Below are 111,640 nucleotides of genomic sequence, written 5' to 3' on the forward strand. Positions count from 1 at the left end.
GCCTGCGGGTTACCCGTGATGCGGGTTTTCGCTTTCGCTCCGGTCAGTTCGCTCGCCTGGGCGTGACCAAGGCTGACGGCAGTGTGGTCTGGCGCGCGTATTCCATGGTCAGTGCACCCCACGACGAATACCTGGATTTCTTTTCAATCGTAGTGCCGGGCGGTGAGTTCACCAGTGAGCTTAGCCGACTGGGCGAGGGCGATACGCTATTGGTGGAGCGGCAAGCCTTTGGCTTTCTAACCCTCGACCGTTTTGTCGACGGACGCGACCTGTGGTTGCTGGCCACGGGTACAGGCATCGCGCCGTTCATGTCGATTTTGCAGGACTTCGAAGCCTGGGAACGCTTCGACAACATCAAGCTGGTGTATTCGGTGCGTGAGGCCAAGGAGTTGGCCTATCTGGACGAGATCGCTGGCTTGGAGCAGCGTGAGTACCTGGCCGAGCATGCCGGCAAGTTGCAGTTCATCCCGGTCGTGACACGTGAGCGGCATCCAGGCGCCCTGAATCAGCGCATCACCACCTTGATCGAAAGCGGCGAGCTGGAAAGGGCGGCAGGGCTTGAGCTGTCACCGGAGCATTCGCGAATCATGCTGTGCGGCAACCCTGAAATGATCGATGAAACGCGCAAGGTGCTCAAGGCCCGTGATCTGCAATTGAGCCTTAGCAAACGGCCGGGCCAGGTGGCCGTCGAGACGTACTGGTAGCCGGCGTGCCGCTACAGGCTACAGGGGCGCAGCGGTGCATGGAGCTTTGCCGCTTCCTGCAGCCTGTAACGGTGCACTTCAGGGCCGGTTCTGAGCCTTGAGCAGGTCGCGAATCTCGGTAAGCAGGGTCTGCTCGGGGGACGGCGCGGGCGGTACGCTTGGCGCCACGGCCTCTTCGCGCTTGAGCCGGTTGATGGCCTTGACGCCCATGAAGATCGCAAAAGCGATGATCACGAAATCGATCACAGTCTGGATGAACTTGCCATAGGCCAGCACCACGGCCGGGATGTCGCCTTGCGCTGCCTTCAAGGTGATGGCCAGGTCGCTGAAGTCAACGCCGCCGATCAGCAGGCCCAACGGTGGCATGACCACGTCGCCGACGAAGGACGAGACGATCTTGCCGAAGGCCGCGCCGATGATGATACCTACCGCCATGTCGACGACATTGCCTTTGACCGCGAAGGCCTTGAACTCACTGATCATGCCCATGTTTCGATTCCTTTGTAACAAATGGAGAGGTAAACGCAGTGTAAGCCACTTAAACGCTTCATGCGCTGCATTCAGGGGTAGTGACTTCCGTCGCACCGAATAGTTTTGTCGCATGCCAAGGCGTCCGGGACACGGTCAGCCTCGGGTATCATGCAGGTTTTGCCCGGAGGCACCCACCCATGGCCAAGGCCAAGCGCTTGTATGGCTGCACCGAGTGCGGCGCGACTTTTCCGAAATGGGCTGGCCAGTGTGGCGAGTGTGGCGCCTGGAACACGCTGGTCGAAACCATGATCGAAAGCGGCGGCGCCGCAGCACCCAGCACGGGCCGCGCCGGCTGGACGGGGCAACAGGCGCAGATCAAGACCCTGGCTGAGGTCAGCGTCGAGGAGATCCCGCGCTTCACCACCAGCAGCACCGAGCTTGACCGTGTGCTGGGCGGTGGCCTGGTCGATGGCTCCGTGGTGTTGATCGGTGGCGACCCTGGGATCGGCAAATCGACGATCCTGCTGCAGACCCTGTGCAACATCGCCGTCGGCATGCCGGCGCTGTACGTCACCGGCGAGGAATCCCAGCAGCAGGTGGCCATGCGCTCCAGGCGTCTGGGCCTTCCCCAGGACCAGCTCAAGGTCATGACCGAAACCTGCATCGAGACCATCATCGCCACCGCCCGTCAGGAAAAGCCACGGGTGATGGTGATCGACTCCATCCAGACCATCTTCACCGAACAGTTGCAGTCCGCCCCCGGCGGGGTGGCGCAGGTGCGTGAAAGTACGGCGCTGCTGGTGCGTTATGCCAAGCAAAGTGGCACGGCAATCTTCCTGGTGGGTCACGTGACCAAGGAAGGCTCGCTGGCAGGCCCGCGGGTACTGGAGCACATGGTCGATACCGTGCTGTATTTCGAGGGCGAATCCGACGGTCGCCTGCGGCTTTTGCGCGCGGTGAAGAACCGCTTCGGCGCGGTCAATGAGCTGGGCGTGTTCGGCATGACCGACCGAGGTTTGAAAGAAGTCTCCAACCCCTCGGCGATCTTTCTCAATCGCACCCAGGAAGAAGTCCCTGGCAGCGTCGTGATGGCCACCTGGGAAGGAACCCGGCCGATGCTGGTCGAGGTCCAGGCACTGGTCGATGACAGCCACCTGGCCAACCCGCGCCGCGTCACCCTGGGCCTGGATCAGAACCGCCTGGCGATGCTGCTGGCCGTATTGCACCGGCACGGGGGCATCCCGACCCACGATCAGGATGTGTTCCTGAACGTGGTGGGCGGTGTGAAAGTGCTGGAAACGGCTTCGGACCTGGCGTTGCTCGCCGCCGTCATGTCCAGCCTGCGCAATCGGCCGCTGGCCCATGGCCTGCTGGTGTTCGGGGAAATCGGCCTGTCTGGTGAGGTGCGGCCTGTGCCCAGTGGCCAGGAGCGGCTAAAGGAAGCTGCCAAGCACGGCTTCAAGCGCGCCATCGTGCCCAAGGGCAATGCACCCAAGGAGGCGCCTGCAGGGTTGCAGGTGATCGCCGTGACGCGCCTTGAGCAGGCGCTGGACGCCTTGTTCGAATAATCCACAGGCGAAAAAAAGGGCCGACGATGCGCATCGGCCCTGTACAACTCCCACGTGATGGGTCAGTGCTCGGCGACTGCCGCGCGCTTGACCGGCTCACTGCCGTGCTCGTCCTGGCCCTTCATCGGTACCTCATGCCCTTCGGCATCGAATAGCCTGCCATCCTTGAAATAGTCACCGTCGCGCAGTGCGGAGATGTCCGAGTAGCGGATGGTGCGTTCGTAGCCGGCAGCGAACACCGACTGCTGGTCCGAGTTGCCCGCCGTGAAATGGTTGAAGATCAGGTTCAGCACAATGGCCATGATCGCCGCCGAGCTGATGCCTGAGTGGAAGATGGTTTCGAACCAGTTGGGGAACTGGTGGTAGAAGGCCGGTGCGGCGATCGGGATCATGCCAAAGCCCAGGGACGCGGCGACGATGATCAGGTTGACGTTGTTCTGGTAGCTGACCTTGGACAAGGTGCGGATGCCGCTGGCTGCCACCGTGCCGAACAACACGATGCCCGCGCCGCCCAGCACGGGGGTAGGCACCGCGGCGATGATGCGCCCCATGATCGGTAGCAGGCCCAATACCACCAGGATCACACCGCCGGTGGCCACCACGTAGCGGCTGCGCACGCCAGTCACGGCGACCAGGCCCACGTTCTGGGCGAATGCACTTTGCGTGAACGAGCCAAACACCGGTGCGAGGATGCTTGAGGCCATGTCGGCACGCAGGCCATTGCCCAAGCGTTTGGAGTCGACCTTGGTACCGATGATCTCACCCACGGCCAGGATGTCGGCCGAGGTTTCCACCAGCGTCACCATGATGACGATGCACATCGACAGGATGGCCGCGATGTGGAACTCCGGCATGCCGAAGTGGAAGGGCGTCGGGAAGGCGAAAACAGGGCCTTCGGTAACCTTGCTGAAGTCGGTCATGCCCAGTGCCCAGGCGATGAGCGTACCGACCACCATCGCCAGCAGGATGGATAACCGGGATATCGTCGCGCTGCCCAGTTTGCTCAACAGCAGCACGATGGCGAAAGTGAGGGCGGCCAGACCGATGTTGGCCATGCTGCCGAAGTCGGGTGAGGCGCTGTTGCCACCCATCACCCAGCGCGCGGCCACCGGCATCAGCGTCAGGCCGATGGTGGTGATCACGATGCCGGTGACCAGCGGTGGGAAGAACTTGGTGATGCGTGAGAATACCGGGGTGATCAGCAGCCCTATCAGCGAGGCGGCCATCACCGCGCCCAGCACCCCCGGCAGCCCGCCCCCACTCTCACTGCTGAGGATGGCACCCATGGTGGCGACCCCTGCGAAGGACACCCCTTGCACCAAAGGTAGTTGGCAGCCGAAGAATGGCAGACCCAGGGTCTGTAGCAAAGTCGCCAAGCCACCTGCAAACAGCGAAGCGGCGATGAGCATGCCGATTTCTGCGCCATTGAGGCCTGCGGCCTGCCCCAGGATCAAGGGTACGGCAACGATCCCCCCATACATGGTCAACACGTGCTGCAGGCCGTAGGCCAGGTTGGCACCCAGGCCAAGGTTTTCGTCCTCTGGCCGCTGGGCGGGAGACGTGCTTGTGGACGTAGTCATGGCGCAAGCTCTCTGTTTATTGTTGTGGAGCTACTGTAGTCAGTTATTGCCTACAGGTACTACACAAATTGTATACAATATTTTGATCCAAGCGCCGTCACGGGCAGCCTTGGGGCGTATGCGACCTTGTTGCAGGAGGCATACCAACCCAAAGCGCTTGTAAAAATAGGGTGTATACAACGGTGCCTGAGGCAGGCAGGAAGCTGTCTAGATGGACAAGAAAGGGGTACAGGCCAAGCAGTTAGCCAGCTAATAGATCCTGTTATTCGATCAATTCACGCAGCTCACGCATCATTTCGGTGCTGTCGGCAATGTTCAGTTCCACAAGACGGTGCAGGTGGCTCATGGAGTCGATGTCGATGTACAGGCAAACGAAGCCCAGCCGCGTGGGTTCTTCATGGCGCAGTTCGACTTGCATCTTCACCCAGGTATCGGCGTCAAGTTGGATGACCGCTTCGTAGTTCTGGGTAGGGTCCGGGGTCCAGTCGCTCGGGCGCTCAATCAGCAGGCCTTTGAGGGATAGATCGATGAGCCTGGCAGGCCAGCGCTGCTCGCCTTGGCGAAGTTCGGCAGGTGCGTCGAAATCGATACGTTGGAAGCGGCGGCGTTCGGAAGGTGGCAGGGTCATGGCAAGTCCTCATCTGATGCTCAGACTATAGACCAGCCATATGTCCGTCATTGTTTGCCACCCAAGGCTATTTGAAGAAGTCCAGGCCCACTGCCTGATGAGAAGCTTTATCGGTTCAGGCAATTTTCCAGAGGCCAAGTAGTACATGGTAGCCTTCGCGCTCCGGCAGTTGCAGGTTATGAACCATAGAATTACCACGCCACATCTCTGCCAGGAGCGCCAGTTGCCAAACCCAGCTGTAGGTTGAAGGGGCGCTGGCAACCGAGGATGAGCCCCGCACTAGAGCGGGTTCTGGCCTGTGGCATCTGGCGTAAATGGAGATGGTAAAGCCGGCAGGCAGGCCCTAGACTCAAAGGGCCATCCATTCCAACCTCTCAGCTGGAAGCCAACTATGAACAATAACAACAGCCTGCTACGCCACCTCCCGTGGCTGGTGCTGGCAGTCCTGGGAGCCTGCGCGCTGGGTGTCGTCGCCCTGCGCCGTGGCGAAGCGATCAATGCCTTGTGGATCGTGGTCGCGGCAGTGGCCATTTATCTGGTCGCCTACCGCTATTACAGTCTGTTCATCGCCACCAAAGTGATGCAACTCGATCCACGCCGCGCCACCCCTGCGGTGCTCAACAATGACGGTCTGGACTATGTTCCAACCAACAAGCACATCCTCTTCGGCCACCACTTCGCGGCCATCGCTGGCGCAGGCCCCTTGGTCGGCCCGGTACTGGCGGCGCAGATGGGCTATCTGCCCGGCACCCTGTGGCTGATTGCCGGTGTGGTACTGGCCGGTGCCGTCCAGGACTTCATGGTCCTGTTCTTGTCCACACGCCGCAACGGCCGCTCGCTGGGCGACATGGTGCGCGAAGAGATGGGCCGCATTCCGGGCACCATCGCCCTGTTCGGCTGTTTCCTGATCATGATCATCATCCTCGCGGTGCTGGCGCTGATCGTGGTCAAGGCCCTGGCCGAGAGCCCCTGGGGCATGTTCACGGTGATGGCGACCATCCCGATCGCCATGTTCATGGGCGTCTACATGCGCTACATCCGCCCTGGCCGCATTGGTGAGATTTCCCTCATCGGCGTGGTGCTGCTGCTGGCTTCCATCTGGCTGGGCGGCCAGATTGCCGCGGATCCGGTTTGGGGCCCAGCCTTCACCTTCACCGGTGTTCAAATCACTTGGATGCTGGTGGGCTACGGCTTCGTCGCAGCCGTGCTGCCGGTCTGGCTGGTGTTGGCCCCGCGTGACTACCTGTCCACCTTCCTCAAGATCGGCACCATCGTGGGCCTTGCCATCGGCATCCTGATCATCGCCCCTGAGCTCAAGATGCCAGCGCTGACCCAGTTCACCGATGGCACCGGCCCGGTCTGGAAGGGCACGCTGTTCCCGTTCCTGTTCATCACCATCGCCTGTGGCGCGGTCTCAGGGTTCCATGCCCTGATCTCGTCAGGCACCACGCCCAAGCTGCTGGACAACGAAACCAACGCCCGCTACATCGGCTACGGCGGCATGCTGATGGAATCGTTCGTGGCGATCATGGCCATGGTCGCGGCCTCGGTGATCGAGCCGGGCGTGTATTTCGCCATGAACAGCCCGGCTGCCGTGGTCGGTGCAGACACGGTTTCGGTGGCGCAGACGGTCAGCAGCTGGGGCTTCTTGATCACGCCCGAGCAGCTTGAGGCGGTTGCCCGTGACATCGGCGAGCACACCATTCTGGCCCGCGCCGGCGGTGCGCCGACATTGGCCGTGGGTATCGCGCAGATTCTTCACCAAGTGCTGCCTGGCGAGAACACCATGGCGTTCTGGTATCACTTCGCCATTTTGTTCGAGGCCTTGTTCATCCTCACCGCCGTGGACGCCGGTACCCGTGCCGGGCGCTTCATGCTGCAAGACTTGCTCGGCAGCTTCGTGCCGGCGCTCAAGCGCACCGAATCGTGGGGCGCGAACCTGCTGGCCACCGCAGGTTGCGTGGCCATGTGGGGCTACTTGCTCTACCAAGGTGTGATCGACCCGCTCGGGGGTATCAACACGCTGTGGCCGCTGTTCGGCATCTCCAACCAGATGCTGGCCGGTATTGCGTTGATGCTGGGCACCGTGGTGCTGATCAAGATGAAGCGCCAGCGCTACATCTGGGTCACGCTGCTGCCAGCCACCTGGTTGCTGATCTGCACCACGGCGGCCGGCCTGATCAAGCTGTTCGATCCCAACCCGGCCGTGGGCTTCCTGGCCTTGGCCAAGAAATACAGCACCGCACTGGACGCTGGGCAGGTGCTGGCACCGGCCAAGGACATCGGGCAGATGCAGCACGTGATCTACAACGCCTACACCAACGCCGGGCTGACCATCCTGTTCCTGCTGGTGGTATTCAGCATTCTGTTCTTCGCGATCAAGGTGGGTTACGCCGCCTGGGGTCGTAAGGAGCGGACCGACAAGGAAACCCCGTTCCAGGCTCTGCCTGACGCTTGAGAGGACTGCTGCGATGTTCAATGACCTGGGTCGGCTGGGCAAATACCTGGGGCAGGCTGCACGCCTGATGGTGGGCATGCCTGACTACGACAATTACGTCGAACACATGAACAAGACGCATCCGGACAAACCGGTCATGACGTACGAAGCGTTTTTCCGAGAGCGCCAGGAAGCGCGTTATGGTGGCAAGTCCGGGCCAAAGTGCTGTTAAGCCCAAAGCGGTAAGCTGTACCGGCCCCATCGTCGGCAGCCTGTGGTCATCGACAAGCCCGCTCCCCTTGGGGGCAGGCGCTGGCGATGAGCGCAGGCCTGTCGCGGTGGGGCCTGTGTTTTTTCCGAACAGGAGATGTTCTGCGTGCAGACCCCGATTCCCGTAACCGTACTGACCGGCTTTCTCGGTGCCGGCAAGACCACGCTGCTCAAGCACATGCTCAAGGCCGAGCACGGCCTGCGGCTGGCCGTGATCGAAAACGAGTTCAGCGAAGCAGGCATCGACAGCCAGTTGCTCGGCGACGAGCCGGTGCAGGTCATGACCCTGGCCAACGGCTGTGTGTGCTGCAGCATCCATGGCGACCTTACCCGTGCGCTGTTCCTGCTGCTGGAGCGGCTCGATGCTGGCGAAATTGCCTTTGATCGGCTGGTGATCGAGTGCACAGGGCTGGCCGACCCCGCGCCTGTGGCTCAAACGTTCTTCATCGACGAAGAGCTGCGCGAGCGGTACATCCTGGACGGCATCATCACCCTGGTCGACGCCGCTCACGCCGACGTCCACCTGACCCAGACCATCGCCCAGGCCCAGGTGGGCTTTGCCGATCGCCTGCTGCTGAGCAAGACCGACCTGGTGGAACCGGCCACCGTGCAAGCCTTGCGCGAGCGCCTGGCCCGCATCAATGGGCGGGCCGCCATGCATGTGGTCGAACAAGGCCGCATCGACTTGGGTGCACTGCTCGATGTACGCGGCTTCAACCTCAACCCGGACCTGGGCGCCAACCTCAAACCCACCCTGCGTCCAGTACTCAAACCCGCCACCCCGGACCGTATCGCCACCTTGGTGTTGCGCACCGACAAGGCGCTGGACATCGACCGCCTCAGCGACTTCATGAATGGCCTGTTGGAAACCCATGGCACGCAACTGTTGCGTTACAAGGGCGTGCTCAATATCGCGGGCGAGGACCGCAAGCTGGTGTTTCAGGGCGTGCTCAAGCTCTACGGGTTCGACTGGGACGCTGAATGGGCTGAGGCCGAACCGCGCGAGAGCGTCATGGTGTTCATTGCCGATGATCTTCCCGAAGCTACGATTCGCGCCGGCTTCGAGGCGCTGACGGCCGAGTGACGGGCTGAGCCTTTCCACCGAACCAACCCGGCCAGGAGCTTCGATGGCGGGTGTGCTGCTCCACGCAAGGGATCAAGCGCTGGGCCAGCACATCGGTTTGTCGCACCGCCTTGGCCGTGCGGTACTTGGCACTGTGGATGCACTCACGATCGCCAAACTCGCACCGGTTCAAGGTGGTACCGCCGCAGGGGCCGTTCGCCAGGCCCTTGGGGCAGGTCTCGGGGCAGGTGTACAAGGTGTCTTCCAGGCGGCAACGACCGCAGGTGTCGCAGCCAAGCAGTGGTCGCTTCACGGCCCGCTCCACGCTGTGCAGCACCTGGGCGCCCAGGCCTGTCGTCCACATCGGCTGGCGAACCGCCCACCCGAACAACTGACTCACCGGGTTGCGACGGCTGAATAACAGGCCATGCATGCCATGCATGGCGTGGTAGCGGGCTTTCTGGGCAAACGAAGCCACGACACGCGACTCTCCCTCGCGCCATGCCGCCTGCGGTGGGTGAAACGTCACTGCCGGTAGGCCAGGCATTTGCCAGCTAGCCTGCCAGGCAGGCGCCCATTGCTCCAGCGTGGCCACTTGCGTCTGCCAGTGCGCAAGGCGTGCCTCCAAGGCAAGCAGCTGGCTGGGCTCATGGATGCCCGACAGATGCACGCCGGCGTAGCCCATCAGCTTAACCCCAATGACCTGCAGGGCCAGGCGGTCGATGCTGCGAGCCTGGGCAAAGGCCTTGGATTGCGCCGCCTCGGCTTCCAGCATTTGCCGCATCGACGGGGTGACGGTCACACCTGCGACATGATCGAGCATGCCCGCACGGCCTTGGGTAAGGCTCATGAGACAAGCCAGCATGGGTTTAGGCGCGCGTTGGCGGCGCATCCAGTGCATGGCCTCCTGGTGCTTGGCGGCATCGAAACCTAGCTGCAGGATGAAAAAGTCGGCACCGGCTGTCAGTTTCTTTTCAGCCTTCAGGTACTGAGCGGCGCCTTCTTCTTCACGGTATTTGAACGGGTTGAGCGCTGCGCCCAGCCACCAGTGCGGATAGGTTTGCCGGGCGATCTGCAATGCTGCCACCGATTCCAGGTAGCGCACCGGTCGCTTGCCTGGGGTATGGCCTGGCAGGCGGTCCCCTGTCAGCATCAGCAACTGGTGCTGGCCCGCAGCATCCATGCGCCGCATCTGGGCGAGCAGGTGATGGCGCTCCCGGTCCTTGCCGGAAAAGTGGGGCAGGGCTGGTACCGGATGCTCGAAACAGGCCAAGGCATCCAGGGGTGACATGTCCAGCGGGCTGCTCACCCGGTCGCCAATGGCGAGTGTCATCGGCCAGCCACACAGCTGCCTGCGGGCCATTATGGCGTCCATCGCCGCAAAACGCTCTGCTGACGGCTTGGGAACGAACTCCATGACGCAAGCGAATTGCTGTTGTTGCAGGGCAGTTTTGAGCACGCTCATGACGGAACACCGAGTGTGGGCAGGCTGGCATTGTGCGCCAGCCCCGTGAATGGGTCATGCCCGGTTGCGCAGCGCATTGATCTGATCAAGACACGGCTAGGCGTCGCGGGTGCGCCAGCACGAGTAACATGAGGGAAACTTGAGTTGATCTCAAATTTATTGAGTTTGTTTCAAACGCTCATCGATCTGAAAATGCCCCCATCATTTCTGCACACTGGGGACATACACATGGCACTGGCGCATAACCTGGGCTTTCCACGCACTGGCAACGACCATGCGCTTCGCGCACGTCATTGGCAGATGCAGAAAGACGCCGGTATCGAGCTGTTGCCTGTGGGCGATGTGGACTGGCAGGGCGGGGCAATGCGCGATCCACATGCACCTGTGACGCGGCATTTCACCCAGCTTGCCGACCAGCTGCTACAGGAAGTGGCCCAGGCCAGCGCGCTGGGCCACACCGTCAAACCTGTTCTCGTCGGCCCCCTGACCTATTTGTGGCAAAGCGCGGCGCAAGACGGGCACAGCCTGGCGCTGGAATCTGTCGACGAACTGCTTCCGCACTATGACGCCGTTCTCAACCGCCTGGCCGAACAAGGCGTGCAGTGGGTGCAGATCGATGAGCCGATCCTTGCCCAGGCGCTGCCGCAGGACTGGAAGAACGCCTACGAGCGGGTTTACAACATCCTGCAGCGCGCCCCGTTGAAAAAGCTGATCGCGACGTGGGCCGGTGGCTTGCAGGGCAACCTTGGCCTGGCCGCGCACCTGCCGGTGGACGGCTTGCACATCGACCTGGTGAGCGACCCTGAGCAGCTGACGAGCACCCTGGACCGCCTGCCTGCCTACAAAGTGCTGTCGTTGGGCCTGGTCGACGCAGAAAACGATGCCCAGCATGCCCTGGACAGCAAGTGGCACTGGCTGTGTGAAGCCAATGAGCGTCTGGGGGAGCGACTGTGGATCGGTACGGCGTGCTCACTGCTGCACAGCCCGCTGGGCGTCGCCGTGCAGGCCTGTGAGGAAGTGGTCCGGCTGGTCAAGGCGCTCAATGATCCGATCAAGGCCACGCCACCCGCGTTCCACGCCCTGCAGGTAGCCAACGCCTGATTGTGCATGGCAGATGCCGCCGCTAAAGCGTGCACGGCGGCGTCCAAGTGCCCATGGCTCGGTTGATCAGCGCTCGATCGCCAGGGCCACGCCTTGCCCACCCCCGATACACAGCGTTGCCAGACCTTTCTTGGCATCGCGCTTGATCATCTCGTGCAGCAGGGTGACCAGCACGCGGCACCCGGATGCACCGATGGGATGACCCAACGCAATCGCCCCACCGTTCACGTTGACCCGCGAAGCATCCCACGCCAGCGCCTTGCCAACGGCCAGCGCCTGGGCCGCGAACGCCTCGTTGGCTTCGATCAGGTCCAGGTCGGCCAGTTGCCAGCCTGCTTTGCCCAGGCAGCGTTCAGTCGCCGAGACAGGGGCGATCCCCATCACGGCGGGGTCGACCCCAGCGCTGGCATAGGCCGCGATCCTGGCCAGCACGGGCAAGCCCAATGCCTGGGCCTTTGCAGCGTTCATCAGCAGCACTGCCGCAGCCCCATCATTGAGGCTGGAGGCATTGCCTGCCGTCACGCTGCCGTCCTTCTTGAAGGCGGGGCGCAGTTTGGCAAGGGATTGGGCCGTGGTGTCCGAACGTGGCTGTTCGTCCTGGGCGAAGACCTTGGGCTCGCCTTTTTTCTGTGGCAGCACGATCGGGGTGATTTCGGCCTCGAAGCGGCCAGCGGCGATGGCTGCCACCGCCTTGCGCTGCGACTCGGCCGCGAAAGCGTCCTGCTGTTCACGGCTCAGCGCGTACTCCTGCACCAGATTTTCAGCCGTGATGCCCATGTGGTAGTCGTTGAACGCGTCCCATAGGCCGTCGCTGATCATGCTGTCGATCAGCTGGCCATGGCCCATGCGCTGGCCGGTGCGGGCAGAAGGCATTACATAAGGGGCAAGACTCATGTTTTCCTGACCGCCGGCGATCACCACCTCAGCGTCGCCGCAGCGAATGGCCTGGGCGCCCAGGTGCAGTGCCTTGAGACCGGAGCCGCAGACCTTGTTCAGGGTCAGGGCAGGCACGCTGAACGGCAGGCCGGCCTTGATCGCTGCCTGACGTGCAGGGTTTTGCCCGGCGCCGGCCGTAAGCACCTGGCCCATGATCACCTCGTCGACCTGAGCCGGCTCCAGCCCCGTCTGCTCCAATAGACGCTTGATCACGGCTGCCCCCAGGTCGACGGCCGGGACGCCCGCCAGTGCGCCCTGGAAGCTACCGATGGCGGTGCGGGTCGCGGCGACGATCACCACTTCGTTCATGTTGTTGTTCTCCGTCTGAAGGTGAGGGCAACCAGCATCGGCGCATTTTGCTCATTTGTTAAGTTTGTTTTTATTGCTCATTGATAGGAAAACCGAATCAATACCTCGGCGCGGCAAGGGTGCGTCCGGGCCGCGTGCCGTGTCGCCAACCGGCCACCGATTTTGCATCGCTGCGCTCAACCCTTAAGATGTGTCGCCTAACCTGCGGGGTGAGTCTTACCCCTCAGTCCACTCTGAAAGCGCCCTGTGTGGCGTTTTCGTGCATAAACCAGACGAGGTACAGACATTGGCCATCATTCATCCTAAGGTCCGCGGTTTCATCTGCACCACGACTCACCCCAAGGGCTGCGAGCTCAACGTCCGTGACCAGATCGAAGCCACCCGCAAACTGGGCGTGCGCGAGGATGGTCCGAAGAAGGTGTTGGTCATCGGTGCTTCCAGTGGCTACGGCCTGGCCGCGCGCATCACTGCGGCCTTCGGTTTCAAGGCCGACACCCTGGGCGTGTTCTTCGAGAAGCCAGGCACCGAAACCAAGGCTGGCACTGCTGGCTGGTACAACGCGGCGGCGTTCGACAAGTTCGCCAAGGCCGAGGGCCTGTACAGCAAGTCGATCAACGGTGACGCTTTCTCCGACGAAGCGCGGGCCAAGGTCATCGAGCTGATCAAGAACGACATGGGTGGCAAGGTCGACCTGGTCATCTATTCGCTGGCCTCGCCGGTGCGCAAGCTGCCACAGACGGGCGAACTGGTGCGCTCGGCGCTCAAGCCCATCGGCCAGCCGTACAAGTCGACGGCCATCGACACCAACAAGGACGCCATTATCGAGGCCAGCATCGAGCCGGCCACCGAGCAGGAAATCGCCGACACCGTGACCGTCATGGGTGGCCAGGACTGGCAGCTGTGGATCGACGCCCTGGCCGGTGCCGATGTGCTGGCCGAAGGCGCTCGCACCGTCGCCTTCAGCTACATCGGCACCGAAATCACCTGGCCCATCTACTGGCACGGCGCCCTGGGCAAGGCCAAGCAGGACCTGGACGACACGGCCCTGCGCCTGGACCAGAAGCTGGCAGCTGAGGTCAAGGGCGGCGCCAATGTGGCCGTGCTCAAGTCGGTGGTGACCCAGGCCAGCTCGGCCATCCCGGTCATGCCGCTGTACCTGTCGATGGTGTTCAAGATCATGCAGGAGAAGGGTGTCCACGAAGGTACCCAGGATCAGCTCGATCGCATGTTCCGTGACCGTATGTATCGCACCGACGGCGCCCCGGCGCAGGTCGACGAGAAAGGCCGCCTGCGTCTGGACGACTGGGAACTGCGCGATGATGTGCAAGATGCCTGCAAGGCCATGTGGCCACAGGTGACCACCGAGAACCTGTTCGAGCTGACCGACTATGCCGGTTACAAGAAGCAGTTCCTGAACCTGTTCGGCTTCGAGCGCACGGACGTCGACTACGACGAAGATGTGGCGACCGATGTGCAGTTCGATTGCGTGCAGCTGTAATTCAAGCGCTCTGAAATCAGGTTACTGGGGCTGCCAAGCAGCCCCCTTCTTCATCCTGCCGTGCTCGACTCCAGGGCGCAGTCCGCTAGATGGACAACCCCCATCAAGCCTTGCGCGACAGTGGCAATGCCTCGAACTTGACGCCTGCCAGGCCGTACGCGATCAGCGCACGGATATTCCCATGGTCGTGGCCCTCGGGTGTGGCCTGCACATCTCGATAATGCTCGCCAAAGGCCAGCAGCGCCTCACGATCAGTCAATCCCTCGAGCAACGCCAGGCCCAAGGTTTTGCATGAACCTTCGTTCTGCCCAGCTGCGTTTTCGACGTCACCGTTGCTGAAGGCCTGGGGTTGATAGGCATAGTGCTCGGCAATAAATGCCAGGGTATCGGCGAACACATGTTCACCGCTGGCCAGGCTGGCACGCAGGGTAGTCAGATCAGTCACGGGGTTTTCCTTGTTCGAATGCGGCCTGCTGCTGGGGGCTGGCCTCTTTTTGGTACTGGGCCTTCCACTCGCCATAAGGCATGCCGTAGACGGCTTCACGGGCGTCATCCAGGCTCAGGTCCAGCTGGCGCTCATCGGCGGCCGCCTTGTACCACTTGGACAGGCAGTTGCGACAGAACCCGGACAGGTTCATCAGGTCGATGTTCTGCACGTCGGTGCGTGAGCGCAGGTGTTCCACGAGCCGGCGGAAAGCGGCGGCTTCCAGTTCGAGCTGTTGCTGTGGGGTCATGGGCTTCTCTCAAATGATGCGGTTTTTCAGGTGGCGGCCACCATTGATGACCACCTGGCTGCCGGTGCTGTATTGGCTGGCAAGCAGGTACTTGACCGTCTCGATCAGCGGCCCGGCGCCCGGTTCGAATTCCAGCAGTGCCTTCTTCAGCGTCTGCTGGCGATAGGCTTCGTCGCCGCCCTCCTTGAGGATCAGCAGCCCAGGCAGAATACCGTTGACGTGTACCGTGGGTGCGTACTTTTCGGCGAACGACAACACCATGTTCTGCAACGCGGCCTTGGTGGCGGCGTAGCCGATGTGGCTCTTGCTGCCGCGTGAGGACGTTTCGTCGCAGACGTGGATGATGTCGGCCTTGTCGACCTTGGCCAAGAGCTCGCCCAGGGCCAGGTTGAGATGATAGGGCGCTTCGACATGAAGGCGGAACATGGTGTCGAGGTTGGTCAGGTCATCGTCGAGCCACAGCGAAGCGTTGTGGATGACGGCGCGCAGGCCATCGTAATGGCTGTAGAGGTAGTCGATCAGTGCCTGGCGATCGGCCGCCTGGCACAAGTCTGCCGTGAACGGAATGATATTGGGGTGTGGCGATTGAGGCTGGACGCTGCGGCTGGCACTGACCACCGTATGGCCGGCCTGGGCCAGTTCCATGGCCAGGGCCAGCCCGACGCGTTGGCTGGCTCCGGTTATCAGGATAGGGCTATTCATGTTCGGGGCGGTCAACTGTATCTGTCGAGGGTTGCCGCCCAGCATACCCCAACTGCCCAGCGCGTGCGTGGCCTGCGCCTACCGGCTACGCCAGGCGTGTTCGCGTGCCGCCGACCCCTGCAACCAGCCCGCCAGCAGGTGCGTTGAAAGGGGGATGAACAGGTACACCATCAGGGGGGTGAGCGCCAGGGTGCTGACGAGCACGCGTGGCAACAGGTCCATGCCTGCCAGCCAGTGACCGAACAGCATGTTAAAGGCCAGTGACACCGGAAAGAATGCCAGCCAGATCGCCGTGGCCTGTTTCCAACGGGGTGGTTTACGCACCAAGGCAGTGCCGAACCAGTCGTTTATGCCACTGACCCGTGCCTCCCTGGGGCGCTCGAACAGCCCGTTGCCGCGCTTGAGCCAGGCGCGCCGCGAGGCCGAATGTTCCCAGGCATGCAAGGTCGGCTCATCGCTGAAGCGGAAGATGATCTGGAATTCATCGCCGTCGCGCGGCGGTGCGAGAATCCCTGAGCCCAGGTAGCCAGGGAAGTCGGTGGCCAGCTGTTCGCCCTCATGGAGCCAGGCCAGCAGTTCTTCATAGCGGCCATCGGCGGCGCGCCGCGACACCATCAAGGTGACGGGGGATCTAGACATCGTGTATCTCCTGACGACGAGGCTGGCGGGTAGCTGGCCCCTTGGCTGTGTCGGCCGGGGTGGTGGTCGACTCAGTTAGGCATGCAAGAAGTGGGCGCGGATTATGGCGTATCGACCGAGCGGGCGTAAGCCACCGCCGTGGGAGAACACGGTGCGTTCGTCGGGTGTCGTCCTCAGCCGGGCATTTGCGTATGCAACTCAGGGTGAGCAAGCCGGTGCTTGTGGAGGATGAAATCGCGCAGGCGTTCGATGTCTTCCTGGGGAGTACCACTCAGGTCATAGGCGGCCTTGGAGCCGTCGATACGCCGGCCCAGCTTGCCGTGGAGCTCGATCGGGCAGACACCGTCCGGGGCGAATCGGAGCGTGAAGAATTCAGGGGCGTCTAGCAGGTCGTGCACGTACACAAGCACGCCTTTGACAGAGATGTCGCACACCCAGAGCCCGCTCTCGTCACCGTGGGCGTCGAGCAACGCACAGGGCGGATCAAGGGTCAGTCGCCATGGGCGCAGCCTGGGGCCTATCTCGAAGATATCGGGCGCGCCCAGTTGCAATTGCAGCGTATGAGACTCGTCCTCGATCAGCTGCAGCGGAATGCTGATCTGCTGGTTGTCGACATGGGCCTGCAAGGTGACCTGCTCATGCGCGACCAGGCGGGTGAGCAGTCCCTGGATGCGGCTATCCCCATTGACCAGAAGGCTCGTCATGGCTTCGGCCACGTCAAACTGCGGGGAATGCTGGACATCCTGGATATAGTCCAGCTCATCCTGGGTCAAGAGTGTGTCGGGGGGCATGTTGAAACTCGATGTGAAGGGTTCTACGGCCCGATTGACTCCGAAACGCAACCTTGGTTCACGCGCCATCACCGGCTTTCTGACGAGCGCGCAGCTCAGCCAGTTCGCGTTCCATTTCCACTTGCCGGGTAACGTCCTTCTGAATGCCGATGTAGTACAGGCGCTGGTCAGCCGCGTGCCTTAGCGGGGTAATGGACAGCTCGTTCCAGAAAGCGGTGCCGTCCTTGCGGTAGTTACGCAGCACTTCACGGCATGCCCGGCCCTCGGCCAGCGCTTTGCGGATGCGCGCGCGGCCCAGTTGGTCACGGTCGTCCCCCTGCAGAAAGCGGCAATCCTGGTACAGGATTTCATCCCGGCTGTAGCCGGTGAGACGCTCGAAAGCCGCGTTCACGTAGATGAGGATGGTGTCGTCGCCTTCCTGTTCGGCGACCACGATACCGTCGTCCGAGGCATCGACCATCGATTGCAGCAACTGCGCATTGATCATGTCTGGGTCATGCAGTGAAGGAATGAGGGCCGCGGGCGTTGCCACGGCCTTGTGCCAGCGCTGGGTGCTAGTATCCTACGATTTCACTCAGTATCGGAATCCTTTTCCCTGATGAAAGTCGTCATTATTTCCGGATCGGTGTACGGCACCGCCGAAGAAGTTGCCCGTCACGCCGAATCGCTGCTCAAGGCCGCTGGCCTGGAAGCCTGGCACGCCAACCGAGCCTCTTTGCAAGACCTGCAGGCGTTCGGCCCGCAGGCCGTACTGGCGGTGACCTCCACCACAGGCATGGGCGAGTTACCCGACAACCTCATGCCCCTCTACAGCGCCCTGCGCGACACCCTGCCGGCCGACTGGCGTGGCCTGCCGGGTGCAGTCATCGCCTTGGGCGATTCCAGTTACGGCGATACCTATTGCGGTGGCGGCGAACAGATGCGCGAGCTGTTTGCCGAACTTGGCGTGCAGGAGGTGCTGCCCATGCTGCGGCTCGATGCCAGCGAAACCGTGACACCGGAAACCGATGCCGAGCCGTGGCTGGCTGAACTGGTGCAGGCACTGAGCGCCTGACGTTTTTGCAGGACGGATACGCAGCCGGCACCAGGCAGGCTGCGCCTACCGCTGGTGCAGGTGACTCGCTCAGTCATCAAGCTGGCTGGCAACGCAAGTTCAAGCGCCTCGGCCGCTGGCTAGACTGTGTCTCGCACAGAGAGCACATGCAAGTGCCGAGGTGACATGCAATGACAGCAGCCTTGCCTTATCGCGTTCACATCCCTTAACCCGGTGCCTTCCGATGCCCATGGCCGAAATTCCATTGTGCGTCTGGCGTACCCGGGGACAGAGTTTCACATTCCGGGGCCAGAGCATCCGCTACTGGACCGCAGGGCAAGGAACGCCCCTGCTTTTGCTACATGGTTTTCCTACAGGCAGCTGGGACTGGCATTACTTGTGGGGCCCTCTGGCCCAGCGCTATAGGGTGGTGGCCTGCGACATGCTGGGGTTCGGCGATTCGGCCAAGCCAGTTGATCACGCCTATAGCCTGATGGAACAGGCCGACTTGCAGCAGGCCTTGCTGGCTCACCTGCAGATCGACCAGCCGGTGGATGTGCTGGCTCATGATTACGGAGGTAGCGTGGCCCAGGAGCTGCTGGCTCGGCATCATGAGCAGCGCGCCAATATCGCCAGCTGCGTCTTTCTCAACAGCGGCCTGTTTCCTGAAGGTTGCCGCATGCTGTTACTGCAGAAGCTACTGCTAAGTCGTCTGGGCTGGCTGGTGGCGCGCTCGTTCAGCCGCGATGACCTGGTGCGTCACCTGACCCGTGTCTATGGGCCATGTACCCATCCGAGCGAAAGCGTGCTCGACGACTTCTGGAGCATGCTGGCTGCCAATCGCGGCACGCGCGTGCTGCACAGGCTTGCCGGCTACGTGCCTGAACGCTTGCAGCACCGTGATCGCTGGACGCAGGCGCTGCAGGGGGCGGTGCCGTTGCGTTTGATCGCCGGCGCAGTCGATCCCCTTTATGGCGCGCACATGGTCGAGCACTACCGTCGACACGTTCCGACCGCCGATGTCGTGCTGTTGCAGGGTATTGGCCACCATCCGCATACCGAGGCGCCGCAACAGGTGTTGCGTCATTACCTGGCGTTCAGGGAACCCGCCCAAGGGTTCGGCTCGCTCAAAGTGGCCAGGTTTTGACCCGATGACGTGGCAACCGGGCTCCTGAGGACCAAACGGCAGGCAAAAAAAACCGCTGCCTTTCGCAGCGGTCAATCGAGACGTCAGATCAAGGAGCTTCAAAATCTACGTCGATACACCTGACTGGCACCGCGAGCGGGGGGAGAGCCCTCGGTGCCAGCCAGTAATCCGATAATAAGCAATTGAATCGACTGGAAAAACCGCATACGGCGACATTCACCGTTACATACCAGGCAACAGTCTGCGGTGCTCAAGGGGCTGGGCAGTACCCCATGCGCCAGCTTGCCTCGCGCGTAGCAGCCAAAAGCCGCTGTGCCGCAGGGCCTTGTTCATCGGCATGAAACATCGACGTGGGCCCCACCACCGTCATCACCGCAGCGATCTGCCCCATGGCGTTGAAGATCGGCGCCGACAGCGCATCCACACCCGGCATCAGCAGCCCGTGGATATGGTGCAGACCGCGTTCACGTATACCTGCCAGCACCGTCTGATAATCCCCAGGCCCTAGCTTGAGCTGGGTCAGCTCGCGCGCCATCAAGTCCACGGTTTCCCGCTCAGGCAAATGGGCCGCGAACACCAGCCCGGTGGACGAGGTCAGCAGCGGCAATACCGAGCCAATCTGCGTCACCACGGTGACGGCGCGTACGGCCGGTTCGATGCTTACCACGGTCGCCCCCTGATTGCCCCACACCGCAATAAAGCAACTCTCGTTCAGTTCATCACGCAGCTGGGAGAGCGGCAGCGCGGCGACTTTCAGCACATCGATGCTGCCCAGCGCGGCCATGCCCACGCGCAAGGCTTCGCGCCCCAGGCCGTAATGATTGGTAGCCGCATTCTGTTCGGCGAACCCGCTGGCAATCAGGGCTTGCAGGTAACGATGCACCTTGCTCGCCGGCATCTGGACATGCTCTGCAAGCCTGGACAGTGACGTGGAGGGTGAGAGTTCGGCCAATGCCTTGAGGATGTCGGTGCCCACCTCGGCTGAGCGGACCTTCTGCTTGCCGTTGTCGGTAGGGGAGCTGGCTTTGGCCATCGGTAGGGTCATCCGCGAGTCATCGAGTCGCGCCTTTATAGCTTGACGCCTGGCGCAGAGCAAATTACGTTATCCGTAATCTGATTACGATAAAAACAATGCAGATGCGCCGCCGTTCCCTCGGGCAGCAGCAACTGCTCCCACAGGCCGCCCCGGCCCGGAGGCATCGATGAATCGCGACCCTTCACCTGACCTTCACTACCTCAGCGGTTTCGGCAACGAATTCACCAGCGAAGCGTTGCCAGGCGCCTTGCCGGTCGGGCAGAACTCGCCACAGAAAACCCCCTATGGGCTCTATGCCGAGCTGCTCTCCGGCACGGCGTTCACCATGGCCCGTCATGAGCTGCGCCGCACCTGGATGTACCGCATCCGGCCGTCAGCCGCCCATCCGCGTTTCGAGCGCCTGACGCGCCAGCCCCTGAACGAGGCGGGGGGCACGATCACGCCCAACCGCCTGCGCTGGAACCCGCAGCCCATCCCGCAAGCGCCAACCGACTTCATCGAGGGTTGGCTGCCCATGGCGGCCAATGGCCCTGCCAACGCGCCTGGCGGTGTGAGCATCTACATCTACAGCGCCAACCGCTCCATGGAGCGCGTGTTCTTCAACGCCGATGGCGAGCTGTTGCTGGTGCCTGAGCAAGGTCGGCTGCGCCTTGCCACCGAGCTGGGTGTGATGCAGGTGGGCCCGCTTGAAATTGCAGTGATTCCCCGCGGCATGAAGTTTCGTGTCGAACTGCTCGATGGCCATGCCCGTGGCTACCTGGCTGAAAACCACGGCGCGCCCTTGCGCCTGCCGGACCTGGGGCCTATTGGCAGCAATGGGCTGGCCAACCCCCGCGATTTCGAAACGCCGGTGGCCGCTTATGAACACACCACTGGGCCGGTACAGCTGGTACAGAAATTTCTGGGAGAGCACTGGGCGTGCGAGCTCCAGCATTCCCCATTGGACGTGGTGGCCTGGCACGGTAGCAACGTGCCTTACAAATACGACCTGCGTCGCTTCAATACCTTGGGCACAGTCAGCTTCGACCACCCGGACCCCTCGATTTTCACCGTGCTCACCTCACCGACCAGCGTGCATGGCCTTGCCAACATGGACTTCGTGATCTTCCCCCCGCGCTGGATGGTGGCCGAGAACACCTTCCGTCCGCCATGGTTCCACCGCAACCTGATGAACGAGTTCATGGGGCTGATCGACGGTGCCTACGATGCCAAGGCCGAAGGCTTCGTGCCCGGTGGCGCGTCCCTGCACAGCGTGATGAGTGCCCATGGCCCGGATGCCGAGACCTGCGACAGGGCCATAGCGGCCGAGCTGGCCCCGCACAAGATCGAGAACACCATGGCGTTCATGTTCGAGACCAGCCAGGTGCTGCGCCCGAGCCAGTACGCCATGTCCTGCCCGCAGTTGCAGGCCGACTACGACAGCTGCTGGGCCACCTTGCCCAGCACCTTCAACCCGAACCGGAGATAACCCATGAACCAACCCGCCATTGCTCGCAGCTGGGTGAGCCACGCCAATGGGCACAGTGACTTCCCGCTGCAGAACCTGCCCTTGGGTATCTTCAGTCGTGGCAGCGAAGCCAAGCGCTGTGGCGTGGCCATCGGCGATGCCATCCTCGACCTTGAGGCGGTGCTGGCCATGGGTTTGTTCGAAGGTCAGGCCAAGGCGGCGGTACTTGCCACCCAGGGCGGCACCTTGAACGCGTTTTTCGCACTCGGGCGCGCTGCGCGCGTGGCGCTGCGGGAGCGGCTGCTCGAGTTGCTCGGTGAGCAGTCCGAGCACCAGGCAATGCTGGAGGGGGCGCTTTATCCCGCCAGCACCTGCCAGTTGCATGTGCCGGCCCAGATCGGCGATTACACCGACTTCTACGTGGGCATCGAGCATGCCCGCAACATTGGCAAGTTGTTCCGCCCCGACAACCCCTTGCTCCCCAACTACAAGTACGTGCCCATCGGCTATCACGGCCGCGCATCGACCATTCGCCCCTCCGGGACGGATGTTCGCCGGCCCAAGGGCCAGACATTGCCTGCCGGCCAGAGCGAACCAAGCTTCGGCCCCTGTGCGCGGCTGGACTACGAGCTGGAGCTGGGCATCTGGATCGGGCAGGGCAACGACATCGGCCAGGCCATCCCCATCGGCGATGCCGCCGAACACATCGCGGGCCTGTGCCTGCTCAACGACTGGTCGGCGCGGGACATCCAGGCGTGGGAATACCAGCCACTGGGCCCGTTTCTGTCCAAGAGCTTTGTGACCACGATTTCGCCCTGGGTCGTCACGGCCGAGGCGCTGGCGCCCTTGCGCTGCGCTCAGCCGCCAAGGCCTCAAGGTGACCCCCAGCCGCTGTCCTACCTGCTCGACAAGCGGGACCAGGCAGCGGGTGCATTCGACATCGAACTGGAAGTGTTGCTGCTCACCGAGCGCATGCGCGAGGAAGGGGGGGCGCCGCACCGCCTGGCCCTGAGCAACACCCGCAGCATGTACTGGACGGTGGCCCAGTTGGTGGCGCACCACAGTGTCAACGGTTGCCAGTTGCAACCCGGCGACCTGTTCGGCTCCGGCACCCTGTCAGGTGTCACCCCAGGGTCCTATGGCAGCTTGCTGGAAATCACCGAGGGCGGTAAGCACCCGGTCGAGCTGCCCAATGGCGAAGTACGCAAGTTTCTGGAGGACGGCGACGAAATCATCCTGCGGGCACGGGGTGTGTGCGACGGTGAGGTGAGCATCGGGTTCGGTGAGTGCCGTGGTCGGGTCATTGCGGCCAACTGAGGAGACGCAGGCATGGAGCTGTATACCTATTACCGTTCCACCTCGTCCTACCGAGTGCGGATTGCCTTGGCCCTCAAAGGGCTGAGCTTCAGGGCACTCCCCGTCAATCTGCTGCAAGGCGAGCATCGGCAAGCCGGTTACCTGGGTATCAATGCCCAGGGCCGGGTGCCCACCCTGCGTACAGACGGTGGCGAGCTGCTCGTGCAATCTCCAGCGATCATCGAGTACCTGGAAGAGGCCTATCCGCAGCCCGCGCTGCTACCGGCAGGGGCGGCGCAGCGCGCCAAGGCGCGTGGGGTGGCGGCGATCATCGGCTGCGACATCCACCCCCTGCACAACGTCAGCGTGCTCAACCGCCTGCGTGAAGCGGGCCAGGATGAAGTGCAGATCAACCAATGGATCGGCCATTGGATAAGCCAGGGGTTGGGGGCTGTCGAACAGGTGATCGGCGAGGGTGGCTACTGCCTGGGCGATGCGCCTGGCCTGGCGGATGTCTACCTGATACCGCAGCTCTATGCCGCCGAGCGATTCGGGGTCGACCTTGGGGGTTACCCGCGCATTCGCAGGGTGGCGGCGTTGGCGCAGCAGCATCCGGCGTTCATACAGGCTCATCCTTCGCGTCAACCCGATACGCCTAAGTGAGAGCCTCGAGCCGCGGTTGAGCCGAGAAGTCGTTTATTGCCTAGCGTGGTTTGGGTGACTGCTCTGGAGCCTCATCATGCGCATCAGCTTTGCGTTCCTTGGCTGCGCTCGTGTAGGTCCTGTCGTTGAGCGACTGCAGGACGATTTGGTTATTTGTTAGCTGAGCTGCAAACTGAGCTTGTTGCATAGCCATGCTTTGAGCCTGTATTTCCTTGAGCTCCTTGAGCGTGGCATTGACTTCAACAAGTTGAGTGGCGATCTTCCTGAATTGAACGTTCGACACTTTCGGCTGTTCGCTCTCTTTACGCTGTTCGCACCCTGGCAACCCCATGAAAGTCAGCGTCAACGTGGTTATGGCAGTTATGCGTGTCGCTATGTTCAAAGCTTGCTCTCCTTGCTAATGGGTGCGCTGAGCCTTTAAGGCTGCGCACCCAGATAATCCGTTGTTCCAGATCATCACCAATTCTGGTGATCCAATCCAGTCACTTTTGCCCATACGCCATTACTCGCAGAAAGACGTTAGCCCCCCGGATCATCTGCCGTCAGTGAATCAAGCGATTGATCGAAGGCAACTGACCCAGCCGCTCGCTCAAAACCAGCCGCTGGACAGGGTCTTGTGTCAGCAGCAATGCATGCTCTAGGTCGAAGCGCTCGGCATGCGGGCAATCGAGCTGCCTGTACAGGTTGGCACGGGCCAGGTAGTCGCCGACCTGGGCGGGCCCCAGTTGCATGACGCGCTCGGCGTCGATCAGCGCCGCGAGTGGGGCATCATTGCTGGTGTGCAACTGGCGCAGGTTGCGTGACAGCCGTTGCAGCATCTGCATGGCGCTGGCCGGGCGCAAGTGCTCGGCGCTCAAGGCGGTACCCGGACCGTACTGGCGGACCAGCAGCTCCCGGCAATCATTGGGGTAAAGACGCCGACCGCCGCAGGGGTCGAGCAAATGGTCGGCACCCGGCACGCGCAACAGGAAATGCCCAGGGAAGGCGACGCCTTCGAGTGGAATGGACAGACGCTGCGCAAACTCCAGTGCCAGGATGGCCAAGGCCAGCGGTTGGCCGCGTCGCCTTGTCAGCACATGGTTCATCAAGGCAGCGTGAGGACGCAGCGGCAGGTATTCATCCTGTTGGAAACCCAACGCGTTGAGCTGGCGCAAGAGCGGCTGGGCAAGTTCAGTGACGCCAATCATGGGCAGGTGGATGCTGATGGTGTGCTGCATGTTCTGGAACACGGCCTGGCAGGCATCAGGATCGACGCTTGGGTCATGTTCGGCGGCGATCCACAGCGCAGCTTGCAGCAGGGCGGCAGGCGTGTTTTCAAGGCAGGCCAGGCAGGCTTGACGTGGCTTCATGGGCTTCTCCACTCACCCTTGAGTAATAGCCGGCCAGAGCGGTTTCGTCCAGTTGTCCGGTAGCCCGGCCCGCCCGTTTCAGGTGCCTATACTGGATGCTGCACCTCATGGGGAGCCAGGCCATGTTCGCACTGATGCAAAGCACCCGTACTCAGTCACTGCATGTGTTCAACGATCCGCAGACAGGCCTTGAGGCCGTCGTGGTCATTCACAGCGAGCGGTTCGGGCCGGCCATGGGCGGTTGTCGCTACCTGGCCTACACCGATCATGAGAGTGCGATCACCGACGCAGTCACCCTGGCCCAGGGCATGAGCTACAAGGCGGCAATGGCGGGCCTGCCTTTCGGGGGCGGCATGGCGGTCATGCTGCGCAGCCCGCAGGTGAACGACCGCGCTGCCTTGTTCGAAGCATTCGGCCGCTGTATCGATAGCTTGCAAGGGCGGCTACTCATCGCCCTGGACAGCGGCACCTCGACACTGGACATGGATTGCCTGGCGCAGGGCACCCCCCATGTTGTCAGCACGACAGCGCTGGGTGACCCTGCCCCACATGCGGCGATGGGGGTATTCGCGGGCCTGCGCGCCACCGCCCATGCGCGGCTGGGCAGCCACAACCTGGAAGGGCTGCGTGTCGCCGTCCAGGGGTTGGGAAGTGTAGGGTACGCGCTGGCCGAACACCTGCACGCAGCAGGTGCAGACCTGCTGGTCAGCGACCTGGAGCCTGGCCGAGTGCGACTTGCAGTAGAGCAGTTCGACGCACAACCGATTGCCCACGATGCGCTCCCCAGTACACCGTGCGACATCTTCGCCCCCTGCGGCATAGGCCCGGGATTGAATGGGCAAAGCGTGATGCAGTTGAGGTGCGCGGCAGTGGCGGGTGCTGCAAACAACCAACTGGCATCGTTGCACGTTGCCGACCAGTTGGAAGGGCGGGGGATTCTGTATGCACCTGATTACGTGATCAACGCAGGTGCCCTGATCTACTCAGCGCTGGCCCATAGGGGCGAAAGAGCGGAGGCGATCACCGCCCATATTGCCCGTATACCCACCCGCCTGACCGAAGTGTTCGGCCATGCCCAGGCTGAAAAGCGTTCGCCTGCACGTGTGGCGCAGGCGCTGGCAGAACGTTTGTTGTACGACTGAATACAACGCCCCAGGCTTCGTCGCTCAAAGGCCTAGCGATCGCTATTGAGCAGCATCGCCCTCGAGCAGTTCACCCAGCGCGTCTGGCTGGCTCTTGAACGCCCTGGCGAACACATCGCGGTTCTTGGCCATATAGATACCGGCTTCTTCTACCTGCTGTTCGCTCAACGATGGCACAGCCTTGTGCAGGACTTCTGCCAGGCGCTCAGCCAGTTCGAGCATCTTGTCGTGACGGTCTGCTTCGGCCTTATCCATGAACAAGCGCTCCGGGTCGCGGCTGCTGCGATACACCACTTCGACGGCCATTCATCACCTCTATGCCTTTTTGCTGTTAACGATTTACTGTATCGATATACAGTAATGGCATTCCCTGAATCGCGCAACCCTGAATTTCCCAGGTGGTGCGCGTGTCCTGCATCACACGACCACCTTCCAAGCCCTGTGCCTGGCCCTTTAACTGCATGGCACAAGCGTCATACAGGTAGCGGATCATTTTTCAGAGAGCTTCGGGGAGTCATTGATCGTGAACATGAAATGGGCAGAAAAACTGCGCAAAGGCCTGCACGGCTCAGCCGATTCGCTGGGCAACCTGTGCGTCGAAGGCTTTCACTACCTGGCCTTGTTCGGCATCGGTGCGATAACGGCCTATGCCGCTGTGGTGACGTTTCTGGACATGCTCGGCAAAGGTGGGATCAGCGTGGATGACATCCTGCTGCTGTTCATCTACCTGGAGTTGGGCGCCATGGTGGGTATCTACTTCAAGACCAACCACATGCCCATCCGCTTTCTGCTGTACGTGGCCATCACCGCGCTCACCCGCCTGTTGATTGGCGACGTGTCGCACCACAAGGCGCCCGATGTGGGGCTGCTGTACGTGTGCGGGGGCATTCTGCTGCTGGCATTCGCCATTCTGGTGGTGCGCTACGCGTCGTATCGCTATCCGTCGACCAAGGTGCTGGACGCCAGCGGCAAGGATGTGGAAGAGGGCAAGTGACCCTCAGTTGGCCACGACGTTGCGTGCTTGACCACCACTGGGGCGCGTAAGGGCGGCGAGCACTTGCATGGGGTTCTGGCTGCGATCTATCGCCAGGCCCAGGCGGATGCTGTCGATGACCCGTTGCAAGCGAGCGGGGTCATTGCGTTGCGCCTGGCTGATCAAGCGTTTGGCGGCGATGCCCGCCTCGTCAGACAAGGTGAGCATGATGCTCCCGTCGAGCGCCTCGATGCTCAGGTTGACCCGGTACTGGGGGCTGAACGCTGCACTGATCTGATCGAATGGATTGGTCATGATGGCGCTTCTGCAACGTGATGATGCAGAAATTGACTGGTGGGGGTGGGACCGGGTTCCAACCGTTTATCGGTCGTGGCACGGCGGCAGTGGTGCAAGGCTGAGCCCTTGCGGCTGGATAAGACAAGGGCCGCTGCGCGGCCCTGTCCTGGTCAGGCGATCAAGCCTCCGGGTCGCTCAGTTCCAGCACGCCACGCTTGCTGCGCAACTTGCCGTACAGGTGCTCCAGCGCATGGGTCAGCTTGGTGGCCGCGCCTTCCACCGCCTGGTCAAGCGAGTTGGCCGTGTGGGTCACCGAGATCGGCTGATGGCCTTTGGGGCGAGCCTCCATCTGGCAGCGCTTGTCCTGTGGTCCGGGTTTGCCGCCGTTTTCATCGCGCAGGTGCACCTCGATACGGGTGAGGTCTTCCTCGTAGCGCTCCAGCGTGTCTTGCACCGTGTTGCGGACCCACTCGTCGAGCCGGGCATTGCCATCGATGTGGTTGCTGCTGTTGACCTGGATTTGCATGATTCAATCCTTATTCAGCTTGCTCGCATGGAGACGCCAGGTCCTTGAGACCCTTGGAATTTCTGCGCCTCTTGACTCTAAGGTCAGGCAAGCCAATAGCGAATTCAACCCCCTCGTGAAAATAAATGTCTTGTAGCAAAGCCGATTGCTCACTTTTGTCCGGCACGCTGTCGGCCAGGCTTTGCATATGAGAATCCATATCATTATTATTGCTGGCTTCAACATTTCCGGACTTGGCCATGACCCGTAAACCCGCCAGCCTCACGCCCAGCTATCGCCTGGCCGTGGCTTCACGCAGCCTGGCGGCGTTGCTTGGCGGTTATCTGTTGGCGTCTACGGCCAGTTTCTGCGTGGCTGTGTCGCTGCCCATAGCGCCGGTCGACGCCACGCTGATCGGCCTGATGCTGTCGTTCGTGTTCTACGTGTTGGCCTTCATCGGTTGCTTTGCCTGCCGTGACGCCTGGCGGGCGTGGCTGGGCGTGTTGATACCGAGCCTGGTGCTCGGGCTGCTCGGCGCGCTGGTCCATTGGATGAAATTGTCATGAAAGACGGCTTTCGCCAGGCGATGGCCTGGCTGCATACCTGGACGGGCCTGCTGTTCGGCTGGCTGCTCTTTGCCATCTTCCTCACCGGCACCCTGTCGTATTTCAAAGAAGAAATCACCCACTGGATGCAGCCTGAGATAGGCCATTACGCACCCAACCCGCAAGCCGCGCTGGGAGCGGCGCAGCGCTATCTGCAAGGTCAGGCGCCCGCTTCGCAAAGCTGGTTCATCCGCCTGCCCAATGAGCGTGAAGCAGGGGTGAAGGTCGGGTACCGGGATGCGAACGGAGGGCCTCGCGGCTTCGTCACCCAGACCCTCGATGCGAAGACGGGCGAGCCCGTCATGGCGCGCGACAGTCGCGGCGGGGAGTTCTTCTACCGGTTCCACTTCCAGCTGCAGATGCCTTATCCGTATGGCCGCTGGCTGTCGACATTCTGCGCTCTGATCATGCTGCTCGGCCTGGTCACCGGCATCATCACCCACAAGAAACTGTTCAAGGAGTTCTTCACCTTTCGCCCTGGCAAGGGCCAGCGCTCCTGGCTGGACGGCCACAACGCCATCGGCGTGCTGGTGCTGCCGTTTCACCTGATGATCAGCTACAGCAGCCTGGTGCTGTTCATGTACCTGGTCATGCCCGCAGGGCTGATGGCGCATTACGGTGATGACACCTCGAAGTACTTCAATGATTTGTTTGGGGGAGGGCAGGCACCCAAGGCAGCCCAGGTCGCCGCGCCGCTTGCACCACTGCCGGCGCTCTATGCCCAGGTCCAGGCGCTGCAACCGGGGGCGCGGGTGGGCAACATTCGGGTCGAGAACCCGGGCGACAGCAACGCACGGGTCACCTTCACCCAGTCTGCCGCCGACCACGTTGCCTATCGGCGCAGTGCCAACTGGACCTTCGACGGCGCCACAGGCGCGCTGCTCGAACAAGGCAAGCCCGAAAGTGGCGCCATGCTGACGGCATTCAGTTTCGCCGGATTGCACATGGGCAATTTTGCCGGCCCTTGGCTGCGGTGGCTGTATTTCTGCTTCGGGCTGGCAGGCACTGCCGTGATCGGGACCGGCCTGGTGATGTGGTTGGACAAGCGCCAGCTCAAGCATGCCAAGGCCCCGCGCGTTCCGCGTGAGCTGCGTCTGGTGGAAGTACTCAACATCGTCAGCATGAGCGGGCTGCTGTTGGCAGTGGCCAGCTTTTTCTGGGCTAACCGGCTGCTGCCGACGGCGCTTGAAACCCGTGCCGACTGGGAGGTCAATGCGTTCTTCATGGCATGGGGCCTGGCGCTGGTGCACGCGATGGCGCGTAGCGGTCGCCGGGCCTGGGGCGAGCAGCTGGCGCTCGGGGCGCTGGCCTTCACGCTGTTGCCACTGCTCAACGCGCTGACGACCGCGCACGGGCTCAACCACGCCATCATCGATGGCGATTGGAGCATGGCTGGGTTCGATCTCACCGCTTTGGGCTGCGGCCTGTTCCTGGCCTGGCTGGCAAGCAAGAAGCTGCGCCCTGCGCTGGCCTTGGCCAAGCCTTCCCGTTCACGCGCCAGCCAGGTTGGCCATGAAACGGCGCAGGCCCGGTGATGCTCGGTATCGCCCTGATCGCCTTCGCGGGTTTCGCCGCCTTGTGTCTGGCCATGCCCAAGCACTTCCAAGCGCTGCTGGGCCGCGCGCCTGGTCCAGGACAACCGCGGCTGTTACGAGCGAGCGGCTGGCTCATGCTGCTGGTTTCATTGGCCCTTGGCGTGCAGGCGCGGGGCTGGGCTCATGGTCTTGTGGAGTGGACGGCCGTTGCGATGGCAGGTGTGACCTTGTGGGTGTTCGGGCTGGCGTACCTGCCTCGCTTGCTGGTCGGCCTGGCCGCCGTCAGCGCATTGCTGGGGCCGTTGCTGGTCCTGTTAGCCGGGTGATGCCATGAGCCCCACGACGCAGAACGACGGCTCAGAGGGTGAATCGAGCGCTCGTGCCCGCTTTATCCAAGTGTTCATGGCCCAGCGCGCGCGCATGGAGGCCCTGGTCAGTCGCCGGGTAGGTTGCCGAGCCACCGCCTCCGACTTGGTCCAGGAGCTGTTCCTGCGCTTCTGGGGGCGTGCGCAAGTGAAGGTCGAAGCCCTGGACACCTACTTGATGCGCTGCGCCGGCAACCTGGCCATCGATCACCTGCGCAGCGAAAGCAGCCGCCAGCGTGCTTTGGCCGATGTTTCACAGGGCAGCGCGCATATTGTGAGCCAGACGCTGGAGCAGACCCTGGAGGTGGACGACGATCTGCAACGCATCGAAAACGCCTTGCGTGCGCTGCCCGAGCGTACCCGGCAAATCTTTCTGCTCAACCGTGTCCACGGCTGCACGTACAGCGAAATAGCACGCGCCATGCAACTGTCCCAAAGCGCTGTGGAAAAACATATGATGCGTGCCCTGCAAGCGTGCAAGGCCAGTGTCGCCCAGGCCGCGCCCATTCCACGACGACCACGGGGCACGCCGTGACCACCACGTTACCTGCTGTTACCCAAGCGCAGTCCGAGGCCGCCCTGCAGTGGCTTGTACGCATCAATGGGCAGCCCGAGCAAGCCCGCAGTGCGGCGTTCAGGCGTTGGCTGCTGGCCGACCCGCGGCATCCGGTTGCGTACGAGCAGGCGCAGGCGCTGTGGAACCACAGCGCCCCCGCTGCGGCGACCCTGGCCGATGAAGACCAGCTGGCCCTGCAACATTACCTCGACCGGATGAGCCCGCCCGCTGCCAGGCGCCCCGGACGTTGGCGTGCAGGGGCGTTGGCCATGGCCGCTTGCCTGATCATGGCCATCGGCATGCTCGGTGGGTGGCAGCCCGGTCATTGGCTGCTGGACCTGCGTGCCGACTACAGCACGTCGGCCGAACGGCGCGAAGTGACCTTGCCAGACCACTCGGCGGTCACGCTGGACGCCCACAGTGCGATTGCCGTGCAATTCGAAAACGGCCAGCGCGGCGTGCGGTTGCTGCACGGTGCTGCGTTCTTCAAGGTCACCCACACCGGCGAGCCCTTTGTGGTGCAGGCCGCGGATGGGCAGGTGCGAGTGCTGGGCACCGAGTTCGAAGTGCGCGAGCAGGGCGCCGCCACCCAGGTCACCGTCCGCGCCGGTCGCGTGGCGGTCAGCCCGTCCAAGGGGGCCATGGCACGTGAGTTGATTGCCAATCAGCAGGTGAGCTACGGCGCGGGGCAGGTCAGCCACACGTTGTCGGTCGACAGCGCGCAGCACCTGGCATGGCGCGAGGGTTGGCTGACCTATTCCCAGGCGCCCCTGGCCCAGGTGGTTGAGGAATTGGGTCGCTATTACCCCGGCCACATCGTGCTGCTGAACGAGGCTTTGGGGCGGCGTGAAGTCAGTGGCAGCTTCCCCATTGCCGAACCCTTGCAGGCGCTGGATTCACTGGGCGCAGTGCTCGGCTTTTCGCGTCAGACAGTGCTTGGTCGGTTCACGGTTATCCGTTGATTGCTGGTCGTTGACCACCCTATTTCATGCCCTCCAAAAAAACTTCCTACCGCAGGTGAGGTAACAGCACGCCATAACCGTGTAGTGCGTGAAAGTGCGATTCATTCGCACTCAATACCCTCTCTCAGGTCAGCGTCCATGAAGTCTACCTTGCGTTGCGTTCCCCTTTGGCTCGGTCTTGCAGTACTCCCGCCGTTCATCTACACCCAGGCGGCGAGTGCGGCGCAACGCGCGCAAGCTTATACCTTCGACCAACCTGCCCAGCCACTGCTCCAGGCCCTCGCCGCCTTCAGCCGCGTCACCGGGCAGAGCGTGGTCCATACCCTGACGCTACCTGCCGTGCAAGCGCCTGCGCTGCACGGGGCCTTGAGCGCCGAGCAGGCGTTGCAACGCTTGTTGGGTAATGCCGGGCTGACCTGGCAACGGGTCGATGCCCATACCTTCACCCTGCAGGCACTGGACACCGCCGGTGCCTTGAACCTGCAGGCCACCACCGTGACTTCGCAGCTCGACAGCTTGAGCTATCAGCCGCCGACCACCACCTCGATCATGCGCGGCCAGGGCCCCACCCAGGACATCCCCCAGGCGATCAACGTGGTGCCCGCCCAAGTACTGCGCGACCAGGCGCCGCGCAACCTGGACGATGCCCTGGCCAACGTCAGCGGCATTACCCAAGGCAACAATTTCGGCGGTACCTCCGACACCGTCATGAAGCGGGGCTTTGGCGACAACCGTGACGGTTCGATCATGCGCGATGGCATGCCGTTGGTGCAGGGCCGCAGCCTCAGCGCCAGCACCGAGCGGGTCGAGGTGCTCAAGGGGCCGGCTTCGCTGTTGTACGGCATCCAGGATCCAGGCGGGGTGATCAACGTGGTCAGCAAGCGGCCCCAGCTGCAGGCCTACAACGCACTGACTGCACGCGGCTCGACCTACGGCGATGGCAAGAACGGCAGCGGTGGTGGGTTCGACAGCACCGGTGCGCTGGGCGACAGCAACTTGGCCTACCGCCTGATTGCCGACCACACGGACGAAGACTACTGGCGTAACTACGGCGTGCGCCGCGAGACACTGCTGGCCCCCTCGCTGGCCTGGCTGGGCGAGGATACCCAAGTAGTGGTGGCCTACGAGCACCGTGAATTTCTTTACCCGTTCGACCGCGGCACGGCCTTCGGCAACGACGGCCACCCGCTCAACATCCCGGCCACGCGGCGCCTGGATGAGCCGTTCAACGACATGCAGGGCCGCTCCGACCTCTACAGCCTGCAACTGGACCATCAGCTTGTCGACGACTGGAAGCTGCACCTGGGCTACAGCTTCAACCGGGAAACCTATGACGCCAGCCAGGTCCGCGTGACCGGGGTCAACCCGCGCACCGGCACACTGACGCGCAGCATCGATGGCACGCGCGGTGCCATGAGCCGAGACCAGTTCGTCACGGCGAGCCTGGCCGGCACGGTCCAGTTGGCAGGCCTGCAGCATGATCTGCTGGTGGGCCTGGACCATGAAGACCGCAAGGTGTACCGCGCCGACCTGATCCGCCAGACGCCGCGCACCCCCTTCAGCTACCTGAACCCTGTGTATGGGCGTGAAGTGGAGGGCAGCACAGTGCGCGCCTCCGACAGTGACCAGACCGACGAGCTGCGCACCGACGCCTTGTTCATGCAGGATGCGCTGCACCTGGACGATCACTGGATCCTGGTGGCCGGTGGGCGCTTCCAGCAATATGACCAGTACGCCGGTCGCGGGCGCCCGTTCAAGGCCAACACCGACATCAGTGGGCAAACCTGGGTCCCCCATGCGGGGGTGGTGTACAAGGTCGATGAACAGCTCTCGTTCTACGGCAGCTACAGCGAATCGTTCAAGCCCAACTCGACCATCGCCCCACTGGCCGGCAACGTGGTGCTCGACGGCGCCATCGCCCCGGAAGAGGGTAAGTCGTGGGAGCTTGGGGCCAAGCTCGACGTGCCAGGGCGCATCACCGGCACCCTGGCCTTGTTCGACATCACCAAGCGCAACGTTCTGGTGTCCAACTTCGATTCGAGCACCCGCGAGACGGTCTACAGCAATGCCGGTGAAGTGAACTCCCGGGGTGTCGAGCTGGACCTGACTGGCCAGTTGAGCGAGCGCTGGAGCCTGATCGGCAGCTACGCCTTCACCGATGCCAAGGTCACCCAGGACCCGGCCCTCAAGGGCAACCGCCTGCAGAACGTGGCGCGGCACGGCGCTTCGTTGTCCGCCGTTTACGATTTCGGCAGCCTGTTCGGTGGCGACAGCCTGCGCGCCGGTGCCGGGGCGCGTTATGTGGGCGAGCGTACCGGCAATGCCACCAACACCTTCGAGCTGCCGTCCTACACGGTGGCCGACGCCTTCGCCAGCTACGAAACCCAGCTGGACGCGCACACCGTTCGCCTGCAACTGAACGTCAAGAACCTGTTCGACAAGGTGTACTACAGCTCGTCGGTCAACCAGTACTTCGTGGCGGTGGGCGATGCGCGGCAGGTGAGCGTATCGGGCACCTTCGAATTCTAGCGACCAGCCCTGCGGCCCAGGGCCTGGCGATACTCCCCAGGCGTGGCCGCCAGCACCTGGCGAAAGCGATTGCTGAAATGGCTGGCACTGGCGAAACCGCAGGCCAGGGCCACCTCGCCCAAGGGCGCATGGCCCAGCCGCAGCAGCAGGCACGCCCGGTGCAGGCGCCGGGCCAGCAGGTATTGGTGGGGGGGCAAGCCGAAGCTCACGCGAAACATGCGTGCGAAATGGTACTCGGACAGGTTGCAGCGCACGGCCAGCTCGCCCAGGGTAAGGGCATGCTCCAGGTGTGCTTCGATGTAGTCGATCAACTGCCGGCGCTGGCTGGGCGCCAGCCCGCCCTTCAGGCGCAGCCCCTGGCGCAGGCCCACTTGGCTGAGCAAGGCATGGTCGACGATCTCGTGGGCCAGGCTGCTGGCCAGCAAACGTTCGGCCGGCTCGTTCCAGTCAAGGCCTGACAGCTGGCGAAAGCGCAGGGCCTGCCTGGGGTCGTCCATGAAGGTCGCCTCCTGCAGTTGCAGCGCCCGCGGCTCCCGGTCGAGCAGGCGTATGCACCCCAGCGCGAACTGCGCCGGGCTCACATACAGGTGGGCCATGCGGATGGCCCCGTTGATCACCCAGTTCGATTCGTGCTCGGCCGGCAATACGCACAGCTTGTCCGGAGCACCCTTGTCGGCCGGGCGTTGGCGCCGAAAGGTGCCGGTACCGTCAGCCAGATAGCAGGACAGGGTGTGGTGGCTGGGTGCCTGGTAGTCGCGGGCATCGTCGCGGTTGCGCCACAGCGCAGCCGCCAGCCCATCGCCCAGGTGCGCGCTGAGCTCCAGCCGGGCGTTGGGGGATGCATGCATGACATTGAACACTTGCAGCTGCGTGAATGGCGTCATTGGGGCCTACCTCTGCTGCACATGCTACTGCGGCCAAGGGCAGGTGACAGCGCCCTGATGCGCAAAAGCGCAAGTTTATGCAAGCAGGGCAAGGCCACCTGGCCAAATACTGGCGGTGCCCGTTACCCCAGGCATGCCTGCCTTGGCCGGGACACCCGTGGAAGGCCAAAGGAAACACACCATGAACCTGTCGCTCTACCTGCTCACCGTGCTGATCTGGGGTACGACCTGGATTGCCCTGAAATTCCAGCTGGGTGGGGTCGCCATCCCCGTATCCATCGTCTATCGCTTTGCCTTGGCAGCACTGATCCTGTTTGCCGTGCTGTTGCTCACCCGGCGCCTGCAGCCCATGGGTCGGCGCGGCCATCAGATCTGCCTGGCCCAGGGGTTATGCTTGTTCTGCATTAACTTCATCTGCTTTCTCAGTGCCAGCCAATGGATCGCCAGCGGCCTCATTGCCGTGGTGTTCTCCACCGCCACCTTGTGGAACGCGATCAATGCCCGGCTGTTTTTTGGCCGGCAGGTGGCCCCGCATGTACTAGGCGGTGGCGCCTTGGGGTTACTGGGCCTGGGCCTGCTGTTCTGGCCGGAGCTGTCGCACCATGCAGCCAGCCGCCAAACCCTCTATGGCCTTGGTCTGGCGCTGCTTGGCACCTTGTGTTTTTCGGCAGGCAACATGCTTTCGAGCGTGCAGCAGGCGGCCGGGCTCAAGCCCATGACCACCAATGCCTGGGGCATGGCTTATGGGGCAGGCATGCTGGCAATCGCCTGCCTGGTGGGTGGGATTCCCTTCGAAGTGGAGTGGAGCGCACGCTACGTGGGCTCACTGCTGTACCTGGCGGTGCCGGGCTCGGTGATCGCGTTCACCGCATACCTGACCTTGGTCGGGCGCATGGGGCCGGAGCGTGCGGCCTACTGCACGGTGCTTTTCCCGCTGGTGGCCCTGAACGTGTCGGCGGCCGTCGAAGGCTATCAATGGACGCCCACCGCCTTGCTTGGCCTGGTAGCGGTGATGGCGGGCAATGTGCTGGTGTTTCGCAAACCCAAGGCTGCGCGCAGCCCCGAGGTGCCTCGGCCTGCCTAGGCCTGTCCATGAAACAGGGCCGCATTGATTGCGGCCCGTGTCAGCTACGCCCGTGCTCAGCCTTTCCACACCTGAGGATTGACCAGGTCCCTGGGCCGTTCGCCCAGTAGCGCCGCGCGCAGGTTGTCGATGGCGCGGTTGGCCATGGCCTCGCGCGTCTCGGCGGTGGCCGAACCAATGTGGGGCAGGGTCAGGGCATTGGGCAGGCTGAACAGCGGCGAGTCGGCCAGGGGTTCCTTTTCATACACGTCCAGGCCGGCACCACGGATCGTGCCGTCCTGCAGGGCCTGGATCAGTGCCGCCTCGTCCACCACTGGCCCGCGGGCGATGTTGATCAAAAACGCCGAGGGCTTCATCAGCTTCAATTCGCGGGCGCCGATCAACTGGCGCGTGGCATCGGACAGCGGCACCACGATGCAGACGAAATCGGCTTCGCCCAGCAGTTGCTCGAGGCTACGCATCTGCGCACCCAGTTCCTGCTCCAGGGCCGTCTTGCGGCTGTTGCCGCTGTAGATGACCGGCATATTGAAGCCAAGGCGACCCCGCCGGGCGATGGCCGCGCCGATGTTGCCCATGCCGACGATGCCCAGGGTCTTGCCATGCACGTCACTGCCGAAAAGCGCAGGCCCCACGCTGGCCTGCCAATGGCCGGCCTTGGTCCAGGCGTCGAGCTCCGCGGTCCGCCTGGCGCAGCCCATGATCAAGTAAAAGCCCAGGTCAGCCGTACTTTCAGTGAGCACGTCCGGCGTATTGGTCAGGGCGATGCCGCGCTCGTTGAAGTAGTCCAGATCGTAGTTGTCGTAGCCCACCGACACGCTGGACACCACTTCGAGCTTGCCGGCCCCTTCGAGCTGGGCACGCCCCAGCTTGCGGCCCACGCCAATCAGGCCGTGGGCATGCGGCAGGGCTTCGTTGAACTGCGCGTTGACGTCACCGCGTTTGGGATCGGGCATGATCACGGTGAAGTCGTGCTGCAAGCGCTCGGCCATGGCCGGGGTGATCCGGCTGAAGGCAAGGACGGTCTTTTTCATCGTTCACCTGAAGGCAAAAGCCTGAAGCTACAGGTTGTGCGCAGCAGGCTGCAACCCTTGGCCCGGTGGTGGCTCAGTGCGCTTTCAAGTCGGCTTCATGGGCCGCGAGGATTTCCGGCAGCGAGTTACGCAGGTACTCCACCCACGTCTTGATCTTGGCGTCCAGGTACTGGCGCGACGGGTAGATGGCATACAGGTTCAGTTCCTGCAGCCGGTATTGCGGCAGGATTCGCACCAGGGTGCCGTTACGCAAGCCTTCGATGGCCGAATAAATCGGCAATACCCCCACCCCCATGCCACTGCGAATGGCTGTGCGCATCGCATCGGCCGTGTTGACCATGAACGGCGAGCTGGTGATGTTGACCATTTCCTGGCCTTCGGGGCCGTCGAACAGCCATTTTTCAAGCGGTATCACCGGGCTGACCATGCGCAGGCAGGCATGCTTGAGCAGATCGGCCGGTTTGTGCGGCACGCCATGACGGGCGATATAGGCCGGCGACGCGCAGACGATGCTGTAGGTGATGCCCAGCCGTTGCGACACGAAGCCTGAATCCGGCAGCTCGGTGGCCAGCACGATGGACACGTCGTAGCCTTCGTCGAGCAGGTCGGGTACACGGTTGGCCATGGTCAGGTCGAAGGTCACGTCCGGGTGCGATTCGCGGTAGCGGGCGATGGCATCGACCACGAAATGCTGGCCCACCCCGGTCATCGAGTGCACCTTCAACTGCCCGGCAGGGCGGGCATGGGCGTCGCTGGCCTCGGCCTCGGCTTCTTCGACGTAGGTCAGAATCTGTTCGCAGCGCATCAGGTAGCGCTTGCCGGCTTCGGTCAGTGCGATGCGGCGGGTGGTGCGGTTGAGCAGGCGTGTTTGCAGATGAGCTTCCAGGTTGGAGACGGCTCGCGAGACGTTCGCGGTGGTGGTATCCAACTGGCCCGCTGCGGCCGTGAAGCTGCCGAGCTGGGCCACGCAACTGAAGGCACGCATGTTTTGCAGGGTGTCCATGGGTCACTCTCGATGTAGAGGACAAAATTGTGTCACGAAGTCGCGCAACCAGGATGAAAAGTTGCCTTCGACCAAAGGCTGATTATCGCCGTTTCAGTAACAAAGATTCGCAGGAATCAGCGCTTATCGCCAGTGTGGCCGCCCCCTAGAATTGCCCAGCCCCTCCACCTCTTCCTCGGGATATCGCAGCTGTGCCGCGTTGCATCATCGGAACGCTTCAAGCGTTCAGTGCCTGTGCCCTTGCCCTCACCTTGAGCGGCTGTATCGGAACCTGGGGCATTGCCCCGCAGACCCAAACGCTGCAAGCCAACACCCTGAGCCCCAGTGCAGCCATCGAACAGGCCGCCACCGATGCCCACTGGCCGGACCAGCAATGGTGGCGCGCCTACCGCGACCCCCAGCTCGATCACTGGATAGCAATGGCGCTGGCCGCCAACCCTAGCCTTGCCATCGCCGCAGCACGGGTGCGTCAAGCGCGTGCCCTGGCTGGCCTTGCCGAGTCGGCCGAACACCTGCAAGGCAACGGTCAGGCGACGCTCAACCGGCACAACTGGCCTGACGACCCCTTCTATGGCCCTGGCGACTTGTCCGGTGCCACCACCTGGGATAACAACGCAACCCTTGGCTTGAGCTACGCCCTCGATCTCTGGGGGCGCGAGCGCAATGCCAGCGAGCAGGCCGTGGACCAGGCCCATCGACAGGTGGCAGAGGCCAGGCAGGCCCAGTTGGAGCTGCAGCACACGGTAGTGAGCGTGTACATCGAGCTGAGCCTGCATTACGCCCGGCGCGACATCATCAAGGCTCAACTGGCGCAGCAAGAGCAGATCCTGGACCTGGCCCAGCGTCGCCTGGACGCGGGCATCGGCACCCATCTGGAGGTCAGCCAGGCCCAGGCGCCGCTGCCGGAAACCCATCGCCAGCTCGACAGCCTGGACGAGGCTATCGTCCTGGCCACCCATCAGCTGGCCGCCCTGGCGGGCAAGGGGCCAGGGGAGGGCGCGCAGCTGCAGCGCCCCAGCCTGGTCCTTGCCGCACCGCTGACGCTGCCCTCCAGGCTACCCGCCGAACTGGTCGGCCAACGCCCCGATGTGGTCGCCAGCCGCTGGCAGGTCGCTGCCCAGGCGCGTGGGATCGACATGGCCCACGCCGGCTTCTTCCCCAACGTGGACCTGGTCGGCAGCCTGGGTTTCGTCGCCACCGGCGGCGGCCCGCTGGCGTTTCTCACCGGGCGCAAGTTCAACTACACCGTCGGCCCGGCCGTCACCCTGCCGATCTTCGATGGCGGGCGTCTGCGCGCGCAACTGGGGGCCGCCGCCGCCGACTATGATGTGGCCGTGGCGCGCTACAACCAGACGGTGATCGGCGCGCTCAAGGACATCTCCGATCAGTTGGTGCGTCGCGAATCGATGCAGGCGCAGGCGCACTTCGCGGCCGAGTCGGTCGCCGCCGCGCAGAAAACCTACGACATCGCCATGGTCGCCTACCAGCGGGGCCTTACCGACTACCTGAACGTGCTCAACGCGCAAACGCTGCTGTTTCGTCAGCAACAGGTTCAGCAGCAGGTGCAGGCCGCGCGCCTGATCGCCCACGCCGCCCTGGTGACGGCGCTGGGCGGCGGTCTGCAAGCCGGCTCGGATGTACCGGACCAAGAGCGCCAGGCGCCGCCAGCCACGCCGGCAACCCTCGCCATCCTCAACGCCAAGCCGAGAGCACGCCCATGAGCACATGGGGTTTACCTCTGCGCTGGTTGCAGAGCCTGCAATGGCGGCGCGGTTTCCATGCCTGGGTGCGGACCGATGGTGTCACCTGGGTGTACATCTTCAAGGTGCTGGCTGCAGCCTTCATCACCTTGTGGCTGGCCATGCGCCTGGAGTTGCCGCAGCCGCGTACCGCCATGATCACGGTGTTCATCGTCATGCAGCCGCAAAGCGGGCATGTGTTCGCCAAGAGCTTCTACCGGATGCTGGGCACCCTGGCCGGCTCTGTGATGATGGTCGCATTGATGGCCGTCTTCCCGCAGAACACCGAACTGTTTCTGCCCAGCCTGGCCGTCTGGGTGGGCCTGTGCTCGGCAGGCGCCATGCGCTACCGCACCTTCCAGGCGTATGGCTTCGTGCTGGCCGGCTACACCGCGGCGATGATCGGCCTGCCGGTGTTGCAGCACCCCGACCAGGCATTCATGGCCGCGGTCTGGCGAGTGCTGGAGATTGCCCTGGGCATCCTGGTGTCCACCTTCGTCAGCGCCGCCATCCTGCCGCAGTCGGCCAGTGCCGCCATGCGCAACGCCCTGTACCAGCGCTTCGGCGCGTTCGCGGCCGTAGTCGTCGAAGCCTTGCGCGGCGACAGCCAGCGTGAGCGTTTCGAAAGCAGCAATGTGCGCTTCGTGGCCGAGGCGGTGGGGCTGGAAAGCCTGCGCAACGTCACTGCCTTCGAGGACCCGCACATGCGTCGGCGCAGTGGCCGGCTGGTGCGCATGAACAGCGAATTCATGGCCATCACCACACGCTTCAACGCCCTGCACCGCCTGATCGAGCGGCTTCGCGCACGCGGGCCTGTACAGATCGTCAGCGCCATCGAGCCTGGCCTGCACACCCTCGTTGCCCTGCTCGAACCCTATGTGGGGCGCGCGCTGACCGACGCCGACGCCTTGCGCCTGACCCTCGAGCTCGGTGCCTACCGCGAAGGGTTGCAGGCCCAGGTCCGCAGCTTGCGCGCCGACTACCTGGCCACCGCGCCCGGCGAAGCCGACCTGCTGGATTTTCACACGGCGTTCGAGTTGCTCTACCGTTTCGTGGACGAGATGTACAGCTATGCCGAAACCCACGCCTCCCTGGCCGTGCACAACCACGCGCGGGAGCAGTGGGACGAACCCTACGTGGCACAGACCAGTACCTTGGTATGCCTGGCAGCCGGGCTGCGCTCGGCGGCGGTGCTGTTGCTGCTGGGCAGCTACTGGCTGATCAGCGACTGGCCAAGCGGCGCCATGATGACTTTGATCGCCACGGTCACCGCCGGGCTGTCGGCGGCCTCGCCCAACCCCAAGCGGCTGTCGTTCCAGATGGCCTGCGGCACGGCGATAGGCGCGGTGGTCGGCTTTTTTGAAACCTTCTTCGTGTTTCCCTGGATCGACGGCTTCCCTTTGCTGTGCATGGTCCTGGCGCCGGTGTTCGTGCTGGGTGCGTTTCTCTCGTCGCGCCCGGCCTACTCGGGCTACGGCATTGGCCTGCTGGTGTTTTTCGCCATTGGCTCGGTGCCCAACAACCTGACGGTGTATGACCCGTACAGCTTCATCAACGACTACATCGCCATGGTCGTCGGCATGTTCGTGTGCGCGGCTGCCGGGGCGATCATCCTGCCACCCAATAGCCGCTGGTTGTGGAGCCGGCTGGAGCAGGCCCTGCGTGAACAAGTGCTGTTTGCCATCAGCGGACGCCTGCGCGGCATCGGCACGGCTTTCGAAAGCCGCACGCGCGACTTGCTGCACCAGGCCTATGGCCTGGCGGCCGGCAAGCCCCAGGTGCAAAGCCAGTTGATGGGCTGGATGTTCAGCGTGCTGGAAATCGGCCATGCGGTCATCGAGCTGCGCAAGGAGCAGGCGCGGGCCCCCGTGCACCCGGCCTATGCCGAGTCCCAGCCGTGGCGCCAGGCTATCCGGGTCATGGGCCGTGCCCTGGCGCGCCTGTTCCTGCAGCCCAGCGTCGGGAATCATGAGCGTGCCCTGGTGGCGGTGGACCATGCCATTTCCCGGGTCCAGGCCACCGACGAGCCGTTTGCGCGGCACTTCGACACGTCAGTGCTACGCCGTGTGCAGAGCTACCTGCACTTCATCCGCTCGTCCTTGCTCGACCCCCACTCACCGCTTGCGCCACCCAAAGGGTTGCCCCATGCCTCGTGAAATCGCCTTCCACGGCGTGTACATGCCCACCCTGACCCTGATGTTCCTGTTTGCGCTAGGCCTGGCCTGGGGGCTTGACCGGTTCATTGCCAGCGTTGATGGCTACCGTTTCTTCTGGCACCCGGCGCTGCTGCGCCTGAGCCTGTTCGTCTGCCTGTTCGGCGCCCTGGCGCTGTCGCTCTACTGGTGAGAATCCTTCGATGAAAAAGTTCTTCAGCCTTGTCGCCACGTTGCTGGTCCTGACGGCCGCCGTGGTGATCGGTCGTCAGCTGTGGCTGCATTACATGACCACCCCCTGGACCCGGGATGGCCGGGTACGCGCCGACATCATCAACGTGGCGGCCGATGTGCCTGGCTACGTGGTCGATGTGCCGGTCAAGGACAACCAGCGGGTCAGCAAGGGCGACCTGTTGATCCAGATCGACCCGGAACACTACCGCTTGGCGGTCGAACAGGCCAAGGCCCTGGTCGCCGCCCGCAAGGCCACCTGGGAGATGCGCCGGGTCAATGCCAGGCGCCGTGCCGACCTGGACAACCTGGTGATCTCCAAGGAAAACCGCGACGATGCCAGCAACATTGCCAGCGCTGCTCTGGCCGATTACCAGCAGGCCCAGGCGGCGCTGGCGGCCGCCGAGTTGAACCTCAAACGTACCCGGATCGTGGCCACGGTCGATGGCTATGTGACCAACCTGAACGTTCACAAGGGCGATTACGCACGCACCGGCGAGGCGGTGATGGCGGTGGTCGATGAGGCGTCATTCTGGGTGTACGGGTTTTTTGAAGAAACCAAGTTGCCCCATGTGAAGGTAGGCGACCCCGCCGAACTGCAAATGATGAGCGGGGAACGCTTGCAGGGCCATGTGGAGAGCATCGCCCGGGGCATCTACGACCGCGACAACCCGCAGAGCCGTGAGCTGATTGCCGATGTGAACCCCACCTTCAACTGGGTGCGCCTGGCCCAGCGGGTGCCGGTGCGCATCCATATCGACCAGGTGCCCGAAGGCTTCTTCCTGGCAGCGGGGACTACCTGTACGGTGGTGGTCGATCCGCAGTGAAGCACTCGGCGGCCTGACACTGCGGCACGTTACCCCTGTAGGAGCGGCCTCGTGCCGCGATGGGCCACAGCACGGCCCCGGCAAGCCTGCTCCTTGGCCCTGTATCGACTGAGATAGCGGGCCCTGGACTTTGCAAAAGCAACTGCCTAGTGCCACCTTTGGAGGCTAGTCGATTTCCGGGTAGGAGCGGTCTCGCCGGGGCGCCGGACCGGCCGCGATGGGCCGCGCAGCGGCCCCAAGATTTCAGCTTCGCAGCAAATATTCCTGGGGCCGCTGCGCGACCCATCGCGGCCGGTCCGGCGCCCCGGCGAGACCGCTCCTACGGGTCCCGCATTTACCTGATGTTCAGCTTCTCAAGCGCTACGTTCAGCCGCCCCGACCAGCACCGGTACCTGCACCTGATCGATCACCTTGGCACTGATCGAGGGGTCCAGCAGTCGCCCCAGCCGCGACAGATGACGGTGCCCCATGATGATCAGTTCACATTCCAGTGCCTGGGCCCTGGCCACGATGACCTCCACAGGCTGACCGGCCACCATGCAGCCCTGGCAGGTGAAGCCTGCCTGCTGCAAGGCACGGACCGCCTCGCCCAGGGCATGATCGGCCTGTTGCTGTTCCTCGCACGCGGCAGGGTACTGCGCTTGTTCGTCAGCCGTGTAGGGCGCCGGTTGTTCGTGCACGGCAAAGGTGGCATCGATGGCCAGCAGTACATGCAAGGTATGGTCTTCAGGGCGACACCAGCGGCGGGCCAGGGCGAGCAGCGCTTGAGTGGCAGGGGAGGCGTCGATGGCAATGAGCACGGGGCTGGGCATGCGGGATCCTTTATCGTGAGTGGTGGCTCGTCTTCCGGCATGGGGCCGAACCTGCTGCTGCCATTCTCGACCTCACCTGGGCTGCGAATAAAGGCCCTGCCACGCACGAGCACATTGCGTGGGGCGCAATCGAGCAACCTGCTAACATCGCCGTTTCCCAACGTCGTCTCGGAAAACGGCCATGCAACTCCCTGACATGAACCTGCTGGTCGCCCTCGACGTGCTGCTCGATGAAGGCAGCGTGGTAGGCGCGGCACAACGCATGAACCTCAGCCCAGCCGCCATGAGCCGCACGCTGGGGCGCATACGCGAGGCCATGGGCGACCCCATCCTGGTGCGCGCCGGTCGCGGGCTGGTGCCAACGCCACGGGCCCTGGCCCTGCGCGAGCAGGTGCATGGCCTGGTTGAGCAGGCCGGGCAGGTGTTTCGCAGCCGTGAAGGCGTCGACCTGTCCAAGCTGCACCGTGCCTTCAACGTGCGTACCAACGACCTGTTCATCGCCCTCTACGGGGCCAAGCTGCTGCGCATGATGCTGGCCGACGCGCCCAATACCGTGCTGCGTTTCGTGCCCGAAGGCAGCAGTGACGACGATGCCATGCTGCGCAACGGCCACATCGACCTGATCGTCAGCTCCTCCGTGGAGCTGGGGCCGGAGATCAAGGTGCAGAGTTTGTTCAGCACCTATTTCGTCGGCTTGGCGCGCATGGAACATCCGGTCTTCGACCAGGACATCACCCCACAACGCTTCGCCGCGTTCCCACAGATCAGCGTGTCGCGTCGGGGCCGTGCCAACGGTCCGATCGATGTGGCCCTGGCCAACCATCGGGTGGAGCGCCGGGTGGCGCTGATCACCACCAGCTTTCACTCGGCGATGTTCTCGTTACCCGATTCGGACCTGATCCTGCCGATTCCGGCCAACATCCTGAACAGTGTCCAGCGTCTGAAGCTGCCCCTGCGCGCCTTCGAGATTCCCGTACCGCTTGAAAAAGTGAACGTGATGCAGGCCTGGCACCCACGTTTCGACAACGACCCGGCCCACCAGTGGCTGCGTCAGACGATCAAGGCCTGCACCCGAAGCGACCCCTGAACAGGCCATCGTTGCGTTTGGCGCAATATAAAACTGCCAATAATTCAGTTTTCGTCAGCATTTACCCTGCCTAAAATCGCTCCAGTCGTAAAAGTGTTGCTGGAGATGTCTCTTAATGAATGCCGTTTCTGCCCCTGCTAGCGGGCTGGCTGCCATGCCTGCACCGACCGCCCCTGCACAGGGCGCGTTCGGCCTGCAGGTGGTGGTCGGGCTGTTCGGCGTGTTGCTGGCGGTGCTGTGTGCGGGCCTCAACGAGTCCGTGACCAAGATTTCCCTGGCCGATATCCGCGGGGCCATGGCTATCGGTGCCGATGAGGGGGCCTGGCTGCTGGCGGTGTACAGCGCAGCCTCCGTCTCGGCAATGGCCTTCTCGCCCTGGTTGGCGACCACCTTTTCCCTGCGGCGCTTCACCCTGGCAGCCATCGGTGCCTTCGCAGTGCTGGGTCTGCTGCAACCCTTCGCCCCCAACCTGCACAGCCTGATGCTGCTGCGGGTGCTGCAAGGGCTTGCCTCGGGGGCACTGCCGCCGATGCTGATGAGCGTGGCGCTGCGCTTCCTGCCCCCTGGCATCAAAGTCTACGGCCTGGCGTGCTATGCCTTGACTGCCACCTTCGGCCCCAACCTGGGTACACCGTTGGCCGGCTTGTGGACCGAATACGTCGGCTGGCGCTGGGCGTTCTGGCAGATCATCCTGCCGTCGCTGGTGGCCGGTGGCTGCGTGGCGTGGGGGCTGCCGCAGGACCCATTGCGCCTGGAGCGTTTCAGGCAGTTCGACTGGCGTGGTGTGCTGCTTGGGTTACCGGCGATCTGCGGTATCGTGCTGGGGTTGTCTTTGGGAGATCGCTGGGGCTGGTTCGATTCGCCGTTGATCTGCTGGCTGCTGGGCGGTGGGCTGCTGTTGTTGGTGCTGTTCATGTTCAACGAGTGGTCCGAGCCCTTGCCGTTTTTCCAGCTGCGCTTGCTGGGCCGGCGTAACCTGGCCTTTGCCCTGTTGACCGTCGCAGGCGTGCTCATCGTCCTCTCGGGTGTGGGTAGTTTGCCGTCCGCCTACCTGGCGCAGCTCCAGGGCTACCGGCCCGCCCAGACCAGCCCGCTGATGCTGCTGGTGGCCATGCCACAATTGATCGCCCTGCCGCTGACCGCCGCGCTTTGCAATATCCGCGCAGTCGACTGTCGCTGGGTGCTGGGCATCGGCCTGGGGATGCTGGCCGCCTCCTGCATCGGCAGCAGCCTGCTCACCAGCCAGTGGATTCGCACCGACTTCTACCCGTTCTACCTGTTGCAGGTGTTCGGCCAGCCGATGGCGGTGCTGCCGTTGCTGATGCTCTCGACCACGGGCATGAGCCCCCAGGAAGGCCCCTTCGCCTCGGCCTGGTTCAACACCGTCAAGGGCTTGTCCGCCGTCGTGGCGGGCGGGCTGCTCGATGCCCTGGGCACGCTGCGCCGGCATTTCCATTCCAATCACCTGGTCGACAGCCTGGGCAATGCCCCGTTGCTGGACGACCACGCTGCCAGCCTTGCCAGGCGCATCCATGACCAGGCGCTGGTACTGACCTCGGCCGACCTCTACCTGGTCCTGGCCGTAATCGCCGTAGCCCTGATCTGCCTGATTCCTGTCATGCCCACCCGGGTTTATCCACCGCGTGCGGTGGCCTGACCCCTGTCTGAATTCGAGAAACGCCAAATGACCACCCACCGTAAAACCCTGTTCATCGGCGCTGTGCTGGCCGTGGCCGTGCTGGCCGCCCTCGTCGGTCCCTGGCTGCTGGGCAGCGACCACCGGCAGAGCACCAACGACGCCTACGTGACCGCCGACTACACCGTGGTCGCGCCCAAGGTCGCCGGCTTCATCACCCAGGTGCTGGTCGAGGACAACCAGCAAGTCAAGGCCGGCCAACTGCTGGCCACCATCGATGCCCGCGACTACCAGGCTGCCCTGGACGCTGCCCAGGCGCAGCTGCTAGTGGCCCAGGCCCAGAGCACCGATGCCCGTGCCACCCTCGACCGCCAGGACGCGCTGATTGCTCAGGCCCAGGCAGCGGTGAAAGCCGCCGAGGCCGAGGCGGCGTTCGCCGATCATGAAGTTCGCCGCTACGGGCGCCTGGCCGAGCAGGGCGCCGGTACCGTGCAAAACGCCCAGCAGGCACGCAGCGCCGTGGATCAGGCCCGTGCTCGCCTGGCCAATGCCCGTGCAGCTTCGGTAGCTGCGCGCAAGCAGGTGGACATCCTCGCCGCTCAGGTCGCCAGCGCCGATGGCCAGCTCAAGCGCGCCGAAGCCGGGGTGGAAAAGGCCCGGCTGGACCTCTCCTATACCCGCATCACGGCGCCGGTGGACGGTATGGTCGGTGAGCGCGCGTTGCGCATCGGGGCCTATGTCAACCCCGGGGCGCGGCTGTTGTCGGTGGTGCCCCTGCAGCAGGCCTATGTGGTAGGCAACTTCCAGGAAACCCAATTGACCCACGTGCAGCCCGGTCAGCCAGTCAGCATCAGCGTCGATACCTTTGCCGATGAACGACTCCATGGGCACGTCGAAAGCATCGCTCCGGCCACGGGGGTGACGTTCGCCGCGGTTAAGCCGGACAACGCCACCGGCAATTTCACCAAGGTGGTGCAGCGCATCCCGGTGAAGATCGTATTCGATGACGGGCAGCCGTTGTTGACGCGCTTGCGTGTGGGCATGTCGGTCGAAGCGATCATCGACACGACCAGCGACACCCAAGGCGATAAGCTGGCCGGTAGCGAGGTGACGGCCCGATGAACATCGCTTACGCGCAGAGCCCTGCACCCGCCGGTCCACAGGCAGCCCGTTCATCGCGGCCCATCACGCGTTTGGGGGCCAAGGCCCCTGCGGCCATAGTGCTCGCTGCACTGCTCACGGGCTGTACCCTTGGCCCGGACTTCCAGCAGCCCGATACCCACGCGCCCCAGCAGTGGGACCAATTGGAGGGTGAGCACGCGCCCAGCCAACCTGTGGCCGAGCCCATGCAGTTGCGCTGGTGGGACAGCTTTCACGACCCACGGCTCAGCGCACTGATCGAACAGGTCGCCGCGCGCAACCTCGATCTGCAGATCGCCAGTGCCCGCTTGCTGCAAAGCCGTGCGCTGCGCAGCACCGTGGCCGCCGACCAGCAGCCGTCGGTGGACGCCAATGCAGGCTACAGCCGTGCCCGCAACAGCGCCGAAGGGCTGAGTGACCCCTCCGGCAACGCGGGCAAATCGGCTTTCAACCTGTGGCAGGGTGACTTGGTAGCAGGTTGGGAGCTGGATGTCTGGGGCCGTGTGCGGCGTCAGGTCGAAGCGGCCGACGCCAGTGTCGAGGTGGCCGAGAACGACCGAAACGGCGTCCTGCTGGCCCTGCTCGCCGAAACGGCCGGTGATTACATCCAGCTGCGCGCGGTGCAGCATACGTTGCAGGTGACCGAGGACAACCTCAAGGTCGCGCGGCACAGCCTGAAGTTGTCCGAAGACCGTCAGGCCGAAGGCGTGGCCACCCGGCTCGACGTGGCCCAGGCCAACGCCCAGGTCGCCTTGATCGAGTCGCGCCTGCCCACTTTGCAGGCGCGCCGTGACGATCTGATCAATGCCTTGAGCCTGCTGGCGGCCGAGCCCCCACGCAGCCTGCAGGGCAGCCTGCTGCAAGCCGGTGAGCTGCCCGCCCCGCAGCAGACGTTCGCCATCGGCGTGCCGTCGGAGCTGGCCGAGCGTCGTCCGGACATTCGCCAGGCCCAGGCGCGCCTGCATGCTGCCACGGCCAGCATCGGCGTGGCCAAGGCAGATTTTTATCCACGTATCCGGCTGTCTGGCAACGTGGGTTTCCAGGCCATGCAACTGGCTGACTTCGGTGCTTGGGATGCTCGCCGCTTCGCCTTCGGGCCGCAGCTGTCGCTGCCGATTTTCGAAGGCGGTCGCCTCAAGGGCACCTTGGCCCTGCGCCAGGCGCAGCAGCAGGAAGCGGCCCTGAACTACCGCAAGGTGGTGCTGGGGGCCTGGCATGAAATCGATGATGTGCTGCGCCTGTACAACGCCAGCCAGCTGCGTCGCGATCGCCTTGCCGAGGCCGTGCGCCAGAACCGCATCGCCCTGGAAACGGCCCAGCGTCAATACGTGGAAGGCGCGGTGGATTTTCTCAATGTACTGACCGTGCAGTCGGCCTTGCTGGCCAGCCAAGAGCAGTGGATCGACAGCGCTGCCGCGGTATCCCAGGCGCTCGTGGGGCTGTACAAAGCGCTCGGCGGAGGGTGGCAGGCATTCGACAAGGTCTGAACGCGCAGGCTCGTGACCGACCTACAACATTCGTGACAAGCCAAACCGTTTGCGCAGCACCTTGTCCAGTAAACGCTGCGGCACCAGGCGGGCCATCAGCGGCAAGGCCGTGCTGCCATTGCCCAGCCGCACCCGTGCCGGCACTGGCCAACGCTGGGTCGCTTTCAGCACGCCTTGGGCAAAGGTCGCCGCCGGTGTCGGCCTGTCGAGCGAGGCGCGGGCCCGGGCTTGGATGTGTTCACGCAGTGGCCACCACGGCGATTGCGGCGCCAGCACCTGCTGCGCCTGCTGCTGAGCGTGGCTGGCGAACTGCGAGGCGATGGCCCCAGGCTGCACCTCCATCACGCGGATGCCGAACGGCGCCAGTTCCAGGCGCAGGGCGTCGCTCAGGGCCTTCACGGCAGCCTTGGAGGCGCAGTAGGCGCCGGCGAACGGCGTGACCAGCACGCCGGAGACACTGCCGATGTTCACCACCAGGCCTTGGGCGCGACGCAGCTGGGGGAACAGCGCGCGTGTCACGCCGACCAGCGCGAACACGTTGGTCTGGAACTGGCGCTGCAGGGCGTCGACCCCTCCATCGAGCAGCGGCCCCATGGCGCCGTAGCCGGCGTTGTTGATCAGGATGTCCAGTGCCTCGAGTTCCTGCGCGAGCAGGGCCAGGGCGTGTGGGTCGTTGACATCCAGTTGCCGGGCAACGAAGCCCGCAGCGGCCAGGCGCGCCACATCTTCAGCCTGGCGGGCGGTGGCCCAGACCTGATGGCCGGCATCGCGAAACGCATCGGCCAGGGCGCGGCCAATGCCGCTGGAGCAACCGGTGATCAGGACTGTCGACATGCAGAAGGCCTTTGGGTCTGTGTGGAGGGGCAGCGGGTCTGCGCCGAGTCGCCAACGGGTCGCCAGCCGTTGGGCGTCGACAAGGAGTCAGTTGGCAAAGCTGCCTTGCAGGTGCTCGGCCCTGAATTCCAACGTCTGTGCACGGTAGCCCGAGCGCAGCGCAGGCAATGGCAGGCAATCGGACCACTGCGCGCCCGGTTGCAATTCGCCAGGTCCGCGGTAGCGCGGTGCATTGTAGGTATTTTCTGCCAGGTTGACTGTGTCGCCTGGCGCATAGGCCGCCACATGCCAGCGCAGCTCGGTGAGCGGCACCTTGTTGCCGTTCTTCAGGGTGACCTGCAAGGGGCGGTCGGCGGGGCATTGGGTGGGGGCATAGGCAAGGCGCATGTCCAAGCGGGCCAGTTGCGAGGTTTCGCGAGTGTCCTGCCAGATGACGAACAAGGCCACCAGGCCCAGACCACCCACGGCGGCCAGCGAAATCGGCAAGGCCTTGGCAGGGTAGCGCAGCAACAGCACCAGCCAGGTGAGGATAAGGAGAGCGCCGATGATCATGAGCCTTGCAGACCTTGGTTGCGCGAGGGTTGAAGCATCGTAGCGTGAAATGGGGCAAGGCTCAAAAGGGCAGGGGTTGGCCGGCTGTGGATTGAGGAAGGTGAGGTGGGACTGAAGTGCCGGAGCGCGAATCAGCCCCGGGACTTCAGCCTCACATCACCGCGCAATCACTGCGACGCAGCCTTGACCGCGCCGCCACACGGCGCGGACTCGGACGTTCGCCCGTACACATCCTCGAACCGCTCGATGTCATCCTCGCCCAGGTAACTGCCCGACTGCACCTCGATGATTTCAAGCGGGATCTTGCCGGGATTGCGCAGGCGATGCACCGACGCGATCGGAATGTAGGTCGACTGGTTTTCGGTCAGCAAGAATACCTTCTGATCGCACGTCACCTCAGCCGTACCGGATACCACGATCCAGTGCTCGGCGCGGTGATGGTGCATCTGCAACGACAGGCTGGCCCCTGGCTTGACGGTGATGTGCTTGACCTGGAAACGCCCGCCCATGTCCACCGAATCATACGAACCCCACGGGCGGTACACTTCCAGGTGGTTCTGGGTTTCGCTGCGACCCTGTGCGTCCAGGGTCTTGACCATCTGCTTGACGCCCTGGACCTTGTCCTTGTGGGCAATCATCATGGCGTCCTTGGTTTCGACCACCACGATGTTGTCCAGCCCGATCACCGACACCAGCTTGCCGTTGCCGTGAATCATGCAGTTGTGGCTGTCCTGCACCACCACGTCACCCTTGGTGACATTGCCGTGGTCATCCTTTTCGTGCACATCCCACAGCGACGACCAGCACCCCACATCGCTCCAGCCGGCCGACATCGGCACCACGCATGCCCGCTGGGTCTTCTCCATCACGGCATAGTCGATGGAGTTGTCCGGGCAACAGGCGAAGCTGGCTTCGTCGATGGTCAACGTGGTGCCATCCACCTGGCTGCGCTCGAGCGCCAGCAAACAGGTGTCGTAGATGTCCGGGTCGTGCTTTTTCAGCTCTTCGAGAAAGCGGCTGGCACGGAACAGGAACATGCCGCTGTTCCAGAAATACCCCCCGGCCTTGACGAACTCGATGGCCCGCTGCTCGTCTGGCTTCTCCACGAACTGCGCCACCCGCGCCACACCTTCGGGCAGCAAGGTATCCTGGCTCGAACGAATGTAGCCATAGCCGGTTTCAGGCTTGGTCGCCGGCACCCCGAACAGCACCATCTCGCCCCGCTCGGCGGCCACCGTGGCCAGGGCCAATGCCCGCTGCAGCGCCTTCTGGTCATCGATGACATGGTCGGCAGGCAGCACCAGCATCAACGCGTCACGCCCTTCATTGACCAGTTTCATGGCGCTCATGGCCACTGCTGGCGCCGTGTTGCGCCCGAACGGTTCAAGCAGGATGCCCTGGGTCTGCAGGTCGAGCGCGGCCAGCTGCTCCTGCACGATGAAGGTGTGCTCCTTGTTGCAGACCACCATGGGAGCGTCCATGCCTTCGAACATCAAACGTTCGAGTGTTTGCTGGAACAGCGTGTGTTCGCCGGTCAGGGCCAGGAACTGCTTGGGAAACTGCTTGCGCGACAAAGGCCACAGACGCGAACCGCTACCGCCAGAAAGAATTACCGGGATCATCGTGTTTCTCCAATCGTCATTGAGGGCAGGGCAATCAGTTGCTGCTCACAGGGCGGGTGACCCATACCGGCGACAGCGTGCTGCCGGAACCGGTGACATACAGCACGGCCGCTTCGCCGCGCTCCAGGGCCACGGGTTTCACATCGCCAACTTTGCGGTCGCCCTGGTACAGCGCCAGGCCCACCTTCACGGGGTTGATTTCACGCTCGCCGCGGCCATTGGCGGCGACCGGCTTGACCACTTCGGTCTTGCCATCGGCGGTTTTGAGCGCCAGCGTCTGGTCGCTCAGGTTCTGTACCCGCACCAGCGCTTTCTGCTTGTTCTTGAACGGTGGTTCCTCGATCAGTTGGGGCGTGCCGGCAGGGCTGTTGACCAGGGTGTAGTACTGGTCCGAGGCCAGCTTGACCGGTACGCGCTTGCTGCCGACCTGAGCGGTGTAATCGCCGCCTGGCAGGAAACTGAAGTCGCTGCTGGCCTGGGGGCCGACGGGCTTGATCTGCGTGTTGCCGACTGACGCGCCAGCCGGTGCGCTGCTTGCGTTGTACAAGCGCACGAAGGTCGAGCCCTTTGGCGCGCTCGGGCCGTAAAGCGCCGCGTCGGCGCCTGCATAAGCCTGCACTGAAGCCAGGGACAGGCCGGCCGCGAGGGTCAGGGCTTTGGCGATGGAAGATGGAGTCGTCATGGGCATTGCCTCTTTCGGTCAGTGGGTGGTTCGGGTAGTCGTCAAGGCCAGGTTGTCTTCGCCTTGACGCGAGTGCTTGAGCTGGGCGACCCAGTGCGGATCGATGCCGTCGAGTTCAGGTTTCATGGGCAGGTAGCGCTCCGGGAATTCCCACACCACCACCAGGGGGGCGGCATGCTTGAAAGCATCGCTTTGCAGGTACTTGAGCATGGGTAGCAAGGGCCCGTGGCCGTCCTCGGCGTAATTGGCCACGTCACTGTGCAGCGCCTGCTGCAAGGCGCCCACGAAGTTCCAGCGGGGGTTGGCGCTGTAGCTGGTGCCCACCAGCGCCACGGGTATCTGCTGGTCGGCGAACAACGCATCCGCCGCGTCGGCTTGAGCTGCAACAGGGCGGGTGGTGCGTTGCTGGAGGGTGTCCGGCGGCGGCAGCAGGTGGCTGAACAAGGGATCCAGTGGCAGGAAGTTGGTCAGGTCGCCCTTGTACGGCGCACTGCCCTGGACCTGGGTGACGAAGGTTTGTGGGCTAGCCTGGAGCAGACGCTGGCGGCTGACCGCCGCAGCCAGCGCTTGTGCCGCCACTTCGGCGCCCAGGGGCGTCCAATGGGTATCGGTGCGCAGGAACACCTGGCCGCGGGCCTTGGCCTGCTCCAGCGCAGCCATCAGGTCAGGGGCGAACACATTGGCCTGGCGCGCCTTGGCATGAAACTGGTTGTACAGGTCCCCATGTAGGCTCGCCGGTCGTGTCTGGCCAAGGTGTTCCTCGTATACCCGTGCCTTGGCCGGCACGATCGCCAGCACCAGCTGGCTGCCGTGCCGTTGCAGGGTATCGCGCACGCCACGGATCAGCGCCAGGTTCTCCTGCATCAAGGGCTCGGCACCGGCGGTGGGCTTGAACTCTTCGTCGCTGAACAGCCACTGGTCACGCCCCAGCACCACCCCTGGGCGGCCTTCATGGAACAGCTTGAAATCCAGGGCGGCCCACACGTTGGTGCCCAGGCGCTTGATCGGGAACTCGGCGTCGTAGTGCTGTTCGGCGGCCTTGGCCAGCTTGCCGTCGAGCAGGCTCATCTGTTGGGTGCGTTCAAAGCCGGGCAGGCTTGAGGTCGACCACAAGCCCATGCCCGTCAACAGGCTGAGGAAAGACAAGCAGTAGGTCATGCGAAGTGTCCGGGTCATCACATCGGCCTCAGAACTGGAAGTAAAGAAACGGCGAGTAACTCTGCGCCGACAGCTTCAGGATCGAAGCGACGAACAGCAGCAACACCAGGGTTCGGGTCATCACGCGGGTCCAGCCCAGACCGAGCGAGCCATCGCTGTTGATCTGCACCGGCGTGGCTGCGGGTGATGCGGCAGGCGTAGTCCGGGCGTTGCGGTAAAAATCGCGCAGGCCGAAGTAGGCGAGGGCCAGGTAGGCGATCACCAGGGTCGCCACCTGCAGGCCGGTCAGCTGGGCGCGGTTGAGTTCGGAAAGCTGCCAGTGGCCGAAGCTGAACATGGCGCCGTACATGCGCGCTGCGACGTGCAGGTTCTCGGCCCGGAACACCACCCAGCCCACCACCACCAGCAGGAAGGTGAAGGCCCACTTGACCGGGTTGAAGCGCTGCGGCTGGGTGTCGATGCCCAATGCCCGCTCGATCGCCAACCACAGGCCGTGCCAGCCGCCCCAGAGGATGTAGGTGAAGTTGGCGCCATGCCAGAGCCCGCCCAGCAGCATGGTCAGAAACAGGTTGCGGTAGGTGTTGAACGTGCCTTTGCGGTTACCGCCCAGGGTGATGTACAGGTAGTCGCGCAGCCAGGTGGACAGGCTGATGTGCCAGCGCCGCCAGAACTCGGTGATGGACTGGCTGATGTAGGGCTGGCGGAAGTTTTCCATGAAGCGAAAGCCCATCATCAGGCCCAGGCCGATGGCCATGTCGCTGTAGCCACTGAAATCGAAATACAGCTGCGCGGTGTAGGCCAGCGCGCCCAGCCAGGCATCGCCGGTGGTGGGCTGCTGCAAGGCGAAGCAATGGTCTGCCACCACCGCCAGGGTATCGGCGATGAACACCTTCTTGACGAACCCTTGCATGAAGCGCGTGCAGCCTTCGGAAAACTTGTCCAGGGTGTGGGTGCGGTGGTTGAACTGCTCGACCAGGTCCTTGAAGCGCAGCACCGGCCCGGCGATCAGGTGCGGGAAGATCGCCACGAAGGCGGCGAAGTCGATCAGGTTGCCGGTGGCCGGGGTATCGCCGCGGTACACGTCGATGAGGTAGCTGATGGACTCGAAGATGTAGAACGAGATGCCGATTGGCAGCAGCACATGGGTGAGGATGAACGGCTCCAGGCCGAACGAGGTGATGATCGCATTGAGGCTGTCGACGCCGAAGTTGGCGTACTTGAAATAGCCCAGAATGGCCAGGTCCACGCCAACGCCCAGCAGCAGCCAGCGCTGCGCAGGCTTGCTGCGCACACCGGCGGCACCGACGTTCAGGCCGATCCAGTAGTTCCACAGGGTGACGCCGGCGAACAAGACGAGGAAGTCCACACGCCACCAGGCATAGAAGAGGTAGCTGGCGATCAGCAACAACGCGTTGCGATAGCGCTGCCCGCTCAGGTAGTACAAGCCGAGGAAGATCGGCAGGAACAGGAACAGGAACACGTTGGACGAAAAGACCATCCCGGTTCTCCTCATGACTCACAGCATCCAGGGCCATACGCCCCCCAAACCCCCCGCAGACAAGCGGGTGGCTACCTAGATTTGTGCAGGCGGCATGTCGTCACGACACGCCGGCCCTTGCACGGTCATGCGTTATGGCTTGCGCGCTGCGCCTGGGTCATACACGCGCGTCATGTCGCCCCCCATGCGGAAGCTGTTGAACGGCTGCATGCCCTGCTTGCGCGCCAGGGTGTCGCCCACGCAGTGGTACAGGGCGCACCAGGGCTCCAGCCAGGCGTACTTGGTATCGACCTTCAGGTCCTTCATGTCCTGTTTTTCGCCTGCGCGCTCGGCGAAATGACGCGGATCGCGGGCGCCGGCCAGTACCCCTTCGCCCAGACGCTGCAGGGCGAAATTGTTCTCGGCGCGCAGGTCCACGCCGTTGGCCTGGGCGAAGCTTGCGATCAACGCCAGTGGCGGCAGCGCATAGTTGTGGTAGGCCAGCGCGCGTTGCTTGCGCTTGATCTCGTTGGGCAGAAAGCCCTGGTCGTCGACCTGGTTGGCACCCACCTTGTATTGCTTCACCGCCCAGTCGAACAGGTCGCGGCGGTCGGTGGCCACGGCCGTGGCCATGACCGACCAGGCCGCCCAGTAGCTGTGGTTGTTGATCTTCTGCAGCGGCAGGTCGCTCCAGTCGCGAACCGTCTGCTGGGCCAGGCGAGCGAACCACTTCTCGATCAGTTCGGCCTCGGCCTGGTGCGCCGCCAGTGGCCTGGCGTTGGAGAACTTCAGGCGCAGCCATGACCCGCTCAGGCTGCCCAGTGCCCATTTGCGCATCGATTTGCCGGTGTGGTTGTAGTTCGTGGACATCAGTGCGTCGGCCCGTGCCCAGGTGCTCAGCCACGTCAGTGCGCAGTCCAGCTGCGCCGGTCGACCGTCGCGCATGTACTGGGTGACGCTCTTGCTCACCCCCTTTTCCAGGGCAGTGATGTCCTGGGTTGAAGTCCGAAAGGCGTGCTCGGAAGCCACATTGAGCGTGGCCCGCGCCTTGTCCGAGCCTTCGTACTTGCTACGAAACTGCAGGGCACCGGTATACGGCGTGGGCGGGGCCGCGCAGCGAACGTCGCCGGTGCCGGTCTTGAGTTTCTCGATGCCTTCGTAGTAGCCCTGGGGCGGCACCAGCGCGGCCTGCGCGGCGCTGCCGAACAGGGCAAGGGCGAGCAGGGCGGGGCGCAGGATGAAAGTGCGGTAGGTCATGTTCGCCTCACTGGCCGGCCTGCGCGGTATGCGCAGGCCCGGCGAAGTCGTTGCGTTTGCACAGCGTGGCTTCGAGTGCCTGGGTGCCTTTTTCCGGCCCCTGTACCTCGAAGGCCAGCAGGTTCTGATCGGCCCAGTCCTGGTCCTCGCGCATCTGGAACACGAACCGGCCATCGGTATCGGAGGTTTCGGGTTTTTCCAGCTTGATGTCCTCGTGCCGGCCGTTGAGGTACCAGAGGGTTGCCTGCAGCACCTTCACCGACGGGTCGTCGAACTTCACATCCATTTGCAGGTGGCGGTTGACCAGCGGCTTGATCACCCCGCCCTTGCCATTGACCATCAGGGTGTTCTTGCCCGGCTTGAGCGTGGTCTTGGCGCTCATCAGGGCCGGGCGGCTGTCGCAGCCGTCGTCGAGCAGGCCGAGGATCTGCCGCCAGATGGTTTCCTGCTCCAGGCTGTAGAGGGGCGAGAATTCCCAGACCAGGATCTTGGGCGGGTGCTTGCGGAACTCCTCGCTGCCCAGGTACTGGATCATCGACCCTTCCAGGCCGCCGCCGGGGAAGGCGACGTTGAGTACATCGGCGCCGATGTACTGCTCCAGAAACCCGGCGAAGTTGTAGTTCTTGCCGCTGTGGCTTGTGCCCACCAACGTGATCTGGGCATTGCCCTGGTCGCCGAACAGGTCGTCATCATTGCCGCTGGCACCCTTGGGCTCGGTGCTGAACTGGTCCATGTACTGCACCGCGTAGCTGGTGCCGCATAGCTGCCCGGCGACGTTGTGCAAGGTGCCGGTCTTGCCCATGCGCCCTGACTTGACGGTTTCGAATGCCTTGCGCGGGATGCCCTGGAATGCTGGCATCTTGTGCACGGTGTCGGCCACGATACGGGCCGCGCGCTCGGCGCCGTAGGGCGTCCAGTGCTGGTCGCCACGGAAGTAGAAATCCTTGCCCTGGTCGGCGGCGGGCAACTGCTCGTTGGTCAACGGCGACAGGTCGGGCACGTTGTAGCCCATGGCGGCGAAGCGCTTGAGCATGGCTTGGTAGTTGCCCAGTGCCTTCTGGTAATCGAAGGCCGCTTTTTCTGCCGGCTGCAGCATGTTGCGGTTCACCAGGCCGCGGGTTGGCTGGTAGACCACCACCAGCTCCACGCCGCGTTGCTTGAAGGCATCGTGCACCTGTTGCAGGCGTTTGTAGCCGGCCGGGGTGGTGGCGAACTCGGTACGCAAGTCTTCACGGGTTCGGAATAACCAGTCGCCCTGGCCCTGCACCAGCGTGGTGAAGTTCTGCTGGTAGCGGGTGGTGTAGCGGCTGGCATCGTGTGCCTGCGGGCACAGCTGGCAGCACGGCGCTGCCGTGAAGGTGGGGGCCTGTACGGTGTCGGCGCGTGTACCCTGGCTGATGGCCAGAAGAGCGCAGGTCACGCCCAGCACGGTAATCGCTTGTAAAGTCATGGTCCGGGCTTCCTTATTGGATCAATTCGGTCTGGCGCTCGACCGGGTCGATCAGCACGGCTTTGCGCTGGCGTACCAGCAGGTCGAGAATTTCGTCCTGGCGCTGGCCCAGCACACCGTTGAAGGTGATCCCGCTGGCCTTGCGCGGCGCCAGCATGGCCACGTCGTACAGCTCGACCGACAACGGCGAGTCGATCGACAGCGGGCCAGAACCGTTGGCCGCCAGCTGCCCGCCCACCAGGATCAACGACACCTTGGTATCGAACGGGTCGAGGGCAATGTCGCGGTCGGTGTCTGACAGGTCCTTGATGTGGCCGTAGACACCCACAAGGCCGTTGGCCATGGCGACGTTGTCGTACAGCCGGATGTTCACGCTGTTGCGCACGCGGATGCCGTGGCGTCGGTTGTTGACCAGCGTGTTGCCCCAGAGCAGGTTGTCGCCGCTCTCGTACAAAGTGATGCCGTCGGTGTGGTTGCGGTAGATCTGGTTGTACGCCACCAGGTTGTTGACGCTGTTGCGATCGATCACCACGCCTGACAGCTTGTTGTCGAAGCTCTTGTTGTTGAAGATCCAGCTGTCGTTCACCTCGCGCGAGACGATGATGCCGTGCTTCTTGCGCGTGCCATGCACGCTGTTGCCGGCGATGATCAGCCCATGGGAGCGGTCGTGCGGGTCGATGCCGTAGACGATGTTGTCGCGGTAGGTGTTGTCCTTGACCACGAAATCGCGTGTCTCATAGCAGTAGAAGCCGTACCACAGGTCGCTGAACTGCGAACCGATGATCCAGCCGGTCGGCTCCGCCCGGCCCATGCGCTTGGCCAGGTTGGGTGTGTACTGGGAAATGCTCACGCCATAGGACTTGGACTTCGCATAGCCAAGGCTTGCCAGGGTGCTGTTGACGATATAGGTCTCGGTGCCGCCCCAGGACAGCAGGAACGGGCGAAACGCCTGGGGCGAGCGGAACGTGGCCGGGCCCTTGGCCTGCTCGCGCCACCCGGTTACTTGAGTGTCGGTGATGAACAGCTTGCCGTCGTTGATCAGAAATGCCCCGCCTTCCTCGGACAGGCGCAGTTGCTTGACCTTGCCGTCGATTTCCAACGTCCCGGTGCGCCCGACCACGATGGGCAGGCGCGCCAGGTACACACCGGGCTGCACCTCGGACAGGTACTGGCGCGGCACCTGGCGGCGCAACTGCGCCATGTCCACGTGGCCGTCGTCGATGAAAATGGCCTGCGGAATGCCGTGTTGGCGCCGCACCCATTCGGCGGCCTTGTTGTCCCCACCGACGAACTCCTTGAGGCTGTCTTGCTGGAACATGCGGCGCAGGCTGACCTTGCCCGGGTGGCTGCGGTCGATCTTTTGCTGCACGGCCTGCGGGGTGTAGCCACTGAGGTCAGGAAGCGTTGGCGGGTCGAGTTGCAGCGGTGCGATCGGCGCGCTGGTCACGGTGTAGCTGCGCGCCTGCTGCAATTCCTTGGTCAGCAGGCCCGGTTGCGCCGCGCAGGCCCAACCGCTGGCAAGCAGCAGCGCGCAGGCCAGCAGGCTGTGGCGAAGATGTGGATGAACGTTCATGGCAATTTCCTCGTGGCCTCAGAAACGCCAGATCACATCGACGAAGGCGCGGTGCATGTAGCTGTCGGCCTCCTTGCCGTAGGCATCGCCTGGCTTGAATACTCCAGCCCGCAGACGCACCAGGGCCGAAGGCTCGTCGATCGCCTGGCTCAGCGAAGCAGGCAGCAGGCCTTGCTTGAAGTACTTGGTCACGACCACGTCCATTTCCTGGCCGAGGTCTTTCTCACCCTCGACCAGCGGCCGGTTGATGCCGTTGTCGTTGACCACGGCGTTGATGCCGCTGGAGCCGATGTTCTGCCGACCGTCCACACGCCAGAAGCGGTGGTAGAGAAAGCTGGCGTCGTAGTCGTCGCGCAGTTGCCAGGAGGCGAAAACGGTCGCGGCCTGCAGGTTGCCCAGCTCGCCACGGAAGGCTTCGCCGAAGCGATGCACCCGCGACCGGGTGCCGGTGAAGTTGGAGCGGTTGCTTTCAAGGCCGGTCTGCTCGAAGTTGTTGCCGCCCTGGTCACCGCCGCCGCTACCATGGGCGTAGGCGGCGCCCACCTGCCACTGCGGGTTCAGGCGCAGGCGTACGCCCAGGTCGGTGGCCCAGGCATTGACGTCGCCGCGCTGGGTGCCGGTGGCCACTTGCTGGTCGCCCATCTGGCGGCTGCCGAGTGTGTCGCGATTACCGGTCAGCCAGGTCAGGCTGCCCCAGTAGTTGACGTCATGCTCATTGCGCCAGTTGTAGGCATCGCTGTTGGCCTCAAGGCCCAGCCATGTCAAGTCGCCGGTGCGGGTCTTGTCCAGGGCGTCGACGGTTTCGCCGGGGTTTTTCAGGCTGCCGCTGTCGTGGGTGTGATGAGCCCGCAGGCCCACCCAGTGGCCAGGTGTCCACTGGGCGGCGACATTGCCGTAGAGGTGAGTACGGTCCTTGTCCTGCGGGGCCAGGTCGGTCAGGTCGGTGCGGTATTCGCTAAAGCGCCGGGCCACGCCCAGGTCGGCCTTGAGCAGGGTGGTGTCGAAGGTCCAGTTGAGGGCTTCGATGTTGGTGTCGCGCCACATGCCATCGTCGCTGCGCAGCCGTTGCCGGCCCAGTCGCAGTTGTTCGCCGGGGTAGGCGGTCAGGCCGCTGTAGCCCACCCAGAATTCGCGCATGGCCAGGTAGCTCTTGTCCGGTTGACGGCTGTCTGCGCCCGTGTCGGTGGTGGTGCCATCGTCGTTCTGGCGCAGGGTATCGGTTTCGATGGTGTCGGTGGCGGTGACCGCCTGACCCATGGCATAAGCGCTCCAGTTGCCGCGCTCGCCGTAGATCCAGGGGCGCAGGTCCAGGCCCAGGCCATTGACGTCACCGCCTGGGCGAGTGCCCAGGTCACGGTCGTCTTCGGACTGGCCAGTGACTTTCACTTCCAGGCCAAAATTGCGTTCGGCCGTGACCTGGGCCAGGCTCGGGCAGGACCACAGCAAGGCAAAGCCAAGGCCGATCCCGGCTTTGACGAAAGGGTTGAGCATCATGGCGAGTCCTCACCGTCTACGTCGTCTTCATCGTCCTGCAGCACATCCAGGGCCAGGGCATTGCTGGCGCCGGGCGTCATGGCCGCGCGGGCCTGGGTTTCCCGCGCCAGCGTCTGCTGGGCCTGGCGGCGCGTGTCGGGGGCAAGTTGCTGGTCGAGCTGCTGCAACAGCTCAGCCGACTGGGGCGTGGGGTTGGCCTGGGCGAGTTGCGCAAAGACCCATGCATCGGCAGGTTGCGGGCGGATGCCATGCCCCTCGCTGAACAGCTGCGCCAGGGCATAGTCGGCACTGACCTGGCCACCGCGTGCGGCTGCCAGCAGGTTATCCAGCGCTTTCTGCGGCTCGACGTTGCCCAGGTAGCCACGGCGATAGAGTTGGCCCAGGTAATAGCGGGCACTGGTCTCCCCGGCCGTGGCGGCGGCCAGCAGGTGACGCTCGGCCTTCTCGGCATCGGCCGGCAGCTGCTTGCCCTCGTAGTACAGGCGGCCGAGCAGCAAGTCCGCGCGAGGTTGCTGTGCATCACGGCCTTTTTCCAGGTAAGCCAGCAACTGGTCGGTATCCCCCAATTCAGGGAAGTCGTACAGCAGCTGCGCCAGGCTGACCCAGGATGCCGGGTACGCCGGCGCAACCCGTTCGAGCAACGTCTTGGCAGCCTGCCCGTCGGTCTGGCCCAGGCTGCGATCGGCCAGCACGCGCGCGACGCTGTCCACCCGGCTGGCAGGCACTGCCCCACGGGCGTAAGCCGATTCGAGCTGCTGCAACAAGGCGGTCAGCTGCTCGGCCTGGCCACGCTTGCGGTACACAGTGGCCAGCTCCACATAGCACAGGTCGGCGGTTGCCAACCCCGCCTGGCACAGGCTCTGCACCTGGTCCAGGTGCTGGTCGTAGGTGCCCTGCGCGCGGTAGAGCAGCACCTGGGCGATGCCCGCTTCCGGGTAGCCCTCGGTACGCCAGCGATCGATCTGCTGCTGCGCATTGATGTTGGGGAAGCTCTGCGGATAGGCCAGGTACAGCATGGCCAGTGGCACCAAGGTATTGCCCTGGCCCTGGCGGGCGGCAAGTTTGAGCAGCGTTTGCGCTTCTTCCCGCTCGGCCTGGGTGCTGCCCGGCTTGGTCACCAGCAGGCGGCCGAGGCGCGCCTGGGCACGGGGCGAGGTGGCGGCGGCGGCGCGGTAGGTGGCTTCGGCTTGGTCACGCTGAGCGCTGTCACCGGTGGCCACCTTGATGTCGGCCAGTCCCACCTGGGCATCGCTGTAGCCCAGGTCGGCCAGCGCCTGGTAGTTGCGTTCGGCTACTGCCAGGTCGCCGCGCTTGAGCGCTTCGTTGGCCAGGCGCTGGTCGGGCAAACCGGCGCATCCGGCCAGTGTCACAGTCAGGGCAAGTGCGCACGCAGTAAAGGGGCGCGGGTTCGACCCTGGCAAGGTTGGCATGCTCGTCATCACCTTGCCCTCACAGGCCACGGGCCGACGCGCTGCCGATCAGCCAGTCCAGCGAAGGGCCGCGGTCGCTGGTGACCGACACCGGTCGGCCTGCCAGGGCTGCTGGCAGTGCGCTGTCCGGTTTGATCTGCACACGGATGTCGGCGGCCAGCGCCTCGGGTTCCAGGCTGCTGCTGGCGACGATTTCCCCTGCGCGCACCTGGTCTTCGCCTGCTACCTGGAAGTTGACCCGCGTACCCGGCCTGACCTCGTCGAACTGGCGGTAACTGAAGCGGGCCTGGACAGTGGGTGTGCTGGTACGTGGCACCAGCTCGAAGATCGGCTGGCCCTTGGCGGCGTACTGGCCGTCCTCCACACGCTGGCGGGCGACGATGCAATCGCAAGGGCTGGTGAGGGTGCCGGACAGTTGTTTGCCGAACAGCTCCTGGATTTTGGCAGGTTCGAGCTGGGTGTCGTCCAGGCTGCCCTTGAGCATGTCCAGCATGCTGGTGCTGAAGCTGGCGAGCGGCGCGCCCTTGCTCGTTTGGGCCCCGCCTGGCACCAGGCTGCTGACGGTGCCGTCCCTGGGCATGGTGATGGTGGTGACGGGCACGGCGACGACGGCGGCCTGGGCATGGCTGACGAAGTATAGGCCATACAGCGATTTGGCGACGAAGCCGAACGCTGCCACGCCCGCCACGAACACGCCCAGCGTCACGCTGACCGCCTTGAACCGGGCCAGGGGGCTTAGCCCGCTGCCGGCGTCCTTCTGCTTGCGCGCCTTGGTGAAGTTGTCCCGTTGCAGCGTGCTGAGCACATCGCCCACGGTAATCAGCTCACCGGACAGGTGGCTGGTGATCAGGTGGCGCAAGGTGGCGATATCGCGCGGCTCCAGGTTCTGGAACTGTACGCCGGCCCGACCGCTGCCAGGGACGTAGGTGCGCACCTGAAACGCCACGTCCATCGACAGCCCCAGGTGATCGACGGTGAACTGCAACCGGCCGTGCAGTACCTGGCCCACGGCCAGAGGCTGCGGGCTGTGGAAGCTCAGGCCGCCGGCCGACAGGTCATCCACCTTGGCTTCATGGGGCTGACCCTGGGCGTCGACAAAGCGCAGCCTGGCAGGCATGCGCACCCGTGCGTGCTGGCGCTGGGCTTCGGACTCATGCACGACGTTGGCGTTCACGGCGGTATTCATGGCGGTTGTTCCTGTTAGTTCCGATCCGGGGTGGGGTCACACGACCATGAACAGCGCAGCGACGAACAGGCTGGCAGCCGAAAAGGTCATGGCCCGCGAGGACCAGGTGTTGAACCATTGTTGAAAGCTGGCGAGGTCACGCTTGAGGGTGGTGGGCTGGCGCGTCCACGACTGTTTGTCGAGGCGGAAGAACACGTAGATCTTCATCAGCGCGCCGACGATCTGGTTGTAATAGAGAATCAGCGGGTAGGCCGGGCCCACGCTGTGGCCCGAGCACAGCAGCATGAAGGTGAGTACCAGGCGGGTGAAACCGATCCACAGCAGGTAGACCAGCAGGTAGGCCATACCGAATTTCAGGCTGGCGATGAGGGCCACTGTCAGGCCCAGCAGGCTGGTCCACATCGAGACCCGCTGATCGAACAGCACGACGCTGGTGAACAGCCCCAGGCGGCGCAGGCCAAGCCCGAGGGCGCGCGAGTTCTGCCGCAGGTTGTTGCCGTACCAACGGTACATCAGCTTGCGGCTGGCCTTGAAGAAGCTCTTTTCAGGCGGGTGCTCGACCGTGTTGATGGACGCATCGGGTACGTAGAACGTGTCATAGCCCAGGCGCATCAGGCTGAACCAGCTGGACTTGTCGTCACCGGTCAGGAACTTGAAGCGGCCCAGGCGCCAGTGCATCAACGCGTCGCTTTCCACGTCGGCGATGAACTCGGGGTTGGTCACCACGCTGGCGCGGAACATCGACATGCGACCCGTCATGGTCAGCACGCGCCTGGACAGGGCCATGGAACACATGTTGATGTGGCGCTGGGCGAAGCGCAGCTTGTGCCACTCGCTCATGATGTAGCCGCCGCGCACTTCGCAGAACTCGTTGGTGGTCAGGCCGCCGACGTTGGGGAACAGCTTGAACCACGGTACGGTCTTGCGTACTACGCCCTCGTCCAGCACGGTGTCGCCGTCGATCACCGCCACCACGGCATCGTCATCGGGCAGCATGCGGGAAATGGCGCGAAAGCCGTAGGCAAGGCCATCACGTTTGCCAGTACCTGCAATGCGCACGATGTCCAGGGTGACATGGGGGGGCGGGTTGTACTTGGCCCACAGGCTCTTGACCAGCAGCTCGTCCGACATCTCCACCAGCGAACAGACCACGGTGGTGGGGAAGCCGCAGTCGATCGCTTCGCGAATCACCGAGCTGTACACCTGGGCGGTGGTCAGCGCTTCGATGCGAAAGCTGGTGACCATCAGGTAGACATGGGACGGGTCGGCCGCCCGGCCCATCTTCTGCACCTTGCGGCGCAGGTACGGGTAGACGCCGTACAGAAAGACCATGCCACGGATGAGGTGGGTGGCGCCCATGGAGTAACGCCAGATGCCAACTGCGCCGACCAGGAAGATGAAGTGCCTGGACTGCGGGTCGAAGATGTCGACTGGCAGGGCCAGGGCGATCAGCATGAGCAGGCTCATGTAGAACAACCAACCGGCGCACTGCAGCAGCGCTGTCTTAAGCCTTTGCATGTTCAGCATCCGTGAAGAATTCAGGGGAGGGCGACGCGGGATGGGGCACCGCGTCGCCTGGCCAGGCGTTACCAGCAGATGCCTTCGGTACGGCCATCGGGGCTGGTGGGCTTGGCCATGAAGCCCACCAGGTCGATCACTTGCTTGCCGGCCGGTGCGTGCTGGGCCAGGGCGCGGAACTGCTCGTCACGGTTGCCGAGCACGATGATGTCGGCGTTGTCGATCACCTTCTGGAAATCGGCATTGAGCAGCGAGGACACGTGCGGGATCTTCGATTCGATGTACTCCTTGTTCGCCCCGTGTACCCGGGCGTACTGCACGTTCTCGTCATAGATGTCCAACTGGTAGCCCTTGCCGATCAAGCGCTCGGCCAGCTCCACCAGTGGGCTTTCACGCAGGTCGTCGGTGCCGGCCTTGAAGCTCAGGCCCAGCAGGGCCACCTTGCGCTTGTCGTGGCTGTCGATCAGGTCGAAGGCGTTCTGCACCTGGGACTCGTTGCTGCGCATCAGCGAATCGAGCAGGGGCGCTTTCACATCGAGGCTGGCGGCGCGGTAAGTCAGTGCACGGACATCCTTGGGCAGGCACGAACCGCCGAAGGCGAAGCCTGGGCGCAGGTAGTACTGGGACAGGTTCAGTGCCTTGTCCTGGCAGACCACCTCCATCACTTCGCGGCCATCGACGCCCACGGCCTTGGCGATGTTGCCGATCTCGTTGGCGAAGGTCACCTTGGTGGCATGCCACACGTTGCAGGTGTACTTGATCATTTCGGCCACTTCGACCGACTTGCGGATGACCGGCGCATCGAGTTCTTCGTAGAGCGCCTGGAGCACGTCGCCACTGGCGCTGTCGAGCTCACCGATGACGGTCATCGGCGGATGGTCGTAGTCCTTGATGGCCGTGCTCTCACGCAGGAACTCAGGGTTGACCGCGACGCCGAAGTCGATCCCAGCCCGTTTGCCGGAGCAGTCCTCGAGCAGCGGGATCACCACGTTCTTCACGGTGCCTGGCAACACGGTACTGCGCACCACGATGGTGTGGCGGCTGGCTTTTTCACGCAGCACGAAACCGATCTCCCGGCACACCGATTCGATGTACTCAAGGCCCAGGTCGCCATTCTTCTTGCTGGGGGTGCCCACACAGATCATCGACACATCGCTGGCCCGGATGGCCTCGGCAAAGTCGGTGGTTCCCCGCAGGCGGCCATTGGCGATCCCCTGCTGCAACAGCGCCTCAAGGCCGGGTTCGACGATGGGCGACTTACCCTGGTTGATCAAGTCGATCTTGGTGGCCGAGACATCGACGCCAATCACGTCATGGCCACGTGCAGTCAGACAACCTGCACAGACGGCACCTACATAACCCAAACCAAAGATGCTGATACGCATCGCTATCACCTCGTGTGTTATCACGCTGACACTTGTACGTGCCGAGTGGGGTTGATAAACAACAAATCCAGGGTGCACGGGGGCGTGACGAATATCGGTATCGCCCCCGGGCAGTTACATTGAAATTAAACGGTTGCGTTTAACGTGCTGAATTGAGCAAGTTCATTGAGCCACCCGTCGAACGTATAGGGGCGCGGTCGGCACGTATGTTCATGTATACGTACAGCTGTCCGGTGTTGGGTTTGTTGTTTTAAATAACAAACCATTGAGTTTTATCACTCACGCTAGGCGCGGCCATTACGGCTGGCACGCTGGATGCGATATTTGATTGCCAGGGTTTGATGTCGAGATGCTGGCAACTTTTCAATATGGAAATTTATCTTTAGGCCATCTCTTACAACCTGCGAACATCAAAATCGTTACGGCACCTATGAGCAGTAGGGTTGAGAGAAGTTCCGGCTTGAGATTCATTCGTAGGAAGGTTTTTTCAGTATTTCGCGATGGTCATACAATTTCAAATTGATGGCACCTGTCGGTTTGGCCTCGGTGTACAAAGGGCGAAAATGTTTCGGGATATTTATATGCCAGCATGGGCGCCGGGAGCGAAAAAAAACGAAAAAAATGCCCCTGGTGATGATGGCAATCTGAAAATTTTTTGGTCCGGTGTTTATTTTTTGACGTCAATAAACGGTCCTTCGCGCCTGGCCTGCACGATTTCTCGGCACATCCCGTAACGTTTGAAGGCCCTTCGGTTCCTAAGGTTTTTCAGCGCCGGGCCGCCAACGTGGCCAGACGTCGTGATTGGCGGCTGTGAACGAAGGATCGTCGCAGTCAATGCGTGGCTGGCCCACGCAGGCGTCTGATCCCTAACCACATGGAAGAGACGAGGCTTGAAACGATGAAGAACTGCATGCGAATCCTCTCTGCCACCGCAGTCATGCTGGCAGCGGCCCCAGCCCTTGCGGGGCCGCCCGTTGAAGTGACGTTCAGAAACCTCGGAACCGAGTCGGTGAAGCTCCAGCTGACCAATGCGAACGAGACCAGTACGTATCAGATTGCTAACCCTAAGCCGCACGACGAGGTAAAACCGGGTGAGAGCATCCGGTTCACTGTGCAGCGTTTGGTTAGCCCTGATACCAATGGTGCAATGCTCCGCTACTCGCAAGGGCGCAAGTCATGCGCCTTCAGCACGACGTTCGTCATGATGATGTCGGGAGGTATCAAACAGCCCAAGTGGAACAAGACTGCCACGCCGGCGGGCGGTGCGACTTGCACGGCGGTTAACTCGGGGTTTAGTGCCAACTACGCCTGGAAGGCCGAATTCACCATGAAATAACCCGGCTCTGTAGCCTGCTTTGCTGTTGGACTGGTGCTGGCGGCAAAGGCAGGCACTTTCACCGATTGAGTTCACTGAATTTCAAATCGAGGTGCGGCTATGGAATATATTTCGAGAACGGCAAGTTCTTCAGTAGGGCCTGTCCCTGTAGCGCGGGCAAAGGAGACAACGTCCTCTACGAACTCGGGCAGCGTCTCGTCCGTGTCTGAAGTACATGAGCCAAGTTCTGATGTTTCGGCGTTGGGCCGTCAACTCGCGGCGGCGGCGGAGCGAGCGGCTGCCCGAGATAGCCAGCTGAGTCGGCAGGAGTTGGCGGAGCTTGCGTCTCGCATTCGGATGGATCTTGGCGGCCAAGGTTATGTATATACAAAGGCGCTGCATGATGCCTTCATTCCGGATACTCAAGATCAGGCGCTCTTAGCCAGGGCGCGGCAAGCGACTGATTTCATCAATGGGAAAGATGCCAATCCCTTCAAGCATCTCACCACGGAGCAATTGGCGCTGATCGGTTACGATGAGGGCGAAGACTTCACCTACAACGAGCGGCTCGCCGCCAGTGCTGAATTAGGTCATCGTTATTCGCAGTGGACGCACTACATCGTTGACAAAGCCAATGCGGAATACGACAGGACAGGCTTCAGGGACGATGCGCTGAGAGAAATGATCGATTATTACAAAAACCTTCCTCCTATCCTGGAAGCGGGTTTTAGAAACTACGAATTCGATTTAACTGCGATGATAGGCAAAACCGACCCCCCTCGCAGCGATGATCCCGATTCTCTGATCGACACCCTCCTGAAAACCGCCCGCAAGCTTGAAGAACAGGCAAAAAAAGATCACCCGCCGCTCGAAGGCCCTGACGAACCAGGCAAGCCCGCATGATGCCCGCCGTACAGCTGTGCAATGTCAGCCGTTTTCAGGATGACGTGCCGGTGCTTCACGGCATCGACCTGTTGATCCCCAGCGGGCAGACGTGCGCTGTCATCGGCCCGTCCGGTTCGGGCAAGAGCACGTTGCTGAACCTCATTGGGCTGCTGGACCGCCCTTGCGCAGGCCAGGTATGGATCGGTGGTACCGACATGACAGGGGCCAGCGCCGACCAGCGCGCCGTGATGCGTAACCGCCTGATTGGCTTCGTCTTCCAGAGTTTCAACCTGCTGCCGCGGTTATGCGCCCTGGACAACGTGGCGTTGCCGCTGTCGTATCGAGGGCTGCGCTTGCCCGTTGCCCGCCAGCTCGCCGAGGTGCAATTGCGTGCCGTTGGCCTTGCCAGTCAGGCTGGCAAGCGGCCCGCCGAGATGTCCGGTGGTCAGCGCCAACGTGTGGCGATCGCGCGTGCGTTGGTCACCGAGCCGAACCTGCTGGTGGCCGATGAGCCCACCGGGAGCCTTGACGCCCAGACCGGTGAGCAGGTCCTGCAACTGCTGCTGACGCTTAACCGGGAGAGGGGCACGACTTTGCTGGTGGTCACCCATGACGCCAAAGTGGCGCACAGACTGCAGCGGCGTGTGCGCGTCGATCAAGGCAGGCTGACCGATGCATGAGCCCTACGGCCCTGGCTGGCAGCAACGTCTGAGCGAGGCATTGGACAACGTGCGGTTGATGGGGCGTCGTGCCTGGCTGGCCTTGCTGGGTATCGGCGTCGGCTGCGCGTCGGTGGTGGCGTTGCTGAACATGGGGCAAAGCGCAGCGCAGCATGCGCAGCAGCTGTATGAGGGCCTTGGCAGTGAGCTGATGGTCGCTGAACTGCAGCGCGAGGGCACGGCAGGCTCGAAAGCCGAACCTGATCTGACCGCCATGCCGGCGTCCGTACGGGCGGCCGTCGCGATCAGCGTGGCTGCGGCCAGCATTCGCCGTGCTGGCCTGCAGCAGGAGGCGATGATAATCGGCAGCGGCGCTGGCCTTGCCAGGTTGTTGAAGCTGGACGTGGACGAAGGTCGCTTGCTGTCGGCGCATGACGACAAGGCACCCCACGTGGTGCTGGGCAGCATCCTGGCCAGGCAGCTGGACGCCAAGACGGGCGATCGGTTGCAGATAGGCGGTTACGTGTATGACGTCGTTGGCCTGTTGGTCTCGACCGGTGACAACCCGCTGTTGCCGGTCATGCTCGACCAGGCCGTGTGGATGCCATTGGCAGGCATGCGCCGATTGACGCCGATGCCGGAGGTGAGCCTGGTGCTGGCACTGGGGCGCGACGCGCAGTCCCTGGCGTTGGCAGCCGATCACCTGTCCGCTTACCTGCAGATGCAGTTGCCGCGCCACCAGGTGCTCGTCAGGTTGCCCAGTCAACTGTTGGCGGGCATGACCGCTCAATCGCAAATGCTCACGTGGCTGTTGGCCGGGTTTGCCGGCATCGCCTTGTTGCTGGGCGGCATCGGGGTGATGAACATCATGCTCATGACGGTGGCCGAACGACGCCGAGAAATCGGTATTCGCCTTGCATTGGGCGCGCGGGCACAGGATATCGGCTGGTCATTTCTGCTCGAAGCCATGTTGCTGTCAGGCACAGGGGCGGTTGGCGGGGCCTTGATCGGCGTACTGGCCGCCTGGATTTTTGCCCTGCTGTCCGGGTGGCCTACTGGGCTGGCCCTGGCCGCGGTGCCGCTTGGCATGGTCAGTTCAGTGACCGTAGGGGTTGCCTGCGGGGTATACCCAGCGGTTGCGGCAGCAAGGTTGCAGCCGGTGGAGGCGCTGCGTGAAGACTAGTTGGCTGGCGCTGGCCTGGGTGTTGTCCATTCCCATCGCAGCCCGGGCAGATGCGGTCAGCGCGTTGGCCCTGGCCCGGACCGATCCAGTGCCGCTTCAACTCGATGAAGCCGTGGCCTTGGCATTGCGTGAAAACCGTGCCATTCGAAGCGCCCACCTCAAGCGTGTGGCGGACAGGTTCGACCTGCGCGTGGCGCGCGACCGATACGCCCCGCAGTTGCTGCTCAAGGCGCGCTACCTGCGTCACCGCGATCAGAACGACCGCCAGCGCGATGTGCAGCTCGTGCCTGCCGCCAGCCTGCTGACCCCCTACGGTACACGCCTGGACCTTGACCGGTCTTATGACCACATCGAGATTGAGGGCCAACGGCCCCGCCAACGCGACGGAGCGAACCTGACCGTGGTCCAGCCCTTGCTGCGGGGCGCTGGCGTGGACGTCGCCACCGCCCCCTTGCGTCAGGCGCAACTGTCGGAGCAGCTCAACCGATTGGCCTTGCGCGAAACCGTGGGGCAGACCATCAGTCAGGTCATCCTGCTTTATCGAGCCTTGCTCCGTGCCCAGGAGCAGCAAAAGATCGCCGACCAGGCCTTGCAGCGTGCCCGGCGTTTGGTCGACGTGAACCGGGCGCTCATCGAAACCGGCCGCATGGCAGCGTTCGACATTGTTCAGACGCAAGCGGAAGTGGCCAACCAGGAGTTGGCCCGGGAGAACAGTCACCGGCAACTGGAAGAAAGTCGCCTGGCACTGGCCCAGACCTTGGCCATTGACTTGAGCACGCCACTGCTGGCCGTGGATGAGATCGAGCCACGCCAGGTCCACCTTGACGCTACCCGTGCGCTCGCCCGGGCCAAGGCTCTGCAACCGGCCTACCTCATGCAGCAGCTCACAGGCGAGCAGCTTGCCGTGGATCTGCTGTTGGCCAAGGACCAGCAGCGCTGGGACCTGTCGCTGGTTGCCGGCGCCGCGCAGGCCCACGAAAGGCCCGGCCTGCAGGCCAGCTGGCGGCATTACGTCGGGCTGGAGCTGGCGATCCCCATCGGTGACCTTCAGGTACGACAAGCTCAGGTGCGCACGCAGGTTGCGCTGCAAGAACATGCCCTGGGGCAGGCCGAAACAGACCAACAGCTGCAACGCGAAATCTTCAACGCCGTGAAGGATATTCAGGGGCGATGGCGGCAGTTGCAGATCGCCGGCCGGGCGCTGGCGTTATCCCGGCGCAAGCTTGCGATCGAGCAGGAAAAACTGTCGCTTGGCCGCTCAAGCAACTTCGAGGTCCTGAGCTTTGAAAGTGACCTTCGCTATGCTCAGCATGCGCGTCTGGATGCGGCTATCGCCTATCTCAATGGTCAGACAAGCCTTGACCAACTGCTGGGCACGACCCTCGAGCGCTGGGGGGTTGTACTCCATGACTAACTGGCGCAACGGTCTGCTGCTGCTAGTGCTGAGCGTCGGATTCGGCGCGTGGTATCAGGGGGCCCGCTCGGTGCAGCCTGAGACGGCGCGATGGGTGCGCATCGAGCCGCAAACGCTCGAGCAACGACTGGGCTTGGTCGGTCGCCTCCAGGCTGCGCGTCAGGTGACGGTGAATGCGCCCTTCGAGGGACGGGTGGCAGCGGTTTTGGCACAGCCCGGGCAGCAGGTAGGCGCGGGTGATCCACTGCTCACCCTCGATACCGAACAGCTCGACATCGAATTGCGCATGGCTCAGGCAGCCTGGTTGAAAGCTCGCCGCTACGCGGACGCACTGGAGCACTGGACCACCGGTCCCGAGGTGGCCAGGGCGAAACGGAACCTGAGCAGCGCCCGCAATGCGCTGTCCACAAGTCAGCTGGACCTGGAGGAAAACCGGCGCCTTTTCGAGCGCGGTATCGTCGCGGGTATGGAAGTTCGTAGCCTGATCCAGCTGGTCGACATGCATGCGCAGGCGGTGCTTGAGGCCGAGCAGGCGTTGGAGCAGACCCTTGCACAAGGTCAAGGCGACGCCCTTCAGATTGCCCGTATGGAACTGCTGAACGCCGAAGCTCAGTACCATGCGCTGCTCGCGCTGCATGGACAACGCACCGTCAATGCGCCTTTGAGCGGCGTTGTCGTCCCTGCCAAGACCGCAGGCGTCAATCAGGTCGTGCCCTTGCAGGCTGGCCAACACGTCGCGCGCGGCGTGCCAGTGCTCGAGCTCATCGGCCTGGACCGATTGCAGGTGCTGGCAACAGTCGAGGAGCAGGACTTGCCTAACGTACAGCAAGGGCAGCCTGTGCGAGTCACCGTGGCCGGGCAGCACCTTGAAGGCAGACTAGGTCCCATCGCTCAGCAACCCAGGACGCTGGATGGCGCAGGGGCCTGGTATGAAGTGGTGGCCGAACTCGAGCTGCCCGCCGAGCCAGCCCGCTCTAGCTTGCGCCTGGGCATGAGCGCGCAGGTGGACATACGTATCTCGAGCAAGGCCCAGGCGTTGGTCATCCCGCCAGAGGCGCTGCAGCGCAGCAGCGCAGGTGAGCACGTTGTGTGGTTTCGTGAGGACCCTGGCCAAGCGCCGAGCGAGGTGACCGTCAGCGTGGACGGCATAGGGCCGCAGGGGGTCGAGGTGTCAGGGCTGGGGGCAGGGTACGTCAGGTTACCCTGATGCCCCGCCGCGCTCGGCGCCCTATGCTTCGGGCTGATCGCGCAAGAACACCAGATGATCGACCTTCGACTGCTCGGCGCTGTAGTAATACCCCTGCACGTCGAACTGCTTGAGCTGCGCTGGGTCACTGATGCGCTTTTCGATGACGAAGCGGCTCATCATGCCGCGCGCCTTCTTGGCGTAGAAGCTGATGATCTTGTGCTGGCCGTTTTTCAGGTCCTTGAAGTCCACATTGATCACCCGGGCCTTCAGGGCGCTGCGCTTGACCGCGCTGAAATATTCGTTGCTGGCCAGGTTCAGCAGCAGATCGTCGCCCTGTTCGGCCAGGGCCTCGTTGAGCCACTCGCTGATACGCGTGCCCCAGAACGCGTAAAGGTCCTTGCCGCGGGCGTTGGCCAGCTTGGTGCCCATTTCCAGGCGATAGGGCTGCATCAGGTCCAGAGGGCGCAGCAGGCCGTAGAGGCCGGAGAGCATGCGCAGGTGATCCTGGGCGTAGCTGAGGTCGTCTTCACTCAAGGTCTGGGCGTCCAGGCCGGTGTAGACGTCACCTTTGAAGGCCAGCAGGGCCTGCTTGGCGTTCTCTGGCGTGAACGTGGGTGTCCAGCTGCCGAAACGCGCGGCGTTCAGGCCCGCGAGCTTGTCGGACAGGTGCATCAGTTCGCTGATCTGCGCCGGGCTCATTTCTCGCAGCTGCTCGATCAGTTCCTGAGAATGGTCGAGGTGGCGGGGCAGGGTGAAGCGCTCGGTCACCGGTGGGGTGTCGTAGTCGAGGGTCTTGGCGGGGGAAATCACCGTCAGCATCGGATCTGCTCCTGGCATCAAAGAGCGGGGATTCTAAGGGTTGGACGAGGCAAGTCCAAACTATGGCGACAATAGTCAACGCCCATGGCCGATGCAGCGGCTATAGTGCCTGTTTTCCTTGAACGGAGCCCTGACCGTGCGCGTCGTTTCAGCCCTGCTGACTGGCCTGTTGAGCCTGGCCGTGCAAGCCGCCCCTTCCACGCCGGCCAGCCTGGACCGTGGCCTGTGGCCCGAGCAACTGGACAGCCCTGCGCTGTTCGATGTGGCGTCGCGGGCCGAAATCCTCTCGTTCGCCCGGGTACTGCACGAGAACGAGCTGCTCGACGAGAACGCCCTGGCAGCCCGGCTGGGCCTGCGGCAGGTCAACTTGCAGAAGATCAGGCAGGTGCGGGCGCGGCTGTGGCAGCGTCTTTGGCAGGGTTATCAACAGGCGCAACGCAGTTGCGAGCAAGATGCGTCCTTTTGCTATGCGGTGACGTCGATGGCCGAACTGCGCTTGCAAGCTGCGACCTTCGCCACCGATGTGGGTGAGTTCTACACCGGCTGGATCGAGCCCAGCCGGCAATTTCATGAGCAGTACCTGAACGAGCAACTGCGCAAGGCGGCGTTGTTGCCCCAGACCAGCAGCGAGGTACAGCGGCTGTCTGCAGCCGAGCGCAACGGCGATGAACTCAATGACCGGCTGTTTTTGCTCACCTTTGCCGGTGGGCCGGGCGCGGCGGCAGGCACCACCGACGAGCTGACTGCCTACTTGCGCAAGCAGAAACTCGACGGGACGTTCTTCGTGCTCGGCAGCCGTTTGCAGCAACGTCGCGACGGCGAGTCGCTGGCGGCCCTGCGGCGCTTGTATGCTGGCCAGTGCGTAGGCATTCAGGGGTGGGAATACCGGTCCCATGCGCAGTGGACGGATTGGCAGGCCTCGATCAGCCGCAGCCAGGCACGGGTGCGGGCAGACCTGCCCGAGCAGTATGTGCCGCTGTTTCGCCCACCGTATGGCCAGCGGCGGGCCGACGGCCAGGCATTCATGCAGCGTCAGCAGTTGCAGGTCTCGCTGTGGGATATCGATGCGCGGGACGACTCGGGCTTGAGTGCGCAGGCCTCAGCCGAGCGTGTGTTGACCTTGATGCTGCTATGGCGCAAAGGCGTGATCCAGTTTCACGACGCCTTGCCCAAGGCCAGGCCTGCGGTGCAATGGCTGCTTGAGCACACCGTGCAAAGCGGTATTGGTTGGCAGGATTGTCGCGAATATGGACAGGGCGAGCAGCAACCTGACTTCTGACTGTAGACCTGCTTGGCGCTGGCGCCAAGGCCTGTTCGTCAATCGGAAAAATAAAGTTGGCAATCGTATGAAAATGCTTTTTCCGGTCATGGCTTTTGCGGTATGAAGAAACCAGACAGCCGATTCCTGCAGCACAGGTGGCGTCACATCGGTCCACCTGGCCAGATCGCTTCCCGCCCGTAACAACGCGGATACGGGAAGAACGGCAGTCACTCCGCGGCGTAACAGACCACGCCGTGCCGCTTCGACATAAGGTGACCGAGTATGGATGACCAAGGACGCACCCCTTCCTCCAGCAAGCCAATCCTCTATGTGCTCGATACCAACGTCCTGATTCACGACCCCAACGCATTACTCAACTTCGAGGAGCACCACGTCGCCATACCCATGACGGTGCTGGAGGAACTCGACAAGCTCAAGGCCGGTAAGCAAAGTATCGCTGCCGAATGCCGCCAGGCCATCCGCCTGATCGACCAGACGCTGGGTGATGCCTCGCCCAGCGTGGTGGAGCAGGGGGTACCCATCCAGCGTGGCAAGAGTGGGCCTAAAGGGTATCTGTCCATCCTCATGACCCCGCGCAATGAGCCGAGCAAGCTGTTGCCCGAAACCCTCAACGACAACATCATCATCAATCAGCTGCTCGAAGTCCGGGCACGGCGCACTGACCTGGACGTGGTGCTGGTCACCAAGGACATCAACATGCGCCTGAAGGCGCGTGCCTGCGGCATCGCCGCCGAGGACTACAGCACCGACCAGCTGGTCGACGACGTGTCGCTGTTGTCCAAGGGCTACCATTCAGTCACCGGCTCGTTCTGGGACCGGGTCAGCAAGGTCGACACGCGTCAGGAACGTGGCCGTACCTGGCACCGGGTGCAACTGGCCGAGCCGCTGCCAGCGGTGCACGTGAACGAGTTCATCATTGATGAGCAAGGGTTCGTCGGCTGGATCAAGGGCACGCGCGAGGGCGAACTGCTGCTGCTCGACTTGCACCAGGAGCCGCTGCTGCACCAGGAAGCCTGGGGCCTGAAACCGCGTGACATTCATCAGAGCCTGGCGCTGTTGGCGCTGCTCGATCCGGATATCCACCTGGTCAACCTGACCGGGGCGGCGGGGTCGGGCAAGACCATCCTGGCACTGGCAGCGGCCATCGAGCAGACCATGGTCAGCAAGCGCTACCGGCGCATCATCGCCACCCGAAGCGTGCAGGGGCTCGACCAGGAGATCGGTTTTCTGCCGGGAACAGAGGCCGAGAAGATGGAGCCCTGGCTGGGCGCCATTACCGACAACCTCGAAGCCTTGCACATGGACGATGAAAGCACCCACGGCAGTGTCGAGTACATTCTCGAGCGTGTGCCGCTGCAGTTCAAATCGCTCAACTACATCCGTGGTCGCAGCTTCCAGCAGAGCCTGATCCTCATCGATGAGTGCCAGAACCTCACGCCGCACCAGATGAAAACCATCATCACCCGTGCTGGCGCGGGATCGAAGGTGGTGTGCCTGGGTAACCTGGCGCAGATCGATACACCGTACCTGTCCGCGACCAGTTCGGGCCTGACCTACCTGACCGAACGCTTCAAGGACTTCCCCCATGGCGTGCACATCACCCTGCAAGGGGTGCCTCGGTCGGTGCTGGCCGAGTTCGCCGAGTCACACATGTAGTAGCCCCGCACGCCGGGCGGTTCACCGCCCGGCGGCTTCGGGCCGCAATGCGTCGGCCTGGCCCCTGCTCAAACCTGACCCACCGGTTTACACTCTCAGCTCCCTTCACAGGAGCAGAGCAGTGCTGACACATCTTGATTCCCAAGGGCGGGCCAACATGGTCGACGTCACTGAAAAAGCCGTGACCGAGCGCGAGGCCACGGCCGAAGCCCGCGTGCGCATGTTGCCGCACACCCTGCAGATGATCGTCGACGGTGAGCACCCCAAGGGTGATGTCTTCGCCGTGGCGCGCATCGCCGGCATCCAGGCGGCGAAGAAGACCAGCGACCTGATTCCGTTGTGTCATCCGCTGATGCTGACCAGTGTCAAGGTCGAGCTCAGCGCCGAGGGCAGTGATGCAGTGCGTATCGTCGCCCGGTGCAAGCTGGCCGGGCAGACCGGTGTGGAGATGGAAGCGCTGACGGCGGCCAGCGTAGCCGCGTTGACCCTCTATGACATGTGCAAGGCCGTGGACAAGGGCATGGTCATCGAGCAAGTGCGCCTGCTGGAGAAGCTGGGCGGCAAAAGCGGCCCGTACAAGGTGCAAGGCTGATGAAGATCAAGGTGATGTATTTCGCTCGCTACCGGGAGCGGCTGGAGCGCGGTAGCGAGTCGCTCGAAGGGACGTTCAGGGTAGTGGACGATGTGCGCCTGGCGTTGGTGGGTAGAGGCGAGCCTTACCAGGTGCTGGCCGAGCAAAACCTGATGTGCGCGCGCAACGAGGAATTGTGCAGGCTGGATGAGCCTGTGCAAGACGGCGACGAAGTGGCCTTCTTTCCGCCTGTGACCGGAGGTTGAGCATGGCCGTTCGGGTACAGGAAGGCGCTTTCGATCCGGGCGTTGAGACCAACGCCTTGCATGCGGCCAACGTGGGTGTCGGGGCAGTGGTCAGTTTCATCGGCTACGTGCGGGACTTCAACGACGGCCAGGAGGTGGCGGGCATGGTGCTTGAGCATTATCCCGGCATGACCGAGAAGGCCCTGGCCAAGATCGTGGCCGAGGCACAGCAGCGCTGGCCGTTGTTGAAGGTCGAGGTGCTGCACCGCGTGGGGCATTTGGCGCCCGGCGAGCCGATCGTGTTCGTCGGCGTGGCCAGTGCCCATCGGCAGGCCTCGTTCGAGGCTTGCAACTTCATCATGGATTACCTGAAGACCCGGGCACCGTTCTGGAAGAAGGAAACGACCGGGCAAGGGGAACGATGGGTGGAAGGGCGTCAGAGCGATCAGGACGCGGCGGGACGATGGGGATAGGGGGGAGCGATTGACCTTGGGCGCTGCACGAACGCCCGGGGATCTGTGGTGCCCAGGGCCGCTGCGCGGCCCATCGAGGCCGGTCCGGCGGCCAGGAGCTTGGGCAGATCGACCTGACCGGCCCAACCCGATCAGGCGTGCTTGCGCGGCACCGGCTTGAGCAACTCATCAGGTGGCATCTCGCACTTGATCTTGCGCCCCAGCAGCGTCTCGATCGCAGGCAACTGGTACGAATCATCTTCGCCAGCAAAGCTGATCGATACGCCACTGGTGCCTGCCCGGCCGGTACGGCCGATCCGGTGCACGTAGTCGTCAGGGTCTTCCGGCAGGGTGAAATTGATGACATGGCTGATGCCGTCGATATGGATCCCGCGTCCAGCCACATCGGTCGCCACCAGCACCGTGATGCGCCCCTCACGGAAGTTCTCGAGGGTACGGATACGCTTGTGCTGGGGTACATCGCCGGACAACTGCGCGGCATTGACACCATCGCGTACCAGTTTTTCCTCGATACGGCGTACTTCGTCCTTGCGGTTGGCGAACACCATTACCCGTTCCCACTTGTTCTGGGTCACCAGGTTGTACAGCAGCTTGTACTTGTCGCTGCCAGCCACCGCATAAACGTGCTGCTCGACCGTTTCGCTGGCCACGTTCTCGGGCTCGATCTCGACGATGGCGGGATTGGTCGTCCACTGCTTGGCCAGGTTCATCACGTCATCGGTAAAAGTGGCCGAGAACAGCAGCGTCTGGCGCTCGCTCTTGGGCGGCGTCTGGCGAATGATCTGGCGCACCTGCGGGATGAAGCCCATGTCCAGCATGCGGTCGGCTTCGTCCAGCACCATCACCTCGACCATGTCCAGGTGCACCTCGCCACGCTGGTTGAAATCCAGCAGGCGGCCGGGCGTAGCCACCAGGATGTCGCAGTGCCGTGCTTCCAGGGCCTTGAGCTGCTTGTCGAAGTCCATGCCGCCGACGAAGCTCATCACGTTCAGGCCGGTGTATTTGGTCAAGGCGATCGCGTCCTTGGCGATCTGCACCACCAGTTCGCGGGTGGGGGCGATGATCAGTGCGCGTGGCTCGCCCATGTAGCGTTCCTTGGGCGGGGGCGTCTGTTGCAGCTGGGAAATGATCGAGATCAGGAACGCGGCAGTCTTGCCCGTACCGGTCTGGGCCCTGCCGATCGCATCCTGGCCGCGCAGCGTGAAGCCCAGCACTTGCGCCTGGATCGGCGTGCAGTAGGGGAAACCCAGGTCGTGAATGGCGTGCATTAGCTCGTTGGAGAGTTTGAAGTCGTGGAAACGCGTCTTGCCCTCCTGGGGCTCGACCACGAAGTCCTCCGGTTTCCACAGGCTGGCCTGGGGCTTGGGCTTTGGCTTGCGCTCTCGACGCGGTTTGTCGCTGGCAGGCTTGGTAGCGGCAGGTTGTTCGACCTGGGCGGCAGGCTGGCTGCGCGCAACGGCAGGGGCCGATGGCGCATGGGCCTGGGGGGCCGCTGGCGCCGGGGCAATGCTGGCAGCGGGCGCAGTGGCCTGGGGGGCAATGTCTCCCTTGCCGAATATTTTCTTGAGTGCCTTGAGCACGGTCATCTCGTCAATTGGTTAAGGAATGTACGCCGGGCAGTGTAATGCAAGATCCCTGCTCGGCGTAGTGCAATGGCCTTGAACGCCCCGTGCGCGCGGCTTACTGAAGTTGCGTGGTCAGCCATTGGAGGATGTCGTTCAGCTCTTCGACGACCACTTCATGTTCCATTGGGTACTCGTGCCAGCGGGCAGCGACGCCCCAGGTGTTCAGGTACTCGAAGGCCGTACGTCCCATCGATGGGATCACCACCGGGTCGTGCACGCCATGCAGGCACAGGGCCGGGGTGCGTTGCTGGCACGCGCTCAGCGTGTGCTCGTCAGCGAAGGTGGGGGCATAGGTGGAGAGGGCCAGCACGCCACCCAGTGCTTCCTGCCACTTTATATAGGCCGTGTGCAGCACCACGGCGCCGCCTTGGGAGAACCCGGCCAGGAAGATGCGCGACAGGCTGATGCCCTTGGCCTGCTCGGCCTTGATCAAGGCGATGACCTGCTCGGCCGAGGCATCGAGCTCGGCCTCGTCGATGGCCCTGGCCGGCGTCATGGCCTTGATGTCGTACCAACTGGGCATGGCGTAGCCGCCGTTGATGGTCACCGGCCGGGTCGGCGCCTGGGGCATGACGAACCGGGTCGTGAGCAGATGCTGCTGCATGAATTCGGCCACCGGTAGGAAGTCGTAACGGTCCGCGCCCAGGCCGTGCAACCAGATCACACAGGCATCTGCGGCTTTTTGAGGTTCGAGAATGAGTGGGTCGGTCATGGCTGCTCCGAAAACGTGCGTGTGGAAGAGGTCGTGCTTGAAAAGAAGGCGCGCGCCCGGCGAGTCGGAAAAAGAATGTCGCAACGATGCAACTTTCCCTACTTGACTCGTGCTTAAACGCTCAAGCCACGCAATCTGGTACGCGGTTTGCACTTCCATCTGTGATGCAAAGGACAGGCCGAGACGGTAACACCCTTTGCACGCGAAGGCTGTCACAGAACAGCCCATTGCGCCAAGTGACCCAATAACAAGCCAATACGGGTCGGATGCGCCTCAAAAGGGTGCGGTGCAATTCCGGCTCGATACAACAAGAGCGATTTGGAGGTTGTGAATGAAGATGTTGAAAACCACCCTGGCAGTCCTGACCGCTGCCGCTGCCCTGGGCGCTGTGAGTACGGCCCAGGCCGGGGCGACGCTCGATGCGGTTAAGAAGAAGGGCTTCGTCCAGTGTGGCGTGAGTGACGGTCTTCCTGGCTTCTCGGTTCCGGATGCACAAGGCAAGATCGTCGGGATCGACGCCGATGTCTGTCGCGCCGTGGCGGCAGCCGTGTTCGGGGACGCGACCAAGGTCAAGTTCAGCCAGCTCAACGCCAAGGAACGCTTCACCGCGCTGCAATCGGGCGAAGTCGACGTGCTGTCGCGCAACACCACCTGGACCAGTTCGCGCGATGCCGGCATGGGCCTGATGTTCACCGGGGTCACCTATTACGACGGCGTAGGTTTCCTGGTCAACAAGAAGCTTGGCGTATCCAGTGCCAAGGAGCTCGATGGCGCGACCATCTGCATCCAGGCCGGCACCACGACCGAACTGAACGTATCGGACTTCTTCCGCGCCAACGGCCTGAAATACACCCCCATCACCTTCGACACCTCGGATGAAAGCGCCAAGTCCCTGGAGTCTGGCCGTTGCGATGTGCTGACGTCGGACAAATCTCAACTGTTCGCCCAGCGTTCCAAGCTGGCTGCCCCAGCTGACTACGTGGTACTGCCGGAAACCATTTCCAAGGAACCGTTGGGGCCGGTCGTGCGCAAGGGTGACGAGGAGTGGTTCAGCATCGTCAAGTGGACCCTGTTCGCCATGCTCAATGCCGAGGAAGCCGGCATCACCTCCAAGAACGTCGAGGCCGAGGCCAAGGGCACCAAGAACCCGGACGTGGCGCGTCTGCTCGGTGGCGACGGCGAGTACGGCAAGGACCTCAAGCTGCCCAAAGACTGGGTAGTGCAGATCGTCAAGCAAGTGGGCAACTACGGCGAAGTGTTCGAGAAGAACCTTGGCCAGAGCACCGACCTGAAGATCGACCGTGGCATGAATGCCTTGTGGAACAACGGCGGCATCCAGTACGCACCCCCTGTGCGCTGATGGTTGCACCTGCGGCGGCATCCCGCCGCCGCAGGCGGTCCGCTACCCTTTTCTTCGGGGCATTTCATGCAAAATTCAATTGGCGCACGAAAGGGTTTATCCCTGAGCGATCCACGTGTGCGCGCGTGGCTGTTCCAGCTACTGACTATCGTCTTCGTGGTCGGTCTGGGCTGGTACCTGTTTCACAACACGCAAACCAACCTGCAGCACCGGGGCATCACCTCGGGGTTTGACTTTCTTGACCGCAGTGCCGGCTTCGGCATCGCCCAGCACCTGATTCCCTACGTGGAGTCGGACAGCTACGCGCGGGTGTTCGTCATCGGGCTGCTCAACACCTTGCTGGTGACCCTCATCGGCGTGGTGCTGGCCACCCTGCTGGGCTTCATCATCGGTGTCGCCAGGCTGTCGCCGAACTGGATGATCAACAAGCTGGCTACCGTGTATGTGGAAACCTTCCGCAACATCCCGCCGCTGTTGCAGATCCTGTTCTGGTACTTCGCCGTGTTCCTGACCCTGCCAGGGCCGCGGGGCAGCATCAACATCGACGACGCGTTCTTCATCAGCAACCGCGGCCTGAACATGCCTGGGGCCTCCATGGCAGAAGGCTTCTGGCCCTTCCTGGCTGCCCTGCTGGTAGCTGTGCTGGCGACCGTGTTGATGGTGCGCCGCGCCAACCGGCGCTTCGAAGAAACCGGTCAGCCGTTTCACAAGTTCTGGGTAGGGCTGGCGCTGATGATCGCCATCCCAAGTGCCTGTGTGCTGTTGTTCGGCAGCCCCGTGCAGTGGGAGGTGCCGCAACTCAAGGGTTTCAACTTTGTCGGCGGCTGGGTACTGATCCCTGAACTGCTGGCGTTGACCCTGGCCTTGACGATCTACACGGCGGCGTTCATCGCTGAAATCGTGCGCTCGGGCATCCGTTCGGTCAGCCACGGCCAGACCGAGGCTGCGCGTTCGCTAGGGCTGCGCGAGGGGCCAACCTTGCGCAAGGTGATCATCCCGCAGGCGCTGCGCGTGATCATTCCACCGCTTACCAGCCAGTACCTGAACCTGGCGAAGAACTCCTCGCTGGCCGCAGGCATCGGCTACCCGGAAATGGTTTCGTTGTTCGCCGGCACCGTACTCAACCAGACCGGCCAGGCCATCGAAGTGATCGCCATCACCATGAGCGTCTACCTGGCCATCAGCATCAGCATTTCGCTGTTGATGAATTGGTACAACAAGCGCATCGCGCTGATCGAACGGTGAGGACACGCCTGTGAATGCCCATGTTTTCAAACCTGACATGCCGCCTCCGGTCAAGACCGTCGGTGTGCTCGCCTGGATGCGTGCCAACCTGTTCTCCAGCTGGCTCAACACCCTGCTTACCCTGTTCGCCATCTACCTGGTCTGGCTGATCGTGCCGCCGCTGCTGCAGTGGGCGTTGATCGACGCGAACTGGGTGGGCACCACCCGTGCCGACTGCACCAAGGAAGGCGCCTGCTGGGTGTTCATCCAGCAGCGTTTCGGCCAGTTCATGTATGGCTACTACCCATCCGAGATGCGCTGGCGGGTGGACCTGACGGTATGGCTGGCGGTGCTGGGCGCAGCGCCACTGTTCATCCGCAGCTTCCCGCGCAAGGCGGTCTACGGCCTGGGGTTCCTGGTGCTGTACCCGTTGGTGGCCTACACCCTGCTGCACGGCGGACTGTTCGGCCTGGAGACGGTACCGACCAGCCAGTGGGGTGGCCTGATGCTGACGCTGGTGATCGCCACCGTGGGCATCGTCGGGGCCTTGCCCCTGGGGATCGTACTGGCACTGGGGCGGCGCTCGCGCATGCCGGCGGTGAAAGTGGTGTGCGTAACCTTCATCGAGTTCTGGCGAGGCGTGCCACTGATCACGGTGTTGTTCATGTCGTCGGTGATGCTGCCGCTGTTCCTGCCCGAGGGCATGAGCTTCGACAAGCTGCTACGGGCCATGATCGGGGTGATCCTGTTCCAGTCGGCGTACATCGCCGAAGTGGTGCGTGGGGGCCTGCAAGCCATCCCCAGGGGGCAGTACGAAGCCGCCGCCGCCATGGGGCTGGGCTACTGGCGCTCGATGGGGCTGGTGATCCTGCCCCAAGCACTCAAGCTGGTTATCCCTGGCATCGTCAACACCTTCATCGCCCTGTTCAAGGACACCAGCCTTGTGATCATCATCGGCCTGTTCGACCTGCTCAACAGCGTCAAGCAAGCTGCCGCCGACCCGGCCTGGCTGGGCATGGCCACCGAAGGCTATGTGTTCGCCGCCCTGGTTTTCTGGATTTTCTGTTTCGGTATGTCCCGCTACTCCATGCACCTGGAGCGCAAGCTGGACACTGGCCACAAGCGTTAGGAGTTTCGAAATGAGTGAAGCGATCAAGCAGCCTGCCGGCCCCGAAGGCATCATCCAGATGCAGGGCGTGAACAAGTGGTATGGCCAGTTCCATGTGCTCAAGGACATCAACCTCAATGTTCGCCAAGGCGAGCGCATCGTGCTGTGCGGGCCCTCGGGCTCGGGCAAGTCCACCACCATCCGCTGCCTGAACCGCCTGGAAGAACACCAGCAAGGGCGAATTGTGGTTGACGGTGTGGAGCTGACCAACGACCTCAAGCAGATCGAGGCCATCCGCCGCGAAGTGGGCATGGTGTTCCAGCACTTCAACCTGTTTCCGCACCTGACCATTCTGGAAAACTGCACGTTGGCCCCCATGTGGGTGCGCAAGATGCCCAAGCGCAAGGCCGAGGAAATCGCCATGCACTACCTGGAGCGAGTGCGTATCCCGGAGCAGGCGCACAAATACCCAGGGCAGTTGTCCGGTGGTCAGCAGCAGCGCGTGGCCATCGCCCGGGCGTTGTGCATGAAGCCCAAGATCATGCTGTTCGATGAGCCGACCTCTGCGCTGGATCCGGAAATGGTCAAGGAAGTGCTCGATACCATGGTTGGCCTGGCCGAAGATGGCATGACCATGCTTTGCGTAACCCACGAAATGGGTTTTGCCCGCACTGTGGCGAACCGGGTGATCTTCATGGACAAGGGCGAGATCGTCGAGCAGGCGTCACCGGACGATTTCTTCGACCGGCCGCAGAGCGACCGCACGCGCTTGTTCCTGAGCCAGATTCTGCATTGATGCAGTAGAAGAGCGATTGGCCTGCGTGGCGCCGCAGGCCAATCCCAAGCGCCCACGTGCTGGGCACTTGCGTTACTTTTCTTCCTGCTTGGCCACCGGCGCTGGCGGTGGCCGCAGGCCTACCTCGGCGATCAGCTTGAGCTGCTGACCGTTGCGCATTACCTCGATGGTGATCTTTTCGTTGGGCTTGATGCGCGCCACCTGGTTCATCGACCGGCGGCCATCGCCCGCCGGCTCGCCGTTGATGCTCAGGATCACATCCCCCAACTGCAGACCGGCCTTGGCTGCCGGGCCTTCGCGGAAAATGCCCGCCACCACGATGCCTGGCCGGTCCTTCATGCCGAACGACTCGGCAAGCTCTGCGCTTAGCGGCTGAACTTCGATGCCCAGCCAGCCCCGGATGACCTGGCCGTGCTCGACGATCGACTTCATCACCTCAAGGGCCAGCTTCACTGGAATGGCGAAGCCGATGCCTTGCGAGCCACCCGATTTGGAGAAGATGGCAGTGTTGATGCCGATCAGGTTGCCGTTGGCATCCACCAGGGCGCCGCCCGAATTGCCCGGGTTGATCGCCGCGTCGGTCTGGATGAAATCTTCGTAGTTGTTCAGGCCCAGCTGGTTACGGCCGGTGGCGCTGATGATACCCATGGTCACGGTCTGGCCGACCCCGAACGGGTTGCCGATCGCAAGGGACACGTCGCCGATGCGAATGGTATCGGAGCGCCCGATGGTGATGGCCGGCAGTTTCTTCAGGTCGATCTTGAGCACCGCCAGGTCCGTCTCCGGGTCGCTGCCGATCACCCTGGCCAAGGTTTCCCGGCCATCCTTGAGCGCCACGACGATCTGGTCGGCGCCGCTGGTCACATGGTTGTTGGTCAGCAGATAGCCCTCGGGGCTCATGATCACCGCCGAGCCCAGGCTGGACTCCCAGCGGCGTTGCTTGGGCAGGTTGTCGCCGAAGAACCGGCGGAACTGCGGGTCTTCGAACAGCGGGTGCGAGCTCTTGTTCACCACCTTGGTGGTGTACAGGTTGGCCACCGCAGGCGCAGCCAGGGTAACGGCATCGGCATAGGAGACCGGGCCCTGCACCACCTGCGTGGACTGGGGCGCCTGTTGCAGGTTGACATCCTGACTGGGCAAGCCGACCCACTCCGGAAAGCGTTGGATGATCAGGGCGGCGATGAGCACGCCGGTGAGCAGGGGCCAGCCAAAGTAACGCAGAGCCTTGAACATGAACGAATCCTGGAAAGAGCCGGGGCCTTGGGCCGCGCAGTGGAGCGTGGGCGCGCGATCATACACCGGTTCCCCCAGTGCCGACGACGGCCCATAATGGCCGGCATTATACGGACCTTCGCCAGGCCTTGCGCCTGGCAGGCACGCAGTTTTTTCGAGGAGATTTCCCATGGCCGTCGCGCTGAGTACATTGGTCGAAGAAGCCGAGCGCTACCTGGGCAGCAGCAGGATCCAGGACTATTGCCCCAACGGCTTGCAGGTCGAAGGCCGGCCGCAGGTCGGGCGCATCGTCACTGGCGTGACCGCCAGCCAGGCCTTGCTCGATGCAGCCGTTGAGGCTCAAGCCGATCTCGTGCTGGTGCACCATGGTTATTTCTGGAAGGGGGAAAACCCCTGCATCACCGGCATTCGCCAGCGACGCCTGAAAACCCTGCTCAACAACGACATCAGCCTGCTGGCCTTTCACCTGCCGCTCGACGTCCATCCGGAAGTGGGCAACAACGTGCAGCTGGCGCAACAGCTTCAGATCACCGTAGAGGGCCCGCTAGACCCAGACAACCCCAAGGTGGTCGGGCTGGTCGGGTCGCTGGCCCAACCCATGACTGCCCGCGATTTTGCCCGCCGTGTGCAGGATGTGCTGGGGCGTGAGCCGTTGCTGGTCGAAGAAGACAGAGTCGTTCGTCGTGTGGGGTGGTGCACCGGCGGCGGGCAGGGGTACATCGACACGGCGATCGCGGCCGGGGTGGACTTGTACCTGACCGGCGAAGCGTCGGAACAGACCTACCACAGCGCCCGCGAAAACGGCGTGAGCTTCATCGCCGCAGGGCACCATGCGACCGAGCGCTACGGCGTGCAGGCATTGGGCGATTACCTGGCACGGCGTTTTGCCGTGGAGCACCTGTTCATCGACTGCCCCAATCCGATCTGACCGACCTGTCGGCGCAGGCCGCGTGACAATGGGTTGGCAGGCTTGAGCGCCGACTCGCAGCCCAAACCCTCAGTCATATGGTTAGACGCTTTCGATCTATCCAGGCGCCTAAATAGAAGCATCTGCTGTGATAGAGTGGCTCGCTCGAACACGGCCCGCTGGCCGTCCATAAGATCGTTTTTCGTGAGTAGCCATGGTCGACAAACTGACGCACTTGAAACAGCTGGAGGCGGAAAGCATCCATATCATCCGCGAGGTGGCCGCCGAGTTCGACAACCCGGTCATGCTGTACTCGATCGGCAAGGATTCCGCCGTGATGCTGCACCTGGCGCGCAAGGCTTTCTTCCCCGGCAAGCTGCCGTTCCCGGTGATGCACGTCGACACCCAGTGGAAATTCCAGGAGATGTACCGCTTCCGCGACAAGATGGTCGAGGAAATGGGGCTCGACCTGATCACCCACGTCAACCCCGAGGGTGTGGCGCAGGGCATCAACCCGTTCACCCATGGCAGCTCCAAGCACACCGACATCATGAAGACCCAGGGCCTCAAGCAGGCGCTGGACAAGCATGGTTTCGATGCCGCTTTCGGTGGCGCGCGCCGCGACGAAGAAAAGTCGCGAGCCAAGGAGCGCGTGTACTCCTTCCGTGACAGCAAGCACCGCTGGGACCCGAAGAACCAGCGCCCTGAGCTGTGGAACGTGTACAACGGCAAGGTCAACAAAGGCGAGTCCATTCGCGTGTTCCCCCTGTCGAACTGGACCGAGCTGGACATCTGGCAGTACATCTACCTCGAAGGCATCCCGATCGTGCCGCTGTACTTCGCCGCCGAGCGCGAAGTCATCGAGAAGAATGGCACCCTGATCATGATCGACGACGCGCGCATCCTCGAGCATCTGTCCGAGGAAGAAAAAGCCCGCATCGTCAAGAAGAAGGTGCGTTTCCGTACCCTGGGCTGCTACCCGTTGACGGGCGCCGTGGAGTCCGAAGCCGAGACGCTCACCGACATCATTCAGGAAATGCTCCTGACCCGCACCTCCGAGCGCCAGGGCCGGGTCATCGACCACGACGGCGCCGGGTCCATGGAAGACAAGAAACGCCAGGGCTATTTCTAAGCTTCAAGCGGCAAGCTGCAAGCGCAAACGAACGCGCAGCGTTCGAACCTTGTGGATTGCCGCCTGCATGGCCCGCGAGCGCTCCAGAATGCCAAGTGGGTTGATCAACCTAATTTCTAACTAGTTGTACGCCGACAAGCTTGCCGCTTGAAGCTGACAGCTTGGAGCTTGAATGAGATGAGTCACCAATCCGATTTGATCAGCGAAGACATCCTCGCTTATCTGGCTCAGCACGAGCGCAAAGAACTGCTGCGTTTCCTGACCTGCGGCAACGTGGATGACGGCAAGAGCACCTTGATCGGGCGCCTGCTGCATGACTCGAAGATGATCTACGAGGACCACCTCGAAGCCATCACCCGTGATTCGAAGAAGTCCGGCACCACAGGCGAGGAAGTGGATCTGGCGCTGCTGGTCGATGGCCTGCAGGCCGAGCGCGAGCAGGGCATCACCATCGACGTGGCCTACCGTTACTTCTCCACGGCCAAGCGCAAGTTCATCATTGCCGACACCCCGGGCCACGAGCAGTACACACGTAACATGGCGACCGGCGCTTCCACCTGCGACCTGGCCATCATCCTGGTCGATGCCCGCTACGGTGTGCAGACCCAGACCCGCCGCCACAGCTACATCGCCTCGTTGCTGGGCATCAAGCACATCGTGGTCGCCGTCAACAAGATGGACCTCAAGGGCTTCGATGAAGGCGTCTTCGAGTCGATCAAGGCCGACTACCTGGCCTTCGCCGAAGCCATCAACCTGACGCCGAGCAGCCTGCACTTCGTGCCGATGTCCGCGCTCAAGGGTGACAACGTGGTCAACCACAGCGAGCAGTCGCCGTGGTACACCGGCCCGACATTGATGGAAATCCTGGAAACCGTGGAAGTGGCGGCTGACCGCAACTTCACCGACCTGCGTTTCCCGGTGCAGTACGTCAACCGCCCCAATCTGAACTTCCGTGGTTTTGCAGGCACCCTGGCCAGCGGCGTGGTGCACAAGGGCGATGAAGTCGTCGTGCTGCCGTCGGGCAAGAGCAGCCGGGTGAAGTCCATCGTCACCTACGAAGGCGAGCTGGAAAGCGCAGGCCCGGGTCAGGCCGTGACCCTGACCATGGAAGACGAGATCGACATCTCCCGTGGCGACCTGCTGGTGCATGCCGACAATGTGCCGCCTGTGACCGACCAGTTCGAAGCCATGCTGGTGTGGATGGCCGAAGAGCCGATGCTGCCGGGCAAGAAGTACGACATCAAGCGTGCGACCAGCTACGTGCCGGGTTCGATTGCCAGCATCACCCACAAGGTGGACGTCAATACCTTGGAAAAAGGCGCTGCCAGCGCCTTGCAGCTGAACGAGATCGGTCGCGTCAAGGTATCCCTGGACAGCGCCATTGCGCTGGACGGCTACGAGAGCAACCGCACCACCGGTGCGTTCATCGTCATCGACCGCCTGACCAACGGCACCGTGGGCGCCGGCATGATCATCGCCCAGCCTGTACTGCCCCATGGCAGTGCCGGGCAGCATGGCAAGTCGGCGCATGTCTCGACCGAAGAGCGTGCCCTGCGCTTTGGCCAGCAGCCGGCGACCGTACTGTTCAGCGGCCTGTCCGGCGCTGGCAAGAGCACCCTGGCCTACGCTGTGGAGCGCAAACTGTTCGACATGGGCCGTGCCGTTTATGTACTCGACGGGCAGAACCTGCGCCATGACCTGAACAAGGGCCTGCCACAGGATCGCGCTGGCCGTACCGAGAACTGGCGCCGCGCCGCCCATGTGGCGCGCCAGTTCAACGAAGCCGGCTTGCTGACCCTGGCCGCCTTCGTGGCCCCGGATGCCGAAGGCCGCGAACAGGCCAAGGCCCTGATCGGCAAGGACCGCCTGGTGACCGTCTACGTTCAGGCCTCGCCACTGGTGTGCCGCGAACGCGATCCGCAGGGCCTGTATGCCGCCGAAGGCGACAACATTCCAGGCGAAAGCTTCCCGTTCGATGTGCCACTGGATGCCGATCTGGTCATCGATACCCAGGCCACCAGCGTGGAAGAAGGGGTCAAGCTCGTGCTGGATGTGTTGAGGCAGCGTGGGGCGATCTAATCGCTGGCTTGCAAAAAAACCCGCTTCGGCGGGTTTTTTGTATACGCGTAATCCGTTGCTTTTGCGGGGTCCGTAAGAGCAACTGTCTTGCTGAGAATCTGAAAGGTTGCGCAACCAGGAGCTATAGCCGCGAACACTGGCAAAACTGGTGCCATTTACCGCCGCGTGCAAAGAGTCTTCCCTAAGCCTCAGAGCTGTATCCATACCCGGGAGGCTAGCGATTTTTAATTCTGAATCCTGCAAGCTCCTCTGACGCTCTCCGCGCCAAGAGCCGCGCCATGCCTTGTTCGGAGCATCCTTCTCTTTCGTCGTCGGTGTCGGTTAAGGGTGTTCGCCGTGGCATATATTTTCTCTTAGGGAGCAGGCGCTCATGATGTATTCAGACGGATCCTACAAGTTAAAACTTAATCCGTCAGGTAAGCTTCAATCGCTCATTGAAAATATGAGTGTGCTTTTAGGCACAAAAAGCGCCGTTATAAATTCCAGCAGTGGAGGGGCTGTATGGCTTTGCGTAGTGAATTAATGCCACCCAAACTTGATGAGAAACTAGTTTTGAAGCTTACTAGTCTTTCTGAGGAAATAGACTGCGGGGAACGCGACCTGACGGAACACATGGTTCTCGAGTTTAATCAGCTAGCTTCAACTTCCTTTGATTTCGTGGATTTTCAAGGCATCTACGGTGGCCAAGATCATGACACTTGGGTCCGTAAAGTCCTATACGAACCCTATATCAAGCCGGTTCCCGACGTTACTACCGATGAGCTGGTTGAGATGATGCGAAGGGTCATGGAGTGTGAAGGGGCTGAACATGAGGTTGATTTTTGGTTATTTATGTTGGAGGTGAATGTACCTAATGAGCGACTCGTGGATTTGATTTTTCGCCCCCATGTGTATTTCGCTGTCGCCGATTTTTCTCAGGAGTTATCACCTGAGCAAGCAGTTTATTTGGCGCTGAATACAACAGCTGTTGCTGATGGCTAGATTCGGTGATGGAGTAGCAGCCTTGCTTGATGTGATCTATAACTCAGCTGGCACCTAGGCCACCTCGAAGTTGAGGCCCTAGGTAGTCAGGGCCTTGCTGCTTTTTACTAGCATTGAAATCTCCTTTTCCGTTCACCTGCCATCACACTTTTACAACTTTTAGAATCTCATATGCCTCAGTGTCGGTCACGGTGCTGAATAGCAAGTAATATCCGGAGGGATGCTGTCACACCTCTGGACGCCAGCGATGAGGATCATCGTCGTGAAGTGCTGCCGGCCTACAGCCTGTTCGACAACTTGGTCAAGCAGGCATTTGGTTAGGCTGGCGGGCGTCTAGAGCGGCTGCGGGCATTGTTTATCGCTCGGAACTTGTCCTAGGCTCTGTATGAAAAGTCTTGAGAAGAAGGTCAGGCAAGGCGAAAACAGCCGAGGAACGGTCGGAGTCGCGTTCGACTTTACGGGTTGTAAATGAGCATTTCGACCGGGCTGGCGATCCAGGCTGTTTCCAACCCAGCATCACCGAGTATCAAGGCTTTTCACACAGAGCCTAGATATGCTTCTCCGACACAGGTATCACTCGTCTTTCCTTCACCGCCTTGTAGGAAAAACTCGAATAAATTTCCTTCACTCCCGGCAGACGCTGAAGCACTTCACGGGCAAATTCTCCGAAGGCCTCCAAGTCCCTTGCCACGATTTCCAGCAGAAAATCGTACCGCCCGGAAATGTTATGGCAGGCCACAATCTCGGGTATCTCCATCAGCCGCTGCTCGAACGCCAGCGCCATGGGCTTGGTGTGGGAGTCCATCATGATGCTGACGAAGGCAGTTACTCCGAACCCTAGCGACTTGGGTGAAAGTGTGGCCCGGTAGCCAGTGATATAACCGTTCTCTTCCAGCAGCTTGACCCTGCGCCAGCATGGCGAAGTGGTCAGCGATACCAGGTCCGCAAGCTCGGCGACGGTGAGGCGGGCATTATTCTGCAAGGCCGCGAGCAGTGCGCGGTCAATGCGGTCCAAAGGTGCAGGCATACTTTGCCCTCAAGTATTCACGATTCTTGTTTTTGTTCCAAAGCAGCGCTGATGGGCTGGTCATTTTGGAAAAATGCTTGGGTTGCAGTGGCATAAGCTTAGATCAAACCCACAAGAGGCTGTTGCCATGCGCGACTCCCGACACGACAACGGTTTTTCAACGCGTGCCATCCATCACGGCTACGACCCGCTCGCGCACGGCGGTGCACTGGTACCACCGATCTACCAAACCGCTACCTATGCCTTCCCCACCGTCGAATACGGCGCGGCGTGTTTTGCCGGTGAACAGGTCGGACATTTCTACAGCCGTATCTCCAACCCCACGCTGAATGTGCTCGAAGCGCGCATGGCTTCGCTTGAAGGCGGGGAGGCGGGCCTTGCGCTGGCGTCGGGGATGGGCGCCATCACGTCCACGCTCTGGACCCTGTTGCGCCCGGGCGATGAGTTGATCGTCGGGCAGACCGTGTATGGGTGCACCTTTGCTTTCATGCACCATGGCATCGGGACGTTTGGCGTGACCATCCGCCACGTCGACCTCAACGATGCCGATGCGCTGCGCGCCGCGCTCAGTGACAAGACGCGCATGATCTACTTCGAGACCCCCGCCAACCCGACCATGCGGCTGGTCGACATTGCCGCTGTGGCCGAAGCGGTACGCGGCCGCGATGTGCTGGTGGTAGTCGACAACACCTACTGCACGCCTTACCTGCAACGGCCGCTGGAACTGGGCGCTGATCTGGTCGTGCATTCGGCCACCAAGTACCTCAGCGGCCATGGCGATATTACCGCTGGCCTGGTGGTGGGCCGCCAGGCACTGGTCGATCGCATTCGTCTGCAAGGGCTCAAGGACATGACCGGGGCGGTGTTTTCACCCCAGGACGCCATGCTGCTGATGCGCGGCATCAAGACCCTTGCCCTGCGCATGGACCGGCATTGCGCGAACGCCCAACAGGTCGCCGACTACCTGTCGCGTCAGCCGCAGGTGGAGTTGATTCACTACCCAGGCTTGCCGTCGTTTGCGCAGCACGACTTGGCCAAGCGGCAAATGCGCCTGCCCGGCGGCATGATCGCCTTCGAACTCAAGGGCGGCCTTGGCGCCGGACGCCGCTTCATGAATGCGCTGGGCCTGTTCGCGCGCGCTGTGAGCCTGGGTGATGCCGAGTCGTTGGCCCAGCACCCGGCAAGCATGACCCACTCAAGCTATACGCCCGAAGAGCGGGCGCAGCACGGTATCTCCGAGGGGCTTGTGCGTTTGTCGGTAGGGCTTGAGGACATTGAGGACCTGCTGGCAGATGTGCAACAGGCGTTGCGCGCCTGCGCATGAGGGTGCGAGGAAGTGCTGCCCGCTGCCTAGTCCAGAGACGGCGAGGGCATTCTGGTGGTGCTGGCGAGAGAGCCAGCGCAACCAAAAGGAGCGTCACCATGAAAGCATCTGCATACCCACTTGATCTGATCATTCGCCACGCTGGCGGAGAGGACGACGAGGGCGGTCATTCTTGGCGCAAGCCTTGACCTGAAGGGCGTCCCCCTATCGCAGCGGGACGCCTGGTCGATGGTGATCGTGCATTGAAAAAGGCCTCTTCCGAGGCCTTTTTCAATGTCAGTGCTTCAGACCATAGCTCTCGTCGAGCATGCCCGGTGAGTTGGGCGTTTTCGGTGCATAGTCACGCGGCACTTCGGCGGTGTCTCTGGGCGGCGTCAGGCGACTGTGCGGACCGTGGGAGCTTTCCGAGTGAAGCGCTGCCAGCAGGCGTTGACGCGTCACTTCGTCCAGGGCCAGGTTGTTGGCGCCGTCGGCCAGATGATCCTGGACATCCTGATAGCTCTGGTTGAGCTTTTTGACCAGTACGGCGGTGCTGTTGAAATGCGTCACCACCTGGTTCTGGTAGCTGTCGAAACGCTGTTGGATGTCATCGAGCTGGCGCTGGCTGCTGCTGGGCGCAGCGTTGGGCAACAGGCGCGCCACGACGAAACCGACGACCACACCGATGACCAGGGCCAGGGTAGGCAACAACCAAACAAGGAGCGAGAGTTCCACGAGTCCTTCCTCTATAAACGGCTTTGCTTTACGTTAACGGCTCAGACCTGCGCTGTATACCGCGAGCGATCGCAAATCAGAACAGAATTCCTCACCTAGACGAATCGACCTCCCCCAAGGTCACGGAGTAGTGCCTTGCTTGTCCGCGAAACCCCTCTGTTCATCGACGGCCCCAGTGGCCCGCTCGAAGCCCTCTACCTGGACGTGGCAGACGCCCGTGGCGCCGTGCTGATCTGTCACCCCAACCCGGTCCAGGGCGGCACCATGCTCAACAAGGTGGTTTCGACATTGCAACGCACGGCCCGGGATGCCGGGTATGTGACCCTGCGTTTCAACTACCGCGGCGTCGGGCAGAGTGCCGGCAGCCATGACATGGGACAAGGCGAGGTGGCTGATGCTCAAGCCGCTGCCGCCTGGCTGCGGGCGGCGCATCCCGGCCTGCCCTTGGTGCTGATGGGCTTTTCCTTCGGCGGCTTCGTGGCGACCGTCCTGGCTGGCCGCCTGGAAGCCGAAGGCGTAGCCTTGCAGCATCTGTTCATGATCGCCCCGGCCGTCATGCGCCTGACCGAGCAATTTCCCGTGCCGCAACGGTGCCCGGTGACCCTGGTGCAACCCGATGCCGACGAAGTCGTTTCACCGACGCTGGTTTACGAGTGGTCCGACAGCCTGTCGCGCCCCCATGAGCTGCTGAAAGTGGCAGAATGCGGACACTTCTTCCATGGCAAGCTGACCGACCTAAAGGATCTGCTGCTGCCACGCCTTTCGAACTGAGCCAAGCCTGAATAAGCGAACACCCATGACCACGCGTATCTTAACCGGTATCACGACCACCGGCACTCCGCACCTGGGCAACTACGCCGGTGCCATCCGCCCGGCCATCCGAGCCAGCCAGCAGCCTGGCGTGGACTCGTTCTACTTCCTGGCCGACTACCACGCCCTGATCAAGTGCGACGACCCGCTGCGCATCCAGCGCTCGCGCCTGGAAATCGCCGCCACCTGGCTAGCCGGTGGCCTGGATCCGGACAAGGTGACCTTCTACCGCCAGTCCGACATTCCGGAAATCCCCGAGCTGACGTGGCTGCTGACCTGCGTTGCGGCCAAGGGCTTGCTCAACCGGGCCCATGCCTACAAGGCATCGGTGGACAAGAACGTCGAAAACGGCGAAGACCCGGACGCCGGCGTCACCATGGGCCTGTTCAGCTACCCGGTGCTGATGGCGGCGGACATCCTGATGTTCAACGCCAACAAGGTGCCGGTTGGCCGTGACCAGATCCAGCACGTGGAAATGGCCCGCGATATCGGCCAGCGCTTCAACCACCTGTTCGGCCAGGGCAATGAGTTCTTCGCACTGCCGGAAGCGGTCATCGAGGAAAGCGTGGCCACCTTGCCCGGCCTGGATGGGCGCAAGATGTCCAAGAGCTACGACAACACCATCCCGTTGTTCACCAGCGCCAAGGACATGAAGGATGCCATTTCGCGCATCGTGACGGACTCGCGCGCGCCGGGTGAAGCCAAGAACCCGGACGACGCGCACCTGTTCACGCTGTTCCAGGCCTTCTCCACGCCTGCCCAGTGCGCCGAGTTCCGAGCCGAGCTGGAGCAGGGCCTGGGTTGGGGCGAAGCCAAGCAGCGCCTGTTCCAGCTGCTCGATGGCCAGTTGGCGGAAAAGCGCGAGTATTACCATCAGCTGATCGCGCGGCCTGCGGACCTGGAGGACATCCTCCTGGCAGGCGCGGCCAAGGCGCGCACCATCGCCACGCCGTTCCTGGAACAATTGCGCGAGGCCGTTGGCCTGCGCTCGTTCCGCAGCAGCGTGCAGACCACGGCGAACGTCAAGAAGAAGGTCGCCAAGAGCGCGCGCTTCGTCAGCTTCCGGGACGAAGACGGTAGCTTCCGCTTCCGCTTGTTGGCTGCCGATGGCGAGCAACTGCTGTTGTCCCGCAGCTTTGCCGATGGCAAGAGCGCCGGTGCCGCAAGCAAGCAGTTGCAGCAAGGCGATGGGGTCGATATCCGCGCCGAGGGGCTGGGCTTTGGTGTGTGGCTCAAGGGTGAGCCGGTTGCCGACGGTGCCTCGTTCGACAGCGAACAAGCCCGTGATGCAGCCATCGAGCGTCTTCGTGCAGCGCTTGAGCCGCAACAGGACTGATCGACGGACGGAATGTGCCCGCCCTCTGGCCCGATGATCAGGGCACTATCATCGGGCTCTGGTTACCGGTATGGGGCATATTGACGCAAGTCGCATTGCCATTAGGCGGGCCGCTCGCTACAGTGACGGCCCGTTTTTTGTTGCCTCGCTAACGAATCATGACTCCCCTAGAACGCTATCAAGCAGATCTGAAACGTCCCGATTTCTTTCATGACGCGGCGCAGGAAACTGCGGTGCGTCACCTGCAGCGCCTGTACGACGACCTGGTGCAGGCCCAGAACAACAAGCCGGGTGTATTCGGCAAGTTGTTCGGCAAGAAGGAGCAGACCCCGGTCAAGGGCCTGTACTTCTGGGGCGGGGTAGGGCGAGGCAAGACCTACCTGGTCGACACCTTCTTCGAAGCGCTGCCGTTCAAACAGAAGATGCGCACGCACTTCCACCGCTTCATGAAGCGTGTCCACGAAGAGATGAAAACCCTCAAGGGCGAGAAGAACCCCCTGACCATCATTGCCAAGCGCTTCAGCGATGAGGCCAAGGTGATCTGCTTCGACGAATTCTTCGTCTCGGACATCACCGACGCCATGATCCTGGGCACCCTGATGGAGGAACTGTTCAAGAACGGTGTTTCCCTGGTGGCCACTTCCAACATCGTGCCGGACGGCCTCTACAAGGATGGCCTGCAACGTGCACGCTTCCTGCCGGCCATCGCCATGATCAAGCAGTACACCGATGTGGTGAACGTCGACAGCGGTGTCGATTATCGACTGCGCCACCTTGAGCAGGCCGAACTGTTCCATCACCCGCTCGACGAGGCGGCGCAGCAGAGCATGCGTGCCAGCTTCAAGGCGCTGACGCCCGAGTGCACCGCAGCGGTCGAGAACGACGTGCTGATGATCGAGAACCGTCCCATTCATGCGCTGCGCACCTGCGACGATGTGGCCTGGTTCGACTTCCGCGCCTTGTGCGATGGGCCGCGAAGCCAGAACGACTACATCGAACTGGGCAAGATCTTCCATGCGGTCCTGCTGAGCAACGTCGAGCAGATGGGCGTAGCAAGCGATGACATCGCGCGTCGCTTCATCAACATGGTCGACGAGTTCTATGACCGTAACGTCAAGCTGATCATCTCGGCCGAGGTGGAACTCAAGGACCTGTATACCGGTGGGCGTCTGAGCTTCGAGTTTCAGCGCACGCTGAGCCGACTGCTGGAAATGCAGTCTCACGAATTCCTGTCCCGCGCGCACAAGCCTTGAGGCCCCGGGGCTGCCTGGCAGTCCACCGCCTGATTGCCGGCGATGGGCTGTCAGGCAGCCCGATTGCGCTCAGGCTTCTTGCATGAACTGCTGGCGATACTGGTTCGGCGACAGGTCGGTGTGCTGGCGAAACAGCCGGGCAAAGAAGCTGGCATCGTCATAGCCCACCTCATAACTGATGGTCTTGATGCTCTTGCGCGTGCTCGACAACAGTCCCTTGGCCGTCTCGATGCGCAAGCGTTGCAGGTAATGCAACGGCTTGTCCCCGGTCGCGCCCTGGAAGCGGCGCATGAAGTTGCGAATGCTCATGCCGTGGTTGCGGGCCACGTCCTCGAAGCGGAACTTGTCGGCGAAGTGCTCTTCGAGCCAGTGCTGGATCTGCAGGATGATCAGGTCCTGGTGCAGCTTCTGGCCGCCAAAGCCCATGCGTCCCGGCGTGTAGTTGCGCTGCACTTCGTACAGAATGTCGCGCGAGACGGCCCGCGCCACATTGGCCCCGCAAAAGCGCTCGATCAGGTAGATGTACAGGTCGCAGGCCGATGTGGTGCCGCCGGCGCAGTACAGGTTGTCGGCGTCGGTCAGGTGTTTGTCCTGGGTCAGGCGTACTTGCGGGAAGCGCTCGGCAAAACTGTCGAAGAAACGCCAGTACGTGGTCGCTTCCTTGCCGTCGAGCAGACCTGACTCGGCCAGCCAGAACACGCCACTGGCCTCTGCACACAGCACGGCGCCCCGGGCATGCTGTGCCTGCAGCCAGGGCAGCACCTGCGGATAACGTTGCAACAGGTTGTCAAAATCGTCCCAGAACGCCGGAAGAATGATCACGTCGGCATCATCCAGGCCGCCGTCCACCGGCAGCTGCACGTTGCTGAAGCTCTCGACCGGCAACCCGTCAGGGCTGACCAGGTGGATCTCGAACATGGGCTGCAAGCCCAGGCCTAACTGTTTGCCGTAGCGCAAGCTGGCCAGGTGAAAGAAGTCCTTGGCCTGCATCAAGGTCGAAGCGAATACCTTGTCAATGGCCAGGATGCTGACGCGCCGCAACGACGCGGAGGGTTGGGTAAACATCATTGTCATTGTTCTTATAGGATGGAGTGGTCAATCACTGGCTGGATCGTCTTATTTTTTACGGGTCGTGTCTAGCCTGGTAGATCGCGCCGCCCGCTGCACGGGTAAGCCCGTGAAGCAAGCGACGTCGGGTGCGTGCTCAGGGTGCGGGATTGGGCTGGTCCTGATGAATGGCCTCGATGGCTGCCAGCAGCTCGTCATCGAGGGTGAGTTCGAGGCTGGCCAGGTTGCTGTCCAGTTGCTCGAGGCTGGTAGCGCCGATGATGTTGCTGGTCACGAATGGCTGACGGGTAACGAAGGCCAGGGCCATCTGCGCCGGATCGACACCGTGTTCACGGGCCAGCTGTACATAACGTTCGCAAGCGGCCACCGTCTGTGGGTTGGAATAGCGGGCAAAGCGGCTGAACAGGGTCAGCCGCGCCTTCTCCGGGCGGGCGCCGCCTTCGTATTTGCCCGAGAGCATGCCAAAGGCCAAGGGCGAGTAGGCCAGCAGACCGCACTGCTCCCGGATGGCGATTTCGGCAAGCCCCACCTCGAAGCTGCGATTGAGCAGGTTGTAGGGGTTCTGGATGGAGACGGCCCGAGGCCAGCCACGGCTTTCGGCCAGCTGCAGGAATTTCATGGTGCCCCAGGGGGTTTCGTTGGACAGCCCGATGTGGCGGATCTTGCCCGCGCGCACCTGCTCGTCGAGCACCTCCAGGGTTTCTTCCAGTGGCGTGAAATGGTCCTGCGGCAGGTGCTGGTAGCCCAGCTTGCCGAAGAAGTTGGTGCTGCGTTCAGGCCAGTGCAGCTGGTAGAGGTCGATGCGATCGGTCTGCAGGCGCCGCAGGCTCTCTTCCAGTGCCGCGACGATGTGTTGCCGGTTGTGCCTGAGTTGACCGTCGCGGATATGGCTGATGCCATTGCCGGGGCCGGCCACCTTGCTGGCCAGTACCCAGTCGTCCCGATCGCCCTGGCGGGCGAACCAGTTACCGATGATGCGCTCGGTAGCGGCATAGGTTTCCGGCCGCGGGGGTACCGGATACATCTCGGCGGTATCGATGAAGTTGATGCCCGCGGCCTTGGCCCGGGCAATCTGTTCGAATGCCTGGGCCTGATCGTTCTGCTCGCCCCAGGTCATGGTGCCCAGACACAGCGCGCTGACTTGGAGGTCGGTGCGACCCAGCTGACGGTAGTCCATCGGTTGCTTGCTCCTTGGCTATGGTCATTCATCAAAGCAGGTTGATATTTTTCCCGCAATCTGGATAATTCAGCCCCTCTCCGCGTGGCGGAAGTGATGCACCATCACGCAGGAAGAACCCCGTCGAACATTGGCGTGCCTGACCCGAGCCCCCAAAAGCGTCAGCGTTCGGCTGCGCGCTTGCCCTTGGCAAGCTGTGCACTATCCAGTAAGATTCGCCGTCTATTTTTCGCTGGGCGGCCTCTGAGGCTTTAGAGAATGAAAACTTTTACTGCTAAACCGGAAACAGTAAAGCGCGAGTGGTTCGTAGTCGACGCCGCTGGCCAGACCCTGGGTCGTCTGGCTACCGAAATCGCTAGCCGTCTGCGTGGCAAACACAAGCCAGAATACACCCCTCACGTTGATACCGGCGACTACATCGTCGTCATCAACGCCGAGCAGGTTCGTGTGACGGGTGCCAAGTCTTCCGACAAAATGTACTACTCCCACTCCGGTTTCCCAGGTGGTATCAAGGAAATCAACTTCGAGAAGTTGATCGCCAAGGCCCCTGAGCGTGTTATCGAGACTGCGGTCAAAGGCATGCTGCCGAAGAACCCGCTGGGTCGCGACATGTACCGTAAGCTGAAAGTGTACGCGGGTGCTGCTCACCCACACACTGCTCAGCAGCCTCAAGAACTGAAGATCTAACGGGATAGTTCATTATGTCGGCGACTCAAAATTACGGCACTGGCCGTCGCAAGACCGCAACCGCTCGCGTATTCCTGCGTCCGGGTACTGGTAACATCTCCATCAACAACCGTTCTCTGGACGTGTTCTTCGGTCGCGAAACCGCTCGCATGGTTGTTCGCCAGCCACTCGAGCTGACCGAAAGCGTTGAGAAATTCGACATCTACGTCACCGTTTCCGGTGGTGGTGTCAGCGGTCAGGCCGGTGCGATCCGTCACGGTATCACCCGCGCCCTGATGGAATACGACGAAACCCTGCGTGGCGCTCTGCGTCGTGCTGGCTACGTCACCCGCGACGCTCGTGAAGTCGAGCGTAAGAAAGTGGGTCTGCGTAAAGCGCGTAAGCGTCCTCAGTACTCCAAGCGTTAATACCGCTTCGGCAGTCGAAAAAAGCCCGGTTCCTTGGAACCGGGCTTTTTTTTGCCTTGGATAATTCACCCGCTCGTCGGTGAGCGCCTTTCCCATAGACGTAGATCAAGCAAAGCGTGGGTAGTGGCCGTGCAGCCCGGTAATCACCTTGTCAGTGTGTGGTTTTGTTACTTACCATGGCGACCAATTTTTAGCGCCACAGACACAACGTAGGTACGAGCCTGGTTCAACAGGCCAAGCAAGCTGATGGGAGAGGACTGAATGAGCAATGACGGCGTCAACGCAGGCCGGCGCCGCTTCCTCGTAGCCGCGACATCCGTGGTCGGGGCAGCGGGAGCAGTGGGGGCTGCGGTACCGTTCGTGGGGTCATGGTTCCCCAGTGCCAAGGCGAAAGCTGCAGGCGCACCGGTAAAGGTCAACATCGCCAAGGTCGAGCCAGGACAGCAGATGGTCGCAGAATGGCGAGGGCAGCCTGTGTTCATCGTGCGGCGAACGGCTGAGATCCTCGGCAACCTCAAGAAAATCACCGGCGAATTGTCAGACCCTGATTCCCAGGCATCGGACCAGCCGACCTACGTCGATCCGCAAGTACGCTCCATCAAGCCGGAGATCCTCGTGCTGGTTGGTCTGTGCACGCACCTGGGGTGCTCGCCCACCTTCCGCCCGGAAGTGGCCCCCGCCGACCTCGGTCCCAAATGGGTCGGAGGCTATTTCTGCCCGTGCCATGGTTCCCACTACGACATGGCAGGGCGAGTGTACAAGTCGCAGCCGGCACCGCTGAACCTGCCGGTGCCGCCCCATGCCTACGAGTCCGACGAGATCATCGTCATCGGTATCGACCAGGAGAACGCATGATGAGCAAGTTCATGGACTGGATCGACGCGCGTTTCCCTGCCACCAAGATGTGGGAAGACCACCTCAGCAAGTACTACGCGCCCAAGAACTTCAATTTCCTGTACTTCTTCGGCTCCCTGGCCTTGCTGGTGTTGGTCAACCAGATCGTCACCGGGGTCTGGCTGACGATGAGTTTCACGCCTTCGGCCGAAGAGGCCTTCGCCTCAGTCGAATACATCATGCGTGACGTGGAATACGGCTGGATCCTGCGCTACTTGCATTCGACGGGTGCGTCGGCCTTCTTCATCGTGGTCTACCTGCACATGTTCCGCGGCCTGCTGTATGGCTCCTACCAAAAGCCCAGGGAGCTGGTATGGCTATTTGGTATGCTGATTTACCTGGCGCTGATGGCTGAAGCGTTCATGGGCTACCTGCTGCCATGGGGGCAGATGTCGTATTGGGGTGCTCAGGTGATCATCTCGTTGTTCGGGGCCATTCCCGTCATCGGTGATGACATCACCCAGTGGATTCGCGGCGACTACCTGATCTCGGGCATCACGCTCAACCGCTTCTTCGCCCTGCATGTGGTGGCCTTGCCGATCGTCATCCTGGGCCTGGTGGTGCTGCATATCCTGGCCCTGCACGAAGTCGGCTCTAACAACCCCGACGGCATCGACATCAAGAAGCACAAGGACGAAAACGGTATCCCGCTGGACGGTATTCCGTTCCACCCGTACTACACCGTCAAGGATATCGTCGGGGTGGTCGTGTTCCTGTTCGTGTTCTGCGCCGTGGTGTTCTTCTTCCCGGAAATGGGCGGGTACTTCCTGGAAAAACCCAACTTCGAACAGGCCAACGCCTTCAAGACCCCCGAGCACATCGCGCCGGTGTGGTACTTCACGCCGTTCTACGCCATCTTGCGCGCCGTACCGGACAAGCTGATGGGCGTGATCGCCATGGGTGCAGCCATTGCCGTGCTGTTCGTGCTGCCATGGCTGGACCGCAGCCCGGTTCGCTCCATGCGCTACAAGGGCTGGATAAGCAAACTCTTCCTGCTGGTGTTCTGCGTCGCCTTCATCGTCCTCGGCGTGCTGGGGGTACTGGCGCCAACGCCTGGGCGTACCTTGCTGTCGCAGGTGTGCACGTTCCTGTACTTCGCCTACTTCCTGCTGATGCCGTTCTACACAAGGCTCGAGAAGACCAAACCGGTTCCGGAAAGGGTGACTGGCTGATGAAAAAGTTGATTGCTGTATTTCTCCTGGCAGTGATGCCTGCATTTGCCCTTGCTGCAGAGCATGGCGTGGAACTGGACAAGGTCGATATCGACCTGAGCGACAAGGCAGCGATGCAGGACGGTGCGCGCACGTTCGCCAACTACTGCATGGGGTGCCACAGTGCCAAGTTCCAGCGCTATGAGCGGGTGGCTGATGACCTGGGCATTCCCCACGACGTGATGCTTGAAAACCTGGTGTTCACCGGGGCCAAGATTGGCGACCACATGCAGATTGGCATGAAACCCAGCGATGCCAAGACCTGGTTCGGTGCCGCGCCACCCGACCTTACCCTGGTGGCACGGGTCAGAGGCGCCGACTGGCTGTACAGCTATCTGCGCAGTTTCTATGAAGACCCATCGCGGCCCTACGGCGTGAACAACAAGGTCTTCCCGAACGTCGGCATGCCGAACGTGCTGGTTGGCCTGCAGGGAAACCAGGTGATCGGCTGCAAGCAGGTGCAGACGGTGGTGGACGGCAAGAAACAATTTGACCCATTGACCGGCACGCCGTTGACCCATGAAGCCTGCGATCAGCTGACCATCACGCCGAATTCCGGTACCCTGACCACCGAGCAGTTCGACGAGAAGGTCAAGAACCTGGTGACCTTCCTGGCCTATTCGGCCAACCCGGTCAAACTGGAAAGCCAGCGCATTGGTACCTACGTATTGCTGTACCTGGCTTTCTTCTTCGTATTCGCCTACTTGCTCAAGCGTGAATACTGGAAGGACGTGCACTGATCACGCAGTAACCTCTGGTTGTTGAACGCGCCTGTGGCGCACTGGCAGTTATGCCAGTGCGCCACAGGCGCGTTTTCATTTACAGTTTTACAAGCATCCCTCGAGAGGAGGCGCTACATGGGCGTAACCAATGGGTTAGCCTGCTATTCCGACCCTGCCGATCAATACTCGCATCGGGTTCGCCTTGTGTTGGCCGAAAAGGCCGTTGACGCGCACATCACCGACGTCGATACCGACAAGATTCCGCCGCGGCTCGCCGAACTGAACCCGTATGGCAGCGTGCCGACCTTGGTTGATCGGGATTTGGTCCTGTATGAGTCGTCGGTGATCATGGAGTACCTGGAGGAGCGCTATCCGCATCCTCCGCTGATGCCGGTCTATCCGGTGGGGCGTGGCAATAGCCGGTTACTGATGCACCGTATCCAGCGTGACTGGTGCAGCCTGGCTGATCAGATTCTCTACCCACGCACCGGTGAGGCTGCCCGTGCAGAGGCTCGCAAGGCGCTGCGCGAGAGCCTGACCGGTGTGTCGCCGCTGTTTGGCGAGTTCGCCTGTTTCATGAGTGATGAGCAAAGCCTGGTCGATTGCTGTCTACTGCCCATACTCTGGCGTCTGCCGATGATGGGTATCGAATTGCCGCGGCAAGCCAAGCCGCTGCTGGATTACATGGAGCGACAGTTCGCCCGGGAGTCATTCCAGGCAAGCCTGTCGTCCGTTGAACGCGAAATGCGCACGCTTTGAGGAGCTGTTGATGAACTCCAGTCGCCCCTATCTGGTTCGAGCACTGTACGAGTGGATCGTCGACAACGATTGCACACCCCATATGTTGGTCAATGCCGAGTACCCGAAAGTACAGGTGCCGGAAGGTTTTGCCAGTGATGGCCAGATCGTCCTGAATGTGTCGCCCAGCGCTGTGCGCAGTTTGCACATGGACAATGACGCCGTCAGCTTCGAAGGCCGTTTTGGCGGCGTGCCCCATTCGTTGTTCGTGCCCATTGGCGCGGTACTGGGTATTTATGCCCGCGAAAATGGTCAGGGCATGGTTTTCGAGTTGGAGTCTTCGATGATGGAGGACGAGGAAATCGAGGACGATCAGGAGCAGCCTGATGATGATGGGCCGCCAGAAGGCGGCGGGCAGCCACCGCGCCCGAGCGGTCGGCCAAGTTTGAAAGTGGTGAAATAAGAAAAGGCGATCCGCAAGGATCGCCTTTTTAGTACTGGCAATAGGCTAGGTGCGCGAGGGCCTGCGCGGCCTGGCGTGCTCAAGTGCTTAGTCGATGTACTCGAACAGTTTCACGATCTTCTGCACACCAGACACGCTTTGCACGACGGCAGTGGCGGCATTGGCCTCCTGCTGGGTGACGAGCCCCAACAAATACACGATGCCATTCTCGGTGATCACTTTGATCCGCGAGCTGGGTACTGCTGTATCGGCCAGCATCTGAGTCTTGATCTTGGTGGTCAACCACGCATCGTTGTTGCGCGCCAGGATGGAGGAGGGCTGCATGACCTGCAGTTCGTTATGCACCTTCTTGACGCGCTGGACCTGGCTGGCCGTCTGCTCGGCAAGGCTCTTGAGGTCGGCGCGTGGCGTCTGGCCAGCCAACAGAACGATGCCGTTGTAGCTGCTGACGACGATGTGCGAGCCCTTGTCGAGGTCCGGGCTTGCCTTGGCGATGTTCACCGATGCCTTGGTCTCGATCAGTGAATCGTCGATCTTGCTGCCAATGGTGCGAGTGCCCCGGTCGTCCTCGATGGGCGAATTACGAGCAGAGTTGAGTACCGAACTGCAGCCGGTGACGCTCAGGCACAAGGTCAAGGCCATGAGGCCAATGCGCATAGGGGTCATTCTTCACTCCCGAACAGTTGGCTGTCGATCAGATCGCACAGGCAATGGATCGCCAGCAGGTGGACTTCCTGGATGCGAGCGGTCACCGTCGAGGGTACCCGAATCTCGACGTCCTCTGGCAGCAATAGCGAGGCCATGCCCCCGCCGTCGCGGCCCGTCAATGCTACGACAATCATTTCGCGGTCATGTGCGGCCTGGATGGCCTGGATGACGTTGGCGGAATTGCCGCTGGTGGAGATGGCCAGCAGAACATCCCCGGGTTGGCCCAAGGCGCGGATCTGCTTGGAAAACACCTCGTTGTAACTGTAGTCGTTGGCAATCGAGGTCAGGGTCGAGCTGTCAGTGGTCAGCGCGATTGCTGGCAGGCTGGGGCGTTCGCGTTCGAAGCGGTTGAGCAGCTCCGAAGAGAAATGTTGCGCATCGCCGGCCGAGCCACCGTTGCCGCACGCGAGCATCTTGCCCTCGTTGAGCAGTGCGTTGACCATGACCAGGCTGGCCTGCTCGATGTGCGGTGCCAGGATGTCCATTGCCTGTTGCTTGGTATCGATGCTGGCCTGGAACAGCCGGCGGATTCGGGATTGCATGTCCATCTGGTGACCTTAAATGGGGCGGAGGCCGTCGCGGCACGCGACGGTAATCAGCCCGCGAAACATAGAGCATAAAGAACGAAGTGGGTTCAGCATTCGAAGGCGTTTTTCAACCATTCGAGCGGCTTGCCAGCATGATGGCTGCCTTGAAGGGCGACCACGTCGAAGCGGCAAGGACAGTTGCCCCATTGAGGTTTCTGATGCAGGAACAGGCTGGCGGCAAGCACCAGCCGCTTCTGCTTGCGCTGATCGATACTGCCGAGGGCGCCACCGTAGTGCGCGTGCAACCGATAGCGGACTTCGACGAATACTACTGTATCGGCGTCGAGCATGACCAGATCAAGCTCGCCTCCTTTGCATCGCCAGTTGCGGTCAATCAGCTTCAGGCCATGCCCTTGAAGGTACTCAAGGGCATGGTTTTCCGCCGCTTGCCCAGCATGGCTTGGCGAGGCAGCGGTCATCAGCGGGGCGTATCAGGGAGGCGCTTGACCTGGCCGCCGGCGAACTCTGCCCACGGCAACTGACGCTCAACGCGCTGGCTGGCATTGATGCCCAGGTTGCCAGACAGGCCCTGGATACGGCTGTCCGGCAGGGCCTTGAGCTGACCGAGGCGCGGGGCCAGGCTGTAGGCGTCTACACCCATGGCATACAGGCGGCCCAGGCTGCCCGCCGCTTGCGGCCATTGCTGTACCACCTGCTGGCGGAGGCTGTTGCTGCTGTCGAGCAACCATGGGGTTTCACAGAAACGGATGCCGTTCATGTCGTTGTACTGGTTCACATCGCCGCTGGCGCTGTACAGGTTGGAGGTCGCGTAGACTGGCACGTCACCTGCGTACTGGAAGTTCAGCGTAGGCTTGATCTGCTGCGCCTGCTGTGGGGTGGCTGCCAGGAACAGGAAATCGATGTCCTGGCGACGTGCCGGCTGGGCAGCGATGCTGCCACCCACGGTGCTTTGCACGCTCTTGGCGCGCCCTTCGCTTTGGCGCAGCTGGAACAGGTCGGCAATCTGCTGGGCCAGTGCAACGGGCTGGGCAATACGCTCTGCAGCCAGCAGTGTGCCGCCGTTGCTCTCCCAATCCTGACGGAACGCGGCCAGGACACGATCGCCCCATTCACCGCTCGGCACCATGGCAACGGCGCGGACCATGCCGTCTGCGCGGGCCCTGCGGGACACCTCGCGGGCCTCGTCCTCGGCGGCAAGGCCGAACTGGAACAGCTGAGGCGGCGCCTTTTGACCCGCGTCGGCGTAGTTCAGTGCCAGGGTGGTGATCGGAAGCTGCGGCTTGGCAGCCAATTGCTTGACCAGGGGTTTCTCCAGTGGGCCAATGACAAGCTGCACGCCGTCGGCCTGGGCCTGGCGGTAGAAGTCGTCCAGCGACCCTATGCGGGAGCTGTCGACCATCTGCACGGACGGGGCGGGCTGCCCGGATTGCTGGGCCTGGAAGTGGGCGGCCATGAACCCGTCACGCAGCGCGCGCGCCACACCGGCCAATGGGCCTTCCTGGGGAAGTAGCAGGGCAATACGCGTCAGAGGTTGGCTAGCCAGTTCCTTGAGTTTGGTGAGGGCAGTGGGCAACTGTTTCGCGGCAGGATGATCCGAGTGCTGTTTGACCCAGTCGTCGATGGCTGCCTGTTGCTGCTCCAGGGTGCCGGCGCCCTTGACGGCCAGGGCGAGGCTGGACCAGCCCGCCAGGACCGGATCGTTGGCGGGCTGTTGCAGCTGCTCGGTCGACAGCGATGCGACAAGTGACCAGATGGCATCGTGGTTGGCGCTGGCGGCTTGCCCGCTGAGCAGCGGTGCCAACAGCACACGCTGCTGGGCAGCGGCCATGGCCTGCCCGTCGGCCTCCAGAGCGGCGGCATGTACCGAGTAGGTGCGCACCTGCTGTTGCGCAGGCAATTCGGGCACATGCTGCAGGCTGGGGTGCTGCAGTGCGCTCAAGGCAGCCTTGGGTTGGTTGCGGCTCATGGCAAGTTCGGCGGTCAGCGTGACGGCGAACACCTGCTGGGCGGGCTTGAGCGTGTCTACCTGGACTTGTTCGAGAATGCGTGCGGCGCGCGGGAAGTCCTTCTGCTGGTAGGCCATGTCTGCGGCGCTCAGGCGCAGCAGTGCGGCATCTTCGGCAGACTTGCTGGAGGTCGCCCGTTCGAGCAGTTGCTCGATGCTGGCATCCGGCGTACGTGGCAGCTCGCCAAGGCTGGATGAGGGCGAACTGGCGCAGGCTGCCAGCAGGGCAGCGAGACAGAAGGCTGTGAGCAGCCGCAGGCAGGCGATCATGTAATTGTCCTGTTACTCGATCAAGTTGGCTGGCGATTGTACCCAAGCGCTGGCCGGGGCGCGATGTCGCCGTGTGGAAGCTTCACTATAGGCCCGCTGTGGCGCAGCGGCGTTCAACTTCTTTGCGCGCTGTTGCGGGTGCTCGGGCTACAATGCCTGCTTTGATTTCAATGGCAGGTGCGTGCAGTGACTGATGTGGCCGGGGCTTCGACCGCCCCAGTGGGAACGCTTTATGTGGTGGCAACGCCTATCGGCAATCTTGATGACATGAGTGCCAGGGCGCTGAAGGTGCTGGCAAGCGTGTCACTGATCGCTGCCGAGGACACGCGCCATTCGATCCGCCTGCTGCAACACTTCGGCATCGACACACCACTGGCCGCCTGCCATGAGCATAACGAGCGGGATGAGGGTGGTCGCTTTCTGACCCGGCTATTGGCCGGCGACGATGTGGCGCTGGTGTCTGACGCAGGCACACCGCTGATTTCAGACCCCGGTTATCACCTGGTCCGACAGGCTCGCGCTGCAGGTGTGCCCGTGGTGCCGGTGCCTGGCGCCTGTGCCTTGATCGCCGCACTGTCAGCGGCAGGCTTGCCTTCGGATCGCTTCATCTTCGAAGGTTTCCTGCCGGCCAAGACAGCGGGGCGCCGCGCCCGTCTGGAGCAGGTCAAGGAGGAGCCGCGTACCTTGATCTTCTATGAGGCGCCGCATCGCATCCTGGAGTGCCTGGACGACATGCAGGCGGTGTTTGGCGCAGACCGTCCAGCAGTGCTGGCGCGCGAAATCACCAAAACGTTTGAAACCCTCAAGGGCCTGCCTTTGTCCGAGCTCCATGCGTTCGTTGCCGGCGACAGCAATCAGCAACGGGGCGAGTGCGTAGTACTGGTAGGCGGCTGGAGCGCCCCGGAAGGCGAACAGGGTATCGGCACCGAAGCGCAGCGCGTACTTGACCTTCTGCTGGCCGAGCTTCCGCTCAAGCGGGCAGCGGCGCTGGCGTCGGAAATAACGGGCGTCCGCAAGAACCTGCTGTATCAAGTTGCACTGGAAAAACAGAAAGCGTAGTAGTGGCTAATTGATATAAAAGGCGGTAACGCTTGTTCTTGGCAGCATCTGCCGGTACTCTTTGCGCCGGAGAGTCGATCGGACAGTCGCTGCCCGTTTAAGTTCCACCGCATTGCGGTGTCGCTGGCGGGGGGAGGAAAGTCCGGGCTCCGCAGGGCAGAGTGCCAGGTAACGCCTGGGAGGCGCGAGCCTACGGAAAGTGCCACAGAAAACAACCGCCTAAGCACTTCGGTGCCGGTAAGGGTGAAAAGGTGCGGTAAGAGCGCACCGCACGGCTGGCAACAGTCCGTGGCTAGGTAAACCCCACTCGGAGCAAGACCAAATAGGGTTCCATCAGGCGTGGCCCGCGTCGGAACCGGGTAGGTTGCTAGAGGCGTCCAGTGATGGCCGTCGTAGAGGAATGACTGTCCTCGACAAAACCCGGCTTACAGATCGACTCTTCACCTTTTCCCTCCTGCTTGAATCGATAGCAGATCTCATCTGGTAATGCCGAAAAAATCTTACTCTTGATAAATCACTTTAAGTTCGGCCCGCATCGGGTTGTGCGCATTTGATTTCTCAAGTCTTTTTATTCCCCAGATAGTCTTTCCACATTCCTTTAACGCGCTAAATCTCGGTCATGTAAGGCTTTTCCTTCCGAACGTGCCTTGACGGTGCTGCGGGCGGATTCCTATAGTGTGCGCAAGTGGCAGAAAGTGGGATGAAGTGGGTTTTCTGACACAAAAAAGCTAATATTGTGGGGAATCGCAGCCGTGTTTCGCGGAGCCAATGCCGTCAGTCTCGATGCCAAGGGCCGTCTCGCCATGCCGAGCCGGTACCGTGACGAGCTCGATTCGCGTTGCAACGGGCAGCTGATCGTGACCATTGACGCTGTCGATCCCTGTTTGTGCGTCTACCCGCTCGATGAGTGGGAGCAAATTGAAGCCAAGTTGCGAGCCTTGCCATCGCTTCGTGAGGAAAACCGCCGCCTGCAGCGCTTGCTGATTGGTAACGCGGTCGACCTTGAGCTTGATGGCAGTGGTCGCTTCCTGGTGCCGCCCCGCTTGCGTGAGTACGCCCGGCTGGACAAGAAGGCGATGCTGGTGGGGCAACTGAACAAATTCCAGCTGTGGGATGAGGAAGCCTGGAACACGGTTTCGGCAGCCGACCTCGCAGCTATCCAACAACCGGGCGCCATGCCCGACGAATTGCGTGACCTGATCCTGTGACCATAGATAGCGGCTTCAACCACATTACCGTCCTGCTCGACGAAGCTGTCGAGGCACTGGCCTTGCGCGCCGACGGTTGCTATCTGGACGGCACC

The 111,640-nt window shown here is 62.5% G+C and carries 110 protein-coding genes and 1 other RNA gene (2 of these 111 only partly in view); 63 read left to right on the forward strand and 48 right to left on the reverse strand.

What is annotated here, in order from left to right; genetic code table 11:
- A protein-coding gene (locus CWR53_RS04075; RefSeq protein ID WP_058604867.1) for a ferredoxin--NADP reductase crosses the window boundary here: on the forward strand, positions 1 to 704 show its 3' portion. It extends 73 nt beyond the left edge of the window; only the last 704 of its 777 coding nucleotides appear in the window; its start codon lies off the left edge, out of view; it ends in the stop codon at positions 702 to 704.
- Between the two features lie 78 nt (positions 705 to 782).
- Here CWR53_RS04075 and mscL read toward each other — a convergent pair whose 3' ends face one another.
- Positions 783 to 1,193: a large-conductance mechanosensitive channel protein MscL gene (gene mscL / locus CWR53_RS04080; protein ID WP_058604868.1), complete on the reverse strand. Its 411-nt coding sequence runs from the start codon at positions 1,191 to 1,193 to the stop codon at positions 783 to 785.
- 179 nt (positions 1,194 to 1,372) lie between these two features.
- Here mscL and radA point away from each other — a divergent pair, with 179 nt between their 5' ends.
- Positions 1,373 to 2,743 (forward strand): DNA repair protein RadA, encoded by a 1,371-nt coding sequence (radA, locus tag CWR53_RS04085; protein WP_023534442.1) that lies wholly within the window; start codon positions 1,373 to 1,375, stop codon positions 2,741 to 2,743.
- Positions 2,744 to 2,805: 62 nt separating this feature from the next.
- On the opposite strand, the gene CWR53_RS04090 is transcribed toward radA, so the two are convergent.
- Entirely contained in the window at positions 2,806 to 4,323 is a 1,518-nt protein-coding gene (locus CWR53_RS04090) for a nucleobase:cation symporter-2 family protein (RefSeq protein WP_100850883.1), read from the reverse strand.
- Positions 4,324 to 4,585: 262 nt separating this feature from the next.
- Positions 4,586 to 4,951, reverse strand: a complete 366-nt coding sequence (locus tag CWR53_RS04095; RefSeq protein WP_058604870.1) for a PilZ domain-containing protein — start codon at positions 4,949 to 4,951, stop codon at positions 4,586 to 4,588.
- A gap of 391 nt (positions 4,952 to 5,342) precedes the next feature.
- Between CWR53_RS04095 and CWR53_RS04105 the strand changes: the two genes are divergently transcribed.
- The 3 genes from CWR53_RS04105 to yjiA all read left to right on the forward strand — a co-directional run bounded on the left by CWR53_RS04105 (position 5,343) and on the right by yjiA (position 8,742).
- Positions 5,343 to 7,409: a carbon starvation CstA family protein gene (locus CWR53_RS04105; protein ID WP_058604871.1), complete on the forward strand. Its 2,067-nt coding sequence runs from the start codon at positions 5,343 to 5,345 to the stop codon at positions 7,407 to 7,409.
- 13 nt (positions 7,410 to 7,422) lie between these two features.
- Positions 7,423 to 7,620 carry a YbdD/YjiX family protein gene (locus CWR53_RS04110; RefSeq protein ID WP_023534469.1) on the forward strand — a complete coding sequence of 66 codons (198 nt, stop codon included), beginning with the start codon at positions 7,423 to 7,425 and terminating at the stop codon, positions 7,618 to 7,620.
- Positions 7,621 to 7,764: 144 nt separating this feature from the next.
- A complete protein-coding gene (gene yjiA, locus CWR53_RS04115) occupies positions 7,765 to 8,742 on the forward strand; it encodes a GTPase (protein ID WP_078479388.1) in 978 nt (325 codons plus the stop codon).
- On the opposite strand, the gene CWR53_RS04120 is transcribed toward yjiA, so the two are convergent.
- Positions 8,702 to 10,186 (reverse strand): methylenetetrahydrofolate reductase C-terminal domain-containing protein, encoded by a 1,485-nt coding sequence (locus tag CWR53_RS04120; protein ID WP_100850884.1) that lies wholly within the window; start codon positions 10,184 to 10,186, stop codon positions 8,702 to 8,704. The genes yjiA and CWR53_RS04120 overlap by 41 nt on opposite strands.
- 228 nt (positions 10,187 to 10,414) lie before the next feature.
- Here CWR53_RS04120 and CWR53_RS04125 point away from each other — a divergent pair, with 228 nt between their 5' ends.
- Positions 10,415 to 11,287, forward strand: a complete 873-nt coding sequence (locus tag CWR53_RS04125; RefSeq protein ID WP_100850885.1) for a 5-methyltetrahydropteroyltriglutamate--homocysteine methyltransferase — start codon at positions 10,415 to 10,417, stop codon at positions 11,285 to 11,287.
- 66 nt (positions 11,288 to 11,353) lie between these two features.
- On the opposite strand, the gene CWR53_RS04130 is transcribed toward CWR53_RS04125, so the two are convergent.
- Entirely contained in the window at positions 11,354 to 12,532 is a 1,179-nt protein-coding gene (locus CWR53_RS04130) for an acetyl-CoA C-acetyltransferase (protein ID WP_058604874.1), read from the reverse strand.
- A 286-nt stretch (positions 12,533 to 12,818) separates the two neighbouring features.
- On the opposite strand from CWR53_RS04130, the gene fabV reads away from it, so the two are divergent.
- Entirely contained in the window at positions 12,819 to 14,030 is a 1,212-nt protein-coding gene (gene fabV, locus CWR53_RS04135) for an enoyl-ACP reductase FabV (RefSeq protein WP_058604875.1), read from the forward strand.
- Positions 14,031 to 14,133: 103 nt separating this feature from the next.
- Here fabV and CWR53_RS04140 read toward each other — a convergent pair whose 3' ends face one another.
- From CWR53_RS04140 to CWR53_RS04165, 6 genes are all read right to left on the reverse strand, one after another.
- On the reverse strand, positions 14,134 to 14,475 hold the full coding sequence (locus CWR53_RS04140) for a HopJ type III effector protein (protein WP_058604876.1): 342 nt from the start codon (positions 14,473 to 14,475) through the stop codon (positions 14,134 to 14,136).
- Positions 14,468 to 14,764, reverse strand: a complete 297-nt coding sequence (locus CWR53_RS04145; RefSeq protein WP_023534327.1) for a DUF1244 domain-containing protein — start codon at positions 14,762 to 14,764, stop codon at positions 14,468 to 14,470. The genes CWR53_RS04140 and CWR53_RS04145 overlap by 8 nt, the downstream gene beginning before the upstream one ends.
- Positions 14,765 to 14,773: 9 nt before the next feature.
- Positions 14,774 to 15,511: a dihydromonapterin reductase gene (gene folM, locus CWR53_RS04150; RefSeq protein WP_100850886.1), complete on the reverse strand. Its 738-nt coding sequence runs from the start codon at positions 15,509 to 15,511 to the stop codon at positions 14,774 to 14,776.
- A 33-nt stretch (positions 15,512 to 15,544) separates the two neighbouring features.
- Entirely contained in the window at positions 15,545 to 16,105 is a 561-nt protein-coding gene (locus CWR53_RS04155) for an antibiotic biosynthesis monooxygenase (protein ID WP_058604878.1), read from the reverse strand.
- A 173-nt stretch (positions 16,106 to 16,278) separates the two neighbouring features.
- Positions 16,279 to 16,896 (reverse strand): hypothetical protein, encoded by a 618-nt coding sequence (locus CWR53_RS04160; protein WP_100850887.1) that lies wholly within the window; start codon positions 16,894 to 16,896, stop codon positions 16,279 to 16,281.
- A 58-nt stretch (positions 16,897 to 16,954) separates the two neighbouring features.
- Entirely contained in the window at positions 16,955 to 17,383 is a 429-nt protein-coding gene (locus tag CWR53_RS04165; RefSeq protein WP_058604880.1) for a PAS domain S-box protein, read from the reverse strand.
- Between the two features lie 111 nt (positions 17,384 to 17,494).
- Between CWR53_RS04165 and CWR53_RS04170 the strand changes: the two genes are divergently transcribed.
- Together CWR53_RS04170 and CWR53_RS04175 are read left to right on the forward strand one after the other, a co-directional pair.
- The gene (locus CWR53_RS04170; protein ID WP_058637204.1) at positions 17,495 to 17,950 is read left to right on the forward strand and encodes a flavodoxin; all 456 of its coding nucleotides are present in this window, start codon (positions 17,495 to 17,497) and stop codon (positions 17,948 to 17,950) included.
- 223 nt (positions 17,951 to 18,173) lie between these two features.
- Positions 18,174 to 19,076 carry an alpha/beta fold hydrolase gene (locus CWR53_RS04175; protein ID WP_058604882.1) on the forward strand — a complete coding sequence of 301 codons (903 nt, stop codon included), beginning with the start codon at positions 18,174 to 18,176 and terminating at the stop codon, positions 19,074 to 19,076.
- Between the two features lie 250 nt (positions 19,077 to 19,326).
- Here CWR53_RS04175 and CWR53_RS04180 read toward each other — a convergent pair whose 3' ends face one another.
- Positions 19,327 to 20,109: an IclR family transcriptional regulator gene (locus tag CWR53_RS04180; protein WP_058604883.1), complete on the reverse strand. Its 783-nt coding sequence runs from the start codon at positions 20,107 to 20,109 to the stop codon at positions 19,327 to 19,329.
- Positions 20,110 to 20,278: 169 nt separating this feature from the next.
- Between CWR53_RS04180 and hmgA the strand changes: the two genes are divergently transcribed.
- The 3 genes from hmgA to maiA are packed head-to-tail and all read left to right on the forward strand — an operon-like array spanning position 20,279 to position 23,518.
- Positions 20,279 to 21,580, forward strand: a complete 1,302-nt coding sequence (gene hmgA, locus CWR53_RS04185; RefSeq protein ID WP_100850888.1) for a homogentisate 1,2-dioxygenase — start codon at positions 20,279 to 20,281, stop codon at positions 21,578 to 21,580.
- Positions 21,581 to 21,583: 3 nt separating this feature from the next.
- On the forward strand, positions 21,584 to 22,876 hold the full coding sequence (gene fahA / locus CWR53_RS04190; protein WP_100850889.1) for a fumarylacetoacetase: 1,293 nt from the start codon (positions 21,584 to 21,586) through the stop codon (positions 22,874 to 22,876).
- Positions 22,877 to 22,888: 12 nt separating this feature from the next.
- Positions 22,889 to 23,518, forward strand: coding sequence for a maleylacetoacetate isomerase (gene maiA, locus CWR53_RS04195; protein ID WP_100850890.1), 630 nt, complete (start codon positions 22,889 to 22,891; stop codon positions 23,516 to 23,518).
- Positions 23,519 to 23,558: 40 nt separating this feature from the next.
- Here maiA and CWR53_RS04200 read toward each other — a convergent pair whose 3' ends face one another.
- A complete protein-coding gene (locus CWR53_RS04200) occupies positions 23,559 to 23,900 on the reverse strand; it encodes a hypothetical protein (RefSeq protein ID WP_100850891.1) in 342 nt (113 codons plus the stop codon).
- A 160-nt stretch (positions 23,901 to 24,060) separates the two neighbouring features.
- Complete coding sequence (locus CWR53_RS04205) at positions 24,061 to 24,867, reverse strand: SirB1 family protein (protein WP_100850892.1); 807 nt, start codon at positions 24,865 to 24,867, stop codon at positions 24,061 to 24,063.
- A gap of 122 nt (positions 24,868 to 24,989) precedes the next feature.
- Here CWR53_RS04205 and CWR53_RS04210 point away from each other — a divergent pair, with 122 nt between their 5' ends.
- Positions 24,990 to 26,009 (forward strand): Glu/Leu/Phe/Val dehydrogenase dimerization domain-containing protein, encoded by a 1,020-nt coding sequence (locus CWR53_RS04210; protein WP_100852584.1) that lies wholly within the window; start codon positions 24,990 to 24,992, stop codon positions 26,007 to 26,009.
- Positions 26,010 to 26,051: 42 nt separating this feature from the next.
- Here the strand turns inward: CWR53_RS04210 and CWR53_RS04215 are convergent, their stop codons facing one another.
- The gene (locus CWR53_RS04215; protein ID WP_058604888.1) at positions 26,052 to 26,315 is read right to left on the reverse strand and encodes a YebG family protein; all 264 of its coding nucleotides are present in this window, start codon (positions 26,313 to 26,315) and stop codon (positions 26,052 to 26,054) included.
- A gap of 217 nt (positions 26,316 to 26,532) precedes the next feature.
- On the opposite strand from CWR53_RS04215, the gene CWR53_RS04220 reads away from it, so the two are divergent.
- Positions 26,533 to 27,003 (forward strand): phosphate-starvation-inducible protein PsiE, encoded by a 471-nt coding sequence (locus tag CWR53_RS04220; protein WP_100852585.1) that lies wholly within the window; start codon positions 26,533 to 26,535, stop codon positions 27,001 to 27,003.
- A gap of 3 nt (positions 27,004 to 27,006) precedes the next feature.
- Here the strand turns inward: CWR53_RS04220 and CWR53_RS04225 are convergent, their stop codons facing one another.
- The 3 genes from CWR53_RS04225 to CWR53_RS04235 form a co-directional block, all read right to left on the reverse strand.
- Complete coding sequence (locus CWR53_RS04225) at positions 27,007 to 27,297, reverse strand: DUF3509 domain-containing protein (protein ID WP_058637196.1); 291 nt, start codon at positions 27,295 to 27,297, stop codon at positions 27,007 to 27,009.
- A gap of 160 nt (positions 27,298 to 27,457) precedes the next feature.
- Positions 27,458 to 27,805, reverse strand: coding sequence for an HPF/RaiA family ribosome-associated protein (locus CWR53_RS04230; RefSeq protein WP_058604891.1), 348 nt, complete (start codon positions 27,803 to 27,805; stop codon positions 27,458 to 27,460).
- A gap of 10 nt (positions 27,806 to 27,815) precedes the next feature.
- Positions 27,816 to 28,046, reverse strand: a complete 231-nt coding sequence (locus CWR53_RS04235; protein ID WP_138031806.1) for a hypothetical protein — start codon at positions 28,044 to 28,046, stop codon at positions 27,816 to 27,818.
- On the opposite strand from CWR53_RS04235, the gene CWR53_RS04240 reads away from it, so the two are divergent.
- The 6 genes from CWR53_RS04240 (at position 28,045) to CWR53_RS04265 (ending at position 34,336) form a co-directional block, all read left to right on the forward strand.
- Complete coding sequence (locus tag CWR53_RS04240) at positions 28,045 to 28,350, forward strand: DUF3649 domain-containing protein (protein ID WP_058604892.1); 306 nt, start codon at positions 28,045 to 28,047, stop codon at positions 28,348 to 28,350. The genes CWR53_RS04235 and CWR53_RS04240 overlap by 2 nt on opposite strands.
- Positions 28,347 to 29,924 (forward strand): PepSY domain-containing protein, encoded by a 1,578-nt coding sequence (locus CWR53_RS04245; RefSeq protein ID WP_100850893.1) that lies wholly within the window; start codon positions 28,347 to 28,349, stop codon positions 29,922 to 29,924. Before CWR53_RS04240 ends, CWR53_RS04245 begins: the two co-directional genes overlap by 4 nt.
- Positions 29,924 to 30,250, forward strand: a complete 327-nt coding sequence (locus CWR53_RS04250; protein WP_100850894.1) for a DUF3325 domain-containing protein — start codon at positions 29,924 to 29,926, stop codon at positions 30,248 to 30,250. Before CWR53_RS04245 ends, CWR53_RS04250 begins: the two co-directional genes overlap by 1 nt.
- 4 nt (positions 30,251 to 30,254) lie before the next feature.
- Complete coding sequence (locus CWR53_RS04255) at positions 30,255 to 30,824, forward strand: RNA polymerase sigma factor (RefSeq protein ID WP_100850895.1); 570 nt, start codon at positions 30,255 to 30,257, stop codon at positions 30,822 to 30,824.
- A complete protein-coding gene (locus CWR53_RS04260) occupies positions 30,821 to 31,807 on the forward strand; it encodes a FecR family protein (RefSeq protein WP_100850896.1) in 987 nt (328 codons plus the stop codon). The genes CWR53_RS04255 and CWR53_RS04260 overlap by 4 nt, the downstream gene beginning before the upstream one ends.
- A gap of 138 nt (positions 31,808 to 31,945) precedes the next feature.
- Positions 31,946 to 34,336 (forward strand): TonB-dependent siderophore receptor, encoded by a 2,391-nt coding sequence (locus tag CWR53_RS04265; protein WP_100850897.1) that lies wholly within the window; start codon positions 31,946 to 31,948, stop codon positions 34,334 to 34,336.
- On the opposite strand, the gene CWR53_RS04270 is transcribed toward CWR53_RS04265, so the two are convergent.
- The gene (locus CWR53_RS04270) at positions 34,333 to 35,220 is read right to left on the reverse strand and encodes a helix-turn-helix domain-containing protein (protein ID WP_058604898.1); all 888 of its coding nucleotides are present in this window, start codon (positions 35,218 to 35,220) and stop codon (positions 34,333 to 34,335) included. The two genes, CWR53_RS04265 and CWR53_RS04270, sit on opposite strands and share 4 nt — an antisense overlap.
- Before the next feature lie 181 nt (positions 35,221 to 35,401).
- Here CWR53_RS04270 and CWR53_RS04275 point away from each other — a divergent pair, with 181 nt between their 5' ends.
- Positions 35,402 to 36,304, forward strand: a complete 903-nt coding sequence (locus CWR53_RS04275; protein WP_058604899.1) for a DMT family transporter — start codon at positions 35,402 to 35,404, stop codon at positions 36,302 to 36,304.
- Between the two features lie 56 nt (positions 36,305 to 36,360).
- Here the strand turns inward: CWR53_RS04275 and CWR53_RS04280 are convergent, their stop codons facing one another.
- Positions 36,361 to 37,335 carry a D-glycerate dehydrogenase gene (locus tag CWR53_RS04280; protein WP_100850898.1) on the reverse strand — a complete coding sequence of 325 codons (975 nt, stop codon included), beginning with the start codon at positions 37,333 to 37,335 and terminating at the stop codon, positions 36,361 to 36,363.
- Positions 37,336 to 37,408: 73 nt separating this feature from the next.
- Positions 37,409 to 38,338 (reverse strand): LysR family transcriptional regulator, encoded by a 930-nt coding sequence (locus tag CWR53_RS04285; protein ID WP_058604901.1) that lies wholly within the window; start codon positions 38,336 to 38,338, stop codon positions 37,409 to 37,411.
- 191 nt (positions 38,339 to 38,529) lie between these two features.
- Here CWR53_RS04285 and CWR53_RS04290 point away from each other — a divergent pair, with 191 nt between their 5' ends.
- The 4 genes from CWR53_RS04290 to CWR53_RS04305 are packed head-to-tail and all read left to right on the forward strand — an operon-like array spanning position 38,530 to position 43,288.
- Positions 38,530 to 40,059 carry an efflux transporter outer membrane subunit gene (locus CWR53_RS04290; RefSeq protein ID WP_058604902.1) on the forward strand — a complete coding sequence of 510 codons (1,530 nt, stop codon included), beginning with the start codon at positions 38,530 to 38,532 and terminating at the stop codon, positions 40,057 to 40,059.
- The gene (locus tag CWR53_RS04295) at positions 40,056 to 42,233 is read left to right on the forward strand and encodes an FUSC family protein (protein ID WP_100850899.1); all 2,178 of its coding nucleotides are present in this window, start codon (positions 40,056 to 40,058) and stop codon (positions 42,231 to 42,233) included. Before CWR53_RS04290 ends, CWR53_RS04295 begins: the two co-directional genes overlap by 4 nt.
- Positions 42,223 to 42,423, forward strand: coding sequence for a DUF1656 domain-containing protein (locus CWR53_RS04300; protein ID WP_023534307.1), 201 nt, complete (start codon positions 42,223 to 42,225; stop codon positions 42,421 to 42,423). Before CWR53_RS04295 ends, CWR53_RS04300 begins: the two co-directional genes overlap by 11 nt.
- A gap of 10 nt (positions 42,424 to 42,433) precedes the next feature.
- Complete coding sequence (locus CWR53_RS04305) at positions 42,434 to 43,288, forward strand: HlyD family secretion protein (protein ID WP_058604904.1); 855 nt, start codon at positions 42,434 to 42,436, stop codon at positions 43,286 to 43,288.
- A 353-nt stretch (positions 43,289 to 43,641) separates the two neighbouring features.
- On the opposite strand, the gene CWR53_RS04310 is transcribed toward CWR53_RS04305, so the two are convergent.
- On the reverse strand, positions 43,642 to 44,100 hold the full coding sequence (locus CWR53_RS04310) for a universal stress protein (RefSeq protein WP_100850900.1): 459 nt from the start codon (positions 44,098 to 44,100) through the stop codon (positions 43,642 to 43,644).
- A gap of 181 nt (positions 44,101 to 44,281) precedes the next feature.
- On the opposite strand from CWR53_RS04310, the gene CWR53_RS04315 reads away from it, so the two are divergent.
- The 4 genes from CWR53_RS04315 to CWR53_RS04330 all read left to right on the forward strand — a co-directional run bounded on the left by CWR53_RS04315 (position 44,282) and on the right by CWR53_RS04330 (position 49,450).
- On the forward strand, positions 44,282 to 45,187 hold the full coding sequence (locus tag CWR53_RS04315) for a LysR family transcriptional regulator (RefSeq protein WP_058604906.1): 906 nt from the start codon (positions 44,282 to 44,284) through the stop codon (positions 45,185 to 45,187).
- 115 nt (positions 45,188 to 45,302) lie between these two features.
- Positions 45,303 to 46,844 (forward strand): MFS transporter, encoded by a 1,542-nt coding sequence (locus CWR53_RS04320; protein WP_100850901.1) that lies wholly within the window; start codon positions 45,303 to 45,305, stop codon positions 46,842 to 46,844.
- Between the two features lie 27 nt (positions 46,845 to 46,871).
- Positions 46,872 to 47,945: an HlyD family secretion protein gene (locus CWR53_RS04325; protein WP_058604908.1), complete on the forward strand. Its 1,074-nt coding sequence runs from the start codon at positions 46,872 to 46,874 to the stop codon at positions 47,943 to 47,945.
- On the forward strand, positions 47,942 to 49,450 hold the full coding sequence (locus CWR53_RS04330; RefSeq protein ID WP_100850902.1) for an efflux transporter outer membrane subunit: 1,509 nt from the start codon (positions 47,942 to 47,944) through the stop codon (positions 49,448 to 49,450). The genes CWR53_RS04325 and CWR53_RS04330 overlap by 4 nt, the downstream gene beginning before the upstream one ends.
- 21 nt (positions 49,451 to 49,471) lie before the next feature.
- On the opposite strand, the gene CWR53_RS04335 is transcribed toward CWR53_RS04330, so the two are convergent.
- The 14 genes from CWR53_RS04335 to CWR53_RS04400 all read right to left on the reverse strand — a co-directional run bounded on the left by CWR53_RS04335 (position 49,472) and on the right by CWR53_RS04400 (position 67,068).
- Positions 49,472 to 50,284, reverse strand: a complete 813-nt coding sequence (locus tag CWR53_RS04335) for an SDR family oxidoreductase (protein WP_100850903.1) — start codon at positions 50,282 to 50,284, stop codon at positions 49,472 to 49,474.
- Positions 50,285 to 50,371: 87 nt separating this feature from the next.
- Positions 50,372 to 50,836: a multidrug transporter gene (locus CWR53_RS04340; RefSeq protein ID WP_100850904.1), complete on the reverse strand. Its 465-nt coding sequence runs from the start codon at positions 50,834 to 50,836 to the stop codon at positions 50,372 to 50,374.
- 167 nt (positions 50,837 to 51,003) lie between these two features.
- Positions 51,004 to 52,458 (reverse strand): mannose-1-phosphate guanylyltransferase/mannose-6-phosphate isomerase, encoded by a 1,455-nt coding sequence (locus tag CWR53_RS04345; RefSeq protein WP_058604911.1) that lies wholly within the window; start codon positions 52,456 to 52,458, stop codon positions 51,004 to 51,006.
- Between the two features lie 34 nt (positions 52,459 to 52,492).
- On the reverse strand, positions 52,493 to 53,140 hold the full coding sequence (locus CWR53_RS04350) for an alginate O-acetyltransferase AlgF (protein ID WP_058604912.1): 648 nt from the start codon (positions 53,138 to 53,140) through the stop codon (positions 52,493 to 52,495).
- A gap of 18 nt (positions 53,141 to 53,158) precedes the next feature.
- Positions 53,159 to 54,316: an alginate O-acetyltransferase gene (locus tag CWR53_RS04355; RefSeq protein ID WP_100850905.1), complete on the reverse strand. Its 1,158-nt coding sequence runs from the start codon at positions 54,314 to 54,316 to the stop codon at positions 53,159 to 53,161.
- Between the two features lie 10 nt (positions 54,317 to 54,326).
- Positions 54,327 to 55,796 carry an MBOAT family protein gene (locus CWR53_RS04360; RefSeq protein ID WP_100850906.1) on the reverse strand — a complete coding sequence of 490 codons (1,470 nt, stop codon included), beginning with the start codon at positions 55,794 to 55,796 and terminating at the stop codon, positions 54,327 to 54,329.
- A 132-nt stretch (positions 55,797 to 55,928) separates the two neighbouring features.
- Positions 55,929 to 57,032, reverse strand: a complete 1,104-nt coding sequence (locus CWR53_RS04365; protein ID WP_100850907.1) for a mannuronate-specific alginate lyase — start codon at positions 57,030 to 57,032, stop codon at positions 55,929 to 55,931.
- A 7-nt stretch (positions 57,033 to 57,039) separates the two neighbouring features.
- Positions 57,040 to 58,482: an alginate O-acetyltransferase gene (locus tag CWR53_RS04370; RefSeq protein WP_100850908.1), complete on the reverse strand. Its 1,443-nt coding sequence runs from the start codon at positions 58,480 to 58,482 to the stop codon at positions 57,040 to 57,042.
- Positions 58,483 to 58,495: 13 nt separating this feature from the next.
- Positions 58,496 to 60,055, reverse strand: a complete 1,560-nt coding sequence (algG, locus tag CWR53_RS04375; RefSeq protein WP_100850909.1) for a mannuronan 5-epimerase AlgG — start codon at positions 60,053 to 60,055, stop codon at positions 58,496 to 58,498.
- An 18-nt stretch (positions 60,056 to 60,073) separates the two neighbouring features.
- The gene (locus CWR53_RS04380; protein WP_100850910.1) at positions 60,074 to 61,549 is read right to left on the reverse strand and encodes an alginate export family protein; all 1,476 of its coding nucleotides are present in this window, start codon (positions 61,547 to 61,549) and stop codon (positions 60,074 to 60,076) included.
- Positions 61,546 to 62,979 (reverse strand): alginate biosynthesis TPR repeat lipoprotein AlgK, encoded by a 1,434-nt coding sequence (algK, locus tag CWR53_RS04385; RefSeq protein WP_100850911.1) that lies wholly within the window; start codon positions 62,977 to 62,979, stop codon positions 61,546 to 61,548. Before algK ends, CWR53_RS04380 begins: the two co-directional genes overlap by 4 nt.
- A gap of 19 nt (positions 62,980 to 62,998) precedes the next feature.
- Positions 62,999 to 64,165 carry an alginate biosynthesis protein Alg44 gene (locus CWR53_RS04390; RefSeq protein ID WP_058604920.1) on the reverse strand — a complete coding sequence of 389 codons (1,167 nt, stop codon included), beginning with the start codon at positions 64,163 to 64,165 and terminating at the stop codon, positions 62,999 to 63,001.
- Positions 64,166 to 64,201: 36 nt separating this feature from the next.
- On the reverse strand, positions 64,202 to 65,683 hold the full coding sequence (gene alg8 / locus CWR53_RS04395; protein ID WP_181405464.1) for a mannuronan synthase: 1,482 nt from the start codon (positions 65,681 to 65,683) through the stop codon (positions 64,202 to 64,204).
- A gap of 68 nt (positions 65,684 to 65,751) precedes the next feature.
- Complete coding sequence (locus CWR53_RS04400) at positions 65,752 to 67,068, reverse strand: nucleotide sugar dehydrogenase (RefSeq protein ID WP_023534285.1); 1,317 nt, start codon at positions 67,066 to 67,068, stop codon at positions 65,752 to 65,754.
- Positions 67,069 to 67,966: 898 nt separating this feature from the next.
- On the opposite strand from CWR53_RS04400, the gene CWR53_RS04405 reads away from it, so the two are divergent.
- From CWR53_RS04405 to CWR53_RS04430, 6 genes are all read left to right on the forward strand, one after another.
- Entirely contained in the window at positions 67,967 to 68,404 is a 438-nt protein-coding gene (locus CWR53_RS04405) for a hypothetical protein (protein ID WP_100852586.1), read from the forward strand.
- A 201-nt stretch (positions 68,405 to 68,605) separates the two neighbouring features.
- Positions 68,606 to 69,286 carry a hypothetical protein gene (locus CWR53_RS04410; protein WP_138031807.1) on the forward strand — a complete coding sequence of 227 codons (681 nt, stop codon included), beginning with the start codon at positions 68,606 to 68,608 and terminating at the stop codon, positions 69,284 to 69,286.
- Entirely contained in the window at positions 69,283 to 69,948 is a 666-nt protein-coding gene (locus CWR53_RS04415; protein ID WP_100850914.1) for an ABC transporter ATP-binding protein, read from the forward strand. Before CWR53_RS04410 ends, CWR53_RS04415 begins: the two co-directional genes overlap by 4 nt.
- Positions 69,941 to 71,110, forward strand: a complete 1,170-nt coding sequence (locus tag CWR53_RS04420; RefSeq protein ID WP_100850915.1) for an ABC transporter permease — start codon at positions 69,941 to 69,943, stop codon at positions 71,108 to 71,110. Before CWR53_RS04415 ends, CWR53_RS04420 begins: the two co-directional genes overlap by 8 nt.
- Positions 71,100 to 72,524, forward strand: a complete 1,425-nt coding sequence (locus tag CWR53_RS04425) for a TolC family protein (protein ID WP_100850916.1) — start codon at positions 71,100 to 71,102, stop codon at positions 72,522 to 72,524. The genes CWR53_RS04420 and CWR53_RS04425 overlap by 11 nt, the downstream gene beginning before the upstream one ends.
- On the forward strand, positions 72,517 to 73,731 hold the full coding sequence (locus tag CWR53_RS04430; RefSeq protein ID WP_181405465.1) for an efflux RND transporter periplasmic adaptor subunit: 1,215 nt from the start codon (positions 72,517 to 72,519) through the stop codon (positions 73,729 to 73,731). The genes CWR53_RS04425 and CWR53_RS04430 overlap by 8 nt, the downstream gene beginning before the upstream one ends.
- 21 nt (positions 73,732 to 73,752) lie before the next feature.
- Here CWR53_RS04430 and yaaA read toward each other — a convergent pair whose 3' ends face one another.
- Positions 73,753 to 74,532, reverse strand: a complete 780-nt coding sequence (gene yaaA / locus CWR53_RS04435; protein WP_100850918.1) for a peroxide stress protein YaaA — start codon at positions 74,530 to 74,532, stop codon at positions 73,753 to 73,755.
- 136 nt (positions 74,533 to 74,668) lie between these two features.
- Here yaaA and CWR53_RS04440 point away from each other — a divergent pair, with 136 nt between their 5' ends.
- From CWR53_RS04440 to moaE, 5 genes are all read left to right on the forward strand, one after another.
- Complete coding sequence (locus CWR53_RS04440; RefSeq protein WP_100850919.1) at positions 74,669 to 75,811, forward strand: polysaccharide deacetylase family protein; 1,143 nt, start codon at positions 74,669 to 74,671, stop codon at positions 75,809 to 75,811.
- A gap of 264 nt (positions 75,812 to 76,075) precedes the next feature.
- Positions 76,076 to 77,470 carry a PhoH family protein gene (locus tag CWR53_RS04445; protein ID WP_100850920.1) on the forward strand — a complete coding sequence of 465 codons (1,395 nt, stop codon included), beginning with the start codon at positions 76,076 to 76,078 and terminating at the stop codon, positions 77,468 to 77,470.
- Positions 77,471 to 77,591: 121 nt separating this feature from the next.
- Entirely contained in the window at positions 77,592 to 78,062 is a 471-nt protein-coding gene (gene moaC, locus CWR53_RS04450) for a cyclic pyranopterin monophosphate synthase MoaC (RefSeq protein WP_023534451.1), read from the forward strand.
- The gene (locus CWR53_RS04455) at positions 78,062 to 78,307 is read left to right on the forward strand and encodes a MoaD/ThiS family protein (RefSeq protein ID WP_058637177.1); all 246 of its coding nucleotides are present in this window, start codon (positions 78,062 to 78,064) and stop codon (positions 78,305 to 78,307) included. Before moaC ends, CWR53_RS04455 begins: the two co-directional genes overlap by 1 nt.
- Before the next feature lie 2 nt (positions 78,308 to 78,309).
- A complete protein-coding gene (gene moaE, locus CWR53_RS04460; protein WP_058604929.1) occupies positions 78,310 to 78,759 on the forward strand; it encodes a molybdopterin synthase catalytic subunit MoaE in 450 nt (149 codons plus the stop codon).
- Positions 78,760 to 78,890: 131 nt separating this feature from the next.
- On the opposite strand, the gene rhlB is transcribed toward moaE, so the two are convergent.
- Positions 78,891 to 80,339, reverse strand: coding sequence for an ATP-dependent RNA helicase RhlB (gene rhlB / locus CWR53_RS04465; RefSeq protein ID WP_058604960.1), 1,449 nt, complete (start codon positions 80,337 to 80,339; stop codon positions 78,891 to 78,893).
- Positions 80,340 to 80,439: 100 nt separating this feature from the next.
- Positions 80,440 to 81,096 (reverse strand): alpha/beta hydrolase, encoded by a 657-nt coding sequence (locus tag CWR53_RS04470; RefSeq protein ID WP_058604930.1) that lies wholly within the window; start codon positions 81,094 to 81,096, stop codon positions 80,440 to 80,442.
- 331 nt (positions 81,097 to 81,427) lie between these two features.
- Between CWR53_RS04470 and CWR53_RS04475 the strand changes: the two genes are divergently transcribed.
- From CWR53_RS04475 to CWR53_RS04490, 4 genes are all read left to right on the forward strand, one after another.
- A complete protein-coding gene (locus tag CWR53_RS04475; protein WP_058604931.1) occupies positions 81,428 to 82,456 on the forward strand; it encodes an amino acid ABC transporter substrate-binding protein in 1,029 nt (342 codons plus the stop codon).
- 66 nt (positions 82,457 to 82,522) lie between these two features.
- The gene (locus CWR53_RS04480) at positions 82,523 to 83,701 is read left to right on the forward strand and encodes an amino acid ABC transporter permease (protein WP_100850921.1); all 1,179 of its coding nucleotides are present in this window, start codon (positions 82,523 to 82,525) and stop codon (positions 83,699 to 83,701) included.
- 10 nt (positions 83,702 to 83,711) lie between these two features.
- Positions 83,712 to 84,809: an amino acid ABC transporter permease gene (locus CWR53_RS04485; RefSeq protein WP_100850922.1), complete on the forward strand. Its 1,098-nt coding sequence runs from the start codon at positions 83,712 to 83,714 to the stop codon at positions 84,807 to 84,809.
- Between the two features lie 10 nt (positions 84,810 to 84,819).
- On the forward strand, positions 84,820 to 85,584 hold the full coding sequence (locus CWR53_RS04490) for an amino acid ABC transporter ATP-binding protein (protein ID WP_027914459.1): 765 nt from the start codon (positions 84,820 to 84,822) through the stop codon (positions 85,582 to 85,584).
- Between the two features lie 72 nt (positions 85,585 to 85,656).
- Here the strand turns inward: CWR53_RS04490 and algW are convergent, their stop codons facing one another.
- Complete coding sequence (algW, locus tag CWR53_RS04495; RefSeq protein ID WP_023534328.1) at positions 85,657 to 86,817, reverse strand: Do family serine endopeptidase AlgW; 1,161 nt, start codon at positions 86,815 to 86,817, stop codon at positions 85,657 to 85,659.
- A gap of 169 nt (positions 86,818 to 86,986) precedes the next feature.
- Between algW and CWR53_RS04500 the strand changes: the two genes are divergently transcribed.
- The 4 genes from CWR53_RS04500 (at position 86,987) to CWR53_RS04520 (ending at position 91,916) form a co-directional block, all read left to right on the forward strand.
- On the forward strand, positions 86,987 to 87,745 hold the full coding sequence (locus CWR53_RS04500) for a Nif3-like dinuclear metal center hexameric protein (RefSeq protein ID WP_049696503.1): 759 nt from the start codon (positions 86,987 to 86,989) through the stop codon (positions 87,743 to 87,745).
- Positions 87,746 to 87,938: 193 nt separating this feature from the next.
- The gene (gene cysD / locus CWR53_RS04510; protein WP_058604935.1) at positions 87,939 to 88,856 is read left to right on the forward strand and encodes a sulfate adenylyltransferase subunit CysD; all 918 of its coding nucleotides are present in this window, start codon (positions 87,939 to 87,941) and stop codon (positions 88,854 to 88,856) included.
- Positions 88,857 to 89,033: 177 nt separating this feature from the next.
- A complete protein-coding gene (cysN, locus tag CWR53_RS04515) occupies positions 89,034 to 90,935 on the forward strand; it encodes a sulfate adenylyltransferase subunit CysN (protein WP_027914462.1) in 1,902 nt (633 codons plus the stop codon).
- Positions 90,936 to 91,436: 501 nt separating this feature from the next.
- Positions 91,437 to 91,916, forward strand: coding sequence for a hypothetical protein (locus CWR53_RS04520; protein WP_058604936.1), 480 nt, complete (start codon positions 91,437 to 91,439; stop codon positions 91,914 to 91,916).
- 547 nt (positions 91,917 to 92,463) lie between these two features.
- Here CWR53_RS04520 and CWR53_RS04525 read toward each other — a convergent pair.
- Complete coding sequence (locus CWR53_RS04525) at positions 92,464 to 92,943, reverse strand: Lrp/AsnC family transcriptional regulator (protein ID WP_058604937.1); 480 nt, start codon at positions 92,941 to 92,943, stop codon at positions 92,464 to 92,466.
- A 127-nt stretch (positions 92,944 to 93,070) separates the two neighbouring features.
- On the opposite strand from CWR53_RS04525, the gene CWR53_RS04530 reads away from it, so the two are divergent.
- Positions 93,071 to 94,267: a methionine gamma-lyase gene (locus CWR53_RS04530; protein WP_058604938.1), complete on the forward strand. Its 1,197-nt coding sequence runs from the start codon at positions 93,071 to 93,073 to the stop codon at positions 94,265 to 94,267.
- A gap of 276 nt (positions 94,268 to 94,543) precedes the next feature.
- Here CWR53_RS04530 and CWR53_RS04535 read toward each other — a convergent pair whose 3' ends face one another.
- The gene (locus CWR53_RS04535) at positions 94,544 to 94,981 is read right to left on the reverse strand and encodes a YhcB family protein (protein WP_023534478.1); all 438 of its coding nucleotides are present in this window, start codon (positions 94,979 to 94,981) and stop codon (positions 94,544 to 94,546) included.
- Positions 94,982 to 95,116: 135 nt separating this feature from the next.
- On the opposite strand from CWR53_RS04535, the gene CWR53_RS04540 reads away from it, so the two are divergent.
- The 3 genes from CWR53_RS04540 (at position 95,117) to zapE (ending at position 98,380) form a co-directional block, all read left to right on the forward strand.
- A complete protein-coding gene (locus tag CWR53_RS04540; RefSeq protein ID WP_100850924.1) occupies positions 95,117 to 95,752 on the forward strand; it encodes an alpha/beta hydrolase in 636 nt (211 codons plus the stop codon).
- 25 nt (positions 95,753 to 95,777) lie between these two features.
- Positions 95,778 to 97,127: a tryptophan--tRNA ligase gene (locus tag CWR53_RS04545; RefSeq protein WP_058604940.1), complete on the forward strand. Its 1,350-nt coding sequence runs from the start codon at positions 95,778 to 95,780 to the stop codon at positions 97,125 to 97,127.
- Between the two features lie 158 nt (positions 97,128 to 97,285).
- A complete protein-coding gene (gene zapE, locus CWR53_RS04550; protein ID WP_100850925.1) occupies positions 97,286 to 98,380 on the forward strand; it encodes a cell division protein ZapE in 1,095 nt (364 codons plus the stop codon).
- A gap of 69 nt (positions 98,381 to 98,449) precedes the next feature.
- Here zapE and CWR53_RS04555 read toward each other — a convergent pair whose 3' ends face one another.
- The gene (locus tag CWR53_RS04555; protein WP_167338593.1) at positions 98,450 to 99,346 is read right to left on the reverse strand and encodes a GlxA family transcriptional regulator; all 897 of its coding nucleotides are present in this window, start codon (positions 99,344 to 99,346) and stop codon (positions 98,450 to 98,452) included.
- 238 nt (positions 99,347 to 99,584) lie between these two features.
- On the reverse strand, positions 99,585 to 100,625 hold the full coding sequence (locus tag CWR53_RS04560) for an NADP(H)-dependent aldo-keto reductase (RefSeq protein ID WP_100850926.1): 1,041 nt from the start codon (positions 100,623 to 100,625) through the stop codon (positions 99,585 to 99,587).
- A 258-nt stretch (positions 100,626 to 100,883) separates the two neighbouring features.
- Between CWR53_RS04560 and rplM the strand changes: the two genes are divergently transcribed.
- From rplM to CWR53_RS04595, 7 genes are all read left to right on the forward strand, one after another.
- The gene (rplM, locus tag CWR53_RS04565) at positions 100,884 to 101,312 is read left to right on the forward strand and encodes a 50S ribosomal protein L13 (RefSeq protein ID WP_003260798.1); all 429 of its coding nucleotides are present in this window, start codon (positions 100,884 to 100,886) and stop codon (positions 101,310 to 101,312) included.
- Positions 101,313 to 101,326: 14 nt separating this feature from the next.
- A complete protein-coding gene (rpsI, locus tag CWR53_RS04570) occupies positions 101,327 to 101,719 on the forward strand; it encodes a 30S ribosomal protein S9 (RefSeq protein WP_003251821.1) in 393 nt (130 codons plus the stop codon).
- A 261-nt stretch (positions 101,720 to 101,980) separates the two neighbouring features.
- Positions 101,981 to 102,574: a ubiquinol-cytochrome c reductase iron-sulfur subunit gene (gene petA / locus CWR53_RS04575; protein ID WP_100850927.1), complete on the forward strand. Its 594-nt coding sequence runs from the start codon at positions 101,981 to 101,983 to the stop codon at positions 102,572 to 102,574.
- A complete protein-coding gene (locus CWR53_RS04580; protein WP_028687198.1) occupies positions 102,574 to 103,785 on the forward strand; it encodes a cytochrome bc complex cytochrome b subunit in 1,212 nt (403 codons plus the stop codon). Before petA ends, CWR53_RS04580 begins: the two co-directional genes overlap by 1 nt.
- The gene (locus CWR53_RS04585) at positions 103,785 to 104,564 is read left to right on the forward strand and encodes a cytochrome c1 (protein WP_058604943.1); all 780 of its coding nucleotides are present in this window, start codon (positions 103,785 to 103,787) and stop codon (positions 104,562 to 104,564) included. The genes CWR53_RS04580 and CWR53_RS04585 overlap by 1 nt, the downstream gene beginning before the upstream one ends.
- 117 nt (positions 104,565 to 104,681) lie before the next feature.
- Positions 104,682 to 105,305 carry a glutathione S-transferase N-terminal domain-containing protein gene (locus tag CWR53_RS04590; RefSeq protein ID WP_100850928.1) on the forward strand — a complete coding sequence of 208 codons (624 nt, stop codon included), beginning with the start codon at positions 104,682 to 104,684 and terminating at the stop codon, positions 105,303 to 105,305.
- Between the two features lie 10 nt (positions 105,306 to 105,315).
- Positions 105,316 to 105,747 carry a ClpXP protease specificity-enhancing factor gene (locus tag CWR53_RS04595; RefSeq protein WP_058604945.1) on the forward strand — a complete coding sequence of 144 codons (432 nt, stop codon included), beginning with the start codon at positions 105,316 to 105,318 and terminating at the stop codon, positions 105,745 to 105,747.
- A gap of 87 nt (positions 105,748 to 105,834) precedes the next feature.
- Here CWR53_RS04595 and CWR53_RS04600 read toward each other — a convergent pair whose 3' ends face one another.
- The 4 genes from CWR53_RS04600 to CWR53_RS04615 form a co-directional block, all read right to left on the reverse strand.
- Complete coding sequence (locus CWR53_RS04600) at positions 105,835 to 106,413, reverse strand: BON domain-containing protein (RefSeq protein ID WP_058604946.1); 579 nt, start codon at positions 106,411 to 106,413, stop codon at positions 105,835 to 105,837.
- Positions 106,410 to 107,003 (reverse strand): phosphoheptose isomerase, encoded by a 594-nt coding sequence (locus CWR53_RS04605; RefSeq protein WP_012274070.1) that lies wholly within the window; start codon positions 107,001 to 107,003, stop codon positions 106,410 to 106,412. The genes CWR53_RS04600 and CWR53_RS04605 overlap by 4 nt, the downstream gene beginning before the upstream one ends.
- A gap of 86 nt (positions 107,004 to 107,089) precedes the next feature.
- A complete protein-coding gene (locus tag CWR53_RS04610) occupies positions 107,090 to 107,461 on the reverse strand; it encodes a YraN family protein (protein WP_058604947.1) in 372 nt (123 codons plus the stop codon).
- The gene (locus CWR53_RS04615; RefSeq protein WP_058604948.1) at positions 107,461 to 109,278 is read right to left on the reverse strand and encodes a penicillin-binding protein activator; all 1,818 of its coding nucleotides are present in this window, start codon (positions 109,276 to 109,278) and stop codon (positions 107,461 to 107,463) included. The genes CWR53_RS04610 and CWR53_RS04615 overlap by 1 nt, the downstream gene beginning before the upstream one ends.
- A gap of 267 nt (positions 109,279 to 109,545) precedes the next feature.
- Here CWR53_RS04615 and rsmI point away from each other — a divergent pair, with 267 nt between their 5' ends.
- The 4 genes from rsmI to rsmH form a co-directional block, all read left to right on the forward strand.
- A complete protein-coding gene (rsmI, locus tag CWR53_RS04620) occupies positions 109,546 to 110,337 on the forward strand; it encodes a 16S rRNA (cytidine(1402)-2'-O)-methyltransferase (protein WP_230379337.1) in 792 nt (263 codons plus the stop codon).
- Between the two features lie 70 nt (positions 110,338 to 110,407).
- Positions 110,408 to 110,781: RNase P RNA component class A (gene rnpB / locus CWR53_RS04625), an RNA gene on the forward strand.
- A 308-nt stretch (positions 110,782 to 111,089) separates the two neighbouring features.
- Positions 111,090 to 111,545: a division/cell wall cluster transcriptional repressor MraZ gene (gene mraZ / locus CWR53_RS04630; protein ID WP_023534344.1), complete on the forward strand. Its 456-nt coding sequence runs from the start codon at positions 111,090 to 111,092 to the stop codon at positions 111,543 to 111,545.
- Positions 111,542 to 111,640: the 5' portion of a 16S rRNA (cytosine(1402)-N(4))-methyltransferase RsmH gene (rsmH, locus tag CWR53_RS04635; RefSeq protein WP_058604950.1), read on the forward strand. It continues 849 nt past the right edge of the window; only the first 99 of its 948 coding nucleotides appear in the window; it begins with the start codon at positions 111,542 to 111,544; its stop codon lies off the right edge, out of view. Before mraZ ends, rsmH begins: the two co-directional genes overlap by 4 nt.

Origin of the sequence: Pseudomonas sp. SGAir0191, assembly GCF_002812565.2 — a bacterium.
Classification (GTDB): Bacteria; Pseudomonadota; Gammaproteobacteria; order Pseudomonadales; family Pseudomonadaceae; genus Aquipseudomonas; species Aquipseudomonas parafulva_B.

Excerpts from the sequence above, each read along its gene's own strand:
- mscL (WP_058604868.1), bottom strand. The coding sequence starts at position 1,193 with ATGGGCATGATCAGTGAGTTCAAGGCCTTCGCGGTCAAAGGCAATGTC.
- radA (WP_023534442.1), top strand. The coding sequence starts at position 1,373 with ATGGCCAAGGCCAAGCGCTTGTATGGCTGCACCGAGTGCGGCGCGACT.
- CWR53_RS04090 (WP_100850883.1), bottom strand. The coding sequence starts at position 4,323 with ATGACTACGTCCACAAGCACGTCTCCCGCCCAGCGGCCAGAGGACGAA.
- CWR53_RS04095 (WP_058604870.1), bottom strand. The coding sequence starts at position 4,951 with ATGACCCTGCCACCTTCCGAACGCCGCCGCTTCCAACGTATCGATTTC.
- CWR53_RS04105 (WP_058604871.1), top strand. The coding sequence starts at position 5,343 with ATGAACAATAACAACAGCCTGCTACGCCACCTCCCGTGGCTGGTGCTG.
- CWR53_RS04110 (WP_023534469.1), top strand. The coding sequence starts at position 7,423 with ATGTTCAATGACCTGGGTCGGCTGGGCAAATACCTGGGGCAGGCTGCA.
- CWR53_RS04120 (WP_100850884.1), bottom strand. The coding sequence starts at position 10,186 with ATGAGCGTGCTCAAAACTGCCCTGCAACAACAGCAATTCGCTTGCGTC.
- CWR53_RS04125 (WP_100850885.1), top strand. The coding sequence starts at position 10,415 with ATGGCACTGGCGCATAACCTGGGCTTTCCACGCACTGGCAACGACCAT.
- CWR53_RS04130 (WP_058604874.1), bottom strand. The coding sequence starts at position 12,532 with ATGAACGAAGTGGTGATCGTCGCCGCGACCCGCACCGCCATCGGTAGC.
- CWR53_RS04145 (WP_023534327.1), bottom strand. The coding sequence starts at position 14,764 with ATGACCCCACAGCAACAGCTCGAACTGGAAGCCGCCGCTTTCCGCCGG.
- folM (WP_100850886.1), bottom strand. The coding sequence starts at position 15,511 with ATGCTGGGCGGCAACCCTCGACAGATACAGTTGACCGCCCCGAACATG.
- CWR53_RS04155 (WP_058604878.1), bottom strand. The coding sequence starts at position 16,105 with ATGTCTAGATCCCCCGTCACCTTGATGGTGTCGCGGCGCGCCGCCGAT.
- CWR53_RS04160 (WP_100850887.1), bottom strand. The coding sequence starts at position 16,896 with ATGCCCCCCGACACACTCTTGACCCAGGATGAGCTGGACTATATCCAG.
- CWR53_RS04165 (WP_058604880.1), bottom strand. The coding sequence starts at position 17,383 with ATGATCAATGCGCAGTTGCTGCAATCGATGGTCGATGCCTCGGACGAC.
- CWR53_RS04170 (WP_058637204.1), top strand. The coding sequence starts at position 17,495 with ATGAAAGTCGTCATTATTTCCGGATCGGTGTACGGCACCGCCGAAGAA.
- CWR53_RS04175 (WP_058604882.1), top strand. The coding sequence starts at position 18,174 with ATGCCCATGGCCGAAATTCCATTGTGCGTCTGGCGTACCCGGGGACAG.
- CWR53_RS04180 (WP_058604883.1), bottom strand. The coding sequence starts at position 20,109 with ATGGCCAAAGCCAGCTCCCCTACCGACAACGGCAAGCAGAAGGTCCGC.
- hmgA (WP_100850888.1), top strand. The coding sequence starts at position 20,279 with ATGAATCGCGACCCTTCACCTGACCTTCACTACCTCAGCGGTTTCGGC.
- fahA (WP_100850889.1), top strand. The coding sequence starts at position 21,584 with ATGAACCAACCCGCCATTGCTCGCAGCTGGGTGAGCCACGCCAATGGG.
- maiA (WP_100850890.1), top strand. The coding sequence starts at position 22,889 with ATGGAGCTGTATACCTATTACCGTTCCACCTCGTCCTACCGAGTGCGG.
- CWR53_RS04205 (WP_100850892.1), bottom strand. The coding sequence starts at position 24,867 with ATGAAGCCACGTCAAGCCTGCCTGGCCTGCCTTGAAAACACGCCTGCC.
- CWR53_RS04210 (WP_100852584.1), top strand. The coding sequence starts at position 24,990 with ATGTTCGCACTGATGCAAAGCACCCGTACTCAGTCACTGCATGTGTTC.
- CWR53_RS04215 (WP_058604888.1), bottom strand. The coding sequence starts at position 26,315 with ATGGCCGTCGAAGTGGTGTATCGCAGCAGCCGCGACCCGGAGCGCTTG.
- CWR53_RS04225 (WP_058637196.1), bottom strand. The coding sequence starts at position 27,297 with ATGACCAATCCATTCGATCAGATCAGTGCAGCGTTCAGCCCCCAGTAC.
- CWR53_RS04230 (WP_058604891.1), bottom strand. The coding sequence starts at position 27,805 with ATGCAAATCCAGGTCAACAGCAGCAACCACATCGATGGCAATGCCCGG.
- CWR53_RS04240 (WP_058604892.1), top strand. The coding sequence starts at position 28,045 with ATGACCCGTAAACCCGCCAGCCTCACGCCCAGCTATCGCCTGGCCGTG.
- CWR53_RS04235 (WP_138031806.1), bottom strand. The coding sequence starts at position 28,046 with ATGGCCAAGTCCGGAAATGTTGAAGCCAGCAATAATAATGATATGGAT.
- CWR53_RS04245 (WP_100850893.1), top strand. The coding sequence starts at position 28,347 with ATGAAAGACGGCTTTCGCCAGGCGATGGCCTGGCTGCATACCTGGACG.
- CWR53_RS04250 (WP_100850894.1), top strand. The coding sequence starts at position 29,924 with ATGCTCGGTATCGCCCTGATCGCCTTCGCGGGTTTCGCCGCCTTGTGT.
- CWR53_RS04255 (WP_100850895.1), top strand. The coding sequence starts at position 30,255 with ATGAGCCCCACGACGCAGAACGACGGCTCAGAGGGTGAATCGAGCGCT.
- CWR53_RS04265 (WP_100850897.1), top strand. The coding sequence starts at position 31,946 with ATGAAGTCTACCTTGCGTTGCGTTCCCCTTTGGCTCGGTCTTGCAGTA.
- CWR53_RS04270 (WP_058604898.1), bottom strand. The coding sequence starts at position 35,220 with ATGACGCCATTCACGCAGCTGCAAGTGTTCAATGTCATGCATGCATCC.
- CWR53_RS04275 (WP_058604899.1), top strand. The coding sequence starts at position 35,402 with ATGAACCTGTCGCTCTACCTGCTCACCGTGCTGATCTGGGGTACGACC.
- CWR53_RS04280 (WP_100850898.1), bottom strand. The coding sequence starts at position 37,335 with ATGAAAAAGACCGTCCTTGCCTTCAGCCGGATCACCCCGGCCATGGCC.
- CWR53_RS04285 (WP_058604901.1), bottom strand. The coding sequence starts at position 38,338 with ATGGACACCCTGCAAAACATGCGTGCCTTCAGTTGCGTGGCCCAGCTC.
- CWR53_RS04295 (WP_100850899.1), top strand. The coding sequence starts at position 40,056 with ATGAGCACATGGGGTTTACCTCTGCGCTGGTTGCAGAGCCTGCAATGG.
- CWR53_RS04300 (WP_023534307.1), top strand. The coding sequence starts at position 42,223 with ATGCCTCGTGAAATCGCCTTCCACGGCGTGTACATGCCCACCCTGACC.
- CWR53_RS04305 (WP_058604904.1), top strand. The coding sequence starts at position 42,434 with ATGAAAAAGTTCTTCAGCCTTGTCGCCACGTTGCTGGTCCTGACGGCC.
- CWR53_RS04310 (WP_100850900.1), bottom strand. The coding sequence starts at position 44,100 with ATGCCCAGCCCCGTGCTCATTGCCATCGACGCCTCCCCTGCCACTCAA.
- CWR53_RS04315 (WP_058604906.1), top strand. The coding sequence starts at position 44,282 with ATGCAACTCCCTGACATGAACCTGCTGGTCGCCCTCGACGTGCTGCTC.
- CWR53_RS04320 (WP_100850901.1), top strand. The coding sequence starts at position 45,303 with ATGAATGCCGTTTCTGCCCCTGCTAGCGGGCTGGCTGCCATGCCTGCA.
- CWR53_RS04325 (WP_058604908.1), top strand. The coding sequence starts at position 46,872 with ATGACCACCCACCGTAAAACCCTGTTCATCGGCGCTGTGCTGGCCGTG.
- CWR53_RS04330 (WP_100850902.1), top strand. The coding sequence starts at position 47,942 with ATGAACATCGCTTACGCGCAGAGCCCTGCACCCGCCGGTCCACAGGCA.
- CWR53_RS04335 (WP_100850903.1), bottom strand. The coding sequence starts at position 50,284 with ATGTCGACAGTCCTGATCACCGGTTGCTCCAGCGGCATTGGCCGCGCC.
- CWR53_RS04340 (WP_100850904.1), bottom strand. The coding sequence starts at position 50,836 with ATGATCATCGGCGCTCTCCTTATCCTCACCTGGCTGGTGCTGTTGCTG.
- CWR53_RS04345 (WP_058604911.1), bottom strand. The coding sequence starts at position 52,458 with ATGATCCCGGTAATTCTTTCTGGCGGTAGCGGTTCGCGTCTGTGGCCT.
- CWR53_RS04350 (WP_058604912.1), bottom strand. The coding sequence starts at position 53,140 with ATGACGACTCCATCTTCCATCGCCAAAGCCCTGACCCTCGCGGCCGGC.
- CWR53_RS04355 (WP_100850905.1), bottom strand. The coding sequence starts at position 54,316 with ATGACCCGGACACTTCGCATGACCTACTGCTTGTCTTTCCTCAGCCTG.
- CWR53_RS04360 (WP_100850906.1), bottom strand. The coding sequence starts at position 55,796 with ATGGTCTTTTCGTCCAACGTGTTCCTGTTCCTGTTCCTGCCGATCTTC.
- CWR53_RS04365 (WP_100850907.1), bottom strand. The coding sequence starts at position 57,032 with ATGACCTACCGCACTTTCATCCTGCGCCCCGCCCTGCTCGCCCTTGCC.
- CWR53_RS04370 (WP_100850908.1), bottom strand. The coding sequence starts at position 58,482 with ATGACTTTACAAGCGATTACCGTGCTGGGCGTGACCTGCGCTCTTCTG.
- algG (WP_100850909.1), bottom strand. The coding sequence starts at position 60,055 with ATGAACGTTCATCCACATCTTCGCCACAGCCTGCTGGCCTGCGCGCTG.
- CWR53_RS04380 (WP_100850910.1), bottom strand. The coding sequence starts at position 61,549 with ATGATGCTCAACCCTTTCGTCAAAGCCGGGATCGGCCTTGGCTTTGCC.
- algK (WP_100850911.1), bottom strand. The coding sequence starts at position 62,979 with ATGCCAACCTTGCCAGGGTCGAACCCGCGCCCCTTTACTGCGTGCGCA.
- CWR53_RS04390 (WP_058604920.1), bottom strand. The coding sequence starts at position 64,165 with ATGAATACCGCCGTGAACGCCAACGTCGTGCATGAGTCCGAAGCCCAG.
- alg8 (WP_181405464.1), bottom strand. The coding sequence starts at position 65,683 with ATGCAAAGGCTTAAGACAGCGCTGCTGCAGTGCGCCGGTTGGTTGTTC.
- CWR53_RS04400 (WP_023534285.1), bottom strand. The coding sequence starts at position 67,068 with ATGCGTATCAGCATCTTTGGTTTGGGTTATGTAGGTGCCGTCTGTGCA.
- CWR53_RS04405 (WP_100852586.1), top strand. The coding sequence starts at position 67,967 with ATGAAGAACTGCATGCGAATCCTCTCTGCCACCGCAGTCATGCTGGCA.
- CWR53_RS04415 (WP_100850914.1), top strand. The coding sequence starts at position 69,283 with ATGATGCCCGCCGTACAGCTGTGCAATGTCAGCCGTTTTCAGGATGAC.
- CWR53_RS04420 (WP_100850915.1), top strand. The coding sequence starts at position 69,941 with ATGCATGAGCCCTACGGCCCTGGCTGGCAGCAACGTCTGAGCGAGGCA.
- CWR53_RS04430 (WP_181405465.1), top strand. The coding sequence starts at position 72,517 with ATGACTAACTGGCGCAACGGTCTGCTGCTGCTAGTGCTGAGCGTCGGA.
- yaaA (WP_100850918.1), bottom strand. The coding sequence starts at position 74,532 with ATGCTGACGGTGATTTCCCCCGCCAAGACCCTCGACTACGACACCCCA.
- CWR53_RS04445 (WP_100850920.1), top strand. The coding sequence starts at position 76,076 with ATGGATGACCAAGGACGCACCCCTTCCTCCAGCAAGCCAATCCTCTAT.
- CWR53_RS04455 (WP_058637177.1), top strand. The coding sequence starts at position 78,062 with ATGAAGATCAAGGTGATGTATTTCGCTCGCTACCGGGAGCGGCTGGAG.
- moaE (WP_058604929.1), top strand. The coding sequence starts at position 78,310 with ATGGCCGTTCGGGTACAGGAAGGCGCTTTCGATCCGGGCGTTGAGACC.
- CWR53_RS04470 (WP_058604930.1), bottom strand. The coding sequence starts at position 81,096 with ATGACCGACCCACTCATTCTCGAACCTCAAAAAGCCGCAGATGCCTGT.
- CWR53_RS04475 (WP_058604931.1), top strand. The coding sequence starts at position 81,428 with ATGAAGATGTTGAAAACCACCCTGGCAGTCCTGACCGCTGCCGCTGCC.
- CWR53_RS04480 (WP_100850921.1), top strand. The coding sequence starts at position 82,523 with ATGCAAAATTCAATTGGCGCACGAAAGGGTTTATCCCTGAGCGATCCA.
- CWR53_RS04490 (WP_027914459.1), top strand. The coding sequence starts at position 84,820 with ATGAGTGAAGCGATCAAGCAGCCTGCCGGCCCCGAAGGCATCATCCAG.
- algW (WP_023534328.1), bottom strand. The coding sequence starts at position 86,817 with ATGTTCAAGGCTCTGCGTTACTTTGGCTGGCCCCTGCTCACCGGCGTG.
- CWR53_RS04500 (WP_049696503.1), top strand. The coding sequence starts at position 86,987 with ATGGCCGTCGCGCTGAGTACATTGGTCGAAGAAGCCGAGCGCTACCTG.
- cysD (WP_058604935.1), top strand. The coding sequence starts at position 87,939 with ATGGTCGACAAACTGACGCACTTGAAACAGCTGGAGGCGGAAAGCATC.
- cysN (WP_027914462.1), top strand. The coding sequence starts at position 89,034 with ATGAGTCACCAATCCGATTTGATCAGCGAAGACATCCTCGCTTATCTG.
- CWR53_RS04520 (WP_058604936.1), top strand. The coding sequence starts at position 91,437 with ATGGCTTTGCGTAGTGAATTAATGCCACCCAAACTTGATGAGAAACTA.
- CWR53_RS04525 (WP_058604937.1), bottom strand. The coding sequence starts at position 92,943 with ATGCCTGCACCTTTGGACCGCATTGACCGCGCACTGCTCGCGGCCTTG.
- CWR53_RS04530 (WP_058604938.1), top strand. The coding sequence starts at position 93,071 with ATGCGCGACTCCCGACACGACAACGGTTTTTCAACGCGTGCCATCCAT.
- CWR53_RS04545 (WP_058604940.1), top strand. The coding sequence starts at position 95,778 with ATGACCACGCGTATCTTAACCGGTATCACGACCACCGGCACTCCGCAC.
- zapE (WP_100850925.1), top strand. The coding sequence starts at position 97,286 with ATGACTCCCCTAGAACGCTATCAAGCAGATCTGAAACGTCCCGATTTC.
- CWR53_RS04560 (WP_100850926.1), bottom strand. The coding sequence starts at position 100,625 with ATGGACTACCGTCAGCTGGGTCGCACCGACCTCCAAGTCAGCGCGCTG.
- rplM (WP_003260798.1), top strand. The coding sequence starts at position 100,884 with ATGAAAACTTTTACTGCTAAACCGGAAACAGTAAAGCGCGAGTGGTTC.
- rpsI (WP_003251821.1), top strand. The coding sequence starts at position 101,327 with ATGTCGGCGACTCAAAATTACGGCACTGGCCGTCGCAAGACCGCAACC.
- petA (WP_100850927.1), top strand. The coding sequence starts at position 101,981 with ATGAGCAATGACGGCGTCAACGCAGGCCGGCGCCGCTTCCTCGTAGCC.
- CWR53_RS04580 (WP_028687198.1), top strand. The coding sequence starts at position 102,574 with ATGAGCAAGTTCATGGACTGGATCGACGCGCGTTTCCCTGCCACCAAG.
- CWR53_RS04585 (WP_058604943.1), top strand. The coding sequence starts at position 103,785 with ATGAAAAAGTTGATTGCTGTATTTCTCCTGGCAGTGATGCCTGCATTT.
- CWR53_RS04590 (WP_100850928.1), top strand. The coding sequence starts at position 104,682 with ATGGGCGTAACCAATGGGTTAGCCTGCTATTCCGACCCTGCCGATCAA.
- CWR53_RS04595 (WP_058604945.1), top strand. The coding sequence starts at position 105,316 with ATGAACTCCAGTCGCCCCTATCTGGTTCGAGCACTGTACGAGTGGATC.
- CWR53_RS04600 (WP_058604946.1), bottom strand. The coding sequence starts at position 106,413 with ATGACCCCTATGCGCATTGGCCTCATGGCCTTGACCTTGTGCCTGAGC.
- CWR53_RS04605 (WP_012274070.1), bottom strand. The coding sequence starts at position 107,003 with ATGGACATGCAATCCCGAATCCGCCGGCTGTTCCAGGCCAGCATCGAT.
- CWR53_RS04610 (WP_058604947.1), bottom strand. The coding sequence starts at position 107,461 with ATGACCGCTGCCTCGCCAAGCCATGCTGGGCAAGCGGCGGAAAACCAT.
- CWR53_RS04615 (WP_058604948.1), bottom strand. The coding sequence starts at position 109,278 with ATGATCGCCTGCCTGCGGCTGCTCACAGCCTTCTGTCTCGCTGCCCTG.
- rsmI (WP_230379337.1), top strand. The coding sequence starts at position 109,546 with ATGAGTGCCAGGGCGCTGAAGGTGCTGGCAAGCGTGTCACTGATCGCT.